Genomic DNA, 115343 nt, shown 5'->3' with positions numbered 1-115343 from the left:
GCACGAGCCGCACGATCATGCCGGCGACGGTCCGTGGGTCGCGGACCGCGCCCGTCGTGGCGAAGAGTTCCTCGGCGACGAAGGCGGTGGCCAGGGCGAGGATATCGCCTGCACCGACGGTGATCGCGGCCAATGTCTGGTCGCGATCCACGGCGAGCAGCTTCATCAGGATCGGGTTGGTGCGCAGCAGGGTGACCGTGGTGGCGAAGCCGAGGGTGACGCGCTCGGCGGCGGCCTCGGGGTCGGCCGGGTCGAGGTGGCGAAGGCGGGTGGAGATCTGTTCGAGAACGCGGGCGGTCTCGCGCAGCAGGGCGGCGCGCACGATCACGTCCTTGGCGCCCACGCGGCGGTAGAGGGTCGCGCGGTTGACGCCGGCCTGGCGGGCGATGTCGTCGGCGCTGACGCGGCTGATGCCGATATCGGCGAACAGGGCCAGGGCGGCGTCGAGGATGCGGGCGGTGGTGGCGTCGCGGTCGATCTCGGCGCCGAGCAGCAGTGCGAAGTCGCTGGAATCCGGAGAGTTCTCGTCCGGGGAGTTCGGTGACGCCACGCGGCTGAACCTTACCGGGGCGGCGGTGGTCTGCGGGCCGGTCCGGTGAGACGGGTGCGTGCTCGCCTGGCGAGAGAATGCAACAATCCGCTATATTTTGTCGCATCGATTCACCCGTGTGACGAGGAGGTCCCATCGTGGGTGCTACGAACGGCTCGGCCGTCGCGACTGCCGCCGTGGCGGAGTCGGCGCTGATCGGCGCTCCGATCGGCCCCGGTTCGCTGGTCTGGAAGTACGCGGGCGACTGGCGGAACATGCTGTTCCTCGGCCGGACCGGCATCATGCAGAACATGCACCCGGCGGTCGGGGCGGCGCTGCAGGACCACTCCAACTTCTTCGCCGACCCGTGGGACCGCCTGGTCCGCTCGTTGCCGCAGATCCAGGGCATGATCTACGACGCCGACAACGAGGAGCAGGCCGCGCGGGTCCGCGATTACCACAAGCCGCTCAAGGGCACCGATTCGCGCGGCGAGCGCTACCACGCGCTCAACCCCGAGGTGTACTGGTGGACCCACGCCACCTTCGTCGAACTCAATATCGCGATCAACGAGCACTTCGGCACCCCGCTCACCGACGCCGAGAAAGAGCAGCTGATCGCCGAGGGCATCACCTGGTGGCGGATGTACGGGCTCTCGGATCGGGTGCTGGTCTCCAACTACGCGGAGTTCAAGCAGTACTGGGATCGCACCATCGACGAGGTCCTCGAGCGCAATGCGACCACCGATTTCGCGCTGAGCCTGGACCGGCACAAGATCCCCGCCTTCCCCGGCGTCCCCGAACCGGTGTGGTCGGTGATCTGGCGGCCGTTCATGGCGTTCAACCTGTGGCTGGCCAACGGGCTGATGCCGGAGCGGGCCCGCGAGATTCTGGGCATGCGGCCGTGGAACCGGTTCGACCAGGTGGCCTTCACCGTCGTCTGCAATGCCGTCCGCTACACCTGGCCGCTGCTGCCCGACCGACTCAAGTACGCCCCGCGCGCCTACGCGGGCATCAAGCGGGTGCGCGGGAAGTAGATCGCCGGCGAGCTGGTCGCCGGGTGGTCGCCGGGAAGTCGGTCGCCGGAAAGGTAGGCCGACGCGCTCGGCCTACCCTTCCTTCACATGCCCGGGAGGAATCGGGTCGGCGCGGCCGGGCTATTGACGGGGCAATGCCGATCGGCCAAATTGATGGGGTCCCATTTTCCCGGGCTGTCCGACGAGGGAGTCGCCTGTGCAGAACCGACCGACGGCAGCCGAGCTGCTGGAATCGCTGGCCGAACTGCTGGAGGACACGCTGTTGCCGGCATTACCGCCCGGTCTGCAGCATCGCGCGCGGGTCGGGGCGAACCTGGCCCGCATCCTCGGCCGCGAAGTCGAGTTCGGTCCCGAGGCGGCGAAGCGGGAGGCCGAACTGCTGGCCGCGGTGCCGGAGGGAGACGAGGAAGCTCTCTGGCAGGCCTTGGCCGACGTGGTGCGCGCCGATCTGGCGATCGCCAAGCCCGGCTACGACGGCTGGGAGGGCGAGTGAGCGCCGATCCGTCCGCCGGACTGGCCGACGTTCTGGCCGAGACCTTCGGCAGCCCGGTGCGGGTCACCGGGCTGGAGTTCCTCTCCGCCGGTGCTCGGCGGCGCAATGTCGCCTTCACCGCCGAGGTCGAAGGGCAGGGGGCGCGGCCGCTGGTGGCGACCATCGTCCCGCCCGCGGTCGAGATCATGACCGTCGGCGCCGAGGCGGCGGTGCGGGAACTGGCTCGCGCCCACGGTGTTCCGGTGCCCGCGGTGGTGGCGGTGTGCCCGGACGCCGCGCGCATCGGCGAGCCGTTCCTGATCTCCGACCGCGTCGACGGGGAGACCGTGCCGCGCAAGGTGCTTCGCCTGATCGAGGCATCCGGCAACGCCGAGACCGTCGCCGCGCAGTGGGGTGCGGCGATGGGCGCGCTGCACGCGATCGATCCCGCACTGGCTCCCGCGGAGCTGCCCGCCGCCGGCCCCGATCCGGCCGCCGACGCGCTGGCCGAGGCCGAGAAGGGCGTGCGCACTCTGCTGTCCGACCGCCCGGTCTTCGCGATGGCGCTGCGCTGGCTGGAACGCCGCCTGCCCGCCCCACCGTCGCGCACCGCCCTGCTGCACACCGATCTGCGCAACGGCAACATCATCGTCGCCGCCGAGGGCCTGGCCGCCGTCCTGGACTGGGAAGGCGCCCAGCGCGACGGCGACCCGATGCGCGATGTGGCCTGGCCCGCGCTGCGAATGTGGCGCTTCCGCAACGACGACAAGGAATTCGGCGGATTCGCCGACCGCGACACCTTCGTGCGCGGCTACGAGGAAGCCGGCGGGACCTTCGACGTCGACCGGTTCCGCTGGTGGAAGGTGATGGGCACACTCGCCTGGGGCGTCGGACTGGCCGGACAGGCCGCCGCGCATCTGGACGGCACCGTCCGCGATATCGTCATGGCCGCCAGCGGCCGCCGTGTGTCGGAAATCGAATGGGACCTGCTCATGCAGATCCGCCCCGACGCGAAAGTCTAGGAGAGACATGGACTTCGAACTCCCCGAGGAGCTGGCCGCCTATCTGGACGAACTCGACGCCTTCATCGAGGCCGAGATCATCCCGTTGGAACAGACCGGCGACAACATCAAGTTCTTCGACCACCGCCGCGAGGACGCCCGCACCGACTGGGAACGCGGCGGCCTGCCCACCGAGGAATGGGAAGCGCTGCTGGCCGAATCCCGCCGTCGCGCCGACGCCGCGGGCCACTACCGCTACGCCTTCCCCAAGGAGTTCGGCGGGCGCGACGGCACCAATCTCGGCATGGCGGTGATCCGCGAACACCTCGCCCGCCGCGGCCTGGGCCTGCACTGCGACCTGCAGAACGAGCACGCCATCGTCGCCAACAATGTCGGCCTGCTGCTGATGCTCGAATACGGCACCGAGGCACAGAAGGCGCAGTGGGTGGACGGCCTCGCCGAGGGCACCAAGTTCTTCGCCTTCGGCATCACCGAACCCGAACACGGCTCCGACGCCACGCACATGGAGACCACCGCCGTGCGCGACGGCGACGACTGGGTCATCGACGGCGTCAAGACCTGGAACACCGGCGTGCACATCGCCGACGCCGATCTGATCTTCGCCCGCACCTCCGGCAAGGCCGGCGACGGGCGCGGCATCACCGCGTTCCTGGTCCCCACCGACACTCCCGGCTTCCACGTCGACGAGTACCTGTGGACGTTCAACATGCCCACCGACCACGCCCGCGTCTCGCTGAACAGCGTGCGGGTGCCGGACTCGGCGATCTTCGGCGGGGAGGGCCGCGGCCTGGGCGTCGTCCAGCACTTCTTCAACGAGAACCGCATCCGTCAAGCGGCCTCCAGCCTCGGCGCCGCCCAGTACTGCATCGACCAGGCCGTCGCCTACGCCAACGAGCGCAAGCCCTTCGGCAAGCCGCTGTCGTCGAACCAGGCCATCCAGTTCCAGCTGGTCGAGCTGCACACCCAGTGCGAGATGCTGCGCGCCCTGGTCCACAAGACCGCGTGGTCGATGGACAAGTACGGCAATTTCTCAGTGTCCGAACAGGTCTCGATGTGCAACTACTGGGCCAACCGGCTGGTCTGCGAGGCCGCCGACCGCGCCATGCAAGTGCACGGCGGGCTCGGCTACTCCCGCTACAAGCCTTTCGAGCACATCTACCGGCACCACCGCCGCTACCGAATCACCGAGGGTGCGGAGGAGATTCAGATGCGCCGGGTCGCCGGCTACCTGTTCGGTTTCATGGACCGGAAGTCGGTCAAGGGCGTGTAGCCGTACTCGTACTGGTACACGGCTGCCTGGACCTCAGCTGCCCCGGACCCAAGGCCAGGTCATCAACGCCCACACTGCGAGCAGCAGCGCAGCCACCGTGCCCAGGTACCACGGCCACGGCCCCAGAACGTCGAGCAGCGACGGTGTCGCGGGTTTCCCGTTGACGAACCCGTAGTTGGTGCCGGCCACCGAATTGAAGACGAAGGTCACCGCGACCCACACCACTGTCGCAGTCACCGCAAGCCGGTAGCTGCCCCAATCCGGCCGCATACCCACACCCCAGGTCAGGTAGATCGCCGCCCAGACGACGAGCAGGTGGATCGCCCAGAACGCCAGGAACTCGCGCCCCGGGAAATCGTCGGCCTCCAACGCCGGCGATATGAGCGCCTGTGTGCTCAGGGTGAGACACCAGTAGTAGGTCAGCGTGTACGCCCACCGTCGCCGCGTCACCAGCGCGTACCCGGCGACGAGGGTCGCCAGATCGGTCAACCGCAGCGGCACCGAACGATCGATCGCCGGCGGGAACATCGCGGCCAGAAAGACCACCAGATACAGCCCGAGCGTCACCCAGCCGAACACCGGGCCGAAGTGGCTGGAGCCGTCCCCGGTGCGCTCCCGCCGACCGATCGCGACGACCGCGACCGCTCCCACCGCGAACACCGCCAGCACAACCCAGTGCGACACTCCGTACGCCGAGAACTCGCTCGCCAGTGGTTGCACCACGCCGACCAACCTAGCGCGAGCGCGGATCGGCTCCGCGCACAGAATGGCTCACGGTGTGTCAGGACATCGCCCGGCTCGGTCGCAGTCCGTGGCCCCTCGCGCACCGTCGAACCGACGGCCGCGTCACCGAGGAGAAGTGCCGTAAGGGCATCCAGCGCCCGGCCACATTGCGGCCCGTCGTCATCCCCCCGTCGATCAGCGTGTGTCACGCGAACTTCTCCTGATGTGCTGATGTGTTGCGATCGCGGTCATCGATAGGGTGTCCAGCCGGCCGCGCGTGGGATGACGGTCCCCGGCACGACCAGCGCGCAGGCCAGTGTCAGGGCTTTGGTGCGTCACCGAAGTGGGCCAGGCTCCGATTCGCAAATGGCCGTGTCCAGTCGCGCTGAGCTGACGGCTTCGCGAAACAACCCCGCTTAATCGGGTGCGTCAACCAGGGTTCGACGCGAATCGAATAACGGATCCCAATTATTTGAAAGGGTTCGTGGATGAGATATATAACAAATGGGACGAGGCGCAAAATATATTCTTGAATGATCTGACAGACACGCTGAAGAGACACGTTGGAGGCGTACCAAAGCCACGACAGATGCCCAAGAGTCGAGCGCGGGTCGATGAGAAGCTCGTCGAGTACAAGAACGATGCCTCCCGAGTGGTCGACCTGGCCGGATCGAAGATCGCCTTTGAGCGGGTCGAGCAGATCTACCAAGCCCTCGACCACATCGAGCGGTCCGGCCTGAGAATACTGAGGGTGAAGGATCGTTCATCGAGCCAACATCAAGCGGGTACCGCGACATACTAATGAACGTCCCAGCGCCAAACGTTCTCGTTGTCGAACTTCTACTACACCTTTTCCGACAATTTCGACCACGCCTTGTATGAAGTCTCATAGGGACTGAAAGTCCACACCGGATCACTCGATGACGAGATCCCGAGTGTCGTCGGAGCAGCCATTATCGATGGACTCAGCCTGCGGACTAATGATATATTCATCCGAGCACTCATGAAAGGGATGCCCAAGCCGTGACCCGCACCCAGTATTACCACTATTTTGAACGTCCACTGAAAATTGAAACGAGCGATAGCGGAGTGGAGCGTGGATGGATTCTGGACGAGAAGAGCGGACAGTTCGTCGAAGCCGAGCGAAGAATCGTGATAGAAGCTCAGGTCAACATGACGAGCGCGGATATCTGGCGAATGGATCTCGAAGAATTCATTATCGAAACCGAAGGTTCGCGGGCTACGTATGCGTCCGGCGACGGACCCGCGTTCACTCTGTACCGGATCATCAAGGGCATACAAGAGGTCGCGGAAAGCGAAGGGCGTCCGATCACCGTCGAGGAGCTCGAGACCATCCGGGAAATCTACCGTCGAACGTTCGCGCTGTGGGAGGCAGGCGAAGCTTTGTCATGATGCGCGAGGCAGGACTGCTGCGCGAAGCTTCAGCGCCGCAACCCTGGGACCCTCGGAAGCTACCCAGAGCGCCCCGCCGCGAACGACGCCACCGCCGGGCATGCTATGCACTCCAGGGTCGCGAACCCGTTGCGATCCTCGGACCACCGGCCCTGCGGAGTGGCGCATTCCGGAGCATCACCAGTCGTGCCCGAAATACGGTCGAAGCCTGATGACACGTAGGTCCAGCCGAATGGCCTCGTTGTCGAACTCCGGCTACACGTCAAGAGTATAGACAAAGTTTCAGACAAGTCGACTATGTCCTGTATAAAATCTCGCGCGGACTAAAAATCAACACCGGATCTCCACATGACGAGATTCCGGGCCTCGCCGGACAGGCCATTATCGATGGACTCAGTCAGCGGGCTGATGATATTCATCCAAGCGCTCATGAAAGGGATGCCCAAGCTGTGACCCACACTGAATACTTCCATTATTTTGGTAGTCAATTGAAAATCGAAACCAGCGACAACGGAGCGCAGGGGGGATCCGTTCTGGACTGGAGTACCGGACAGTTCGTCGAGGCCCCACGCGGAGTCGTGGTAGAAGCCCAGGTAAACATGACGAGCGCGGATATTTGAGGGTGGCAAAATCGTCCGGATAGGCCCCGATGCGTTGGTGGACGATGCCACCGCAGCGAATACCATCGCACACGAGGTCAGCCATGCTAGATACTATCTCAGGAACGGAACTTTCGACGGAGAAATGCACGGGGGTACAACATCCTTGGCCGATGGCACGCCATATGGTTCCGGAAACGCTCTCCAGAGCTGGATCGAGGGATGCCGATGAATACAGAAATGCAATGGCATCCGATCAAAGAGGAATTTTACAAGCCCTGGCGAAGGGTATTCAACAATGACTGGAACGGTGCCGACATCGAAGGTATTTGCCTGATATGTGGATCGCATAGCCTGCGCCGATGGTACAAGCTCGATGAGAAACTCCCGAAACGCCTGCGCGGCGTAAGTTTCGCTGGCCCCGGAAGATTGTGGGAATGGTGTTCGAACTGCTACACATTTGAGACGTTTTTGAATGGATATGTCCCCAACTGGTGGGAAGAGCCGTACAGCGTCGATGAATGCGAACTGCGCTACGATCCCGGATCGATCGAAAAGGCCCGAAAACGAGCACGCCCCCACCGAGAAACTCGATGATGTACTCGCAGAGACAGGTGGCGGGGACCGGCACCCGGAAGGAGTCGAAGTACGTCGCACTACAGGTCGTCATCGACAAGATGAACGACCTCTTCGGCGCCGAGTCGTTCACCGCATCGCAGGTTCGTGTTAATGAGAAATGGGACGACGCGCAGAGCGTATTCATGAATGATCTGACGGACACGCTGAAGAGACACGTTGGAGGCGTACCAAAGCCACGACAGATTCCCAAGAACCGAGCGTGGATCGACGAAAAGCTCGTCGAGTACGAGAACGATGCCTCCCGAGTGGTCGACCTGGCCGGATCGAAGATCACCTTCGCGCGGGTCGAGCAGATCTACCAAGCCCTCGACCGCATCGAGCGATCCGGCCTGAGAATACCTAGGGTGAAGGATCGATTCATCGATCCAGCAGCAAGCGGGTACCGCGACATACTTATGAACGTGCAGGCGCCAAACGGTCTCGTTGTCGAACTTCGACTACACCGCGAGAGAATAGGCAAGGTTTCCGACAAGTTCGACCATGCTCTGTATGAGGTTGCTCGGGACTGGAATACACCCGGATCCACCTTGGATGATACTGCCAGCCCGCCGGACCGGCGATCATTGATGGATTACGTCTGAGGGCTAATGATATATTCATCCCAGCGCTCACGAAAGGGATGCCGAAGCTATGACCCGCACTGAGTATTACCATTATTTTGGACGTCAGTTGAAAATTGAAACGAGCGATGACGGAGCGCGGCGAGCATTGGTTCTGGACCGACACACAGGACAGTTCGTAGAAGCCGAACGCGGAATCGTGGCAGAAGCCCGGTCCAAAATGACGAGCGCGGATATCTGGCGAATGGATCTCGAAGAGTTCATTTTCGAAACCGAAGATTCGCGGGCTACGTATGCGTCCGGCGACGGACCCGTGTTCACTCTTTACCGGATCATCAAGGGCATACAAGAGGTCGCCGAAAGCGAAGGGCGTCCGATCACCGTCGAGGAGCTCGAGACCATCCTGGAAAATCTACCGTCGAACATTCGCGCTGTGGGAGGCAGGCGAAGCCTTGTCATGATGCGCTGGGCAGGACTGCTGCGCGAAGCCTCAGTGCCGCAGTCCTGGCGCAGACCCTCGGAAGATACCCAGGGCGCCCTGCCGCGAACCCGGATCATTTGTTGCACCTGGCTGCAGCGACGCCACCGCCGAGCATGCTTCGCATTCCAGGGTCGCGAACCCGTTGCGATCCTCGGACCACCGCCCCTGCGGAGTGGCGCACGGCGGCCCCAACTACGCCAACCAGTTCGACCCGCTGACCGCCACCTGGCGCTCCGACCCATACCATTGTCGCGGCCCGATCCTCATGAACGCGGACGGAACCAGCTACCAGGAATAGTTCGCTCTCGACGAGAACGGCAAGGAGTTCTCCAGTACCGCACGCTTCGACGCCGACGGTAACATCACCAGACTCGAAACGCCGACTACCTGGGCCTGAGAGTCACGGAACGATCTACGCTGCGATCCGGAATCGATCGAGAAGGCCCGAAAACGAGCACGCCCCCGCCGAGAAACTCGATGAGGTACTCGCAGAGACAGGTGACGCACTCACCACCTCAGATTGGCTGAGGAGGACGTCGGCCTGACCGAGTTCGGCATCGTCCCCCTGCGCCGGATCGAGCCCAACAATCGCCGAACCCGTTCGACCTTGGCGCGCACCGCTCTCGCCTCACACCTCGATGCCGCGCGTACCGAGGCTCAGTGCAGCGCGCCCGTGTGCGGCGGATCCTCACGGTCTGGCGCCGCGTCGTCCCGGGCGTCGTCGAAATGCCAGGGTGAGCAGGACCGCGACGGCGATCCCGGCCACGGCGGTGAAAGCCAGTCGGCGGTTCGGTGACAGGCCCGCGGCGGCCATGATGTCGATCGGCTCGGCGCCCTGCCGGGGCGTGATGGAGCGGACGGCAGCGGCCTGCGCCCCGAGCGGCTGCGTCGCCTCGCCTGCGCTCGATGTGGTGTCGTGCTGCGCGGCGGTGGGTTCCAGTGCGGTATTCGCGGGCGTTTCCGCGCTCTCGGCGGTGACGGCGGGACTCGGATCGGCGGTGATCTCGGCGGCGAGATTGTCGGCGAAGGTGCCGATCAATGTGCCCGCCACTTCGGCCAGCGCGCCGCGGCCGAACTGCGCCGGTTTGCCGGTGATGGCCAGATCGGTGTCGACGAAAACGTCGGTGACTCCGTTGGATTCGACGAGGCGGCAGGTGATGACGGCCTTGGCGGTGCCGTTGCCGCGATTCTCGCGACCGCTGCCCTCGAGCACCGCCACGCCGGCGGCCTCGTCCTGGGAGACGACCTTGATGATGCCCTTGTAGGACAGGCCGACCGGGCCGAGCTTCACCTTGATGCGGCCGTGGTAGTCGTCGCCCTCGCGGGAGGTGATGGTGGCGCCGGGGACGCAGGGGGCCAGGCGTTCCAGGTCGAGCAGGACCGGCCACGCCTGGTCGGCGGGGACAGGGATGGTGAAGGTGTTCTCGAGTTTCATCCTCGGCTCAATTCTGTTGCGCCGAGGTGGATTCGGCGTCGGGTTCGGTGGCGCGCTCGGTGGCCGCGGCGCGGACGGCGCGCAGGATGCCCTGGTAGCCGGTGCAGCGGCAGAGATTGCCGCTCATGGCGTCGCGGATCTGCTCGTCGCTGGGTTCGGGGGTGTCGTTCAGGAAGGCGGTGGCCGAGACGACGAAACCCGGTGTGCAGAAACCGCATTGCAGGCCGTGGTGGTCGCGGAAGGCCCGCTGGACGCAGGAGAGTTCTCCGTCGGGACCGGCCAGGCCCTCGACGGTGGTGAGTTCCGCACCGTCGGCCTGCACGGCGAAGACCAGGCAGGCGCGGACCGCGGCCCCGTCGAGCATGACGGTGCACGCCCCGCACACGCCGTGTTCGCAGCCCAGATGGGTGCCGGTGAGGCCGAGGCGTTCGCGCAGATAGTCGGCCAGGGTGAGCCGGGGCGGGATGCGATCGCGGCGGCGGACGCCGTTGACGACGACCCTGATCTCTACGTCAGGGGGTGTTTCAGTCATCGTTCGCCTCCTCGAGAGCGCGCCGCCAGGCGCGGGTGACCATGACCGCGCCCACCCGGCGGCGGTAGTCGGCGGAGCCGTGGACGTCGGCGGGAACGGCGTCGAGGTCGGCGGTGGCGGCCCGGCCGATCTCCTCGGCGTCCACCTCGGCGGCGGGACGGCCGAGCAGTTCGGCTTCGGCGGACCGCGCTCGTAGCGGGGTGGGGGCGAGGCCGAACAGGCCGATGCCGACGCGCTCGATGCGGGAGTCGGCGTCCAGGGCGATCGCGACTGTCGCGCCCGCCATGGCGAAATCGCCCGCGCGACGGGTGAATTCCTCGATGGCGAAGCCGCGGCGGCCCGGCCATGCGGGGAAGTCGATGCCGACGAGCATCTCGTCGGGCGCCATCCCGGTGCTCCACAAACCGGTGAAGTAGTCCGCTGCGTCGATGATGCGTTCGCCGCGCGGGGACAGGGTGCGCATGCGGGCGTCGAGAGTCAGTGCGACGGCGGGGTATTCGGCGGCGGCATCGGCGTGGGCGATCGCACCGCCGATGGTGCCGCGATTGCGGATCTGGAAGTGGCCGATGAGGGGGGTGGCGCGGTGCAGCAGCGGCACGTGGTGACGGACGTGCTCGTCGCGTCCGACGCTCGCGTGGGTGGTGCCCGCGCCGACGCGGACCGTGTCCCCGTCGAGGTCGATGCCGCGCAGTTCGGTGACCTTGCGCAGGTCGATCAGGTGCTCGAAGGCCGCCAGGCGCAGCGCCATCATCGGCACCAGGCTCTGACCGCCCGCGATGATCTTGGCCTCGTCGCCGAGTTCGGTCAGCAGGGCGACCGTCTCGGCCGCCGTTTCCGGGGCGTGATAGGTGAAGGCTGCGGGTTTCATGCGAGACCCTTCCCGGCATCGGCATCGGCATCGGCATCGGCATCGGCATCGGCATCGGCATCGGCATCGGCATCGGCATCGGTAGGGGCGGCAGTTCCGCTCGGAGCCGGAGTGGACTCGGCTGTAGAGGGTCGAGCGGCCGGGGTCGCGGAAGTGATCATCTCGATGATCCGGGCGGGCGAGAGCGGTAGCCGGTCGATCTCCACGCCGAAGGGCGCGAGCGCGTCGGCGACGGCGTTGAGGACCGCGGGCGTGGAGCCGATCGCGCCGCCCTCGCCGACGCCCTTGAAACCGCCGGGTCCGCTGCTGCGGGTCTCGATGTGGCCGATCTCGATGTGCGGGACCTCGGCGGCGGTGGGCATGAGGTAGTCGAGGAAGGTGGTGGCGACGGGATTGCCGTCGTCGTCGTAGGCGAGGTGCTCGTAGAGCGCGCCGCCGATGCCCTGCACGGTGCCGCCGTAGATCTGGCCCTCCACCACGTTCGGGTTGATCATCGGGCCCACGTCCTCGCTGACGATGTAGCGCAGCAGGGTCACCGCGCCGGTGGCGATGTCGACCTCGCAGGTGCACACGTGCGTGGCGTTGGCCCAGATCATCATCTGGTCGGCGCGGTGGCGGCCGGTCGCCTCCAGGCCGGGGGACATGCCGGGCGGCAGCGCCTCGGTCTGGAAGTAGGCGATGTGGGCGATCTCGGCCAGGGTGAGGGACTTGTCGGCCTCGCGCAGCCGGGCACGCCCCTCGGCGAACTCGACGTCGGTCACGGCCGCGCCGAACTGGTGGGCGGCGATGGCGAGGATCTGTTCGCGCAGGATCTTCGCGGTCGCCTCGATGGCGCCGGCGGCCATCGAGCCGGAGCGGCTGCCGTTGGTGCCGCCGCCCATCGGCGCGGCGGCGGTGTCGCCCTGCAGGGTCTGCACGTCGGCGATGTCGATGCCGAGAGCGTCGGCGGTCAGCTGGACGGCGGTGGTCTCCAGGCTGTTGCCCGCCGACCCGCCGGACAGGTGCACGTTCACCTTGCCGGTCGGCGCGATGCGGATGGTCGCGCCCTCGGTGCTCAGGAAGGGGGTCGCGCCGGTGGTCGGCTCGATATAGGTGCAGGTGCCGACGCCGAGATAGCGGCCTTCGGCGCGGGCCGCGGCCTGTTCGGCGCGGAAGGCGTCGTAGTCGAGCATGCTCAGGGCCTGCTCGAAGCATTCCAGCGGAGTGGCGTCGGAGTAGGGCATGCCGTTGGGGTTGAAGGTCGGCATCTCGTCCTGGCGCAACATGTTCCGGCGGCGCAGCTCGGCCGGGTCGATGCCGATCTGCCGGGCGGCCGCGTCGAGCAGCAGTTCGCGCGAGAGGGATTCGAACTGCCACGGACCGCGATAGGCGACCCGGCCGACGGTGTTGGAGTAGAACGACGCGGTGCTGAACCCGGCCTGGGGCACGCGATACGGGCCGGGGAAGAGCATGCCGACGGCGATCGAGGAGGTCAGCGGCGAGGGGATCGGATACGCGCCGACGTTCTGCACGTGCTCGATGGTGGCGGCCAGGATCGTGCCCTCGGCGTCGAAGGCCATCGCCACCTCGCCGTGCTCGTGGCGGGCCATCCCCGCGGACATGAGGTTCTCCTGGCGGTCCTCGATCCATTTGATCGCGGCGCCGAGCTTGCGGGCGGCCAGCACCACGCAGCTGTCCTCGCGTTGCGGGGCGACCTTCTGGCCGAAGCCGCCGCCGGTGTCGCGCACGATCACCCGCACCCGGTGCTCGTCGACCCCGAGCAGCCGGGCGCAGAAGCCGCGCACCTCGTGCGGGGACTGGGTGGAGGTCCAGACCGTCAATTCGCCTGTGCCGGAGGACCATTCGGCGACAATGCCGCGAGTCTCCAACGGGACGGGGGAGTAGGCCTGCTGGTGGATGGTGCGGCGCACGGCGTGGGCGGCCTCGTCGAACACCGGCGCGAGGTCGGCGGGCGGGCGGCCGCCGAGACCACCGGCGGAGTTGCCCGCGTGAGCGGCGTGCACGAGTTCCGGCGAGGTGGCGGCGGTGGCGTAGTCGACGACCGGCGTGAGTGGTTCGTAGTCGACGAGGACCAGTTCGGCGGCGTCCTCGGCGATGTAACGGTCCTGGGCGATCACCATGACGACCGGGTCACCGACGAAACGGACCTCGCCCTCGGCCAGCGGCGGGCGCGACACTTCGGGGAAGCCGGGGGTGTCGAGCGCGTAGGAGATCTCCGCGACGCCCGCGTTCAGGTCGGCGGCGGTGTAGACGGCCAGGACGCCGTCGAACTCGAGCGCCTCGCTCACGTCGATCCCGGTGATGGTGGCGCGCGGGAGCGGGCTGCGGACGAAGCAGGCGTGGGCCATGCCCGGCCTGGTCACGTCGTCGACGTAGGTGCCCGCGCCGGTGAGCAGGCGGGCGTCCTCCACGCGGGGGACGCGGCTGCCGACCGCGCCGGTGACGGGGACGCCGGTGGTGGTCATCGCCCGCTCCGTCGGGTCGGCGAATGGGACATGCTGCGTGACAGCCTGATTCGAGTCATCCGGCGGTACCTCCGTTCCCGTGGAGCAGGCGCGCGGACCGCGTCGCGGCTGCCGCCTCTCTGTCTAACATCGGCGTTCACGCACCGTCAATACAGGATATGCCTTGATAGAGAATCAAATGCTGGTTTTTCGAGAGTCATATTCTCGTGGTGCTATTCTCGCAGAAGAACCGGTATTCGCACCGGTGCCGCCAGGGTGAGGAGGCGATCATGCGTGAGCTGGCCGGGCAGTTGTCGCGCTGGCATGCCGAGGGCGTTCCCTACGCGCTGGCCACCGTCGTCGCGGTGCGCGGGAGTGCGCCGCGCTCGATAGGGGCCGTGATGGCGGTCGATGCGGCGGGGACGGTGCGCGGAAGTCTGTCGGGCGGGTGCGTGGAGGCTGCGGTGCTCGAGGTGTGCCGGGAGGTCCTCGTGACCGGGACGCCGGTGCGACAGAGCTTCGGCTACGAGGATGCCGACGCCTTCGCGGTCGGGTTGACCTGCGGGGGCGAGCTCGATGTGTTCGTGCAGCGCGTGACCGCCGCCGACCACGCGGTCATCGAGGCCGTGCTACGCGAGGACATTCCCGTCGCGCTGGTTCGTGATCTCGACAGCGGCGCGCTGCTCGCGGTTACCGATACGGACACGACGATCTCGGCGGGCGCGTCTGCGTCGTGTGTCCAGGTGGGCGGGACGGGTGCGCCGCCCCCGGTGAGTGCGATGCCTCCGGCCGTGGTGGAGCAGGCGCGTGCCATGCTCGACGCGGGGTCGAGCGGAGTGTGCGCGGTCGGGTGCGGCCCGGACGAACGGACGGTGCTCGTCGAATCGTTCACCACGCGCCCGCGCATGATCGTCTTCGGCGCAACGGATTTCACCGTCGCGCTCTGCCGGGTCGGCGCGCTGCTCGGCTACCGGGTGACGGTGTGCGAGGCGCGGCCCGCCTTCGCCGACCCGGCCAGGATTCCGGAGGCCGACGAGGTGGTGGTGGCCTGGCCGCACCGGTACCTGCGCGACACCGATGTCGACGCGCGGACGGTGATCTGCGTGCTCACCCACGACCCGAAGTTCGACATCCCCGTCCTCGCCGAAGCGTTGCGCCTGCCCGTCGCCTACGTCGGGGCGATGGGGTCGCGGCACACCGACCGGGAGCGGCGCGCGAAACTGCGCGAGGCCGGAGTCGGCGAACGCGAACTCGGCCGCTTGCGCTCGCCGATCGGGCTGGAACTGGGCGGTCGCACCCCGGAGGAGACCGCCGTCGCCATCGCCGCGGAGATCGTGGCCGTGCGGCACGGTGGGTCGGCGCAGGCGTTGTCGGCGACCGACCGGCCCATCCACCCGGCCGCTTCCGGCGAACCGGGCGCCCGCACCGACCGCTCCGGTATGCGCAGCAGTGCGTGAACGGTCGGGAGCCCGGACCCCGACGCGGGCAGTCCCGGTTCGCGTCGGGGGAGCCGGGATCGACTCAGGTGCGGGAGCGCCTGGACCACCACAGCAGCACCAGCCCGGCGAGCAGGGCCGCTCCGGACGCTCCGGTCAGCGGAATCCACCACCACGGCAGGGGCTCGGCGACGGTGAGAGCGAGCGCGTAGTCGTACTCGGTGCCGTCTTCGGCCACGTTTCTCAGGTAGAGAGTGTGTTGCCCGGGCGGCAGGTCCGGCGGCAGGTACAGGATCAGGTCGTCACCCGCCTCGACGCGAACATCGGCCAGGACGGCCGGGCTGCTGTGCACCTCGGCCCATGCCGTGCCGGTGCGCAGTTCGTGGCCGCGGACCAGGATGCATGCCCCCGGGCCTGCCTGCGTGTTCAGCGTCGTCATGGTCAGCTCGTAGGGCACGCACTCGCTCGTTTCGACGCGGGTGACCACCGATGGCGCGGAACGGGCGGTGCCTGCGCCGGGCACACCGGTGGCCGGGGCCGCGTCGGTGGTGGACCAGGTCGCGATCGCGCCGGCGATCCGCTTGTAGCCGAGGGCGTTGGGGTGGACGAACTCCTGGTCACGCGGAGTGACCTTGTTGACGTACTTCTCGTAGCCGCCGGAGAGGAGACCGACGCCGACGATGCCCGACGCTCCGTCGTCGCAGAGTGTGTTCGACGGCTGCATGGCGTGTTCGACTGCGTCGACGAAATAGATGTGCCTGCCGTCGCGCGCCGCCGTCGCCACCGACCGCGCGATGGCGTCGTTCAGTCGATCCACGACCTTGTTGGCGTAGGTGACCTCGCGCGGCTCGAACTCGCCGCAACCGACACCGGTGATCTCGGGGAACGGCTTGGGGTAGCCGAGCACGAACAGGGGGGCCTCCCGACCGTCGCGATCGTCGAGGAAGCGCTGGATGTTCAGTGCGTCGTGCAGGCGGGTGTATGTCTTCGGCAGCGCGTCCGCGGCGGTGAGGCCGTCGATGCGCTGTCGCAGTGGTGCGTCCGCGATCATCTCCGAGGTCGGCTGCCCGTCGGCTGTGGCGTCGGCCTTACCGCATTCGTTGAGCAGACAGTCCGCGACGATGTCGCCGAAGCCGATGTCGTTGCCGCCGATGCTGAGGAACGCCGCGTCGAGGGTGGGGCCCCGACCCATCTCCTCGATCTGTGACCAATTGTCCATCCGGCCCGGATAGGGAGCGAACAGCGCGGATCGCACGGCGCCCGAGCACGCGAAGATGTCGGTCTTCTTCGGACCGAACAGTTGGGCGACATGCGTCTTGTCGGACCGGTGGCACCATTCGTGCACCTCGTCGGTGCCGGGCAGGTATTCGCCCGCCCCCTCGCCGCTGGCGTAGGAGTCGCCGAACACTCCGATGCGGGCATCGGGGTCGTCCATCAACGAGCGGATGAAACCCGATGCCACGCTGGCATATTCGTCGCTCTTCAGCACGGTGATCTTGTCCGAGGCTTCGTGGAAGGCTCCGTTGGCCGAGGTGGCGACCACCCGCCAGCGAGCGGTGCGGGTGATGTCGGCGGAGGTGACCGGCAGGTCCCAGGTGTAGGTGGTGCTGGTGGCGCCGGGGGCGAGGTTGCCGATGCGCAGCCGGGGCGGGACGACCCGGGGAAACAGTTCCGGCCCCTCGGTGAAGGCCAGCGAGAGCGCGATGTTCGGCGCGGACTCGGTGGTGGAGGTGTTGGTGACGGTGGCGCGCAGCGTCGCCATGCCGCCGCCGATCGCCGTCTTCGGGGCGTCGACGGTGACCTCCAGCGAGCTGCGCGACAACGCCTTGGTCGTCTCGATCAGCTGCGCGCCGTCGGAGACATCGAAGTAGCGGCCGTTGGTGACCCGCGCGATGCACTCCAGTTCGGCGCGGCCGTCCCCGGACAGCACGAAGCCGACGCCGTGGACCTGCAGGTCGAAACCGTCGTCGACGATGCGCTGGGCGACCTCGCAGGGATTGCCGCCGCAGGTGCTCTCGCCGTCGGAGATGAGCACGATGGTCGCGCCCGAGTATCCCTGCGCGGCCATCGCTTTCGCCGCCGACTCGAGGGCGGGACCGGTGGGGGTGTCGCCGGTGGCCTTCAGTGCCAGTACGTCGGCGGTCAGTTTCGTGCGTACGGCCGGGTTCAGTTCCGGCATGTCCAAGCCGGGCACGTAACCGCCGCCGTCGCAGCCCCCGCTGCCCGGATAGGTCCACACGCCCAACGGTGACCCGGTCGCCTGGTTCTGCTCGATGCTGAGCACCGAGCGCTTGGCGCTGTCGATCTTCACGACGCCGTTGGCGTCCTTGTCGTCCATCGAGCCCGAGGTGTCGACCACCACGAGCAGCGGTGTGTCCCCGCGCTTGGCCGCCGATGCCGACGCGCCGGAGGGGGCCGCCTGGGACGAGGCGGGGCAGGCGAGGACGAGCAGCAGCAGGGCGCAGCACAGTGCGCGTAGTCGGTCGGCGCTCAACGGTTCTCCGTCAGGGTGATGATCGCGTCCCGGTCGCCGCGGACCACGCCGGTCACGGTCAGCTTCTGCGGCTTGCCGCTCTCGGCGACGGCCAGCAGGGAGAACTTCAGGGCGTCACGGGTGTTGTGATTCAGTGTGACCGTGTCGCCGTACTCGACCACGACCTCCTGCAGAACCCGGTCGTCGGCGGCGACGACGATCTTCACTCGCGAGCCGGGCTCGGCGTCGGTGGGCAGGCCAACGGTGAGCTCGACATCCTCGACGGCGCGGTTGAACTCCCACACCGGTCCGCGGGGCGACCGGGCGTCGGCCGCGGCGACCGAGCACGACAGCGCGTTCTCCTCGTCGCTGCCCGCCAGCGAGTACTCGCCGGTGGAGCACCGGTTCTCGGCGGCCTGTACATCGGCCAGGTAGGCGGTGGCCGGATCGGAGGCCACGGTGACGGTGACGGTCTCCGGCAGCGGCGAACCGCTGGGCGGGTCGATCTGCAGCACCGTGCCCGACGCGGCGCCGGGCTGGTAGCGGCGGGCTATCGCGACCTGGGTGCCCAGTTCGCGCAGCTCGCTCACCAGCGCGCTCTCCTCGCGGCCTGCGATGTCGGGCACGGCGGCCGGGACCGACACGGTCAGCCGGACGGCACCGGGGTCCGCGGTGCCGAACGGCGGGTCCTGTTCGACGATCACGCCCGCCAGTCCCGCGAAGGGGCGGGAATCCACGGTGAGCCGATCGCCGGAAACGCCCGCGTCGGCCAGGATCTGGCGAGCCACCGGTTCGGCGAGCCCGCGCACATCGGGCATGGCTGTCGAGGCGGCGTCGAGGAACGGGCGGGTGTCGGGCTCGCCTGTCGCCACCTCGGCGGGGCGAGTGGATTCCCAGTGGCGGTGGCCCCACCAGCCGGTGGCCGTGCCCGCGCCGAACAGGCCGAGCACGATCAGCGTGAACGCGCCGATCTTCGTGCCGAGGCGGCGGGAACGCTTCGGCTTCCCGGCTTCCGGCCGTACGCCGGGGAATTCGGGCGCGCCCGGCGCCGGCGGGGGCGGGAACCCGGCCTGCGGTCGCTGCGCGGGGACCTGTGACTCGGAGGTCACGGATATCGGCTGCTGCTGCGGGGGGACGGGCGCCGCATGATGCACGACAGGATGCGGTCCCGAAGGCTGCGCCCTCGGTGGCTGCTGCAGTGGGGCCTGCGGTGCTGGTGGCGCAGGAGGTTGCTGCGGCGCACCGCTGTTCGGTATGTGCCCGTGCGGAGGTAGCGGCCCGCCCGTCGAATCCTGGTCCACTCCGGTCCTCTCGCCTTCATTCCGTACCGCCGGACGGCCGGGCCGGGTCGATCGCGGCTCGGCCGGGCCCGGCCGCAGCCGACGCTGCCAGGACCGCGCGCCGGCCACAATCGGTCGAATGACCGACAGCGGCGTCGGGCGCAGTCGACATCAGCCGGACCTCGGGACAGCGGCATCGCCGGTGGCGCCCGGCCGCGGCCGAAACTGCGCCGGCCCGCCCGGGCGTCCGTGGGGACGACCGAGCGGGCCTGATCAACCCGCGCCGGAACCGTGGCTCAGCGGTCCAGGCGCAGCGTGAAGAAGTACGGCAGCGGGGCGCCACGCTGGTCCATCGCGCCGAGCAGGGTGTGCTCGTCGACGCGGCGGAACACGTCGATGATCGGCAGGTGGTCGTAGACCATCGCCGCGCTCACCCTGCCCCGGAACTCGACGGCCCGCAGCCTCGCCCGCGGCTGTTTCGTGCGCAGGCCGTACGACAGCACGGGCAGCGCCTGCTTGCCGCGCGCGACCAGGCTGTGCGGAACTCTGTCCACCAGACCCAGCGGCACCCGTCGCGGATCGACGGCGAAGATGCCCTGACCGGGCGTCGAGAACAGCAGGGGGTGCACGTCCTCCGGGCTGTCGAACTGCTTGCCGTACCAGCCGGAGGCGGCCAGCAGACCGTCCATGGGATGGCCGGTGGCGATCTCGCCGCCGCGCCACCGGCCGAGGGTGATGTCCTCGACCGTGACCGTGGGCAGGTTGTCGAAGAAGGCGGCGGTCTCCTCGTAGGTGCCGCCGTGCCGCTCGAGCGCCGCGAGGGTGGCGACGGCCTCGGCCTCCGGAATCGGGCTCGCGCTGGTGCTTACGGACATGACTGTTCGCTCCTGTGGTCGCCTCAGCCGCGGGTTTCGGCGGCCGGATCGGGCGCGGTGGACGGGGTCTTGATCTCGACGATGGGCAGTCGCAGCGCGGCGGGGGCCTGCGGCGGCACGACGGGATTGCGCGGGGCGACCGGGGCCAGCTTGCGGTAGGGCTCACCCTGCTTCGGCCGCGGGTCCGCCTCGCCCTTGTTCGGCCACAGCGAGACCGCGCGCTCGGACTGCGCGGTGATCGTCAGCGAGGGGTTCACGCCCAGGTTGGCCGAGATGGTCGAGCCGTCGATGATGTGCAGGCCCTCGTAGCCGAACATCCGCTGGTACGGATCGACCACGCCCGTCTCCGGGGAGTCGCCGATCACGCAGCCGCCGATGAAGTGACCGGTCATCGGGATGTTCATGATGGCGCTGGTCGGCGCGCCCGCGATGCCGTCGATCTTCTCGGCCACCCGGTGCCCGACCTCGTGCGCCACCGGGATCCAGGTCGGATTCGGTTCGCCCACACCCTGTTTGGTGGTCATCTTGCGGCCGAACAGGCCGCGCTTGGTGTAGGTGGTGATGGAGTTGTCCAGCGACTGCATCACCAGCAGGCCGATCATCTGCTCCGACCAGCGGCGCGGGTTCTGCAGGTGCAGCGCGTCGCGCAGGCCGATCTTGCGCATGGTGCTCGCCCACACGCGGACGTTGCCGCGCTTGCCCTCGGGGTCGAACATGGCCGTGCCCATCAGGGCGATCAGGTTGCTGCCCTTGCCGTAGCGCACCGGCTCGATGTGGGTGTCGTGATCGGGGTGGATCGAGGAGGTGATCGCGACGCCCTTGGTGAAGTCGTTGTTCTTGTCGCGGCTGCGGATCGAGAGCAGTTCCTCGGAGTTGGTGCGCGAGAGCTCACCCAGGCGCGGGGAGATGCCGGGCAGCGAGCCGCGATCGCGCAGCTTGTGCAGCAGCTTCTGGGTGCCCAGCGCGGCCGCGGAGAAGATCACCTGTTCGGCGGTGAAGGTGCGCTTGGCCTTGCGGACCCAGCGGCCGGTGCGCACGGTGGTGACCTCGTAGCCGCCGCCCGCCTTCGGGCGCACGTCGGTCACGGTGGTCAGCGGGTGCACCTCGGCGCCGGCCTTCTCGGCGAGGTAGAGGTAGTTCTTGACCAGGGTGTTCTTGGCGTTGTGCCGGCAGCCGGTCATGCACTCGCCGCAGTGCGTGCAGGTGGCGCGGTCGGGGCCGACGCCGCCGAAGAACGGGTCGGGCACCGGCTGGCCGGGCTTGGCGTCCTTGCCGCCGAAGATCACGCCGACCTGGGTGGGACCGTAGGTGTCGGCGATGCCCATGTCCTCGGCGACCTCGGCGAGCACCCGGTCCGAGGGGGTGGTCGCCGGATTGGCCGTCACACCCAGCATCCGCTTGGCCTGGTCGTAGTGCGGGGCGAGCTCTTCTTTCCAGTCGGTGATGTGCGCCCACTGGCGGTCCTGGTAGAAGCGGTCCGGCGGCTCGTAGAGGGTGTTGGCGTACACCAGCGAACCGCCGCCGACGCCCGCGCCCGCCATGATGAAGGTGTCCTTGAGCAAGGTGAGCCGCTGGATGCCGAAGCAGCCGAGGGCGGGCGCCCACAGGTACTTCTTGGTCTCCCAGTTGGTGGTGGCGAACTCGTCGTCGGCGAAGCGCCTGCCGGCCTCCAGCACACCGACCCGGTAACCCTTCTCGGTGAGGCGCAGCGCGCTCACACTGCCGCCGAAGCCGGAGCCGACGATCACCACGTCGTAATCGAACGTCATCAGTTTCACCATTCTCGTCTCAGGAGACGGTCTTCAGCTCGAAGTCCGCGGGGTCGAACTTCCGCGTCTGCCAACGGTAACTGGTCACCGTGCCCGGCCAGTTGTTGGTGATGCGGCCCGCGGCGTTGCGGTACCAGCTCGAGCAGAAGTTCCACGGGCTGCGGTCCAGACGAGACTGCAGGTCCTTGTCGAACTCGGCCTCCACCTCGGGGCGCACCTCGAGCACACGACCGGGGTTCTCGGCCAGCTTCGTCAGGGCCTGGCGGATGTAGCGAGCCTGCGACTCGATCATGTAGACGATCGAGCCGACGCCGAGATTGGTGTTGGGGCCGTAGAGCATGAACATGTTCGGGTATCCCGGCACGGTCATGCCCTGGTAGGCGCGGGCGCCGTCGGTGCCCCAGTCGTCGTGCAACTTGCGGCCGCCGACACCGGAGATCTGCATCGGCCACAGGAACTCGGTGCCCTTGAAACCGGTGCCGTAGACGATCGCGTCGACCTCGTGCAGCACGCCGTCGGCGGTGCGCACGCCCTCGGGGGTGATCTCGGTGATCGCGGTGGTCTCCACGGTGACATTGTCGGCGGTCAGCGCGGGCAGGTACTCGTTGGAGAACAGCGCGCGCTTGCAGCCGGCCGGGTAGTCCGGGGTGAGCTTGGCCCGCAGCTCCGGATCGGGGACCTGCTTCTCCAGGTGCCGATGACCGATCCAGGTCACCAGCTTCTGGATGGCGGGCACATCGACGATGCCCAGCGCCAGGAACTCACAGAACGCCCAGAACGCGAAGCGCTCGGTCAGGCGGGTGAACGGCAACTGCTTGAACATCGTCTTGTGCCAGGACTTGTACTCCTTGTCCGGCTTGGGCATGATCCACGCCGCCGAACGCTGGAACAGCGTCAGATGCTCGGTGCTCGGCGCGATCGCGGGCACGAACTGCACGGCGCTGGCGCCGGTGCCGATCACCGCGACCCGCTTACCGGTCAGGTCGGCGCTGTGGTCCCACTCGGCGGAATGGAAGGCGGTGCCCTTGAAGGTCTCCACGCCCGGGATGTTCGGCATCGCGGGGCGCGAGAGCTGGCCGACCGCGGAGATCAGCACATCGCAGGTCAGTTCGGCGCCGTCGGCGGTGCGCACGGTCCAGCGGCCGGTGGCGTCGTCGTATTCGGCCTCGGTGACCTCGCTGTTGAAGCGGATCTTGGGCAGCAGGCCGTGATCGCGGGCGACATCGCGCATGTACTGGAGGATGTCGGCCTGCTGGGAGAAACGCTTGGGCCAGTCGGTGCGCGGGGCGTAGGAGTAGGAGTACAGCGGCGAAGGAATGTCGCAGCCCGCACCCGGGTAGGTGTTCTCCCGCCAGACGCCGCCGACCTCGTCGGAGCGCTCCAGAATGGTGAAGTCGAACATTCCGGCGTTCTGCAGTTCCATCGCCATGCCGAGTCCACCGAACCCGGTGCCGATGATGACGATCGAAGGTGTGCTCATGGACACGACGTTAAAACCTGGACAACGTTTGTCGGCAAACACCTGAGGTCAGGAAATCCATAGTTTCGGCCATAATGGAGGCCGTGCACACCATCGAGGAGCCCGAGGTTCGATCCTGGGATTTCCCGCGCGGCACCGCCGGGGTCGCGGTCATGGCCGAATTCGCGGCCGACCGCGGGGTGAGCACGGCCCGGCTGCTGGCGGGCACCGGCCTGGACGAGCCGGCGCTGACCGAACCGGATCTGCAGATTCCGGCCCGCACCGAGCTGGCCGTGGTGCGCAATCTGCTCGCCGCCTGCGGGGACGAGCCCGGCCTCGGCATGGGAGTGGGACAGCGCTACCGGGTGAGCACCTTCGGCATTTTCGGCTACGCCTGCGTCACCAGCCCGAACCTGCGCGAGGCCATTTCGCTGGCCCTGCGGTACTACCGGCTCGGTTTCGCCTTCTGCACCCCGATCGTGGAATTCCAGCCCGGCGAGGTGGTGGCCAGGATCGACCACGAGCTGATCCCCGTCGATGTGCGCAGTTTCCTGGTCGAACGCGATGTGGTCGCCATGCACCGGGTGATGAGTGATCTGCTCGGTGAACGGCTGGATCTCTCGCGCGCCGAATTCGCCTATCCCGAGCCGCCGTATGCCGCGCGGATGGCGGAATTGTTCGGCGTCACTCCGCTTTTCGACAGCGAGCACACGCTGTTCGCGATCGACCCGCAGGTGCTCGACCGTCCGCTACCGCAAGCCAATCAGCCCACCTGGCAGGTGTGCGTGGCGCAATGTCACGAGATGATCCGCCGCCGCGCCGCCCGCACCGGTATCGCCGCCGAAGTGCGCGAACGACTGCTTCCCGGCAGTGGCGCGACGGGCGTGGGCAGCCCGCCCACCCTCGAGGCGGTGGCGCGCGATCTGAACATGAGCGCCCGTACCCTGCGCAGACGCCTCGACGAGGCGGGCACCAGCTATCGGGCTCTGCTCGACGAGGTGCGCCGGGCGCTGGCCGAGGAGATGCTGACCGCCGCGCCACTGTCGATGGACGACATCGCCATCCGGCTCGGTTACGCCGAAGCGACCCCGTTCATCCACGCCTTCAAACGCTGGACCGGGCACACCCCCGCCGCCTACCGGCGCGCGCACCAGATGCGCTGACGGCTCGCGCGGCTATTCCGGGACCGCCTCCGGCACGGTCTTCTTCTCGTCGGTGTCCTCATCGCCGGGTTCCGCGGTGGTGGCCGCATCGATCTGCTCGCCGATGTAGCGCACGACCACCGCGGTGACCGCCGCGACCGGCACCGCCAGGAACGCGCCGACGATGCCGTAGATCGAGCCGCCCGCGGTGACCGCGAGCAGCACCACCACCGCGTGCAGCTGCATGCTGCGGCTCTGCAGCACCGGCTGCAGGATATTGCCCTCGATCTGCTGCACCGCGATGATGATGCCCAGCACGATCAACGCCGTGGTGAGGCCGTTGGCGACCAGCGCTACCAGGACCGCCAGCGCGCCCGCGACGAAGGCGCCGACGATCGGGATGAAGCCGCCGAAGAAGGTCAGCACCGCCAGCACCAGGGCGAGCGGCACCCCGAGCACCACCAGGCCGATGCCGATCAGCACCGCGTCGATGAGGCTGACCACCGCCTGGGTGCGGATGAAGCCGCCCAGGGTCGCCCAGACGCGCTGGAGCACCTCCTCGAAGTGCCTGCCCACGCCCTTGCCGGTGACACCGTGGAGCCAGGGCATGAACCTGGGCCCGTCCTTGACGAAGAAGAACGCCAGGACGAGCACCAGGAACAGGGTGACCAGCGCCGAGCCCGCCGTGGTGACGCCGCTGAACACGCCGGAGGCGATCTGCTCGGCGCTGGACTGCAGACGGTCGACGATGGTGTCGGTGGCCTGGTCGAGCTGCTCGTCACGGATGTTCAGCGGCGGGCGGCGCAACCAGTCGCGCACCTTGTTGACGCCCTCGCCGGACTTGTCGGCGAGTTCGGGGGCCTGGGCGACCACCGAGGGCACGATCAGCGCGATGATGCCCGCGACGACGCCGATGAACCCGAGTACCGACAGCGTCGCCGCCAGCGCGGGCCGCAGCCCGTGCGAGGTCAGCCAGCGCGTCGGCGGCCACAGCACCGTGGCGACCACCAGCGCCAGCGCCACCGGCAGCACGATCACCCACAGCACGCCGAGCAGCTGCCACAGCACCCACAGGCCCGCGACGATCGCCACCAGGCACAGCGACCATTTGGCGAGCCAGAACAGCCCCTGCCCGATGACATCTCCGCGATCGAGCGTCTCCTTCTTTCCGGCTTCCCCCACGTGTGTGCCGGGTTTCGTGGGCCTGTCCTCCGCGCTCACCGGCCCAGTCTTACACGAGCGCGACATCCCGGGCAGGCACCCGCGTACCGGGACTTCGTCACGCCCCGCCGGGGGATTGCATCCGGCCGCACCGGGTACTGCCGCCGCAAAGTACCCGGAAGGAGGCGCCCATGGCGCAATTGCAGGCGCCGGCGCTGTGTGCACCGAGCGGGGGCGGGGTACTCGCCACAACACGAGCGAGGAGGTTGCCATGCCGAAGGAATGGACCGACAAGCAGGAACGCCAGTACGAGCACATCAAGGACTCGGCGAAGGATCGTGGCGCGAGCACCGAGCGTGCGAAGGAGGTCGCGGCCCGTACGGTGAACAAGAACCGTGCGCAGGCCGGGCAGACCAGGACCGCCAGCCGCTCGACGGTGCAGGACAAGTCGCCCCAGCAGCGCGGCGGCCAGCGCTCCGGCACGAACCGGGCGAAGGGCCCGACCCGCGATCAGCTCTACAACGACGCCAAGCGCCGCAATATCGAGGGCCGCTCGAAGATGACCAAGAAGGAACTCGAGCACGCCCTCGGCCGCGACTGAGCCGAGCGGGGGTGTAGCCCGGATCGACCATTCCGCCCCGGCCGGATCGCGCGGCCGGGGCGGCGGTATGCGTCGGTCAGCCCTGAGCCGGGGCCTTCTGCCGGCGGATGGCGCTGATGGGATGTCGCTCAGACCGATGTGCGCAGGCAGTGCGTGGCGAAGGCGTCCAGGATCGGGGAGCAGCCCGCGTCCAGTCGCAGGGTGGCGATGTCGTCGCCTCGGGTGGGACCGCGGTTGACGATCACCACCGGGTCACCGCGGCGGGCGGCGTGGCGGACGAAGCGACGGCCGGACATGACGGTGAGCGAGGAGCCGGCGACGAGCAGGGCGTCGGAATCGTCGACGAGGGCGAAGGCTTCGGCGACGCGGTCCTTGGGGACGTTCTCGCCGAAGTAGACGATGTCGGGTTTGAGCATGCCGCCGCACCGGGGGCAGCCGACCATGTGGAAGGCATCGGTGTCGTCGATGACGGCGTCGGCGTCGGGAGCTACTTCGATGCCGGTGGCATGTGCCGCGGCCGCGAAGCCGGGGTTGGCCTGTTCGAGCAGGTCGGCCAGTGCCATGCGGGACATCAGGGCCTGGCAGCCGAGGCAGCGCACCCGCGCGTAGGTGCCGTGCAGATCGATGACCCGTCTGCTGCCCGCTTTGGTGTGCAGCAGGTCCACGTTCTGGGTGATGACGCCGGTGACCACGCCGAGGCGTTCGAGGGCGGCCAGTGCGCGATGGCCGGGATTGGGGCGGGCGGCGTCCATGCTGCGCCAACCGATGTGGTTGCGGGCCCAGTAGCGCTGCCGGAACACCGGGTCGCCGACGAACTGCTGGTAGGTCATGGGGTTGCGCGGCGGGGAGTCCGGGCCGCGGTAGTCGGGGATGCCACTGTCGGTGGACATGCCCGCGCCGGTCAGTACGGCGACCCGCCTGCCGTCGAGCAGCTCGGCCAGCCGGGCGGTCGCGGCGTGTGAGCCGCGCAGCGCAGCGCTCGCGTCTTCGGGCCCTCCGGTGCCGGGGCCGGGTCCGGGAGCGGCGCCGCCATAGATCGGCGAAGCGAACTGCCCCGGGAGACGAGTGTGCTGCGCCATGAGACGAGGGTACCGAGACGACCGCGACCGGCCGCGCACACCGTGGTGCGCGGCCGGTCGCGGATCGGTTGCCGGGGCGGCGGCGTCGAGGTCGCCGGTCAGTTGCGCAGGAGCAGGACCAGGCCCGCCAGCACCAGGCCGAGGACGACGCAGCCGAGGCCGGTGCTCACCCGCGGGTGGCGCAGCGCGGGGATCGCGCCGTCGACGGCGAAGCGTCCGGCGCCGGTGAAGGCCAGCGCGGCGCCGCTGACGGCGAGCACGGTCTCGTATTCGAGGCCGCCGATGTAGCCGCTGCCCCATTTCACGGAGATCGCGTTGAGCATCGTGCCCATGATCGCGGCGCCCGCCAGCGGGGTGAGCACCCCCACCGCCAGCGCCAGACCGGCGAACATCTCGATGACGGAGGTGACGATCGCGAAGAAGCCGGGCGCCGGGTAGCCCATGTTCGACAGCATGCCTTCGGTGCCGTCGAGGCCGGGACCGTCGAACCAGCCGAGGAGCTTCTGCGAGCCGTGCACGGCCATCGTCAGGCCGATGCCCAGGCGCAGCAGGAGCAGGCCGATGTCGATGCCCGCTGTCGCGAGTGCGGGGGTCGTGCGGGGAGAGGTCGTGGTCGTCATGCGCGTGTCCTGTCGTCGCGGAGTGGTTCAGCCGAGCTGGATGGAGCGTCGTGCCATGCCGTGCCAATATCCGTCGATCACCGTGCGTAACGTGTCGAGGTCATTCTCGCCCGCACCGAGGCTGACGAACAGTGGTGCGAAGTGTTCGGTGCGTGGGTGGGCGAGTCGGGCGGCGGGCGCCTTGCGCTCGAAGTCGAGCAGGGCGTCGATATCGCGGTCGGCCAGGGCGTGCTCGCCCCAGTCGTCGAATTCGGCGGTGAAGGTGTGCACGTGCACGTCGTCATCGGTGAGGGCGCGCAGGTTGTGGGTCCAGAAGCCGCTGCCGACGATCAGCACGCCCTCCTCGCGCAGCGGGGCCAGCGTGCGCCCGATCTCGAACAGTTCGGTGGGATCCAGCGTCGGCATCGACAGCTGGAGCACGGGCACGTCGGCGTCGGGATACATCTGGGTCAGCGGCACATAGGCGCCGTGATCGAGCCCGCGCTCGGGTGCCTGGGTCACGCGGTCGCCGAGCAGCGCCGCCACCTTGCGGGCCAGCTCCGGAGCGCCCGGCGCGGGGTAGAGCACCTCGTAGTAGCGCTGCGGGAAGCCCCAGAAGTCGTAGACCAGCGGGACGGTGGTGGTCGCGCCGACCGAGATCGGGGCGGCTTCCCAGTGCGCGGAGACGATCAGGACCGCCGCGGGCTTCGGCAGGTTTCCCGCCCAGGCGGCGAGCTCGGCGGGCCAGCGCGCGTGGTCGACCAGCGGCGGCGCGCCGTGGGAGAGGAACAGCACCGGCATGCGGCCGGCGGTCGTCGTGTCGGGCATGGTCGCTCCGTTCGGGGGACATCGTTAGTTCAAATTTGAACTATGCGGATTTCAGCATAGCTCGTGGTTCAAATTTGAACAACAGGCGTAGGGTGACGAGGTGACCGAGACACGGTGGCTCGATGCGCAGGAGATGCGTGCCTGGGAGGTATTCGTCGCGGCGAGTGCGCTGGTCGATCGGGAGATCGAACGGCATCTCAAGGGCGAAGGGCTGTCCCACCCCCAATACGAGACGTTGGTCCGGCTCTCCGCGGCCCCGCAGGGCAGACTGCGGATGACCGAGCTGGCCGCGGCGCTCTACACCTCCAAGAGCGGGCTGAGCTATCAGATCGGGCGGCTGGAGAAGGCGGGGCTCGTCCGGCGGGAGGCGGCCGACGCCGACGATCGCGGGGTCGTCGCGATCCTGACGCCCGCGGGTCGGGACCGGCTGGCCGAGGTCGCGCCCGGCCACGTCGCCACGGTGCGGCGGGCGCTCATCGACGTGCTGACCGACGAGCAGCGCCGCGCTGTGGCCGACGGGCTGGGCGCGGTGGTCGCGAAGTTGGACAGACCAGGGCGCGACTGATCGGCCCGGGCCGGCGCTCGCCGCGGGCGACCCCGAGGAACGAGGGTGGCCGGAAGCGCCGCGAAGAAACGGCGGAGGGCGGGTGAGCTGTCGAGCTCACCCGCCCTCCGCGGCTGTGGACCGGTGTCAGGCGCGCCAGAGTTGATCGCCCGCGCGGGACAGGACGATATTGGGCACCACGGCATTGCGTGAGAGCCGGGTGATCGCCAGCACCATCTCCGCGACATCGCCGGTGGTCAGCATGGCCGACTGCGAGAGTTCGTCGCGCTTCCACGCGGTCATGTCGGTGTCGACGTAACCGGGGGAGATCGCGGTGGCGCTCACGCCGCCCGCCGATTCCTCCAGCGACACCGTCTCGCACAGCGAGACCAGCGCGGCCTTCGTCGCACCGTAGGCCGCCAGCCCGGCCTCGCCCACCACGCCGGTGATGGAGGCCAGCGCGATGATCTTCGCGCCGCGGGCGACATCCTCGGCCGCGCTCTTGCGCAGCAGCGGGATGGCGGCCTGGATGAGGGTGATCGGTGCCCGGAAATTGACGTCGAGCATCCGCTCGTAGGTCTTGGCCGGCATGTCCGCGACCGCGCCTGCCGTTCCGGTGCCCGCGCTGAGCACCAGCGCGTTCAGCCCGCCGAACCGGTCGCCGTGCGCGGCGGCCAGCGCCCGCACCTCGTCCAGGTCGTTCATCCGGGCGACCACCGGCTGCACCTCGACGCCGTGCTCGGCGCGCAGGCGCTCGGCGGTCTGCTCGAGCGTCTCGGCGGTGCGAGCGGCGATGGTCAGGTGATAGCCCTCGGCGGCCAGCTTGTTCGCGACCTCGGCGCCGATGCCGCGCGAGCCTCCGGTGACCAGCGCCGAGCGTGCCACCGTCATCAGAGGCGCTCGATGATGGTGGCGTTGGCCAGGCCGCCCGCCTCGCACATGGTCTGCAGGCCGTAGCGGCCGCCGGTCTGCTCGAGGTGGTTGACCAGGGTGGCCAGGATGCGGGTGCCGGACGCGCCGAGCGGATGGCCGAGCGCGATCGCGCCGCCGCGCGGGTTCAGCTTGGCCGGATCGGCTGCCAGTTCCTGCTGCCACACCAGCGGCACCGAGGCGAAGGCCTCGTTGACCTCGTAGGCGTCGATGTCGTCGATGCCCAGGTTCACGCGCTCGAGCGCCTTGCGGGTGGCGGGCACCACGGCGGTGAGCATCAGCAGCGGATCGTCGCCGACCACCGAGAAGGAGTGGAAGCGGGCGCGCGGGGTGAGGCCCAGCTTCGCGGCGGCCTCCTCGCTCATGATGAGCGCGGCCGAGGCGCCGTCGGACAGCGGCGAGGAGTTGCCCGGGGTGATCGACCAGTCGATCTCGGGGAAGCGCGCCTGGAAGGCGTCGTCGGCGAAGGCGGGACGCAGCCCGGCCAGGCCTTCGACGGTGGTGCTGGGGCGGATGGTCTCGTCGGCGGTGAGCGTGCCCGCGGCGACCAGTTCCTTGTCGAACCCGCCTGCCGCGGCCGTCTCGGCGGCCAGGCGGTGCGAGCGCGCGGCGAACTCGTCGAGCGCGGCGCGGTCGAACTTCCAGCGCGCGGCGATGATCTCGGCGGCGATGCCCTGTTGGATCAGGCCGTCGGGAAAGCGGTGTGCGAGCGGGCCGCCGTTGGTGTCCTTGCCCTGGGCGTTGGAGAACATGGGCACCCGGCTCATCATCTCCACGCCGCAGGCGATCGCCACGTCGTAGGCGCCCGCGATGACACCCTGGGCGGCGAAGTGCGCGGCCTGCTGGCTGGAACCGCACTGACGGTCGACCGTGGTGGCGGGCACGGTCTCCGGGAAGCCTGCCGCGAGCACGGCGGTGCGGGTGATGTTGAGCGCCTGTTCGCCGCTCTGGGTGACGCACCCGCCGATGACGTCGTCGACCACGGCGGGATCGAGATCGTTGCGCGCGACGAGTTCGGAAAGCACACCGGCGAGCAGCGTCGCGGGATGCACATCGGCGAGGCCGCCACCGGCCTTGCCCTTCCCGGACGGTGTGCGGACGATGTCCACGATGACGGCGGACCGCATAGCTGGCTCCGATCGAGGTAAGTGAATTCCCATTCGCATTTAAGTTAACACGGATTCGCCTAATCTCCGGCAAAGTGGGCGGTGCTTGTGACCGATCGCGCTGGCGCACAGCCGAACTCGCCGAGGCCGGGCCGGGCTAGGCTGGGCTGATGCAGTTCGAGCGGGCGTCGCGCCGGGCACGACTGGCGCCGAGACGGAATCGACGGACCACGCGCGGCCGGGCCCGGCCCTCGGCGCTGACCAGCTCTCTCGATCGGTGGGTGATCGGGCGCAGTGCGCGATTGCGTCCGAGCCCTGCCGACCGGGCCCTGCGGACGCTGAGCGCCGGGGCGAACTACAACCGGCTCTGGCTCGGCTTCGGCGCGGCCATGGTGCTGCTCGGCAGCGGCCCGGTCCGGCGCGCGGGCGTGCGCGGGCTGCTCGCGACCGGTCTGGCCAGCGGGGTCGCCAACGGCATCGCCAAGCCGCTGTTCCCGCGCCGTCGTCCGCCGGACGAATCGGTGCCTTTCGTGCGCAGGCTGGGCACCCCGCCGGTGTCCTCGTCGTTCCCGTCCGGGCATTCGGCCTCCGCGGCCGCGTTCGTCACGGGGGTGGCGCTGGAGAGCCCGGCCACGGCCGTCGCGGTCGCGCCGGTCGCCGTCGCGGTCGGTTATTCGCGGGTCCACATCGGGGTGCACTGGCCCTCCGATGTGGTCGCGGGTGCGCTGCTCGGCGCCGGGGTGGCGCTGGGCACCCGCCGCTGGTGGGCGTTGCGGCCGGACGAGCCCGCGCTGGTCGGCGAGAACGAGAGGATCGAGCCGTTGCCGCACGGCAGGGGCCTGTTGCTGGTCGCCAACGCCCTGTCCGGCAGCGGCGCCGCCGAGGAGGTGCTCGCCGAGGTGCGGTCCGCGTTGCCCGCCGCCCGCATCGTGCCCTTCGACCACGAGCGCACCCTGGACGAACAACTGGCCGAGCATCTGAACTCCGGACAGGTGCGCGCGCTCGGTGTCCTCGGCGGCGACGGCACGGTCTCCGGAGTGGCCGAAATCGCGGTGCGCGAGCAGCTTCCGCTCGCGGTGTTCGCGGGCGGCACGCTCAACCACTTCGCCAAGGACGCCGGTGTCGACGACGCGGACCACACCGCGAGCGCGCTGGACGCGGGCGCGGTGGCCCGGGTCGACGTCGCCGCAGTGGATCTCGACGGCGGCGGGGAACGGGTGTTCGTCAATACCGCCAGCCTCGGCGGCTATCCGGATTTCGTGCACCTGCGCGAGCGCTGGGAGCATCGCATCGGCAAGTGGCCCGCCGCCGGAATCGCCATGGTGCGGGTGCTGCTGCGCGCCGAGCCGCTGCACGCGACCGTCGACGGAGTGCCAATGGCGCTGTGGATGTTGTTCGTCGGCAACGGTCGCTACAGCCCGGCCGACCAGATCCCCATGTCCCGTCCGGAACTGCACCGCGGCACCATCGATGTGCGGTATCTGCGCGCGGACGTGCCCTTCTCGCGAACCCGCCTGGTGTGGGCGACGCTCACCGGGACGCTGGCCGATTCCGCCACCTACGTGCGTCGCGCCGCCGAACGGCTGGAGGTGCGGATCTCGAGCGGCCCGGTGTCGCTGGCCACCGACGGCGAAGTCGGTTACCGGGGCACGGAATTCGCCTTCACCAGCCGCCCCGGCGCGCTGCGGATCTTCCGCCGCCCGGACGAGGCGGATGCGGGCGGACATGCGTCGCGAGCCGAGGCTTCCGCCGATCCGGTGTGATCGCCCCGGCGCCCTTCGGCGACGATATCGGCGACCATAACCGCAATGCCGCTCGGGTGGAGCTCGACGCATTCGATGCGGTCGTGACCGAGTGGGAGCACGCGTGGCTTCGAACAGCTCAGATTCCACCCTGGAAGGGGAGTTGCACCTCAGGCCGCTGATCGGCCTGACCACCTACCGCGAACCGGCGCGTTTCGGCAGCTGGGACACCGAGTGCGCGGTGCTGCACTTCAATTACGTCGAGATGATCGAGGATGCCGGGGGCATCCCGGTCCTGTTGCCGCCCGCCGGCCGGGCGCGGCCGGAGCTGGTGGCGCGGCTCGACGGTCTGCTGCTCGCCGGCGGCGCCGATATCGAGCCGCACCGCTACGGGGCCGTGCCCGCTCCGGGCACCTATACCCGGCCCGGGCGCGATGTCTTCGAGTTCGAGTTGTTCGCCCTGGCCAGGGCCGCGGGCCTGCCGGTCCTCGGCGTGTGCCGCGGCATCCAGCTCATCAATGTCGCCCTCGGCGGCACCCTGGTCCAGCACCTGCCCGACGAGATCGGCCACGAACAGCACTCGGGCCCGCCCGGCGATTACGGCGCCACCACCGCGCTCACCACGCCGGGCACCCTGGTCGCCGCGCTCGCCGGTCCCCGGGTGCGCGCGCATTGCCATCACCATCAGGCCGTCGGTCGCGTCGCCCCCGGACTGGTGGTCTCGGCGCGTTCGACCGACGGCAGTGTCGAAGCCGTCGAACACCCCGGGGCGCCTTTCCTGGTCGGCCTGCAGTGGCATCCGGAAGCCGATCCCGGCGATCGGCGGCTGGTGCGCGCCTTCATCACCGCGGCCGCGGCGCCGCGCCGCGGCGCCGCCGGTGATTGCGGCGGCCGGCACCGCAGTCGCCGCAGTACCGCGGGTGATCGCGGCCAGCGCGGGGGGTGAGCCGGTGAGTCCGGCGACCCGGATCGGCCACCGGATCACGACAGTGTGACGCAGATCACTTTTCTCGAATGGGTGGCTGGTGGGCGGGTACGCGGTCACCGGATGGTCGCGTCGCCTCGCGTTTGACCTGCGTCGAACCTGGGAACGGTTCCCTTCGTGCTCGTGTCGGCGCCGCAACCGGTGCAGACGGAACGCGGCGAGCGCGCAGCATCGGGAACCGGCGGTCCGCGGACCGGTGAGGAGACGGGCCATGACCGTGACACAGGAGGAATCGCAGCGGCTGCGCCGATCGGTGGCCGCCTCGGCGATGGGCAACGCCACCGAGTGGTTCGACTACGGCGTCTACGCCGCTACCGCGACCTACCTCACCGCCGCTTTCTTCCCCGGTGAACTGGGCACTCTCGGCACCATGCTCGGCTTCGCCATCTCGTTCGTGCTCCGTCCCCTGGGCGGCATGGTCTGGGGTCCGCTGGGCGACCGGCTCGGCCGAAAGCGGGTGCTGGCCACCACGATCCTGCTGATGGCGGCGGCGACCGGCCTCATCGGGTTGTTGCCGACGCACGGCCAGGTCGGCGTGCTCGCGCCGGTCCTGCTGATCTGCCTGCGCGTGGTGCAGGGCTTTTCCACCGGCGGCGAATACGGCGGCGCGGCAACCTATCTCGCCGAGACGGCGAGCGATCGGCGGCGCGGTTTCCTCGGCAGCTTCCTCGAGCTCGGCACGCTGGGCGGCTTCGTCGGCGGTTCGGCCGTGGTGCTGTTCTTCCAGCTGGCGCTCGGGTCGGAGGCCATGTACGACTGGGGCTGGCGCATCCCGTTCCTGATCGCGGTCCCGCTCGGCCTGATCGGGCTGTATCTGCGCTCGCGCCTGGACGAGTCGCCGGTGTTCGAAGAGGTCGCGCAGAATCCGCATCCGCCGACCGGGCTCGGCGAGCTGATCCGCAACTATCGCCGTGAGCTGCTCACCCTGGGCGGCCTGGTGATCGCGCTGAACGTGGTCAACTACACGCTGCTCACGTATCAGCCGACCTACCTGCAGAAATCGCTCGGGATGGCCGAGTCGACCACGACGGCCATGATGCTCATCGGCCAGGTGGTCATGATGCTGGTCCTGCCGATCTTCGGCGGGCTCTCGGACCGGGTGGGCCGCAGGCCGATGTGGCTGGTCTCGCTGGTCGGCCTGGCCGTGTTCGCGCTGCCGATGTACTGGCTGATGGGGCAGGGCCCGGTCTGGGCGGTGCTCGGCTTCCTCGTGCTCGGCCTGCTGTACCTGCCGCAGTTGTCGACGATCAGCGCGACCTTCCCCGCGATCTTCCCGACGCACGTGCGCTATGCGGGCTTCGCGCTGGCCTACAACGTATCCACGGCGGCCTTCGGTGGCACCGCGCCGCTGGTGAACGAGGCGGCGATCGAGTCGACCGGATGGTCGCTGTTTCCGGCCGCCTACATGATCGGCGCCTCGCTGGTCGGTCTGGTGGCGTGGGCGTTCCTGCGCGAGACCGCCGGTACCTCCCTGCGCGGCACCGAAGTGCCCGATGTGCTCCACACGCCGGTGGCCACCGCCGCGCCCGTGTAGGAGGCCCGTTCGTGGGCTGCCCATTTTGTCCAATTGTGTTCCAGGACAACGATGTTTCCGCGCACTTTAGGTGATTGCACAGTGCCGGAACAAGATTGCGGGCGGTCTACTTTCTCACAGCCCTTCTCCGGTTGGCGTCCGGTTGCCTCCTGAGTAACCTACTGACGGGTAGCTCGGGGGTGTTCGCCGGAAAGCGTTAGGGGCAGTTGTTGGACCAGCAGGGTTGTACGGTCGTCCGCCGCGCCACCGAGGGCGATATCGACGACATCGTGCGGGTGCTCGCGCAGGCCTTCGAAACCGATGATCCGATCGAGGAATACGTCTTCCCCGCACCGGAACAGCGCCTGCGGCGGACGCCGGGCATGCTGCGCATCATGGTGCGGCATCGCTTCCTGCCGGTCGGCGGGGCTTCCGTGGCCACCATCGACGACCGGGTGGTCGGGGCCGCGCTGTGGCAGCCGCCGGGAACGCGCACATCGTGGTGGCGCGAGGCGGTCTCGGGGCCGCAGCTGTTGTGGGCCATGGGCGCCGCGACGGCGCGGGGCATGGCCGTGGACGCCGCGATGGCGAAAGTGGCTCCGGCACAGCCACATCTGTTCCTCGTCTACCTGGGGTGCGAGCCCGGCCTGCAACGACGTGGCGTGGGCCGCGCCCTGTGGGCCGCCCTGGCCGCGGACGCCGACGCCCGCGGCGCCGGGCTCGGCGGAATCTGCAAGGACGGCAACGTCGCCTACTACCGGGCACTCGGCTGCGAATTCGTCGAACGGGTCCGCATCGGCCGGGACGGCCCCGAGATGAACTTCGTCCTGCGCCCGCCCGCTACCTGATCCACCTACAGCTCATCCGTTTCATCGCCGTTCCGGATCGCTGCGGCCCGGCGCGGTTTCGAGTACGCAAGGAGTCCCGTTGTCTGACATCGCCATAGTCGGAATCGGCTGCCGGTACGCCGGCGGTATCGATTCGCCGGAGTCGTTCTGGGACTTCCTCGTCGGCAAGGGCGACGGCGTCGTCGACATCCCGGCCACGCGGTGGGACGTGGACCGCTACTACGACCCCGACAAGCGCACCCCCGGCCGGATGTACACCAGGCGCGCGGCCTTCCTGACCGGTGACCCGTGGGCGTTCGACCCGGACTTCTTCGGCATCTCGCCGCGCGAGGCGGCCTCGATGGACCCGCAGCAGCGGCTGATCCTGGAAGTCGCCTGGGAGGCGCTCGACGACGCGGGCATCGCGGGCCGGGTCACCGGCGCGCCGGTGGGCGTCTACGTCGGCGCGTTCACGCTCGACCAGCTCGCCGTCTCGGTCGCGGGAGACGCGCTGCCGCACGTGGACATGCACACCGCGGTCGGCGCGTCCTACACCATGCTGTCGAACCGGATCGCCTACGCGCTCGACCTGGTCGGCCCCGCCGTCACCGTGGACACCGCGTGCTCGTCCTCGCTGGTGGCGCTGCACCTGGCCTGTCAGGCGCTCGACAGCGGCGATTGCGCGATCGCGATGGCGGGCGGCGTCACCATGCTGCTGCAACCCGAGCCGTTCGTATCCATGTGCAAGGGCGGCTTCCTGGCCACCGACGGACGCAGCAAGCCGTTCGACGCGGCCGCCGACGGCTACGGACGCGGCGAAGGTTCGGGCATGGTGGTGCTCAAGCGCCTCGCCGACGCCGAGCGTGACGGGGACCGGGTCTACGCGGTGATCAAGGCGACCGGCGCCAACCAGGACGGGCGCACCACCGCCATCACCGTGCCCAATGCCGATCTGCAGGAGGCGCTGGCCAGGACCGTCACCGAGCGGGCGGGCATCGCGCCGCACCAGGTCGACTACGTCGAGGCGCACGGCACCGGCACCCCCGTCGGCGACCCGCTGGAACTGCGGGCCATCGGCCGCGCCTACGGGCAGGTGCCGGGCCGGTCCCGCCCGCTGGGCGTGGGCTCGGTGAAGGGCCAGCTCGGTCACACCGAAGCGGCATCGGGCATCGCGAGCGTCATCAAGTCGGCACTGGCCGTGGCACACCGGACCATCGCGCCGCAGGGCTGGCTGAACGAGCCGAACCCCGACATCCCGTTCGACGAACTCAATCTGCGCCTGCAGTGCGAGGTCGAGCCGCTCGATGCCGAGTCCGGCCCGATGACCATCGCCGTCAACGGCTTCGGCTACGGCGGCACCAACGCACACGCGATCCTGCAGGAGTACGTCGCGCCGGCACGTGAGGAGCGCGCTCCGCGACACCACGGTGTGCTGCCGTTGTCGGCCCGCAGCGAACAGGCGGTGCGCGACCTCGCCCGTGGATTCGCCGAACGCATCGCCGAGGGCGCCGATCCCGGCAGCCTGGCCGAGGCCGCGTGGACCCGCCGCAAGCACCACCCCTATCGCGCCGCCGTGCCGTTCGGCGACGATGCCGCGTTGGTGACCGGCCTGGTCGAGCTGGCCGAGGGCAGCGCGCGCGGCGCGGCGAAGGTCGTCCCCCAGCGCGTCGCGGAACCGGTCTTCGTGTTCACCGGCATGGGTCCGCAGTGGTGGGCGATGGCCCGCGGCCTGCTCGAATCCGACGGTGTCTTCGCCGCCGAGGCACGTCGGATCGACGCCGTGTTCCGGGAGATCGCCGGGTGGTCGATCATCGAGGAACTGCTGCGCCCCGAGGACGAGTCGCGGGTGACGGCCACCGAGGTCGCGCAGCCCGCCAATTTCCTGGTGCAGGTCTGCCTGGTCGCTCTGCTCGACGAGCTGGGCATCCGGCCCGCCGCGGTGGTCGGGCACAGTGTCGGCGAGGTGTCGGCCGCGTACGTCACCGGCATGCTCTCGCTGCGCGACGCGGTCACCGTGAGCGTGCACCGGGCCCGGCTGCAGGCGACCACGGCCGGCTCCGGTGGGATGCTCGCCGTCGGGCTCGCCCCGGACGCGGCCCGCGCGCTCATCGACGGTGACGAGCGGGTCGACATCGCCGCGATCAACAGCCCCAACGCGGTCACCCTGGCCGGTGCGGTGGAGCGGCTGGACGAGATCGCCGAAAGCCTCACCGCCCAGGGCGGTTTCGCCAAGCGCCTGCACGTCGAGGTGCCCTACCACAGCTATCTGATGGATCCGATCCTCGACAAGCTGCGCGATGCGCTCGCCGATCTGGTGGTCGACGCGCCGGTGCTGCCGCTGTATTCGACGGTCACCGGTAAGCCCGTCACCGCGGGCGACTGGGACGCCGAGTACTGGTGCGCCAATGTGCGTCAGCCGGTGCGGTTCGCCGACGCGGTGGCCGGGCTCATCGGTGACGGCAGCCGGATCTTCCTCGAGGTCGGCCCGCATCCGGTGCTCGGCGCGAACATCCGGGAGATCCTGCTGGGTGCGGGGGAGACGGGCACCTCCGTGGCCACCCTGAACCGCAAGCAGGACGACGCCGACAGCATTCGCCGCACGCTCGCCGGACTGTATGTCGCCGGTGCGCTCGACACCGAGGCCCTGTTCGCCGAGCAGCCCGTCACACCGCAGCTCGACCTGCCGCGCTATCCCTGGCAGCGCACCGTTCTGCGCGCCGACCTGCCCGTGTTCGCCCAGCGCAGGCACGGCACCCCCGGCGGCTACCCGATGCTCGGCGATCCGGATCTGGGTGAACCGACCACCGCGTGGACGGTGCGGCTGAGCGTCGGCGCCATGCCGTGGCTGGCCGATCACGTGGTCGGCGGCACGCGCATCCTGCCCGGTGCCGCCTACCTCGACGCAGCGCTCAGCGCCGCGGCTCTGCGCACCGAGTCCACCCGGGTCGCGGTGGCCGATGTGCGCTTCGTCGCGCCGCTGGTGGTCGAAGAAGGCGAGGCGCCGGTCGTCGAATTGCGGGTGGAGGAGTCGACCAACCGGTTCGTGATCCGTTCGCACGGCGCGGCCGCCGACACCTGGACGGTCAATGCCACCGGCCGGCTCGTCGACGGGGTCTACGAGCCGGTGCGGGTGACGCTGCCCGAGGCCGACGGCATGCACGAGATCGACCCCGCCGACTTCTACTCCGGCCTGGCCGAACGCGGCCTGGCATACGGCCCGGCGTTCCGCCGCGCGACCTCGGTGCGGGTGCGCGAGACCACCGTGCTCGCCGCCCTCGACGGCGAGATCGCCCAGGGCTCAGGCCATCTGGCGCATCCGTGCGTGGTCGACGCGGCCCTGCAGAGCATCGCCGCGCTGCTGGTCGGCAGCGGGAACTCCGGTGACGGTGCGATGGTGCCGGTGGGGGTCGACTCCGTGCGCGCCTTCGCGCCGATCCCCGAGGAGCTCGACGTACTCGCGCGCCTGGACCGGGACGGCGAGCCGCGCGCCGATATCGACCTGCTCGGCGCCGACGGCACGGTGGTGCTGCAGATCCGCGGCATGCGGTTCGGTTCCATCGCACCGGGCCTGAGCGCGCTGCGACGGATGACCGACTTCTTCTACGAGAACCGCTGGGAGCTGCGCGATCCCGTCGATACAGCGGCGCTGCCCGACCCGGAGACGGTGCACACCCTGGTGCTCGACCTGGCGCGGGCGGCCGGTGCGCGCGCCACCCGGATCGCCGGGCTGGTCGCGCGGGCGGAGGTGCTCGCGGCGGGCGAGCCCGGCAGCACGGAACTCGGCGCGCTGGTCGTCGAGCGGCTGCACGCCGCCGTTGCGAACGAGGGCGTCCAGCGGCTGCACGTGGTGGTGGTCGTGACCGACTACGCCGATCTGGACATCCTGTGGACGCTGCGCGAACTCGCGGTGGCGCTGGAAGGTTTCGTCGAGGTCCGCATCGACCGGCTCGGCCGGGACATGCCGATGACCGGAGACGGCTCGATCCACGTCACCGTGGTCACCGAGCAGGCCTACGCCCACCCCGACGGCGATATCGCTCCCGACCCGGTGCACGCCGCCGTCGCGGGTGCGCGCCGCGTGCTGCTCAACGAACAGCCACGTCTGCGCTGGCGCCTGGTCGACCTCGACGCCGACACCGCCGACGCGGAACTGGCCGCCGAACTGAACATCCCCGGCGCGTTCAGCCACGACAACGCCGACGAGGTCTTCCTGCGCAACGGCCTGCGCTGGGTCGCCGCGGTATCGGCCACCCTGCCCGAGCGCATCGAGGCGCTGGACGAGGCGGCCCCGCTCACCGATCCGGAGGCGAACTTCGCTCTGGAGATCCCCTCCTCGCGGGTGCTGTCCCGGCTCGCCTGGCGCGCATGCGGCCGCCGCGCACCCGGGGCCGGCGAGGTGGAGGTGCGGATGCGGGCGGTCGGCCTGAACTACAAGGACCCGCTCAAGATTCTCGGCGTCCTCACCGAACGAGACCTGGCCGACACCTTCTTCGGCGGCTCGCCCGGTATGGAGGGCATCGGCGTGGTGACGCGGGTCGGCGCGGGTGTCACCCACGTGGCCGAAGGTGACACCGTCAGCCTGGGCTGCAAAGACATGATCCGCCGGTACAACACCACCGACGCCGATCTGGTCAGCCACCTCGACCCCGGCACCGAGCCCGGCCACTGCACCAATTCCACCGCATTCGGCACGGCCGAATACGCCCTGCTGGAACTCGCCCGGCTGCAACCGGGGGAAACCGTGCTCGTGCACGGCGCGGCCGGTGGCGTCGGGTCGGCCGCCACCCAGATCGCGAAACTGCAGGGCGCCACCGTGATCGGCACCGCGAGCACCGACGAACGCCGGGACCGGGCCCGCGAGCAGGGCGCCGATCACGTCCTGGACTCGCGATCGCTGAACTTCGCCGAGGACGTCCTCGCCCTGACCGGCGGCGCGGGCGTCGACGTGGTGATCAGCACCGCCCCCGGCGACATCCTGCGCGGAAACTTCGCCGCCGTGGCCGAATTCGGCCGGATCGTGGAGATCGGCAAGGCCGACATCTACACCGGCGGCCAGCTCGATCTGCGCGTTTTCGACAAGAACGTCTCGTACCACTCGCTGGACCTGGACCGCATGCTCGCCAAACGGCGGGCCTTCACCGTCGAACTGCTTCGCCGCGTCAACGGCAAGCTGGCCGACGGCGTCTACCGCCCGCTGCCCTACACCCTGTACGGCACCGCGGACGTGGCCAAGGCCTTCGAGGAAGTCGCCCGCTCCACCCGGATCGGCCGCGTCGCCCTCGATTTCGACGAGCCTGCCCCGCTGGTGCGTCCGCGCCTGACCGAGGTCGAGATCGATCCCGAAGCGCAGTATCTGGTCACCGGCGGTTACGGCGCCTTCGGCCTGGCCGTCGGCCGCTGGCTCGTCGACCGGGGCGCCACCCGGCTGACCCTGCTCGGCCGCGGCGGTCCCAGCAGCGACGCCGCCCGCGCCCAGCTCGCCGTCTGGCAGGAACGCGGCATCGAGGTCACCGCCGCCCGCGGCGATGTCACCGACGCCGCCGCCATGACCGAGCTGCTGCGCGAACTGCACAGCCCGGACCACCCGCTGCGCGGCATCTTCCACACCGCGGGCGTCCTGGACGACCGGCGCATCACCACCCTGGACCGCGACAGTCTCGCCGCGGTCTACCGCCCCAAGGTGGAGGGCGCACGGGCACTGACCCGGGCGCTCGCCGAGGTCGGCGCCCGCCCGGACATGTTCGTCCTGTTCTCCTCCGGTAGCGCCATCTTCGGCGGGGTGGGCCAGTACTCCTACACCGCGGCCAATATCGCCATGCAGGCCCAGGCGGACGCGATCGTCCGCGACGGCGGTGCGGCGCTGGCCATCGGCTGGGGTCACATGTCCGGCGGCGGCATGGCCGAACACGACGACAACATGGCCCGCTACCTGCGCAACACCGGGTTCGACTCGATGCCGCTCGACGAGGGCACCGAATACCTGGAGAAGGCGCTGGAGCTCGGCCTGCACCACCACGCCGACATCATCGCCATCGATTGGGGCAAGGTCGCCGCTTCCGGCCCGCACTTCGCCCAGACCGCCCGCATCGCCGAACTCATCGCCGCGGCCGCCCAGGACGATTCGGAAACAGCCCGCCTCGCCGCGGCCCTGCGCGAGCTCGAGGAAGGCAAGCGCGGCGAGGTCGTCGCCTACATGCTCGCCGAGCAGCTCGCCACCGTCATGGGGGTGTCCGCGGAGTCCATCGACCTCACGGTTCCGGTGCCCGAACTCGGGCTCGATTCGCTGATGGCCGTGGAATTCGGGGCGCTGGTGACGAAGAGTCTCGGGATCGACATGTCCTCGTTGAGCATGGGGCGGACGTTCACGCTCGAGCAAGCGGGGGCTCGGATCGCCGATCATCTCGTCGGCGCCGGAGTTGCGGAGGCCTCCGCGTCGGCTGTTGCGGCGACCGTTGGACCGGACGCCGCGCCGACCGCCGCGGCGTCGGACGTGTCGGCTGCCCCGGTGTCCGCTGCTATCGATGCTGCGTCGGTTGTGGCGGCGGATTCGTCGGACGCGGTGACGCGTGTAGCGGCGGTCGGGAGCGAGGGGCGTGCCGGGGATTCCCCGGCGTCGGATGGTCCGGAGCGGGGGCACGCATCGGCGGGGGAGCCGGTGGGCGGTCAGGCGGAGGTGGAGCGGTGAGTGAGTCGGCCCGCGATCTGGCGCGGAAACTGTTGTCGGGCAATGCGACTGCTCCGGGGTCGACGGCGCCGAGTGGTGCGGCACGCTCGCAAGTCCGGCCTCCGGTGCGTCCGGCGGGTGCGGGTGCGCGGCGGGTGCGCGGGCCGGGCAGGCAGTTCGCCGATCACCCGGAGGTGGCCGCGACCGTGGCCAAGCAGGCCGCGATCGACAAGCTCTATGGGGACAGCGCCATGCCGAATCCGCTGTTCCTGCTGCGTACCGGTCCCAACGATGTGACCATCGAGGCGGACGGCGGCGAGCTGGTCAATTTCGGCGCCTACAACTACCTGGGTCTGGCCAATCACCCGCGCGTGGTGGCGGGGGCCAAGGCCGCGCTCGATCGTTACGGTGCCTCGGCGTCGGCGAGTCGCATCATCGCGGGGGAGATCCCGCTGTATCGCGAGCTCGAGGCGCGGCTCGCCGAAATCTACGGTGTCGGTGACGCCATGATCACCACCAGCGGTTACCTCACGAACGCGGGGGTGCTCGGCTTCCTGCTGCGCGATGGTGACGTGGCCGTGTGCGACGCGCTCATCCACGGCAGCGTGGTCTCGGGCACCCAGTGGTCGGGGTGTCGGCGGATCACCTTCCGGCACAACGATCCGGAGTCGCTGCGCTCGGTTCTGCGGATGTCGCGGGCGGGTTTCGACCGGGCCCTCGTGGTGCTGGAGGGGCACTACAGCATGGACGGCACCGTCGGCCGTGTCGACGAAATGGCCTCCATCGCCAGGGAATACGACTGCGCGGTGATGGTGGACGAGGCCCATTCGTTCGGCGTCTTCGGCGATCGGGGGCACGGCATCCGGGAGCACTACCGGCTGCCCGCCGACGCGGTCGACCTGTGGATGGGCACGCTGTCGAAAGCTCTCGGCAGTTGCGGCGGATTCCTGGCGGGCGACGCCGACCTCATCCGCGCCATGAAGGCGGCGGCGCCGGGTATCGCCATGCTCACCGGCGGCCCGGCGCCCGCCGCGGCCGGCGCCGCTCTCGCCGCGCTCGAAGTGCTCGAGCAGGAGCCGGAGCGCTTGAACCGATTGTGGGCCAATGCGAAACAGTTCGGCGCCCTGCTCGCCGAACGGGACCTCGATCGCGGTCTGTCCGAGGGAACGCCGATCTGCCCGGTGATCGTGCCGGGCGAGGTGCGTTCCGGTTTCGTCGCCTCGTATCTGCTGCAACGCGGGGTCTACGCGGGCAATATCTCCGCTCCCGCGGTGCCCGCCGGACAGGAGCGCCTGCGCTTCTTCCTCACCAGCGAACACACCGAGGATCAGTTGGTGCGGGCGGCGGATCTGCTGGCCGAAGCGATCGGCCACGCCCGGCAACTGCCCGATCCCACGCTGGCGACCTAGTTCAGCGACGTGGGTGCCCGGCCGGGCCCTGTTCCCCCCTCCTGGATCAGGGACCGGCCGGGCAGGAACAAATATCCCTGGGGGGTCTTGACAGCGGCTTACAGAGCGCTTAATAGGCCGGTCACGGAGTCAGCTCAGCTTCGCGACCACCGCGTCCGGCAGGTGGGGGAGCACGAAGTCGATCGCCCGCCAGGGCCATCCGGGTACGCAGGCCCGCCGCTTCTCCCGCTCTATCGCGCCGACCATCGCGGACACGCCCTTGTCCAGCGGCGCGATCAGCATCGTGTCCCCGGCCTTGTCCGACATGTCGGTTCGGATGAAGCCGGGCTGCACGGTGGTGACGGCGATGGGCGAGCGGTTCAGCTCCGTCGCCAGCGCCTCACCGAGCGCCGACAGTCCCGCCTTGCTCGCCGAGTACGCCGCCTTCGGGCCGGGCAGCCCGCGCACCGCGCTCATCGACGAGATCAGCACCAGGTGGCCGCTGTCCTGCGCACGGAAGATCTCCAGCGCGGCCTCGGCCTGCGCCATCGCGCTGACGAAATTCGTGGTGGCGGTCGCCAGATTGGCCGCCGCCCGTCCGGTACCCAGCCGGGCGCCCTTGCCGATCCCGGCATTGACGATCACCCGGTCCAGACCGCCGAGCTCGTCGCGCAGTTCACCGAAGACGCGCGGCACCGCCGCATGATCGTCCACATCGAGCGCCCGCACGGCGACGGTGATGCCGGGATGCGCGGCGGTCAGTTCGGCGCGCAGCTCCTCGAGCAATTCCAGCCGCCGCGCGCACAGCGCGAGCCGGCGGCCCTTCGCGGCGAACTCGCGGGCCATCCCCGCGCCGAGACCCGAGCTCGCGCCCGTGATCAGAATTCTGGTCCTCGTCATGGAGCGACCCTAACCAGCTCGGCGGGACTTTCCCGGTGCGATGCCGACAGTGGTGTCCCTGCTCTTCCTTGTCGGCGCGGAGACGTTCAGCCGGCCGAACCGGTGGGCGCCGCCGCGGGCACCATGCGCCACAGCCCGCAGTTCTCGGTTCGAAACGCCACGTCGGTGGCCTCGATGACCACGCGGCCGGGCGGCTTGCGGGTGTAGTTGTTGGCGATGATGTAGGTCAGGTCGCTGGTGTCGCCCACGACTTTCCACAGCCTGCGCCAATCGCAGGGGCGATCGGGATCGGAGGTGCCCGGCGCCTCCCAGGTGCCCGGTGCGATGTCCACTCCCACCAGGTAGAGGCCGTCCTCGGCGATCACGGTGGCCGGCTCGGCGGCGGCGATGCCGGAGCCGAGCAATGTCGCCGTCCCCGCCAGTGCCCCCGCGATCATCGCTGTGCTCGCGCGCATGAGCGCTCTCCTCGACGTTCTGGGCCGTCCTCGTCGACGGCCGGCGTTCCCCTGAGACCCGGCGCCAGATCTACCAGAAACAAACCGTCGATTCGTCGGAATCGGGAGATTCCGATCACCTGTCCGAGATTCGCGCATGAATAGCTCGCAGCGGCGCTGAGGGGTTAACGGTTCGATAACCGGGGCTTGCCCCGGTGATACATCTGTTGCCAGAGTGAGCTGTTGGGTTCGATGTTGCCTAAGGGAAGGGAGGGGCGCTGCGTTCTCGGGCGCCGACCGATACATGAAGCCGACCATCATCACCGCCGCGCTCGCCCTGGTGTTAGCGGGACTGGTGCCTGCCGTGGCCGCCGCCGACCCGGTCGACCCCGATCCCGCCACCAGGCTCGCAGGCCGCACCGTGTTCCTCGATCCCGGACATCAGGGGTCGAACCACTCGGAGAACCTGTCGCGCCAGGTCGACGACGGTCGCGGTGGCACGAAGGACTGCCAGACCACCGGCATGACCACGGTCAACGGCGTCCCCGAGCACACCATCAACTGGAATGTCGCCCAGCTGGTGAAGGCCTCGCTGGAAAGCCTCGGCGCGCAGGTGGTGCTGAGCCGCCAGGACGACAGCGGCTGGGGCGGCTGCATCGATGAACGCGCCCGCGCCGCCAACGCGTCCGGCGCCACCGTGGCGGTCAGCATCCACGCCGACAGCGGGCCCGCCTCCGAACGCGGCTTCCACCTGATCGTGCCGCAACTGCCGATCCCCGACGCGAACGCCGACCGCGCCCAGTCCGGTGCGGGCCGCGCCGTTTCGCAATCGGTCCGCGACGCCTACGTGCAGGCCGGTTTCTCGCCCGCCACCTACGCCGGGGTCAGCGAAGGGCTGCAGACCCGCGCCGATGTGGCGGGTCCGGCGCTCACCGCGGTTCCGCTGGTGTTCGTGGAGATGGGCAACGGCGCCAACGCCGAGGACGCGGCTGTCCTCGAATCCGCGGGCGGCCAACTCGAACACGCCATCGCTCTCACCACCGGCATAGTGAGCTACCTCCTCGACACCCCGGTCGCCCGCGCCGATGACCTCCCCGCCGGTGCACCCGCCCGGACGACACCGGGCGCCACCACTCCGGCCCCCGATTCCTCGACGCCGAACGCATCCGATCCCGGGGCCGCTACCCCTGCCGACTTCGATTCCGGCAACCGGAGTTCCACCGAACAGGGCACCGTCGAGGCCGGCCTCGTGGAGCGAGCGGCCGAACTGCTGATGCCCCTCCTCGGCGCACTCGGCAAAGACGAGCAAGCGATCACCTCCGAGCTGATCAACCTGGCCTATACCTTGGCCGCCACGCTGTTCTCCCCGTCCCGATAGCGCCCGCCGGACCGGCTCGGACGAACGCCCACACGGGCGCGCACCGCCCGGCGTTCGATCGTGCTCCGGAAGCCGGTGCGGGTCCGCCTACAGTGGTCCGGGTGAGCGAGCAAATCCCTGTGCTGATCGTGGCCGGTTTTCTCGGATCGGGGAAGACGACGCTGCTCAACCGGCTGCTGCACGACAGCGGCGGCACCCGGATCGGGGTGGTGGTCAACGACTTCGGTGCCGTGAACATCGATGCCATGCTCGTGGCCGGGCAGGTGGACGCGATGGTCTCCGTCGGCAACGGATGCGTGTGCTGCGCGGTGGACGTGGGCGAGCTCGACGAGATGTTCGAGCGGTTGACCCAGCCGCAGGCGAGGATCGATGTGATCGTGGTGGAGGCCAGCGGACTGGCCGAGCCACGCAATCTGATCCGGATGGTGATCGGCAGCGAGAATCCGCGGATCCGGTACGGCGGACTGGTCGAGGTCGTCGACGCGGCGGAATTCCCGGCCGCACGCGAGCGGCACCCCGAGCTCGCGACGCACCTGCGCCTGGCCGATCTGGTGGTATTGAACAAGGCGGACCGCGCAGGCGCGGCGGAAGTCGACCGCCTGCGCGCCGAGATCACGGCGCTGACCGCACCGGCGCCGGTGTACGTGACCAGCTACGGCCGCATCGACCCCGGCCTCCTCTTCGACCAACCGGAACGAGAGCGCACCCCCGTCGCCGAGCAGCTCAGCTTCGACGAGCTGTGGCGCGAGTTCGACCGCATCGAGCACGACGGTGGGCACGACCACTGTGCGTCCGCCGGCGAGGGCCCGCACCGGCATCTGCACGAGCACTACACGAGCGTCGCCTTCACCAGCGAGCAAGCACTCGACCCGCGCAGGCTGGTCGAGTTCCTGGAGGATCCGCCGACCGGGCTGTTCCGGGCCAAGGGCGTCACCGAGTTCGCCGTCGACGGGCAGCACCGCACCTTCGGCCTGCATGTCGTGGGCAGGCACATCGTCTTCGAGCCGCGCCCGTGGCGGCGCGACGAGGAACGAGTCAGCTCGCTGGTGCTGATCGGCGCGGGCCTGCCCACCGACGAGGCGCTGGGCCGGCTGGAGAACACCGTCCACACCGGCCCCGACCCGCTCGACGACCAGACGCTGCTCGGCGTCTGGCGGTACACGCCGCACTGAACAGGGGCGAGCCGAAGACTTCAGCTGCAGGCGTTGACCCACTCCGACAGCCCGTCGGCGAACTGCTGCCGCTTCCAGATCGGCACCTCGTGCTTGATCCGGTCGACCAGTTCCGCGCACGCCGCGAACGCCTCGGCCCGATGCGGCGCGGCCACCGCCACCACGATCGCCAGGTCGCCGATGCCGAGATCGCCGATGCGGTGCTCGGCGGCAACGGGCAACCCGCTGCTCGCGGCGACGGCCTCGCAACACACCCGCAAAAAGTGCGTGGCCTTGGGATGCGCGGAGTACTCGAGCGCCGATACCGCCTGACCGCCGTCGTGGTTGCGGACCTTCCCGGTGAAGACCACCACCGCGCCGTGCTCGGGCCCGGTCACCGCGGCCTCGACCTCGGCCGGATCCAGCGGCTGTTCGCTGATGCGCGCGAGCCGCACGCCGGTGGTCTCGCTCTTACTGGTGGTCATGGGTACCGCCTCCGGACACTTGCGCCAGCAGATGGTCCAGCAGCGGCTCGAGCACTGCCATCCCGTCCTTCACTCCACCCGGCGAGCCGGGCAGGTTCACGATCACGGTGCGACCCACCAGCCCGGCGACCCCGCGGCTGAGCGAGGCCAGCGGGAACGCCGCCGCACCTTTGTTACGGATCGCCTCGGCCACGCCGGGCAGCTCGCGATCCAGCACCGCAAGGGTGGCCTCGGGCGTCGCATCGGTGGGCGAGGCGCCGGTACCGCCGGTGGTGACGATCAGATTCGGGGCCGTGCGCAGCGCGTCGGCCAGGCCGGACGCGATATCGGCGTCGGCGTGCACCAGCGGCCCGCGCACCGCGAAACCCAGCCCGCCGAGCCAGTTCGCGAGCACCGGCCCGGTGGTGTCGGTGCGGGTGCCCGCCGCGGCCCCGGTGGAGGCGACCAGGACCACCGCCGAGCGCGCCTTGTCACCGGCCTCCGTCGCGGGATCGTCGTCACCGGCGCCCTCGGCTGCGGAATCGGCTTGCCGCGCAGCGTTTTCGGCCTCGCCGCGAGTCCAGTGCCCGCGCTTGCCGCCCTGCTTGGACAACAGCCGCACATCGGTCAGGACCGCGCCGGGATCGACCGCCTTCACCATGTCGTGCAGGGTGAGCCCGGCCACCGCCACCGCCGTCAACGCCTCCATCTCGACACCGGTCGGGCCGGTGGTCTTGGCGGTGGCCTCGATGGTGATGGCGTCCTCGGTGAAACCGAACTCGACCTTGACCGAGGACAATGCCAGTTGATGGCACAGCGGAATCAGCTCGGAGGTCTTCTTCGCGCCCCCGATACCGGCCAGCCGGGCGGTGGACAGCACGTCGGCCTTCGGCAGATCGTCGGCGCGCACCAGGGTCACCACTTCCGGCGTGGTGCGTAATACGCCCGCGGCGACCGCCACGCGCGCGGTGTCGGCCTTGGCGCTCACATCGACCATGCGTGCGCGCCCTTCGGCGTCGACATGGGACAACTCGCTCATATCGTCAAGACTGGCACAACCGGGCGCCCCGCCCCGAACCCTTCGGATCAGCTCACAGTTCCCGGACACGCACCGGCGCGCCCGCGGGCAGCTCGGTGACCTCGGCGGCGATGTCGATCAGCACCTCGGCCCTGGCCATGCCCGCGATCAGATGCGAGCCCGGCCCCGAGACGGTCACCACGCCCGCCTCGGTCATCCGGCCGCGCAGGAACTGGCGTCGGCCCGCCGGCGAGCGCACCGGCTCGACCAGCGTCGTCTCGAACGTGCGCGTCTCCGCGAGCCCGGAGAGCCTGCGCAATATCGGGCGGGCCAGCACTTCGTAGGACACCAACGTGCTCACCGGATTGCCCGGGAAACTCAGCACGGGCACCCCGTCGACCACCGACAGCCCCTGCGGCCCGCCGGGTTGCATGGCCACCGATCCGAACCGCCCGCCACGCTCGGTCAGGACGTCCTTGACGACCTCGAAATCGCCCATCGACACCCCGCCGGAGGTGAACACCACGTCCGCCGAGCGCGCGGCGGCCGCGATCAGCCGGGTGAACACGGCCGGGTCGTCGGTGCTGTGCTCCACCGAGACCACCTCCACCCGGTCGGCCGCGAGCACGGCGGCCAGCGCGATGCCGTTGGAGTTGTAGATCTGGCCGGGACGTAGCGGCGTCCCCGCCGGGACGAGTTCGTCGCCGGTGGTGATCACTGCCGCGCGCACCGGGACGAAGACGCGCACCGACGCCACCCCGACCGCCGCCAGCGCCGCGATGTGGCGGGGAGTGAGCCCGGCGCCCGCGGACACCAGCAGATCGCCCGCCCGGACATCGGTGCCCGGCTCGCGAATGAAATCGCCTACCGCACGGCCGCGTTCGATGACGACATGCCCGTTCTCGACCCTGGTGTCCTCGACCGGAATCACGCAGTCCGCGCCGGGCGGAATCGGCGCGCCGGTCATCACCTTCCACGCCCCGCCCGCGGGCAGCGGCGTGGACCCCGGCTCGCCCGCCGCCACCACTCCGGCCAGCGGCAGGGTGGCCGGGGTGTGCCGCACGGTCGCGGCGCGCACGGCGTAACCGTCCATCGAGGAGTTGCGGAAGACGGGAAGATCGACGGGGGAGCGCACGTCCTCGGCGAGTAGGCGGCCCGACGCGGACGGCACCGGCACGGTCTCCAGCGCCCGCATGGCCAACGGCCGCAAAATCTGCTCGATGCTGTCGCGATGTTCCTCGACGCTGACGGCGGCCACGCCAGTCACCCGTGCGCTCATGGCGCCAGCCTAGCGTGCAGTCCGATCTCACCGTCTGACGTCGCGCTTCGTGAGAAAAGCAGGTGGGGACGGTTCGCCTGTCACTGCCACGGCCGATGGCCCCTGCGGTCATAATGGAACGATGACGTTGGTCGAGATGGGCATACCCGCGGTGCGGTCGCGGCGGCCCGCGCTCGACGGACGGCCCGACACCCCGGCACTCATCGACAGGTTCGGCCGGATCGCCCGGGATCTGCGGGTATCCATCACCGAGAAGTGTTCGCTGCGATGTACCTACTGCATGCCCGCAGAAGGATTGCCGCCCATTCCCGCCGACGAGTTGCTGACCGCCGAGGAGATCGTCCGGCTGGTCGCGCTCGCCGTCGAGGAACTGGGTGTGCGAGAGGTCCGCTTCACCGGTGGTGAGCCGCTGATGCGCCGCGATCTGGAGCGGATCATCGCGGGCTGCCACCAGCGCGTGCCGCAGGTGCCGCTGGCCATGACCACCAACGGCGTCGGGCTGGCACACCGCGCCCGCGGCCTCGCCGAGGCCGGTCTGCACCGGGTCAATGTCTCCCTCGACACCGTCGATCCGCTCGGCTTCGCCCGTCTCACGCGGCGTGATCGGCTGGATTCGGTGCTGGCAGGCATCCGCGCCGCCCGTGACGCCGGGCTCGCCCCCGTGAAGGTCAATGCGGTCCTGATGCGCGGAACCCTCGCCGGCGCGCCGGATCTGCTGCGCTGGTGCCTGGACGAGGAGTGCGAGCTGCGCTTCATCGAGGAGATGCCGCTGGACGCCGATCACGAGTGGGCGCGGGCCAACATGGTCACCGCGGCGGAACTGCTCGAGGTACTCGGCGCCCGCTTCACCCTCGACGAGGTGGGGCGCGCGGATCCGTCCGCACCGGCCGAGAAGTGGCTCGTGGACGGCGGTCCCGCCGCGGTCGGCATCATCGCCACGGTCACCCGCAAGTTCTGCGACAGCTGCGATCGCACCAGGCTCACCGCCGACGGCATGCTGCGCTCGTGTCTGTTCAGCGATCAGGAATTCGATGTGCGGCAAGCACTTCGGGGCGGCGCCGACGATGCCGAGATCGCCGGGATCTGGCGCGGCGCCATGTGGAACAAGTGGGCGGGCCACGGCATCGATGCCGAGAATTTCGTCCCCCCGGAGCGCACGATGGGAGCCATCGGTGGTTGAGGTCCGTTATTTCGCCGCGATCGCCGATGCGGTCGGCAAGGATTCCGAACACCTCGAACTACCGCCCGGCGCGACCTTGGCCGACCTGCGTATCCGGCTGGCCGACACCTACGGTCCCGACCTGGACAAGATGCTGGGCGTGTGCGCCTACCTCATCGGCGACGAACTCACCCGCGACATCTCGGTGACGGTCGGGCACCAGGTCGACGTGCTGCCCCCATTCGCCGGCGGCTAGCGCGCCGCCGGCCGGGACCCTGCCGGAAGCGTTCAGCGCCACCAGGTGTCGAGCGGGGTGACCGGAACCGTGCGCTTGTGGCGGGTGTTGAGGAAGTGCCGTTCGACCCGTTCGGCGATGTCCGCGGTGACGTCCTTGCCCTCGAGGTAGTCGTCGATGTCGCTGTAGCGGATGCCGAGTGCTTCCTCGTCGGGCAGTGCGGGACGGTGGTCCTCGAGATCGGCGGTGGGCACCTTCGACCAGGTGCTCGCCGGCGCGCCGAGTTCCTGTAGCAACGCCGCGCCCTGTCGCTTGGTGAGGCCGGTCAGCGGGGTCAGGTCGACGCCGCCGTCGCCGTACTTGGTGAAGAAGCCGGTGACCGCCTCGGCCGCGTGGTCGGTGCCGACCACGAGCAGGTTCTCCTGCCCGGCGAGGCCGTACTGCACCACCATGCGCTCCCTGGCTTTGATGTTGCCGCGCACGAAGTCTCGCAGGCGCTCGATGTCGAGTGCGCCCGCCACCTCCGCCCCCGCCGCGTCGGCGCTCGGCTTGACGTTCACGGTCACGCTGCGGTCTGGCTGGATGAAATCCAACGCGGTCTGGGCGTCGTGCTCGTCGGCCTGCACGCCGTAGGGCAGGCGCACGGCGACGAAGGTCGCTGAACCGCCCTCGGCGCGGACCTTTTCGGCGGCGAGCTGGCACAGCCGCCCGGTCAGCGTGCTGTCCTGTCCACCGCTGATACCGAGCACGAAACCCTGTGCGGGCGTGGAGAGCAGGTACTCGGCCAGGAAATCGACCCGGCGGCGCACCTCTTCCTTCGGCTCGATCTTCGGCTGGACGCCCAATTCGGTGATGATCTGTTCGCGCAGGCTCGACATGAGGTCACTTTACTGGGCCGCGGCATCCGCCACGCGGCGGACGAACCGCTCCCAGTTGTCGCCGACCTGCTCACGACTGCGGCCGAGGACGTGCAACTGGTGCATCACCAGCGGCGCGCCCAGCATCGCGAGCAGGCTCTCGGCGGTCAGATCGTGGTCGCCGGGGCTGCCCGCTTCCCGCAGCAACAACACCACGTGGCGGTGCTGGAGGCGGTAGGGCGCGCTCCGGAAGAACCCGCTCGCCTCGCCGAGCTCGGCCGCCCGATACAGCTCGCCCTCCACCTCGATGTCGAGCAGCCGGGCGCGTCCGAACGCGACGAGCCGTTCCAGCGGGGCCGCGCCCGGGCCCAACGGCGGCGGGCCGAACATGAAGTTGTGCTGGAACTTGTGCTCGGCGTGGTCGAGCAGCGCACGCAGCAGACCCGAGCGGCTGCCGAAGCGGCGGAACACGGTGCCCTTGCCGACGCCCGCGCGGCGGGCCAGTTCGTCCATCGTCAAGCTGTCCACACCGTGTTCGCGCACCAGGCCCTGGGCGGCGTCGAGCAGCAACTTCCGATTGCGGGCCGCGTCCGCGCGCTCACCGGACGTGGCCGCGCCGGAGGGTGGCCCGACGGTCAGGGATTCCGGGATCACCGGACCGGGCGTCGCGGGATCGGGGGCGGTGCCGGGCGTGACGGAGCTCACTGCTGCTCGTCTTCCTCTCGGGGAATGTAATCGGACTGCGGTCCGGTTGATTCTCGGTGACCGTACGGACCCCATCAGTACATCAGGAGTTGTCATGAGCCAGACCCGTATTCTCGTGCTCGCCGGAAGCCTGCGCAGCGCCTCCATCACGCGCCGGCTCGCCGAGGCGGCCGCGCAGACCGCGCCCGAGGGTGTGGAGATCGGCATCTACGAAGGTCTCGGCGAGATTCCGTTCTACAACGAGGACCTCGACGTCGCCGGTTCGGTGCCCGCCGCCGCCGAGCGTCTGCGCACCGCGGTCGCCGAGGCCGACGCGGTCCTGCTGGTGACCCCCGAATACAACGGCACCCTTTCGGCCGTACTGAAGAACGCCATCGACTGGGTCTCGCGCCCGTACGGCGCGGGCGCGCTCAAGGGCAAGCCGGTCGGCGTGGTGAGCGCCTCGATCAGCTCCAATGCCGCGCGCTGGGCGCACGGCGACGCCGTGAAGGCGGTCGGTGTGGCCGGTGGCGCCGTGGTCGAGGCCGCGCACGCCTACTTCGGCACCATCGGCGAGCGTTTCGCCGCCGCGCACCCGAGCGAAGACGCCGAAGTCGTCGCCGAGCTCGGCGCGTCGGTGCGCGAACTGGTCGAGGCTTCCCGCGCGCTCGTCTCCGCCTGATCTGCCGCGCTCCGGCGCATCGCATCGAGGGCCGTTCCTTCGGGAGCGGCCCTTTGCCGTGTCGGTGGCCGATCGTCGGCGGGCGGATACGCACGGGTTGCTCGGGGCGCTGCCGACGGCCACGGTCGACGGGTGTGGCTGTTGTGCCGATGAGGCATTTCCGGGAATGCAGGGGGCGTTGCGCCTGGTGTGACCAGCGGTGCGCAAGAGTTTGCTGAGAAGGCGCTGCGCAACAAGATTGTGATGTCGAACACCGCCGTGTCGGCTTGCGAATCGACTGTCCAGGGACTTGTGCGGTGTAAATCCCATCAATGTTGTTCGCAACATGTCGTGTTGTGGAGAAGTGTCGGCCACTAGGTGTAGTGTCTTGCCTACTGGAAGACGGGGTCAGGCCCTTTCGCTCGCCGAGTGTGTCGATGGGGATGAGCAGGGCAGACCGCACCGGGTCCAGAGAGTTTGCGCAGCGTACGTCGATCACGCAATGCACATGGATCACCGGCTGTGGATCAGGCAGAGGAGAGAGGCAGATCAATGACCGTCACCGTGTACACCAAGCCCGCTTGCGTTCAGTGCAACGCCACCTACAAGGCGCTGGACAAGGCCGGGGTGGACTACGAGGTCGTCGACATCAGCGAGAACCCCGAGGCGCGTGACTACGTGATGGCCCTGGGGTACCTGCAGGCGCCGGTCGTCGTCGCGGGTGAGGATCACTGGTCCGGTTTCCGTCCCGATCGCATCAAGAACCTCGCGACCGTCGCTGCCTGAACGACGCGCGCGACCGACAGCGCGCCTGCCGATCCGGGTGGGCGCCCCGACGGTCCTTCCGAGGAGAGAGGGCAGCAGGTCATGACCGACACGGTCGGCGACACCGCGCTCGTCTACTTCTCCAGTGCATCGGAGAACACTCACCGTTTCGTCGAGAAGCTGGGACTCCCGGCCACTCGCATCCCGCTGCACACCACCGATTCGCTGCGAGTCGAGGAACCCTACGTGCTGATCGTCCCCACCTATGGGGGCGGTCGGCACGTGCTCGGCGCGGCAGGCGGGCACGCCAGGTCCGACAAGGAGTTCGTGCCGCGCCAGGTCGCCAAGTTCCTCAACGACCCGCACAACCGGTCGTTGCTGCGCGGGGTGATCGCGGCCGGCAATACGAACTTCGGCGACACCTATTGCTATGCGGGAGACGTCATTTCGCGTAAGTGCGGGGTGCCGTATCTGTATCGATTCGAACTCATGGGAACCGCGCGCGATGTCGAGCGCGTCCGAGAGGGATTGGGATTGTTTTGGCAACAGCAACCACAGCGCCGACCGGCAAGTCGGCCCGCCTAGAGCGGCCCGCCGCGCGCATCGCCGACGGCGCGATCGAGGACATGGACTACCACGCCCTCAACGCGATGCTGAACCTGTACGGCGCCGACGGCAAGATCCAGTTCGAGAAGGATCGTGAGGCCGCGCGCCAGTACTTCCTCCAGCACGTCAACCAGAACACGGTCTTCTTCCACAATCTGGACGAGAAGCTGGACTACCTGGTCGAGGAGAACTACTACGAGTCCGAGGTTCTCGACCAGTACAGCCGCGCTTTCGTCAAGAGCCTGTTCCAGCAGGCCTACGCCAAGAAGTTCCGGTTCCCGACCTTCCTCGGCGCGTTCAAGTACTACACCTCCTACACGCTCAAGACCTTCGACGGGAAGCGCTACCTGGAGCGCTTCGAGGATCGCGTGTGCATGGTGGCGCTGACCCTGGCCGCCGGTGACGAGACGCTGGCCCGCAAGCTGGTCGAGGAGATCATCGACGGCCGCTTCCAGCCGGCTACCCCGACCTTCCTCAACTCCGGCAAGAAGCAGCGCGGCGAGCCGGTGTCGTGCTTTCTTCTTCGCATCGAGGACAACATGGAGTCCATCGGGCGCTCCATCAACTCCGCCCTGCAACTGTCCAAGCGCGGCGGCGGAGTCGCCCTGCTGCTGACCAATATCCGCGAGCACGGCGCGCCGATCAAGAAGATCGAGAACCAGAGTTCGGGCGTCATCCCGATCATGAAGCTGCTCGAGGACTCCTTCTCCTACGCCAATCAGCTCGGCGCGCGTCAGGGCGCGGGCGCGGTGTACCTGCACGCGCACCACCCCGACATCTACCGCTTCCTGGACACCAAGCGGGAGAACGCGGACGAGAAGATCCGCATCAAGACCCTCTCGCTGGGCGTGGTGATCCCCGACATCACCTTCGAACTGGCCAAGAAGAACGAGGACATGTACCTGTTCTCGCCGTACGACGTGGAACGCATCTACGGCAAGCCGTTCGCCGACATCGACGTCACCGAGAAGTACTACGAGATGGTCGACGACAAGCGCATCCGCAAGTCGAAGATCAAGGCGCGCGAGTTCTTCCAGACCATCGCCGAGCTGCAGTTCGAATCGGGCTACCCGTACATCATGTTCGAGGACACGGTGAACCGGGCCAACCCGATCGCGGGCAAGATCACCCACTCGAACCTGTGCTCGGAGATCCTGCAGGTCTCCACACCCTCGGAGTTCAACGACGATCTGTCCTACTCGACGATCGGCAAGGACATCTCCTGCAACCTGGGTTCGCTCAACATCGCCAAGGCGATGGACTCACCGGACTTCGCGCAGACCATCGAGGTCGCCATCCGCGCGCTGACCGCGGTCTCGGATCAGACCCACATCACCTCGGTGCCCTCCATCGAGCAGGGCAACCTGCAGTCGCATGCCATCGGTCTCGGCCAGATGAACCTGCACGGCTATCTCGCCCGCGAGCACATCCACTACGGCTCCGACGAAGGCATCGACTTCACCAACATCTACTTCTACACCGTCGTCTACCACGCGATCCGGGCCTCCAACCAGCTCGCCATCGAGCGCGGCACCTACTTCGGCGGCTTCCCGGAATCGAAGTACGCCAGCGGCGAGTACTTCGACAAGTACACCGACCAGGTGTGGGAGCCGGCGACCGAGCGGGTGCGGCAGCTGTTCGCCGAGGCGGGCGTGCGCATCCCCACCCAGGAGGACTGGCGCGAGCTGAAGGCCTCGGTCATGGCGCACGGCATCTACAACCAGAACCTGCAGGCGGTGCCGCCGACCGGCTCGATCTCCTACATCAACCACTCCACCAGCTCGATCCACCCGGTGGCGTCGAAGATCGAGATCCGCAAGGAGGGCAAGATCGGGCGCGTCTACTACCCGGCGCCCTATATGACCAACGAGAACCTCGAGTTCTACCGGGACGCCTACGAGATCGGCTACGAGAAGATCATCGACACCTACGCCGCGGCCACCCAGCACGTGGACCAGGGCCTGTCGCTGACGTTGTTCTTCAAGGACACCGCCACCACCCGCGACCTGAACCGCGCCCAGATCTACGCCTGGCGCAAGGGCATCAAGACGCTCTACTACATCCGCCTGCGGCAGATGGCGCTGGAGGGCACCGAAGTCGAGGGTTGCGTGAGCTGCATGCTCTAGCGGCCACCCGGCCACAGCGCGAAGCCGGGCTCGGCGGACCCGATCGAGAGGTCCGGCGAGCCCGGCTTCTTCGTGCCGGCGACTGCCGCGAGCCGAGCGCCGCGTGCCGATGCCGCTGGGCGCCGGCCGACGGGCGGAGGGCGCCACAAATGGTCGCGATTTCGCCCGCCGGGGCTTCGGGCGCGCTCAGCGCAGCGCGGGAACGATCTCGCTCTCGAACAGTTCGATGCCCGAGGTGTCGTAGGCCGATTCGGGGAAGTTCACGATCGTGTACTCGAGCCCCAGCTCCTTCAGCTTCGTCAGCTTCTCGACGACCTGCTCGGGCGTGCCGACCGCGGCGCTGCCGCCGAACAGCCGCTGCTGGAATTCGTCGGCGCCCTCGGCCCCGAGCACGCCGGCGATCCGCTCGCGCCACACGGCGATCCGCTCGGCCACCTCGGCCTCGTCCCGGCCGATGATCGCGTTGACGTTGGACGAGCGAGTGATCCGCTCGAAGTCGGTACCCACATCGGCGCAGTGGCCGCGCAGGAGTTCGGACTTGCGGGCGAACTCCTCGAGGTCGCTGGAGAAGTTGGTGTAGTCGGCGTACTTCGCCGCGATGCGCAGCGTCACCTTCTCGCCGCCGCCGGCGATCCACAGCGGGATGCCGCCGTCCTGCAACGGCAGCGGTCGCACGATCGCACCGTCGACCTGGTAGTGCTTGCCGTCCAGGGTCGCCTCGCCCTTGGTCCAGGCCTGCTTGAAGATCTGCACCCCCTCGTCGAGGCGGCGCAGCCGGTCGCCGGCGGACGGGAAGCCGTATCCGTAGGCGCGCCACTCGTGCTCGTACCAGCCGCCGCCGATGCCCATCTCGACCCGGCCGCCGGAGATGATGTCCGTGGTCGCGGCGACCTTGGCCAGATAGGCGGGATTGCGGTAGCTGATCGCGGTACACATCTGGCCGAGTCGCACCCGTTCGGTGGAGGCCGCGAACGCCGCCATGAGTGTCCACGCCTCGTGGGTGGCTTCCCGGGTCGGCTGCGGGATGGTGTGGAAGTGGTCGTAGACCCAGATCGACTCCCATTCCTGGTGCTCGTCGGCCCGTCGAGCCAGTCCGCGCATCACATCCCACTGCTGTTCGACATCGATCCCCACCAGATCCAGTCGCCATCCCTGCGGGACGAATAATCCGAAGCGCACCTGATTCTCCTTCGTAGTCTCGACCGGCCAACGGTGGTCTCGGTCAACCACACTTTCACCACCGGTTCTACCCCCGGCAACCCTTCTGCGCTGCGCGCGCGTAATTCTCGCCGCTGCGCCTACCATGCGATGGGGCGCACAACACGGAGGTGGGCGATGTCTCGGGTATCGATCGAGGTCGACGACGTGGCACTGGCGACAGCGGCGACGCTGCTCGGTACCGGTGGCGGTGCCCAGGAGACGGTGAACGCCGCGCTGCACGAGGTGGCGGCCCAGCGCAAGCGACTGGCCGTGCTGGAAAGGATGATGCTGCGCAGTGGCGACACGGTGCCCACGCCCGATCCGTGGCGCAAGAATCGCGTGTGGTTGTGAGCTGGGACTCGGTGTCCCGCCCCCGATGTGAAAAACGGCTCCGGACAAGGTAACCTGCCGGTGGACGCATTCGCGTCCGACCAATCCGAAGGCACGGCGAGACGCGCGTGATCGTGGTGATCCGCGTATACCGCCCTGCGGCACTGGACGAGGAGGTGGATTGCTATGCGTAGCGAACCCCCCAGTCGAAGGCCGCGCGGCGCCGCCCCTTCGCATCTCTGACGTCCTCGGACGTTACGCGACCACGGGCAGGCGCCACGCGGTGTGAATTCGCGCATCATTCACCCCCGCTGTATCCGCCGACCGTGAGCGATTCCGCCGCGCCGGTGTGATGCCACGCTGTGCCGAGGATTTCCCATGTCGCAGATCGATCTCGTCGAAGCACGCCCCGAACTCACCGAAGCGCACCCGGAAGCGGCCGACGGCCGCACCGCGTCCGCCGGCTCGCTGCCGGAATTCGTCGCCGGGCACCGCGTCGAATCCGTGGTGCGCTGGCTCGACGAGCATCCGCCGCACCGGATCGCCGACGAACTGGCCCGGATGGACGCGGTTCTGGCCGGCGTCGCATTCCGGCTGCTGGACAAGGAACAGGCACTGGCGGTGTTCGAGGAACTCGAACCCGTCGATCAGCAGCAGATCCTGCAGGGCCTGCGCGACCAGAGCTTCCGCGATCTGGTCGAGGGCATGGCCCCCGACGACCGCGCCCGCATGCTGCGCGAAGCTCCGGCCAAGGTGGCGCAGAAGGTGCTCGCCGGGCTGAGCCCGCGCGAGCGCCGGATGACCGCCGGTCTGCTCGGCTACCCGGAGGGCTCGGCCGGCCAGTACATGACCCCCGAGGTGGTCGCACTGCCCGCCGAACTGACCGTCGCCGAGGCGCTGGCGATGGTGCGCGCGGAGGGTGCGCACGCCGAGACCGTCTACACCCTGCCCGTGGTCGACGCGGGCAGGCGCCTGACCGGCATCGTGGAACTGCGCGAACTCGTGCTCGCCCGCCCCGAGACGATGGTCTCCGAACTCGTCGTCACCGAGCCGGCCTTCGCGCGTGCCACCGACTCGGCCGAGAAGGCGGCCCGGCTCATGCGCGAGACCAACGACATCAACCTGCCCGTTGTCGACAGCGAGGACCGGCTGCTCGGGTTGCTCACCATCGACGACGCGGTCGAGGTCATCGAGGCCGCCGACAGCGAAGACGTTGCGCGCCAGGCGGGTTCGTCGCCGTGGGAGGGCCACTACATGGCCGCGGGGGTGTTCCAGCTGGCCCGCTACCGCGCGCTGTGGCTGATGCTGCTGCTCTTCGCCGCCACCCTCACCGTGAGCGTCACCGACTTCTTCGAGGGCACCCTGGAGCAGGCCGCGCACCTGGCCCTGTTCATCCCGCTGCTGATCGGCGCGGGCGGAAACGCGGGCGCGCAGGCCGCCACCGCGTGCGTGCGCGCCGTCGCGGTCGGCGAGGTACGCGGCTCGGACCTGATCTCGGTGATCTGGCGCGAATGCCGCGTCGGCCTGGTCCTCGGATCCATGCTCGCCGCAGTGGGATTGGCCATCGCCGCACTGTTCGTCGATCCGCGCATCGCTCTCGTCGTCGCCGTCACGCTGGTGTTCATCTGCGCCTGGGCCACCACCATCGGCGGCACCATGCCCCTGCTCGCCAGGAAGCTGCGCATCGACCCCGCCGTCGTGTCGGCGCCCATGGTCACCACCCTGGTCGACGCCACCGGCCTGATCATCTACTTCACCACCGCCAAGCTCGTCCTCGGCATCTGAGCCCGGGGGCGTCCCCGCGCACCCGGACTCGCATCGACGCGGATCGGCGACGACGGTCACCGCGCGGTTGCGGGCCTGACCGCCGCGCGCCTCGCGACGGTCCGGCGATCGGGCGTTCCCGGAGACGGAGGTCGGTGCGAGTCGGCGCGGCAGGAACCGGTCGGCGCCCGAGATAGGCCGGCGCGGCGTGGGCCCGGCGGGCGCGGCACCGGCCTGCTCCGGCCGGGGGCTGTGGCGTGTCGGCAAACGCTCGGCGATCGGCCCGCGACATGTCGGGCGAGCCGCGCGGACCGGATGTGGGATCGGGAGCGTGGTTGGCGCACAATGGGTGCCGCACGCGGCGGTCCCGGTACCGCGGGGACTCCCGGGGCCTTTGTGCAGCATGACACAAGGTCTTGTGTTATTCGGAAGAATCCGCCACAACGAGTAGTGTCTGAGCGGAGAGGAATGCCGCGCCAGCGGTGGGCTCGGGAAGTGGCGATCGGCATGGACGCAGTGTTCGGGAAAGGGCGTGGAGGCAGGATGAAACTGATCGATCGGGTGTCGGCCATCAACTGGAATCGGGTGCCCGACGAGAAGGATGCCGAGGTCTGGGATCGGCTGACCGGCAACTTCTGGCTGCCGGAGAAGGTCCCGGTGTCCAACGACATCCAGTCGTGGGCCACCCTGACGCCCGAGGAGAAGCAGCTGACCATGCGGGTCTTCACCGGCCTGACGTTGCTGGACACCATCCAGGGCACGGTCGGCGCGGTGAGCCTGATCCCGGACGCGCTGACCCCGCACGAGGAGGCGGTGCTCACCAACATCGCGTTCATGGAGTCGGTGCACGCCAAGAGCTACAGCTCGATCTTCTCCACCCTGTGCTCCACCAAGGAGATCGACGAGGCCTTCCGCTGGTCCGAGGAGAACCGGAACCTGCAGCGCAAGGCCGAGATCGTGCTCGACTACTACAAGGGCGACGATCCGCTCAAGCGCAAGGTGGCCTCCACCCTGCTGGAGAGCTTCCTGTTCTACTCCGGCTTCTACCTGCCGATGCACTGGTCCTCGCGCGCCAAGCTCACCAACACCGCGGACATGATCCGGCTGATCATCCGCGACGAGGCCGTGCACGGCTACTACATCGGCTACAAGTACCAGCGCGGCCTGGAACTGGTCGGCGAGGCCGAGCGCGAGGAGCTCAAGGGCTACACCTTCGAGCTGCTCTACGAGCTCTACGAGAACGAGGTCGAGTACACCCAGGATCTCTACGACGAGGTCGGCCTGACCGAGGACGTGAAGACCTTCCTGCGCTACAACGCCAACAAGGCGCTGATGAACCTCGGCTACGAGGGCCTGTTCCCGGCCGACGAGACCATGGTGAACCCGGCCATCCTGTCGGCGCTGTCGCCGAACGCCGACGAGAACCACGACTTCTTCTCCGGGTCGGGCTCGAGCTACGTGATCGGCAAGGCCGTCAATACCGAAGACGAGGACTGGGATTTCTGAGCCGAACCGCCGGCGAGAACACGGGTAGACGGCAGAACAGTTCGGGCCCCGCGCGAATCACGCGGGGCCCGAACTGCATCGCGAGTCCGGGGTCGTGCGCAGGCCCGGCCGCGGAGGCCGGGCGGCGCGAGGCTGCCCTTCGCGGAGATATCGCCGCGAACCGCCTCAGCTGTCGACCGGGAGCCGGGGCGCTGAGGGGCAACCGCGCCCGTCAGCGGCCGGGCGGCATACCTCCCGAGGGGAATCCGCCCGGCGGAAATCCCTGCGGCGGCGTGCCGTCGAAGCCCGGCGGCGGCCCCGCGGGCGCACCCGGCGCCATGGTGTTCTGTGAGCGATCGGCGACGCCGATGGTGAGCGTGGCGGTCAGCCCCTGGGACGGCGTGCCGGTCACCGTCGCCAGCTCGGCATCCCACCCGTCACCGAAGACCATGTCCGATTCCAGCGACACCCGCGAGATGTTGTCGATGCTGCGCGCATATCCGGAGTCGTAGGCGAAGACCGCATCGCAGGTGTCCTCCGGCATGGCGATCTGTGAGGTCAGCCGGGCGTCGCCGCCGGCGACCGCCGACTCGAGCGAGTCGTAGACCTCGAAGTGGATGTGCGGCCAGCGGCCCTCGTAGCAGGCCGGGAAGATCGAGGTGAAGGTGACCGCGCCCGCGGCGTCGGCGACCTGGACCCCGCGCAGATAGTTCTCCTCGGTGACGCCCTCGGAGTAGAGCGAGTACCGGCCCTCCCGGTCGCAGTGCCAGACGTAGACCGCCATGCCCGCGCCCGCCGCGCCGTCCTTCACCAGATCCTGCAGGCTCAGCGTCAGCTTCAGCGGCACGCCCTCGGCGACGCCGGTGGCGCCGCCGAAGCTGGTGGTGATATCCGAGCGCACGACGCCGGTCCGGATCAGGACGTTCGGCCCGTTGCTGCCGTCGCCGGGGTAGGGGCCCGCGGTCTCCTGTGGGGCCGCGGGGGCGACCGCGCCGGTGGTCGTGGGTGCGCTCGCCTCGGCGGTCGTCACCCCGTCCGCCGCGCCGCTGTCCGCGCCGGCCGCGCAGCCGGCGGTCACCGCGGCCGCACCCGCCGCACCCAGGAAGAACATCGCCCGCCGCCGGGACATGATCCTCATGTCGTATCCGAGCCCGCGATCGTGCTCGTGCATCGCCCCGTGGTCGTCGCCGCTCAACTACCCGCCTCCTTCACCGTTCGTGTCGTACGACGGTAGGTCGGCCGGCTCCCGGGCTTCTGGGATCTTGCTGGGAGTTCGCTGGGAGCCTCGGCGCGCGGTCAGTCGGTGACGTAACCGTTGAGCGTGCCGCGCAGATCGGTGAGCATCGCCCGGGCCGCGGTCAGCCCGTCTCCGTGCCATACGCTGTCCTCGACGGCGAACACCCGCTTGTCGGTGACCGCGCCGAGGTCCTTCCATTCCCGCCCGCGCATGACCGACTCGCCGTAGGCCTGGCCGTCCGCGCCGGCGAAGATCACATAGATGATGTCGCCCTCGACCAGTTCCTGGTAGTCGCCGGAGCCGACCACCTCGGAGTCGCCGCGCTGCGCGGCCGGGCGCTGGACGCCCACATCGGCGAGCACCTGCCCGGCGAAGCTGTCGGCGCCCTGCACCTGCGCCTGCTCCGGGCCGAACCGCACCACCGAAGCCTGGCTCTCGTTGGCGGCGAGTTCCCCGCCGACCTCGCGGGCGTCGGCCAGGTAGCTGTTCAGCGCCTCGGCGGCGGCCCGGTCGCGGCCCATGCCCGCGGCGTAGGCGGCGAACTCGGCCTGCCAGCTGACCGGCTCGCCCACCAGTACAGTCGGGGCGATCGCGCCGAGCGCGTCGAAAGTCGCTGCGCCGGAGGGGGTCTCACCGAGGATCAGATCGGGATCGAGCTCGGCGATCCGGGCCAGGTCGGGTTCGCCCGCGCCGCCGACGGCCGGGATCTCGAGTACACCGGTGCCCAGGTACTGCGGCTGCGGGCGCGGGCCGTCCATGATCACCGTGCCGACCACGCGCTCCCACAGGCCGAGTGCGCAGGCCGCGTCGAGTGCGGAGGTGCTCAGCACGACGATGCGCTGCGGATCGGCGGGCACTTGCGAGACGCCCGCGGCGTGTGTGACCGGGCGGGTGCCGGAGGGCTGATCCGGCGCGCTCGGCAGCGGGCAGGTGCGGGTGGTGTCGCGCTCCAGGCCGACCACCCCCGCACCCGCGATATTGGTGGTGGTTCGCACGATCGTGCTCGCGTCGTCGGAGCGGTCACCGCATCCGGTCAGCGCGAAGGCGGACACCGCCGCCACGGCCGCAACCCCGAATCGGGCGGCCACGGTGCGATTTCGAGTGCGTACGGGGGCGCTGTCCGACATGCGGGAGAGGGTACCGCTGCGGCCGCGCCCCCGGCGGTGGCGGGTCACACCCCGCCGCGGGGCCGCCGACCCGGCCCTGCGCCTGCCCGCACCCCGCGACACCGGCAGACGGAAGGGACGGCTCTGCATGGAGTTCGGCCGGGCTCAGGAGTCCGCGACGTCGCCGCCGACGCTGAACCGCGCACCGGTCGGATCGGTGAGCACGGCCATCCGCCCGTACGGGCTGTCCTCGGCCGGGTGCACGAGCCTCGCGCCGAGTTCGACCGCCTTCGCCACGGTGGTGTCGACATCGGCGGAGCCGAAGTACACGCCCCAGCCGGGCAGCACCGCCTCGGCGGACACGGCCGAGGCGTCCATCACGCCACCGCGCATCGGGTGCGCGGCGTGGATGGTGCTGTACCGGAACTCGGCCGGACCGGGCATCTCGGTGACGTCCTGCCAGCCGAAGACCTCGCGATAGAACGTCAGCGTCTTGTCGTACTCCGGGGTGTGCAGTTCGAACCAGCCCGGTGCGCCGTGCCGCCACATGTCGTGCTCGCCCATCGGCTCGGTTTCGATGCCGGCGAAGGTGTTCGCCTGCCAGATACCGATGCCGGCGCCGGCGGAGTCGGCCAGCACCGCCATCGTGCCCAGGTCGCCGACCTCCATCGGCGCCACGATCACCGCGCCGCCGTGCGCGGCGGCGGCCTCGGCGGTGGCGCGCGCGTCGGTGGCGGCGAGGTAGACGGTCCACTGGTCGGGGCCGTCCTCGGGACCGGACTTGCCCATGCCGCCCGCGACGGCCTTGCCGTCGGAACGGAAGGTGATGTAGCCGCCGAAGTCCTCGTTGCGGTCTGCGGTCCAGCCGAACAGTTCGCCGTAGAAGGCGATCGCGCGGTCGGGATCGGAGGTGAACAGATCGACCCAGACGGGATCGCCGGGCACGGTTGCGCTCATGGTTCGGTCTCCTCGGTACTCGGAGGTGGGGACGGGCGAGGCGCCGTCACCGATGCAGACGGAGGTCGCGGGTAGAACTCATCGGTCTGCCGGAAAGACCTTCGGACCAGGTGTAGCGTGCATTGTGGGGGTGGATGGCGAGACCTGTGACAGCGAAATACGACGCAGAGTAGGACCACGTGCGCCCCGGCTATCGGGCACGGTTTACGATCATCGGAGCGCAAGCGAACTGTCCGCTGTTCCGGTAACGGGATGTGTGCGAGCAGCGGAGCCTGCGGAGCGACCTAAAGGCACCTTCAGGAGGATCAGTGACTGCGGTAGAGCCCAGACCAGTCCCTCAGTTGGAAGCGACTCGACCGTATCCGGCCCGGACCGGACCCAAGGGTTCTTTCCTCTACAAGATGGTCACCACGACCGACCCGAAGGTGCTCGGCACCATGTACCTGGTGACCGCCACGAGCTTCTTCCTCATCGGCGGTCTGATGGCACTGCTGATGCGTGGCGAGCTCGCGCGTCCGGGTCTGCAGTTCCTCTCGCCGGAACAGTTCAACCAGCTGTTCACCATGCACGGCACCATCATGCTGCTGTTCTACGCGACCGCGATCGTGTTCGGCTTCGCCAACATCGTGCTGCCGCTGCAGATCGGCGCCCCCGACGTCGCCTTCCCGCGACTGAACGCGTTCAGCTACTGGCTGTACCTGTTCGGCGCGTCCATGGCGACCGCGGGCTTCATCACCCCGGGCGGCGCGGCCGACTTCGGCTGGACGGCCTACGTGCCGCTGACCGACATCCTGCACTCGCCCGGTGTCGGCACCGACCTGTGGATCCTGGGCCTGGCCGTCTCCGGTCTCGGCACCATCCTCGGCGGCGTGAACATGCTGACCACCGTGGTCTGCATGCGCGCCCCCGGTATGACCATGTTCCGCATGCCGGTCTTCACCTGGAACATCGCCGTCACCAGCGTGCTCATCCTGCTGGCCTTCCCGCTGCTGACCGCCGCGCTGTTCGGCCTGGCCTACGACCGCCACCTGGGCGGCCACATCTACGACCCGGCCACCGGCGGCATCCTGCTGTACCAGCACCTGTTCTGGTTCTTCGGCCACCCCGAGGTGTACATCATCGCGCTGCCGTTCTTCGGCATCGTCTCGGAGATCTTCCCGGTCTTCAGCCGTAAGCCGATCTTCGGCTACACCACGCTGATCTACGCGACCCTCGGTATCGCCGCGCTGTCCATCGCGGTGTGGGCGCACCACATGTACGCCACCGGCGCGGTGCTGCTGCCGTACTTCTCCTTCATGACCTTCCTCATCGCGGTTCCGACCGGTGTGAAGTTCTTCAACTGGATCGGCACCATGTGGCGGGGTCAGCTGACCTTCGAGTCGCCGATGCTGTGGTCGCTGGGCTTCCTCGTGACCTTCCTCTTCGGTGGTCTGTCGGGCGTCATCCTGGCCAGCCCGCCGCTGGACTTCCACGTCACCGACTCGTACTTCGTCGTCGCGCACTTCCACTACGTGCTCTTCGGCACCATCGTGTTCGCGACCTTCGCCGGCATCTACTTCTGGTTCCCGAAGATCACCGGCCGCATGTGCGACGAGCGCCTGGCGAAGTGGCACTTCTGGGCCACCTTCGTCGGCTTCCACACCACCTTCCTCGTGCAGCACTGGCTGGGCGCCGAAGGCATGCCGCGTCGCTACGCCGACTACCTGCCCTCGGACGGCTTCACCACGCTGAACACCGTCTCCACGATCGGCGCGTTCGTGCTCGGCGCCTCGATGCTCCCGTTCATCTGGAACGTCTTCAAGAGCTTCCGGTACGGCGAGGTCGTCACCGTGGACGATCCGTGGGGCTACGGCAACTCGCTGGAGTGGGCGACCACCTGCCCGCCGCCGCGGCACAACTTCTACGAGCTGCCGCGTATCCGGTCCGAGCGTCCGGCCTTCGAGCTGCACTACCCGCACATGATCGAGCGGATGCGCTCCGAGGCGCACGTCGGCTGGGGCTCGGCCAAGCACGGCCAGGAGGCTGAAGCTCCCGCGTTGACCAAGAGCTGACATGACGAGCCGTGCACCCGCTGGACTGCCAGCGGGTGCACACTCGTGTAACGACCCGAAAGACCAGGAGCGCACCGCTGTGGCCGACACCACCGTTCTCGTGACCGTCACCGGGCCCGACCGCCCCGGTGTGACATCCGTGCTCCTCGCGGCGATGTCCCGGCACGAGGTCAGCCTGCTCGACGTCGAGCAGGTGGTGATCCGCGGCAGGCTGACCCTCGGCGTGCTGGTCACCTGCCCGCACGATCCCGAGGAGTTGCAGGACGAGGTCGAAGAGGCGATGAACACCGTCGGCATGACCGTCGACGTGGAAGTGGGCGCGCAGATCGGCCGCCAGCCGATGTCCACCCACGCCGTGGTCGTGCTCGGAGCGCCGGTCACGGCGCGGGCGTTCAGCGCGGTGTCGCGGCAGCTGGCCGGTATCGGCGCCAACATCGACACCATCCGCGGCATCGCCGACTACCCGGTGACCGGCGTCGAACTGATGGTCACCGCGCCCGACACCGGCGCCGACACCGATTCGACGCTGCGTACCGCGCTGGCCGAGGTGGCCGTCGACGAGCGGATCGACGTGGCCGTCGAGCGGGCCGGGCTGGCGCGGCGGGCCAAGCGGCTGATCACCTTCGACGTCGACTCCACGCTCATCCAGGGCGAGGTGATCGAAATGCTCGCCGCCCACGCCGGGGTGGAGGAGCAGGTCCGTCTGGTCACCGAGGCGGCCATGCGGGGCGAGATCGACTTCGCCGAATCGCTGCGCCAGCGGGTGGCGACGCTGGAAGGACTCGACGAGTCGGTGATCCAGGAGGTCGCCGAGCGCATCGAGCTGACTCCCGGCGCGCGCACCACCATCCGAACGTTGCGCCGCATCGGTTTCAAGTGCGGCGTGGTCTCGGGTGGTTTCCGTCAGGTCATCGAGCCGCTGGCGCACGATCTGGAACTGGATTTCGTCCAGGCGAACACCCTCGAGATCGTCGACGGCAAGCTCACCGGGCGGGTGGTCGGCGACATCGTCGATCGTGCCGCCAAGGCGACCGCGCTGCGCAAGTTCGCCGCGGAGGCCGGGGTGCCGATGGAGCAGACGGTCGCGGTGGGCGACGGCGCCAACGATATCGACATGCTCAACGCCGCCGGGCTCGGCGTCGCGTTCAACGCCAAGCCCGCCCTGCGCGAGGTCGCCGACGCGGCGCTGTCGCATCCGTATCTGGACGCGGTGCTGTTCGTCCTCGGCGTCACCCGCGACGAGGTGGAGGCGGCCGACGCCCGCGACGGCGGGGTGCGCCGGGTTCCGCTGATCCGATGACCGGCACGCCCGGGCTCGACTGCGAGAGCGAAACCTTCGCGCAGCCGCCGGATTTCGCGGCCAGGCACGCGGTGCTGGCCGAAGGGTACGGCGGGGCGCGTGATCCCGATGATCCCGCGCGGGTGCAGGCCATGCAGATGGTGCTGCACCTGCCCAAGGTCGATCCGCCGCCGCGCAGCGCGTTGCTGGCCGCCGCGGCGAGTGCGGTGGTCGCGCTGTGCCTGGACGAACGCGTCGGCGCGGGCGGGCCGTGGGAGCGGCGGTATCTGGCGTGGAAGCGGGCCCGCATCCGCAAGGTCGCCCGCCGCGCGCGGGGCGCGCAGTGGACAGCGGCGAACGAGGTGGACGGCGTGACCGTGGAAATCGGCGGCGCGCAGGCGCGGGCGTTCGTGCCCTGCCCGGTCGGCGAGACCGATCAGCGGATCCGCAGGCTGCAGATCGGCGGCACCGATCTCGACCACGACGAGCCCGGTCCGCCGGACCCGGATCTGCCCGTGCTGTGGGTGAATTCGTCGCTGGGCATGTCGCTGGGCAAGGCGGCCGCGCAGGTCGGGCACGCCAGCATGCTGCTGGCCGGCGCGATGGACGTCGAGCGCGCGCGCCGCTGGGCCGAACGCGATTTCGGTTGTTCGGTGCGCGAGGCGGATCCGGACCGCTGGCGCGCGTTGTCGGCGCGCGTGGGCACGGGCGCCGGGATCGCCGTGCGCGATGCCGGATTCACCGAGATAGCACCCGGTTCGCTCACCGTCATCGGTGTGCCGGCCGACACCTGGTGAGGGTCGGTCGCTCGTTCCGGCGCGATCTGGGCCAAGATGGAGCGCGTGCCGCAACCGGATCCCGATCTGCTCATCGATTTCACCGACGTGACCGTCCGACGCTCGGGGCACACCCTCGTCGGCCCCGTCTCCTGGCAGGTCGAGCTCGACGAACGCTGGGTCGTACTCGGTCCCAACGGCGCGGGCAAGACCTCGCTGATGCGTATCGCCGCGGCCGAGGTGCATCCCACCTCGGGCACCGCGCATCTGCTCGGCGAAACCCTCGGCCGGGTGGACATCAACGAACTGCGCCCGCGCATCGGACTGTCCTCGGCGGCCCTGGCGGGGCGGGTGCCTCGCGACGAGAAGGTGCTCGACCTGGTGGTCTCCGCCGGATACGCGGTGCTCGGCCGCTGGCGCGAGCACTACGACGAGATGGACACCGACCGCGCCGTGGACATGCTGGAAAGCCTGGGCGCCGAGCACCTCTCCGACCGGACCTACGGAACCCTGTCCGAGGGCGAGCGCAAGCGGGTGCTGATCGCCCGCGCGTTGATGACCGATCCGGAACTGCTGCTGCTCGACGAGCCGGCGGCCGGCCTGGATCTGGGCGGTCGCGAGGAGTTGGTGGAGCGCCTCGGTGATCTGGCCGCCGACCCCGACGCCCCGGCCATCGTGCTGGTGACCCACCATGTCGAGGAGATCCCGCCGGGCTTCACCCATGCCCTGCTGATCAACGAGGGCCAGGTGGTCGCCCAGGGGCTGCTCAACGACGTGCTCACCGCGGAGAACCTCAGCGAGGCGTTCCGCCAGTCGATCGCACTGGACAAGATCGACGGCCGCTGGTTCGCACGCCGGTCCCGCCGGGCGGGCAGCCACCGCACGCGCTGAGCGTCGGCAGGCGCGGGTTAGGGTGCTGGTGTGAGTGAGACGAATTCGGCGAATGTCCCAACTCCGGACGCGACGGCAACCCCCGCGCCCGAGGCGCCGCCGCTGCGCGATGCCTCCACGGTGATGCTGGTCCGCGACGGCGCGACCGGCCCCGAGGTGTTCCTGCAGCGCCGGGTGAACGCCATGGCCTTCGCCGCGGGCATGACGGTGTTCCCGGGCGGCGGCGTCGACGCCTCGGACGCGACCGCCGATATCGCCTGGGCCGGACCTGATCCGGCCTGGTGGGCGCAGGCCTTCGGCACCACCGCACCCAGGGCGCAGGCGCTGGTGTGCGCGGCGGTGCGCGAGACCTTCGAAGAGTGCGGCGTCCTGCTCGCCGGGCCCACCGCCGACAGCCTGGTCGGCGACACCGCCGTCTACCGCGACGCGCGTGCCGCCCTGGAGAAGCGCGAGCTGTCGCTGGCGACCTTCCTGGCCCGGGAGAATCTGGTGCTGCGCGCGGACCTGTTGCGCCCGTGGGCCAACTGGATCACTCCGGTCATCGAGCCGCGCCGCTACGACACCCACTTCTTCGTCGCGGTGCTGCCCGAGGGGCAGCGCGCCGACGGCGCCACCACCGAGGCGGCCGCCGTGCACTGGCGCACCCCGGCAGACGCGCTGGCCCGCTGGCGCGCCGGCGAGGACATCCTGCTCCCGCCCACCTGGGCGCAGCTGGACTCGCTGTCGAGGTTCGGGTCCACCGCCGAGATCTACGCCGCGGAGCCGGAAATCGAGCCGATCATGCCGACCGTGCCCGAGAACGGCGACACCTTCCTGGCGTTCCCCGACGCCGCGCGGTATTTCGCCGACAATCCCGCCGTCGATCGCCTGCGCGGCTCGGCGCGCTGACCGACACCGCCGGGCAAGCGGCTCGGCGGCTGGGCGGTAGGTTTCCTGCCATGGCCGAATTCGTGACCGTGGACTCGCCGGACGCCGACGGTGTCGCCGTCGTCCGCATCGCCCGCCCGCCGCTGAATCTGTTCGACGCCCAGGTCGCGCGTGAGGTCGCCGCCGCCAGCGCGTCGGCCGCGCAGGACCCGGCGGTCTCGGCGCTGATCGTCTACGGCGACGAGCGGGTGTTCTGCGCCGGCGACGACATGGCCGAGCTGTCGGCGCTCGAGCCGGCCCGTGCCGAGGCGCTGGCCGGCGATCTGCAATCGGCCCTGGGGTGCCTGGCGCGCGTCCCGCAGCCGACCGTCGCGGCGATCGCCGGCTACGGCCTCGGCGCCGGTCTGGAACTCGCGCTCGGCGCGGACCGCCGCATCATCGGCGACAACGTGAAGCTGGGCCTGCCGCAGATCCGGGCCGGTCTGATCCCGCTCGCGGGCATCCGCAGACTCACCCAGCTGATCGGCCCCGGCGCGGCCAAGGATCTCGTCTACTCGGGCCGGTTCGTCGAGCCGGACGAGGCGTTGAAGCTCGGGCTGGTCGACGAGGTGGTCGCCCCCGACGACGTGTTCGCCGCGGCCCGGCGCTGGGCCGGGCAGTTCCACGGCGGACCCGCGCTCGCGCTGGCCGCGGCGAAGGCGGTGTTCGAAGCGGGCCCGCACGGACTCGACCGCGCCCGTACCGAGTGGGCGGGATTGTTCGGCACCGAGGACGCACGCCGGGGAACCGCGTCCTACCTGGCCGACGGACCCGGTTCGGCGGTCTTCACAGGGCGCTGAACTGCCCGGAAGCTACCGGCCGGTAGCCGTGTCCGCCCGGATGTAACGGGTTCCAATTCGCGGGCGAGTCGGTCGGATGTCCGAATGCCCGGCCCGCACACGGAAGCATCCCGATGATCAGGTTAGGCTTGGCGACCATGACGGTACGTCCCGACGACCCCGCGCCGAACCCCCACGCCACCGAGGCGGAGGTGGAAGCGGCGTTCAAGGATACGAAGCTTGCCCAAGTGCTCTACCACGACTGGGAGGCCGAGACCTATGACGACAAGTGGTCCATCTCCTATGACGAGCGCTGTATCGAGTACGCCCGCGGCCGTTTCGACGCCGCGGTGGGCCCGGCCCCGCTGCCCTACGAGCGTGCACTCGAACTCGGCTGCGGCACCGGCTTCTTCCTGCTGAACCTGATGCAGGGCGGGGTCGCCAAGACCGGATCGGTCACCGACCTCTCGCCCGGCATGGTCAAGGTCGCCCTGCGTAACGCCGAGCATCTCGGCTTGGACGTGGACGGCCGGGTCGCCGATGCCGAAACGATCCCGTACGAGGACAACACCTTCGACCTGGTGGTCGGCCACGCGGTGCTGCACCACATCCCCGATGTCGAGCAGTCCCTGCGCGAATGCCTGCGCGTGCTCAAGCCGGGCGGGCGCTTCGTCTTCGCCGGCGAACCGACCACCGTCGGCAACTTCTACGCCCGCTGGCTCGGCCGCATCACCTGGAAGGCCACCACCACCGTCACCAAGCTGCCCGCGCTGGCCGGTTGGCGGCGTCCGCAGTCCGAACTCGACGAGTCCTCCCGGGCGGCCGCCCTCGAGGCGGTCGTGGACCTGCACACCTTCGATCCGGCCGACCTCGAGGCGATGGCCCGCTCGGCCGGCGCGGTCGGCGTGAAGGCGACCACCGAGGAGTTCGCGGCCGCGCTGTGGGGCTGGCCGGTGCGCACCTTCGAGGCCGCCGTGCCCGACGAGAAGCTGACCCTCGGCTACCGCCTGGCCATGTACAAGGCGTGGCTGCGGCTGAGCTGGCTGGACGAGAACGTCATGCGCCGGTTCGTGCCGAGGCAGTTCTTCTACAACGCCATGATCACCGGCGTGAAGCCCACCGCCTAGTCGGGATCACGGGCAGCGGGATCCAAGGCAGTGGGATACGGCTTCAGCCGGGCGGATGTCGAGTTCCTCGCGAGCGCGGCGGGACGCGCGGCCCTCACCGAGGTGGCGCGGCTGGAGCTCACCCCGGCCACCCATCTGCGTGACCTCGAGCGCGTCCGCCGCGATTTCGGCGAGGCCGCACCCGCGCTGATCGAAACCGTGCGGCTGCGGCGGCGAGCGGCGGTCAAGCTCGCCGACGCGGGGGAGTGGCTGTTCACCGACGACGCGGTGCAGCAGGCGACTCCCACCGCGGTCGCGCGCCGCCGGGCGCAACGGCTGGCCGGTCGCGCCGTGCACGACGTGACCTGTTCCGTCGGAGCCGAACTCGTCGAGTTGGCCCGGGCCTGCCCGGTGGTGATCGGCAGCGATCTCGACACCGTGCGTCTGGCGATGGCGGCGCACAACCTCGGCGCGGCCTGGCAGCCGGTCGCGCGTGCGTCCGCTGCCGATCAGGACGCCACCACCGTCGGCGACACGGTTGCCGGTACCGTCGCCCATGCCGCGGCTCGTGCCGACGGCGCGTGCGGCGCTCCCGACGAGCCGACGGCCACCGAGCGGCGCGTGAGCGAGAGCGGCCGTGTTGCCGAGAGTGGCTGTGCTGCCGTGCTTTCCGGGCGCAACGTGGTGCTGGCGGCGGCCGACGCGCTGATGCCTGTCACGAAGGACACCGTGATCGTCGCCGACCCCGGCCGGCGAGCGGGCGGCAGGCGGACGCACGACCCCGCCGCGCTGCAACCACCGCTGCCCGATCTGCTGTCCGTCTACGCGGGCCGCGACATGGTCGTGAAGTGCGCTCCCGGACTGGATTTCGACGCACTCGACTGGCCCGGCGAGATCGAGATCGTCTCCCTCGACGGCGCCGTGCGCGAAGCCTGCCTGTGGTCACCGGGATTGGCGGAGCCCGGCGTTCACCGCCGGGCAGCGGTGCTGTCGAGCACGGGGCAGAGCTACACCCTCACCGATGCCCACCCCGACGACATCCCGGAGCGTGCGCCGGGGGAGTGGATCATCGACCCGGACGGCGCGATCGTCCGCGCCGGGCTGGTACGCCACTACGCGGCGAAACACGGCCTGTGGCAACTCGATCCGCATATCGCCTATCTCACCGGCGACACGGTGCCCGCGGGCGTGCGTGGCTTCCGCGTCGAGGACCGGATGGAATTGCGCGAGAAAACGCTCCGCCAGGAACTGGCCCGCCGTGACTGCGGTGCGCTGGAAATCCTCGTGCGCGGCGTCGACATCGATCCCGACGCGCTGCGCAAGAAGCTGAAACTACGTGGCGCCAAGCCTTATTCGCTGGTGATCACCAGGATCGGGCGAGCCGCCGCGGTGTTCCTGTGCACGGCGCACGCACCGCTCACGGCTCCATCTTCTTGACCACCTTCTGCACGGTCAGCCAGGTGCGGGTGGTGATGTCCTTGCCGTAGGTCTTGTCCAGCCACGCCATGAAATCCGGCGTCTTGGGCGTGCTGTTGTCGATGACCGTGAGCAGCGCGCGGCTCGGCTCGTCGTAGCCGATCACGCGGGTCAGCGGATCGTCCGGGATCGCGGGCTGGGGATCGCCGATGGCGTTCTTGAAGAAGGTGACCGTCAGGTAGGACCCGCGCTCGTGGACGAGGCCCTCGAACGGATCACGGTCGAGCAGTTCGCGCAGGCACTCGTAATCGCGCAGCAGCGTACCGCCCGCAATGCCCAACTGCCCGGTGAGTGCCCGCTGGATCCGGTCCTCCAGCTCGGCCGGATCGGCGTCCGTGACGCGGAAGACGACATTGCCGCTGGAGAGCACCGAGGCGACCTTCTCGAAGCCGAGATCGGTGAACACCCCGCGCAACTTCTCGTTGCGCATGTTCGGATTACTGGGCATGATCCCGCGCAACAGCGCCGCGTAGCTCCGCATGCGGCGACCTTACGCCCGCCCACCGACAATTCCGGGCACCTGCGCGCGACGCCCGCGGCCCTGGACATCCGGGACGCGGGCGCGAGCGATCAGGACCGGGGTGCGGTGACGCCGTTCTTCTTGCGCTCGATGTCCTCGAGCGCCGCCAGGTACGCCGCACGCGCCTCGGCGCCGGCCTCCCACGTGGCCTTGCGATTCTTCACGACCTTGGCGGGCGCGCCGACCGCGATCGAGTAGTCCGGGATCTCGCCCTTGACCACCGCGTGCGCGCCCAGCACGCAGCCGCGGCCGACCCTGGTCTCGCGCAGCACGGTGACCTTGGCCGCGATCCAGGTGTCCGGACCGATACGCACCGGGCTCTTGACGATGCCCTGATCCTTGATCGGCAGGGTGATGTCGTCCATCTTGTGGTCGAAGTCGCAGATGTAGCACCAGTCGGCGACCAGCGTCGACTCGCCGATCTCGATGTCGAGGTAGGTGTTGACGACATTGTCCTTGCCGAAGACCACCTTGTCGCCGATACGCAGCGAGCCTTCGTGGCAGCGGATGGCGTTGCCGTCGCCGATGTGCACCCAGCGGCCGATCTCCATGCGACCGAACTCGGGGGTGGCGTGGATCTCGACGTTCTTGCCGAGGAAGACCATGCCGCGCAACACGATGTGCGGGTTGGCCAGCTTGAACTTGAACAGGCGGTAGTAACGCACCAGGTACCAGGGCGTGTATGCGCGATTGGCGATGACCCAGCGCAGCGAGGCCGCGGTCAGGAACCGCGCCTGCTCCGGATCCCGGCGCCGCGACCCGCTCCAGCGTGAGCGCAACGGTGCGCCCCACATGCTCGTCACGAAACCTACTCCCGTCGTGGTGTGCTGCCGGCCCCGCCGTCGGGGGACCTTCCGTTCGGGTGAACAGCGTACTTTCGCGTGCTCACACCGCGCGGGCAGACCCGGAAATGACGCCGGGGCCGGGATCGGGTCAGTCGATCGTGCAGCCGGAGATCGGCTTGCCGGCGAGGCGATCGAGCAGGTAGGTGATCGCGTTGTCGGGTCCGAAGCCGTCGATCATCTCCGGGCCGAAGTGGTTGGGAATGGTCGCCCCGGGCAGGATCGGCGGCAGGTCGTTGGTCCGGAACTTCACCGTGGCGCCCTTGGCGCACCAGCTCTCCGCCAGCGTGCGGGCCTGGCTGTAGGGCACGGTGTCGTCGTTGCGGCCGCTGGTGACGAACACCGGCGTGGCGGGCCGCAGGTTGCCGACTCGCTGTTCGTCGAGCGCGGGCGCGGCCTCCGGGATGGCGGCCATGTGCTCGGTCAGCGAGCGACCGTCGATGGTCAGCGAATCGGTCCGCAGGAACGGGTACTCGGTGATCAGATCACCGACGCAGGTGTCGCTGAGCGTCGCCAGCATCTCGCGGCCGGCCGGGCTGGTGACCCGGTCGACGGCGTTGTAGAGCTCCGGATAGCGGGCGAGCAGCGCGTTGATGGCGTAGCCGATGGCTCCGCCGATGAGCGCGCCGTCGATGGTCTGCTGGATGACGGCCAGATCGGCGACCGGTCCACCCGCCCAGGTGCCTTTCAGGTTCAGCTCCGGCGCGTACTGCGGCTGCAGCTCCGCCGCCGAGGCGGTCGCGCCGCCGCCCTGCGAATAGCCCCACAGCACCAGCGGGGTGTCGGGCCCGACGCCGGCCAGCGCGTTCGCCGCCCGTGCGCCGTCGAGCACGGCGTGGGCCTGCTCGAACCGGTTGGCGTAGGTGTGCACGCCGGGGGTGCCCAGACCGATGTAGTCGGTCACGAACACGCGCGCGCCCAACCGGCTCCACACCGTCGAGGACGGCAGTTCCTGGTTGGCCGAGAAGCCGAGCGCGGGCTCGGTGAACCCTGCCAGGCCGGTGGAGAAGGCCACCGACATCGCGCACCGGTCGCCCTGCCCGGATGTGCCGGGCGCGATCACGACCGTGGGGCGCTCGCCCTCGCCCAGCCACGGACCGGCGGCTTCGATGTAGGTGCCGGTGACCACGGTGGGGGTGCCGTCCTGCAGACGGCTGGTGTACATGACCAGCTCGGCCTGGGTGGGCCAGCCCTTCTCGTTCGGGAAGGACACGAACAACGGCATCGGCGCGGTCTTGACGATCGCGCCCTGCTCGGTCGGGAACTGCGCGGGCGGAGTGTAGAACTCGCCGACCGCCGATGCGGGCGCGGTCTGCGGCCCCGCCGTGGTGACCGCCGCGACGCTCGCCGCGGCCACGACTACGGCGAGCGCTCTGCCCGCCCAGCGTCGCACTCTTCGCCCAGACCCCTGATGCTGGTCCATGAAACCCTCTCCACAACCGATCCGGCACCGTTGCCGCGATTCCGTGTGCCGCTGTGACCTGGACCTATGAGGCCCATCACAGCAGACTTACCGGACAGTAACACAACCGCGACATATGTGAGTCTCGTCGGTGTCGGATCATGGTGGCGGCTCGGTCGCGCTTGTGATCGAGCGGAAACGGCGGTGATTCACTCCGTCGTCGCGGGCAGCAGTGCGGGCCGCAGCACCGCGCGGATGCGATCGCTCCAATCCTCGGCCACCGAGCCACGGCGGGAGTGTTCGATGATGTAGGAGCCGACGATCGTGTCGATGACCGTCTCGGCGTCGCGATCGTCGCGCAGTGCGCCGGATTCGGCAGCGGCGCCGACCACTTCGATGAGCGCCGCGCGGTGGCGCAGCAGTACCGCGCGGATGGCGCGGGTGTAGTCGGGATCTTCGCCGGTGAGCAATGCGGCGACGCCGCCGGTGCCGATGCCCTCGGTGACCGCCGACAGCGCCTGCTCGACGAGCCAGTCCAGGACCGCCGGTCCGTCGTGCAGATCGGCCGGCGGCTTCGGGTTGGTCAGCGATTCCAGTGCGGAGGTCAGCAGGTCGATGCGATCGCGGTAGCGACGGTAGATGGTCGTCTTGGCCACCCCCGACCGGCTCGCCACCGCCTCGATCGTCACCGCCCGGCCGCCGCCGTCGCGCAGCAGCGCCAGGGCGGCGGCGGTGATGCGTTCGTCGCGCGACCCGGCCGCTTCGGAAGCCATCGGCAGCGCCCCTTTCTCGTCGCTCTCCCGATCCGCCGCACAGTCTTGCCGATCGGCGCGACGGGTGGAATCTCGGCATGCGGAATCGAGCCGGCCGGGAATAATCCGGCCGAGTGCTACGCTACACGTATCGTATCGTTCATGGAGCGGAGTCGTTCGAAGCCGCTCACCGGAAGGAGTACGGGCATGAGAATCAGCAGCAACGTCATCGGAGGGGCCGCCTTGACGCTGGGTGTGGTCACCGCTGCCACTCCCGCATGGGCCGCGACGACCCCGGTCAGTGCGGCGGCCACCATCGGCCTCGGCGCCATGACGGCGGTGTACGCGATGTGGTCGCTGATCGCTCGTGACCCGACCAAGGATCACTGGGCGCTGTCCGTGGTCGGTTTCGTGTTGTTCCTGACCCCCTGGTTGGGTGACTTCGCGGGCACGGCGGCGGGCTGGGTGGCCTGGATCGCGGGCGCCGCGATCACGCTGCTCGCCGGCGGCGCGTATGTCGCCGACGAGGCGGACAGTGTCACCGTCCGTGAGGAGGTCAGCAGGCAGGTCGCCTATCTGCGTGAGCGTGACGAGATCCTGGCCGCGAAGCCGGGCGCGGACAGGCAGTCCGGCGTAGCCGCCTGACGGCGGCCGGAGACCCCGTGCGGCGATCCCCGCGCACCGATCACCCGCTAGTCTTGCGTGCGGCCGTCGTCGGAGAGGGGAGATCAGCAGGTGCGAACCGGTTGGGTGCGCGCGGTATCCACGCGGCACGTCCCGAAGTCCACACGCGCGCTGACCGCGCTGGCAGCTGTCGGCGCGGTCGCGCTGACCGGATGCGGCACCGACGTCGATGACATCACCGCCGGTTCGGGCGAAGGCTGGCCCGCCGTCCACTACGACGGACGCAATTCCGGCGCCGGGCCGCAGACCGGTGCGCGACAGATGAATCTGAGCTGGTCGCGACCTGTCGGCGGCCCCATCGCGCAGCCGGTCACCGTCGGGCCCGACAGTCAGCTGTTCGTGACCACCCGCACCGCGAGTGGTTGCGCGATCCTGTCGCTGCAGATGCCGACCGGACGCAAGCGGTTCTGTGATCGCCTCGGCCCCAACGCCGTATCCTCGCCGACCCTGGTCGACAGCCACACCAACGTGTACTTCGGCGACGACGGCGCGGTGAACTCCTACAACCTGATGGGCCAGCCGCGCTGGCGGACACCCGTGGCGGGTGTCCCGGTCTCGGTGCAGTTCACCGGCGACAGCCACGTGCTCACCATCACCCAGTCCGGCCAGATCGACGTGCTCGAGCGTCAGACCGGCAAACGCGTGGTCCCCACCACCCAGCTGCTCGGCGAGCCCGACTTCCTCGAACTTCCCGACCTGACCCGCCCGGCCTCCGGACAGGGCCTCGACGACTGCGGCACCGGCGGCCCGCAGTGCCCGGTCGCCACCGTCTCGGCCGTCGACGCCGACACCGGCCGGTTCTTCGTCACCGTCTGGAAGCCCGGCTCGCCCAACGCCGAACTCGCCGCACTCCGCTACGCCGACGAGCGCATCCACCGCGAGTGGAGTGCCCAGATCCTCGTCGAGGGCAGCGCGACCAGTCCCGCGCTGTCGGCCGATGCGGGGACCGTCTACGTGGGCGACAACAGCGGCCGCCTGATCGCGTTGAACACCGAGGACGGCAGCACCCGCTGGGTGAAGCAGCTGCCCTTCACCCCGAGCGGCGCCATCTCGGTCTCCGCCGACGGCCTGATCATCCCGGCGGGTGACGAGGGCTACCTGATGGCGCTGCGCGACACCGGCGACGTGGTCGAAACCGCCTGGGAGCGCAAGGATCTGGCGTTGCGCGGACTGCCGGTCCAGGCCGCGGGCGGGATCGGTTACACCACCGCCGCGATCGGCGGCGGCCTCAACCTGGTCACCTTCGACACCGCCACCGGCGCCACCATCGATTCCGACGTGCTGCCCGATGCCGAAGGGACCACGGCGGGCACCTCGATCGGTCCCGAGGGCGAGATCGTGGTCGCCACCAGGGTCGGCGAGGTCTTCGCCTTCCAGCCCGGCAACTGAGCCCGTCCGGCCGGACTTAGCCGGGGTTGTTCGGATCCCGTTCGGGCAGTGGCCTTTCCGGGATGACCGGGCGGGCGAGCGGATTGCGCACCCGGCGCTTGGCCGAGGAGTACACCTGCGCCGTCTCGGCGGCCACCACGTTCCAGGCGAAGTCGGCGGTCAGCCGTTCGCGCGCGGCCAGCGCGCGCTGTTGCGCGGCCTCGGGATCGTCCAGGGTGGCCACCACGGCCTCCACCAGACCGTCGACATCGGCCGGTTCGAACGAGGCGCCGGTGACGCCGTCGATCACGGCCTCGCCGAGCCCGCCCGCGGTCGAGGTGACCAGCGGGGTGCCCGCGGCGGCGGCCTCCAGCGCGACGATGCCGAACGGCTCGTAGCGGCTGGGCAACACGATGGCGTCGGCGCCGTGCAGCCAGCCGAGCAGTCCGGTGTGATCGAGCCGGCCGGCGAAACTCACCGCGCGCGCCACCCGGTGCACGCGGGCGCGCTCGCGCAGCCATTCGAACTGGGTGCCGATCCCGGCGACGGTCAGCGTGGTGCCCGGATGCGCGCGCCGGATCCGCGGCAGCGCGGCGATCGCGTCCTGCACGCCCTTCTCGTATTCCAGCCGCCCGACGTAGAGCAGCCGGGGCGGCCCGGTGCGCGGCGGGCGCGGCCGGTAGGTCCACGCGCCCACGTCGATGCCGTTGCGGATCACCGTGATCGGCGTGCGCTCGGCGCCGTAGAGGCGTTCGACCTCGTCCTGCATCGAGGAGGAACAGGTGATCAGCGCGTCGGACTCGTTGGCCAGCCACCACTCCACCGAGTGCACCTGCTTGTTGACCCGGCCCGCGACCCAGCCGCTGTGCCTGCCCGCCTCGGTGGCGTGGATGGTGGAAACCAGCGGCACGTCGTAGAACTCGGCCAGCGCGATCGCGGGATGGGCGACCAGCCAGTCGTGCGCGTGCACCACGTCCGGGATCCAGCCCTCGCCGATGCCCGGCTTGCGCAGGCCGATGCCCGCGCGCACCATCGCGTGGCCCATCGCCAGCGTCCAGGCCAGCATGTCCTCGCCGAAGTCGAAGGCGGGCGGATCCTCGGCCACCGCGACCACCAGCACACCGTCCTCGATGAACGAGTGGGTCGGGTGGGTGGAGGGGTCCGTGCCGGTCGGCCTGCGCGCCAGCACCACCACTTCGTGCCCGGCGGCGGCGAGTTCCACCGCCAGGTGGTGCACGTGTCTGCCGAGACCGCCCACCACGACGGGCGGGTACTCCCAGGAGACCATCAAGATCTTCATGCCAGTCCTTCCGAGTCGCGGCCCGGCGCACCGGCGAACTCGGTTCGCGGGGCGCGGACGGCGGCCCCGACGGCAGGCGCGTCGACCTCGGGCAGCCGGCGCGCGTCCAACCCGGGGAAGAAGCCGTCGGCCGTGGCCCATCTTGCCGCCAACTGTTGTGCTTTGGCGACCTGTCCGGATCCGACGGCGGCGGCGATCTCGCGGACGGCGTGCGCGTGCTGGTGGGCGCGATCGCGGGCGTAACCCGCCGCGGAGTCCTTGCTCACCATGAACGCCCAATCGCTGGAGACGGTGAGGATCGCCTCGCGCAGCAGCTGATCGGCCACCGGATCGCGCAGCGCGGGGCCGTCGGCGGCGGCGGCGCGCATCTTGCCGACCGTGTCGAGTGTGAGCCGGACGATCTCGTCGTTGAGTGCGACCAGATCGCTCACCTGGTCACCTGCCCACACCCGCCAGTCCTTGCCCGAACCCCACGAGGAGTCGGCCAGCGGGACCGGTTCGCCCACGTAGCCACGGGCTCTGGCGTCGGCGAGGGTGCCCACGGTGACCCCGGCCTCGGGCAGTGCGCGCAGCACCTGCGCCAGCCACTGCGGACCCTCGTGCCACCAGTGCCCGAACAGTTCGGTGTCGAAGGCGGCCACCACGAGAGCGGGCCGTCCGATCCGCTCCGACTCCGAGATCAGGCGTTCGCGGACCGTGGCCACGAAGTCGTCCACATCGCGGGTGACCGCGGCGGCGGCGAGCTCGGGATCGTAGGGCGCCTTGTCCGGTCCGGCGACCGTCTTGCCGGTCACGCGCGAGGGTTTGAGACCTGTCGCGTGATCATAGTGATGGAAATCACGATAGGCCGCGTGCCCGGGGTAGCCGGATTTCGGCGACCAGACGCGATAGCTGACGTGCAGATCGCGTCCGAAGGCCACCACATCGGAATCGTGCACCGGCCGCCCGAGGCTGCTGTCGCCGCGCAGCGCGGGCCCGTCGACCATGAAATGCGTCACTCCCGCGGCGGCGTAACCGATCTCCATGCCGGGGGTGTAGCCGCATTCGGGGGCCCAGATCCCGGTCGGCCTGGTACCCCAGCGAAGCTGTGCGTCGGCCAGGCCTTCCTCCAGCTGGAACGCCCGCAGGCGCGGATCGAGCAACGGCTGGAACGGGTGCGCCAACGGTCCGCCGAGCAGTTCGACGGTCTCCGCATCGACCAGTTGCCGCCACACCGGAGCCGCGCCGTGGCGCCAGTTCTGCTCGAACTCGCGCAGCGCCGCCGCGGCCAGCCGGTGCTCGTGCCGGCCGAGCGCGACATTGCCCGCCGCGGCGGCTTCGTCCGCGCGCAGCTGCCAGTTGCCCAGCCAGTGGTGCATGCCCGCCAGGCAGTGCGGATCGTCGAGCTGGGCGGCCAGCACCGGCGTGATGCCCAGCGTCAGCAGGTGCGAACGCCCTTCCGCGGCAAGGGTTCTCAGCACCTCGACGACGGGAAGATAGGTGGCCGCCCAGGATTGGTACAGCCATTCTTCGCCCACCGGCCAACGCCCGTGGTGGGCCAGCCAGGGCAGGTGGGAGTGCAGGACCAGCGTGAACTGGCCGGGAACTTCTTGTGCGCGCACCGATTTCACTTCCCGGGTTTCACCGCGATCGCGACCAGGTCCAGGCTGGCGTCGATATCGCCGGGACGCAGGTCGAAGTCGTCGATGGTCACCGCGGCCACATCGGCGGTCAGATCGGCGGGCCAGGGCTCCCCGGCCAGGGCGCGCTGGATCTGCGCGTCGATGAACGAGCCGCCGTGCTTGGCATCGAGCGCGCGCAACGTCTGCCCGTGGTGCACCCCGGTCATGAGCTCGACGCGGAACCCGGCGTCGACCAGCAGTTCGTCGAGTTCGGCAGCGTTCAGTTCGCGGGTGTGGAAGGGGTTCAGCGGGGTGTCGCGGCCGGGGGAGAAGGTGATCCGGTTCGGCGTGCTGATCAGCAGTTCGCCGCCGGGGCGCAGCACCCGCAGGCATTCGCGCAGGAACTGGGCCTGATCCCAGAGGTGTTCGATCACCTGGAAATTCACGACCACGTCGACGGACTCGTCGGCCAGCGGAAGAGCGGCGAGGTTGCCCTGGATCATCTCCACCCGGGGGTAGCGGGCGCGCACGTGCGCCACCGCGCTCTCGTCGTAGTCCAGGCCGGTGACCTTCGTCGCGACACCGGCGATCATGTCCGCGCCGTACCCTTCGCCGGATCCGGCCTCCAGCACGGTCTTGCCCGCGCAGCGGTCCAGCAGCCGGGCGTAGACGATCTCGTGCCGGCGGAACCAGTAGTTCTCCTCGGCGATGCCGGGCACCGTGCGCTCGCCGGTCAGCGGCAGGGTGTCGGTTCCGGATTCCGCAGTGTTGTCCGGTTGCCGGGTGGTGACCTCGTCGTCGCCCACTGCGGCAGGGATCACAGCCTTGCTCATCCCGTCGACGTTACTGGTAAGGGTGCCTCGGCGGCGCGCCCGGACCATCCTTCCAGGCGCCTCGACAAGTAAGTTACCCACGAGTAACTTAACGTAGGGTAGTGTCACCTGCCGAGCTACCCGAGTGGACGTACGGCCTGGTTCGTGCGCCGCCCCCATCCGCCCCCAGAACAGGAGGTCGACGAGCACCGATGCCGAACATCGTCGTACTCATCAAGCAGGTTCCCGACACGTGGTCCGAGCGCAAGCTGTCCGACGGGGACTACACCCTGGACCGCGAGGCCGCCGACGCCGTCCTCGACGAGATCAACGAGCGCGCCGTCGAGGAAGCGCTGCTGATCAAGGAGGCCCAGGGCGGTGAGGTCACCGTGCTGGCCGCCGGTCCCGACCGCGCCACCGAGGCGATCCGCAAGGCGCTGTCGATGGGCGCCGACAAGGCGATCCACATCAACGACCCGGCCATCCACGGCTCCGACGCCGTCCAGACCGCGTGGGTGCTGGCCTCCGCGCTCGGCCAGGTCGAGGGCGTCGAGCTGGTCATCGCCGGTAACGAGGCCACCGACGGCCGCGCGGGCGCGGTTCCGGCGATCATCGCCGAGTACCTGGGCCTGCCCCAGCTGACCCACCTGCGCAAGCTGACCGTCGACGGCGACAAGATCACCGGCGAGCGCGAGACCGACGAGGGCGTCTTCAAGCTGGAGGCCACCCTGCCGGCCATCGTCTCGGTCACCGAGAAGATCAACGAGCCCCGCTTCCCCTCCTTCAAGGGCATCATGGCCGCCAAGAAGAAGGAAGTTCAGGTCTTCACCCTCGCCGATCTCGGCGTCGACCCCTCCACTGTCGGTGTGGAGAATGCCGGTACCACCGTCACCTCCTCGACCCCGAAGCCCCCGCGCACCGCGGGCGAGAAGGTCGCGGACGAGGGCGACGGCGGCACCAAGATCGCCCAGTACCTGGTCGGCCAGAAGATCATCTGATCCGTCGCCACATCGGACTGAAGACTTCCTAGGAGAGAACACAAATGGCTGAAGTACTCGTGCTCGTCGAGCACGCCGAAGGTGCGATCAAGAAGGTCAGCACCGAACTGCTCACCGCCGCCCGCACCCTCGGCACTCCGGCTGCCGTCGTGCTCGGCGTGCCCGGCGAGGCCGACAAGCTCGCCGACGCGCTGGCCGCCGCGGGCGCCGAGAAGATCTACGTCGCCGAGTCCGACGACGTGGAGAACTACCTGATCACCCCCAAGGTCGACGTGCTCGCCGGCCTGGTCGAGTCGGTCTCCCCGGCCGCGGTGATCGTCGCCGCCTCCGCCGAGGGCAAGGAGGTGTCGGGCCGCCTCGCCGCCCGCATCGGCTCCGGCCTGCTCATCGACGTCATCGGCGTCAACGCCGACGGCTCGGCCGTGCACTCCATCTTCGGTGGCGCGTTCACCGTCGATGCCAAGTCCAACGGCGACGTGCCGGTCATCTCGGTGCGCCCCGGCGCCATCGAGGCGGTCGCGCAGGCCGGCGCGGGCGAGAAGGTGACCGTCGAGGTCCCCGCGCAGGAAGAGGGCGTCGTCAAGGTGACCTCGCGCGAGCCGGTCGTCGCCGGTGACCGTCCCGAGCTCACCGAGGCGAATATCGTCGTCTCCGGTGGCCGCGGCGTCGGTTCCGCCGACAACTTCGCCGTCGTGGAGGCGCTGGCCGACTCGCTCGGCGCCGCCGTCGGCGCGTCCCGCGCCGCCGTCGACTCCGGCTACTACCCGGGCCAGTTCCAGGTCGGTCAGACCGGTAAGACGGTCTCCCCGCAGCTTTACGTCGCCCTCGGCATCTCCGGCGCCATCCAGCACCGCGCCGGCATGCAGACCTCCAAGACCATCGTGGCGGTCAACAAGGACGAGGAAGCCCCGATCTTCGAGATCGCGGACTACGGCATCGTCGGCGACCTGTTCAACGTCGCCCCGCAGCTGACCGAAGCGGTCAAGTCGCACAAGGGCTGAGCCCGCGGTTTCCCGCGCCCAGCGCACCGAATCGCCCGGCCGAGATTCTCGGCCGGGCGATTCCGTGTTCCCGGCGGGTGGATCACGCGGTGTGCAGGCCGTCGAGGAGAGTGCTGAGGATGGGGGAGCGGCGGGCGTCGGTGCGCAGGACGGCGCAGACGGGGATGCGCAGGGGGCGGTCGGCGAGTTCGACGAGGGCTATGCCCTCGGTGGGGCTGTTGGCGTAGAGGATGGTCCAGGCGTCGGGGTGGTTGATCAACTCCATCGTGGCGGTGTGGTCGGGCGGGATGGGCGGGCCGTAGGTGGGGCCGGTGGGCAGGTCGGCGAAGGCGGCGCGGACGACGTTGTGCAGCAGGACTTGTTCGGATTCCGGTGGGAGCAGCAGGGGGTAGGCGCCGAGTTCGGTGAGGGTGACGTCGGTGCGGCCGGCGAGGGGGTGTTCGGGGGCGGTGGCGAGCATGAGGTCTTCGACCCAGAGATGTTCGACGTCGATGCCGGGCTGCTGGACGCTGCCGCGGATCAGGGCCAGATCGCAGTCGCCGTCGGCCACCGCGGAGATGCGCTGGCGGAACGGCTTGATCACGAATTCGATCTCCGCGTCCGGGTGGGCGGCGCGGGCGCGGGCGATGGCGGACAGCGAGCGGCTGGCGAAGGACATGTTCGCGGCCAGCCGGATTCGCGGGCTGGTGGTGCGCGCCGCCGCCCGGATGGCCGACTCCAGACTGAGCATTTGCTTGGCCAGTGGTAGTAATCTTGTGCTCGCGTCGGTCGGCACCACCGATCGGGTCGAGCGCTCGAAGAGCGTGACCCCGAGGTCGTGTTCGAGCCGGGCGATCTGATGACTGATCGCCGATTGCGAGATGAAGCAGCGGGCCGCCGCCCTGCTGAAACTGAGCTCCTCGCACACCGCGACGAAGTATGTGAGCTGCCGAAGCTCCACTTCGATCTCCATTCATGAGCAGATCAGATAAGAGTCATCTGAATTATGCGCCCTGACCCTTGAAATATTCGAGTTCCGGATAACGGTTTGTCATGAAGAGGAGGAAAGATGAATAACGTCGTTGTCATGGGAACTACGGGGGCCGGGGTGCAAGCCATCAGGACCGAACACAACGAGGCCGAGCGCGAGGGCCTCGAGTACACGGATGTCGTCATCGTCGGATCGGGTTTCGGCGGGCTCGCCGCCGCCAAGCAGCTGGCGAAGTCGGGGGTGAACTACGTACTGATCTCGAGTACCCGCGAGCATCTGTTCCAGCCGTTGCTGTACCAGGTCGCCACCGGTGTGCTGGGCGCGGATGAGATCGCCCCGCCGATCGCGCGGATCCTGCGCCGCCACGAGAACGGTGAGACCAGGCAGGGCACCGTGATCGGCATCGATCCCGACCTCGCGGTACTGACCTACCGGACCGAGGAGGGGGTGCGACGCATCCGCTACGGCTCGCTCATCGCGGCGACCGGCGCGTCGCAGTCGTACTTCGGCCGTGACGATTTCGCCGAGAAGACCTACTCGCTCAAGACCATCGACGACGCGAAACTGCTGCGCGCGCAGATCGAGCGGGTGTTCACCGAAGCCGCGAAGGCGGACCAGGAGACCAGGGAGCGCCTGCTCAGCTTCGTGGTGGTGGGCGCGGGCGCGACCGGCGTCGAGGTGGCGGGTCAGCTCACCGAACTCGCGAAAAGGCATTTCCACCAGAAGGTCTCGGTGACCCTGGTCGAGGGCGCAGGCGCGGTGCTGCCGCCGTTCGGCGGCGGGCTGTCGGAGTACGCGAAGAAGTCGTTGACCGACGGCGGCGTCGACGTGCTGCTCGACACCTTCGTCACCGATATCGAACCGGGCGAGGTGACCGTCAAGGACAAGTCGGGCACCGAGCGCAAGATCGCCGCCGAAACGGTCGTGTGGTCGGCGGGCGTGCAGGCGGGTGGCTTCGCGAAGCTGCTGGCCGAGGCGACGGGCGCCGAAACCGACCGCGCCGGACGGCTGCTGATCAATCCCGACCTGACCGTGGGCGGTTACGCCGACATCTACGCCATCGGCGACATGACCTCGCTGAACGGCTACCCCGGCCAGTCGCCGGTGGCCATGCAGGAGGGTCGTCACGCCGCCGACATCATCCGCCGCAAGATCCAGCCGGGCACGCCCTTCCTCTACTGGGACAAGGGCAGCATGGCGGTGATCAGCCGGTTCAGCGCGGTGACCAAGCTCAACGAGCGCATCAGCTTCCGCGGCGTGATCGCCTGGTTCATGTGGCTGGCGGTGCACCTGTTCTACCTGGTCGGCTTCCGCAACCGGTTCGCCGCGGTGGCTTCGTGGCTGATCGCTTTCATCGGCACCGGACGCCCGGGCTTCGACGAGGTGGAGCGCCGGGCCGAGCGGACCGAGGAACGCACGCCGATAGCGGCATGACCGCATTCCGGGTCACACGTGCGCCGCGTCGGCGCGAATGGTTCGCGACGCCGCGGTGAACAGCGGGTGTGACCCCGGTCTCGTTCACCGAACGGGCATTCGGGCGACACTTCGAGGTCGCCCCATCGCAGTGTCGGCCTGGCTTCATCATGGACATGACTCTCTCGTCTGTGCTGACAGCCCCGGCCGCCCCGGCGGATTCCGGTGCTCCGCGATCGCGGTACGCGCTGGTCGTCGCCTCCGACGCCGAGCACCGCGAAGCGGCCCAGCGGCTGCGCTACCGGGTGTTCGCGAACGAGCCGGGATTCGTCATCGCCGACGACGGAACCGGTACGGACGCCGACCGGTTCGACGAGCACTGCGATCATCTGCTCGTCCGTGACGAGCGCAGCGGCGAGTTCGTCGGTTGCTACCGGATGTTGCCGCCGGACAAGGCCGCGGCGGCGGGCGGCTACTACACCGCCACCGAATTCGATCTGACGCACTTGGATCCGCACGGCAAGCGCATCGTGGAGATGGGCCGCGCCTGCGTGGTGCCGGAGCACCGCAACGGTTCGGTGCTCACGCTGATGTGGGCGGGCATCCTGCACTACATCCAGCTCACCGGCTACGAGCAGGTGATGGGCTGCGTCTCGGTGCCGATGCGGGAACACCCCGCCGACCCGGCGGGCCACAATGTGCGCGGCGTCCGCGACCTGCTGCTGGCGAAGCATGCCGCCGACCCTGCCCTCCGGGTTCGGCCCTTGCGCCCCGTCGTCGTCGACGGCCGCGCCCTCGACGAACTGCCCGCCCCCGCGCGCCCGAAACTCCCGCCGCTGCTGCGCGGCTACCTGCGCCTCGGCGCGGAGATCTGCGGCGAACCCGCGCACGACCCCGATTTCGGCGTCGCCGACTTCGTGGCCCTGCTCGGCCTGGACACCATCGACACCCGGTATCTGGAGCGCCTGCAGGGCGCCGCGACGGCCCTGGAGACGGGCCGGTAAGGACGTTCCGCCATGTTCGACTCCGTCCCGTTCGACTCCGCCACGTTCGACACAGCGCGCACCGCGAATTCGCCCATCGGTACTCCGGCCGACATCGCGCAGTTCCGGGCCGGCGGGCCTGCCGCAGCCGAACTGCCTGTTGCCGCCGAGCGTCGTGCCGATCAGCCCGCGGTGCCGGCCGGCGCGAACACGGTCCCGCACTCCTGGATGCCGTCGAGCCCGTGCGGACCCGCCTGCATCGAGCCAACCGACCGGGTCGGCACGGCACGGGTGGTCGCTCGCCTCGCCGGTCTGGCCGCACTGCTGATGAGCTATCCACCGGTGCATGTGCTGACCCCGCGGGCCGGTCGTGACCGGATGCGCCGTGGTTACGCGCAGGCCGCGCTGCGTTGTCTCGGCATGCGCCTGCAGGTGATCGACCGACGCGTCCCCCCGAAGGCGCCGCTCTCCGCCGGAGTGCTCGTCGTTGCCGGGCACGTCGGCTGGACCGATGTCGTCGCGCTGGCGGCGGTGCGGCCGATGGGTTTCGTCGCCCGCGCGGACCTCGTCGACTGGCCGGTGCTCGGTCCACTGGCACGGCTCATGAAGGTGATCCCGATCGAGCGCGAGCGGCTGCGCGCCCTGCCCGCCACCGTCGGGCGGGTCGCCCAGCGGTTGTCGAGCGGGGAGACGGTCGCGGTGTTTCCCGAGGGCACCACCTGGTGCGGTCGCGCCTACGGCAGCCTGCGGCCCGCCTTCTTCCAAGCCGCCGTCGACGCGGGCGCGTTCGTCCAGCCGATCCGCCTGCGCTATCTGGACCGCCGCGGCGTCCGGTGCACCGTGCCCGGCTTCGTCGGTGCCGATTCCTTCCTCGATTCCGCGCTGCGCGTGCTCCGGTCCGCGGGCATCACCGCGGAGATCGTGCTCGAACCGCTCGAGTACCCGGGCCTGGACCGGCGCGAGCTGGCCCGGCGCTGCGAACGTGCGGTGCGCGGCGAGGACATATCCCGGCACGGGCCGGCCAGTTCGGAGTGGATCGAGGCCACCGCGACCCGCGTGCAGGATCCGTCGCCCGCGCCGATGACCGACCGGAAAACAATCGAATTACGGTGAGCGCAAATATGTGATGACGCCGATCGGTCGCGCACCATGCACGAATGCTCGAGAACAGGGTTCCGGCGACCCCCCTGCGCCGGATCCCGGTGTACCACCGTCCAGGGTTCCTCCGTGCCCTCGCGCCGATCGCGCTGCTGCTGATCTGGCAGACGATCAGCAGCAATGGCTGGGTCTCGGCCAAGAAGCTGCCCGCGCCGTCGGTGGTACTCGACGCCGGTCTGGAGATCTGGCGTTCCGGCCAACTCGGTGACGCACTGCTGGTCTCGGGACAGCGGGCGCTGCTGGGTTTCCTGCTCGGCGCGGGGCTCGCCCTCGTCCTCGCCACCGTCGCCGCACTCGGCAAGGTCGGCGAGTACACGCTCGACCCGCCGTTGCAGATGATCCGAACCATCCCGCTGTTCGGGCTGATCCCGTTGTTCATCATCTGGTTCGGCATCGGCGAGGAACCCAAGGTCTACCTCATCGCCCTCGGTGTCTTCTTCCCGCTCTACCTCAACACCTATGCCGGTATCCGCCAGCTCGACCCGAAACTGATCGAACTCGGCCGTACCCTCCAGTTGAGTCTGCTGGAGCGGCTGCAGCTGCTCATCGTGCCCGGCGCTCTGCCACAGATATTGGTCGGTGTGCGCCAGAGCCTCGGTATCGCCTGGTTGTCACTGGTGGTCGCCGAACAGATCAATGCCAGTGCCGGTCTCGGATTCGTGGTCAACAACGCCCGCGAATTCCTGCGGACCGACATCGTCATCTTCGGCCTGCTCGTTTACAGCCTGCTCGGTCTGATCACGGACGCGGTCGTGCGTGCGCTCGAACATCGCGCCCTGCGCTGGCGCACGTCCATCGACCGAAGGAACAGCCGATGACGATCACCGCCGGAGAACCCGCGACCCGGGCGGCTCGAATCACCGGACTCGGCAAGAGTTTCGGCGGCCGTGTCGTCCTCGACGGGATCGAGCTCGATATCGCCGAAGGTGAGATCGTCGCGTTGGTCGGACGCAGCGGTTCGGGGAAATCGACACTGCTGCGCATCATCGGCGGACTGGAGGACGCCGATCGGGGTTCGGTCGGCACCGAGGCGCAGCCGACCTTCGTCTTCCAGGAGGCCCGGCTGATCCCCTGGCTGCCGGTGGTACGCAATGTGGCGCTCGGACGCCCGCGCCCGCGCAGCCGCCGCCGGGACGAGCGAGCCGCGCGTACTCTGCTCGACGAGGTCGGATTGCGCGAACGCGCCGATGCCTGGCCGCTCACCCTCTCCGGTGGCGAGGCGCAGCGGGTGGCGCTGGCAAGGGCACTCGTCGCCCACCCGAAACTGCTGCTTCTCGATGAGCCGTTCGGCGCGCTCGACGCGCTGACCCGGCTGTCCATGCACGATCTGCTGCTGAGACTGCACTCCGAACACGGTTTCGGCGTGCTCCTGGTCACCCACGACGTCACCGAAGCGGTCACACTCGCCGACCGGGTGCTCGTCCTGGCCGACGGCCGGATCACCGAGCAGGTGCGCGTCGAGTTGCCGCGGCCGCGCTCGCACGCGGCTCCCGAGGCGGCCGATCACATCACCCGCCTGCTGACGCTGCTCGGCGTCGGCGCCTGAGTTCTCCCTTGTTCCACAACGTAGGAAAGCAGTTCTCGTGAAACGACTCTCGATATCCCGGCTCGCCGGTGTGGCCGTGGTGGTGGCGGCGCTGTTCGCCAGTTCGGCCTGCGGCGACGATTCCGAGCCCGCGCTGGCGGACGGCCCGGTGGATCTCAGCACTGTCACCCTGAAAGTCGGTGATCAGAAGGCGATCTCGATCGAGGTGCTGATGACCGCGTCGGGTCAGCTGGAGAACCTGCCCTACAAGATCGAATTCTCCACCTTCACCGCGGGGCCGCCGCTGGTCGAGGCAGCGGGCGCCGGGGGGATCGATCTGGCGCAGGTCGGCAATACCCCGGTGATCTTCGGTGCGGCGGCCGATGCCGAGATCAAGATCATCGGCGCGCTGGCGGCGACCGGCAAGGGGGACGCGATCCTCGTCGGCAAGGATTCCCCGATCGCCTCGGTCGCCGACCTGAAGGGCAAGAAGGTCGCGGTGACCAAGGGCAGCTCGGCCAACGCGAATCTGCTGCGGCAATTGCAGAAGGCCGGTCTGGGCCTGGGTGACGTGGAGCCGGTCTACCTCGCCCCCGCCGACGGCTATGCCGCGCTGACCCGCGGCGACGTGCAGGCCTGGGCGGTGTGGGATCCCTACACCGCGATCGCCGAGAACGAGGTCGGCGCGAAGACCATCGCCACCGCCGACCAGGCCGCCAACGGATACAACTTCTGGCTCGCCTCGAACGAGGCGCTCGGTGACGCCGGGCGCTCGGCCGCCATCGCCGATTTCCTCGGTCGCTACGCCGCGGCGACCACGTGGTCCTCCGACAATCTCGACCTCTGGTCGACCGAGTACGCCGAACTCACCTCGATTCCGGTCGACGCGTCCCGGATCACCTGGACCCGCTCGATCAAGGAACCGATTCCGCTCGATGACGGGGTGGTCGCCTCGGAGCAGGAGATCGCCGACGCCTTCACCGAGGCGAAGGCGATCCCCGGCAAGATCAGCTTCGCCGATTTCGTCGATACCCGGTTCGAATCGAAGTAGGCCCGTCACCCGCCGCGACCCGTCCACCGGAATGCCCCGCCTCCCCGGAGCCGGGGCATTCGCCTTTTCCTCCCCGCCGCTTCCTCCCCGCCGCTTCCTCCCCGCCGCGCGGAATTCGCACGTCGGGGCAGGGGCCGAGTGGGCGGGAATATTCGGCGGCGGTCGACGGCTAGACTTTACTGGTCATGAAGTCGGCTTATTCGGGTCCGGTCATCGGTGCTGCACCCCAGACGGTCTACCTCGATCATGCGGCGACCACACCGATGTTCCCCGTCGCCATCGAGGCGATGACGGCTGCCCTGGCCATGCCGGGCAACGCGTCTTCGGTGCACGGGTCCGGTCGGACCGCCCGGCGGCTGCTCGAGGAGGCCCGCGAGTCGATCGCGGCGAACCTCGGCGCGCGGCCCTCGGAAGTGATCTTCACCTCGGGCGGCACCGAGAGCGACAATCTCGCCGTCAAGGGCATCTTCTGGGCCCGCCGCGATGCCGATCCGCGCCGGGTGCGGATCATCGCCAGTTCGATCGAGCACCACGCCGTCATCGACGCGGTGGAATGGCTTGAGCAGCACGAGGGCGCGCAGGTGACCTGGCTGCCGGTCGGCGCCGACGGACTGGTCTCGCCGGAGACGTTGCGCGCCGAACTGGCCGAGCACGTCGACGAGGTCGCCCTGGTCACCGTCATGTGGGCGAACAACGAGGTGGGGGCGGTCCAGCCGGTCACCGAACTCGCCGCGGTGGCACGCGAATTCGACGTGCCGATGCACAGCGACGCCATCCAGGCCGCGGGCCAGTTGCCGATCGACTTCGCCGGCAGCGGCCTGTCGGCGGCCAGCTTCACCGGCCACAAGGTCGGCGGCCCGCACGGTATCGGCGTGCTGCTGCTGGGCAGGCAGGTGCCCTGTGTGCCGCTGCTGCACGGCGGCGGGCACGAGCGCGACCTGCGCTCGGGCACCTCCGACACTCCCGCCGCGGTCGGCCTGGCCGCCGCGCTCGACCACGCCGTCGCCGAGTTGCCCACCCGGGCCGCCGAACTGGCCGCGCTGCGCGATCAGCTGATCGCCGGTGTCGTCGATGTCGTTCCCGACGCGGTGCTCAACGGCCCGACCGGTGAGGCCAGGCTGCCGGGCAATGCGCACTTCACCTTCGCCGGCTGCGAGGGCGATTCGCTGCTGATGCTGCTGGACGCGGCCGGGATCGAATGCTCCACGGGCTCGGCCTGCAATGCGGGCGTGGCCGCGCCGAGCCATGTGCTGATCGCGATGGGTGTGGCGCCGCGCGTGGCGCGCGGATCGCTGCGCTTCTCCCTCGGGCACACCTCGACGCGTGCCGACGTGGACGCCCTGCTGAATGTCCTACCCCAGGTGATAGAGCGGGCCAGGGCGGCTGGTCTCGCCGGTGCGAAAGGCGGTGTGTGATGCGGGTACTCGCGGCGATGAGCGGTGGCGTCGATTCGGCCGTCGCGGCCGCACGCGCCGTCGACGCGGGCCACGAGGTGGTCGGCGTGCACCTGGCGCTGTCGGCCGAACCGGGCACCCTGCGCACCGGTTCGCGCGGCTGCTGCTCCAAGGAGGACGCCGGTGACGCGCGCCGCGCCGCCGACGTGCTCGGAATCCCCTTCTACGTCTGGGATTTCGCGGACCGTTTCAAGGAAGACGTGATCGACGACTTCGTCGCCGCCTACGCCGCCGGTGAGACCCCGAACCCCTGCCTGCGCTGCAACGAGAAGATCAAGTTCTCCGCGTTGGCCGATCGCGCCGTCGCCCTCGGCTTCGACGCCGTGGTCACCGGCCACTACGCCCGCCTGTCCGACGGCGTGCTGCGTCGCGCCGTCGACGCGGACAAGGACCAGTCCTATGTGCTGGCCGTGCTCACCGCCGAGCAGCTCTCGCGCGCGATGTTCCCGGTCGGGGACACCCCCAAGCCGCAGATCCGCGCCGAGGCCGCCGAGCGTGGGCTCGCGGTGGCGAACAAGCCCGACAGTCACGACATCTGCTTCATCCCCTCCGGCGACACCCGCGCCTTCCTCGGCGCCAGGATCGGCATCCGGCCGGGTGCGCTCGTCGACGGCGAGGGCCGGGTGCTCGGTGAGCACGAGGGCGTGCACGGGTTCACCATCGGCCAGCGCAAGGGCCTCGGCCTGCCCGGTCCCGCCGCCGACGGCAAGCCGCGCTACGTCACCGACATCGACCCCGACTCGGGCACGGTGCGGGTCGGCTCGGCCGAAGACCTCCAGGTCCGGGAGGTGCGCGCCGAGCGGGCGATCTGGACCTCCGGCCGGGCGCCCGAGGGGCCGATCGAGTGCGTCGCCCAGGTGCGTGCCCACGGCGGCACCGCGCCCGCGATCGCCGAGGCGGTCGACGGCGGACTGGTGGTGCGCCTGCGCGAGCCGCTGACCGGCGTCGCGAAGGGCCAGGCCGTGGTGCTGTATCGCCCGGACGAGTCCGGCGACGAGGTGCTCGGCAGCGGGACGATCACCGGCACCGCCCGCGCGAACGAGTCGCTGGGGATCGCCGCGGACGCGACCGCCGGGTGACAATACCGCCGGGTGACAATGAGGACACGGCACCGGAGCCAAGCGGCGTGACGAGGGGCAGTTCGTGATGAGGGAATCGAGCACGCAGGCAACCGGTTCCGAGGGTGCCGATGCGCCGGCGGCCGTCACAGCGACCCGCGAGATCCTCCGCGGCGGCGTCGCCACCGGCCTGGGTTCCTGGCCCGGCGTCGATCCGCGCGAGGCGGCGGCGACGATCCTCGGCGAACTGCCCGACCTGGCGCACCTGGTCGAATTGCCCGCCCGCGGCATCGGCGCCGACATGATCGGCCGCATGTCGGCCCTGCTTATCGACATGCGCCTGGACACCAGCACCCGCGGCTACCGGCTGGCGGCCCGCCCGGGAGCGGTCTCCCGCCGAGCCCGCGATCTGCTGCGCGCCGATCTCGACGCCCTCGAAGAGGTCTGGGAGACCTCGGGATCGGCGGGCACGGGCCGGGTGATCAAGCTGCAGGCGGCGGGTCCACTGACCTTGGCCGCGCAGATCGAACTGCCCTCCGGGCATCGGGCGCTCACCGACCCCGGCGCGGTGCGCGATCTTTCCGAGTCGCTGGCCGAAGGGCTCGCGGCGCACGCCGACGAGGTGCGCAGGCGCTTGGGCGCCGAGGTCGTCCTGCAGCTCGACGAGCCGAATCTGGCCGAGGTGCTGGACGGCGCGTTGCGCGGCACCAGCATCCTCGACACGGTGCGCGCGGTCCCCGAACCCGAAGCGCACGCGGTGCTGGACCGGGTGATCGAAGCGCAGCGCGCCCCCGTCGTGCTGCACGACTGCTCCCCGAATCCGCCACTGGCGCTGTTGCGGCGCACGGCGGCCGCCGCCCTCGCCATCGATGTCGCGCACATCGGCACCGCCGATCTCGACCCCCTCGGCGAAACTCTCGATGCCGGCAAGAAACTCGTTCTCGGGCTGGTTCCGGGCACCGAGCCCGCGGGTACTCTCAGCTGGCGCGAGATCGCCGAACCCGGCGTGCGCCTGATCGACCGCCTCGGCTTCCCGCGCACCACGCTGGCCGGTCGGATCCTCGTCGCTCCGGCCTGCGGTCTCGGTGGCGCTCCGCTGTCCTGGGCGCGGCGCGCACTGACCCTGGCCACCGAGGTCACCCGCGCCTACACCGAGGATCCGGAGTCGCTCGGCGCGCGGTGAACCCTCCCCGACGTGCGGGAACGTGTCGGTGGGCTCGACTAATGTGCTTGTCGTGAGCGACAGGGAGAGTGCGGCGAACATCACCACGGCCGATGACGACGACGAGTCGGAGACGGGCGCGGTGACCGGTCCGGCGGGGGGCGAGCCGGTGGAGCAGATTCCGGCCTCGGACGAGGACAGGGTGCGCTGGCAGGAGCTGGCCGACGAGGTGCGCGAGCACCAGTTCCGCTACTACGTCCGCGACGCGCCGATCATCTCCGACAGCGAGTTCGACGCCCTGCTGCATCAGCTGCAGGATCTCGAGGAGCGCCACCCCGATCTGCTCACCCCGGACTCCCCGACGCAACTGGTCGGCGGCGGCTTCGCCACCGACTTCACCCCGGTCGACCACCTCGAGCGGATGCTCTCGCTCGACAACGTCTTCAACTACGACGAGCTACGCGCCTGGGCCGCGCGGGTGGAAGCCGAGACCGGCTCCGACCTGCACTACCTGTGCGAGGTGAAGATCGATGGCGTCGCGCTGAACCTGGTCTACGAGAACGGCAAGCTGGTGCGCGGCGCCACCCGCGGCGACGGCCGCACCGGCGAGGACGTCACGCTCAATGCCCGCACCATCGAGGATGTGCCTCGGCAGCTGGAGGCCGGCACGGAATTCCCGGTGCCCACGCTGCTCGAGGTGCGCGGCGAGGTCTACATGCGGCTCGAGGATTTCGAGTCGCTGAACGCCTCGATCGTCGCCGAGGGCAAGCCGCCGTATGCGAACCCGCGCAACACCGCGGCGGGATCGCTGCGGCAGAAGGATCCGTCGGTGACCGCGCGGCGCAAGCTGCGGATGATCTGCCACGGCATCGGCCGGCTCGACGGTATCGCCTTCACGTCCCAGTCCGAGGCCTATCGGGCGCTGACGGCCTGGGGCCTGCCGGTCTCCGAGCACGCGCTGGTGGTGCGCGGGATCGAGGCGGTGATCGAGCGGGTCGGCTACTGGGGCGAGCACCGCCACGACATCGAGCACGAGATCGACGGCCAGGTCATCAAGGTCGACGAGACCGCGCTGCAGCGGCGCCTCGGCTCCACCTCCCGCGCCCCGCGCTGGGCCATCGCCTACAAGTACCCGCCGGAAGAGGCCACGACCAAGCTGCTCGACATCGCGGTCAATGTCGGCCGCACCGGCCGGGTCACCCCGTTCGCGGTGATGGAACCGGTGTCGATCGCCGGTTCCACGGTCGCGATGGCCACCCTGCACAACGCCTCCGAGGTCAAGCGCAAGGGCGTGCTGATCGGCGACACCGTCACCATCCGCAAAGCGGGCGACGTCATCCCCGAAGTGCTCGGCCCGGTCGTGGACACCCGCACCGGCGAAGAACGCGAGTTCGTCATGCCCACGCACTGCCCCGAGTGCGGCACCGAACTGGCGCCGGAGAAGGAGGGCGACGCCGACATCCGCTGCCCCAACCAGCGGCACTGCCCGGCGCAGTTGCGCGAGCGCGTCTTCCACATGGCCGGGCGCAGCGCCTTCGACATCGAGGCGCTCGGTTACGAGGCAGCCGTCGACCTGCTGAAATCGGGTGCGATCGCCGACGAGGGCGATCTGTTCGACCTGGACGAAGCGCGCCTGCTGACGACCTCGCTGTTCACCAACAAGGAAGGTGGGCTCTCCGCCAACGGCAAGCGGCTGCTGCAGAATCTGCAGACCGCCAAGGACCAGCCGCTGTGGCGGGTGCTGGTCGGGCTGTCCATCCGCCACGTCGGCCCTACCGCGGCGCGGGCCCTCGCCGCCGAATTCGCCGACATCGAGCGCATCGAACAGGCGAGCGTGGAGGAGCTCTCCGCGACCGACGGCGTCGGCCCGACCATCGCGGCGGCGGTCGCCGAATGGTTCACCGTCGACTGGCATCGCGCCATCGTGGACAAATGGCGCGCCGCGGGGGTGCGGATGATCGACGAGCGCGACGAGTCCATCGAACGCAACCTCGAAGGCCTGTCCATCGTGGTCACCGGTTCCCTGGAAGGGTTTTCGCGCGACGGCGCCAAGGAGGCGATCCTGGTGCGCGGCGGCAAGGCGGCCGGGTCGGTGTCGAAGAAGACCGCGTTCGTGGTGGTCGGTGACGCGCCGGGTTCCAAGGCCGCGAAGGCCGAGGAACTGGGGGTGCCCATCCTCGACGAGGCGGGATTCGTGCGCCTGCTCGAACACGGGCCCGCCGCGGTCACGCCCGCCGGCGACGCCGCGGAGGAAGCCGAGTAGCGGCTGCGCCGGCACCGAGGCGCGCCGCTGCCCTTCGATGTGGAACCGGGCGCAGTGCCTCGGTCCCGCTTCGGCCTGTCCGCGGTCGGCTGCACGCCCGCCGTCGGTGTCGGCCCGCCGCGGAAATCGGTGGGTGCTGTACCACTGCGCGGCGACACCCGGAAGTATGGCGGCATGCTGCGCAGTTTCCAGGTGACCAATCACCGTTCGCTGGCCGAAACCCAGGAGTTGCGACTGACCAGGGGCAGCGGCCCGGTGGCGGTGCCGGTGACCGCGATCCACGGCGGTCCGGCCGCGGGCAAATCGAGCCTGATCCACGCCCTGGACCGGATGCGTGACGCGGTGCTGAATTCGGTGACCGGCTGGGATCCATACGCGGGGCCGGTGCGCTCGCCGCATCTGGCGCACCTGAACCGGCCTTCCGAGTTCGAAGTCGCGTTCGTCGCCGAGGGCTGCCCGTACACCTACGGTTTCTGCCTCGACAATGCCGACGTGACGGCCGAATGGCTGTACAGTCACCCGCGATCGCGCAAGCGAATCGTGTTCGAGCGCATGGGAACCGAGATCAAGATCGGCCCGATGTTCGAGGCCGCCCGCTACGGCACAGCCGCGCTGGCACCGCTCGTCCGTCCCAACGCCCTGCTGCTCAGCCTTGCCGGGCAGATGCACGCCGAAGCGCTGGTGCCCGCCTATCGCTGGTTCTCGTCCATGCTCGAGGTGGTCCGCGGCCCCGTCGAGCCCGGCGACGTCGCCCACCGGCTCGGTAGCCACATCTCGCGCTCGCCCGAGCACGCCGCTCGCCTGCTGTTGCTGTTGCGCACCGCCGACCTGGGCATCGCCGATCTGCTGGTCGCCGAACCCGATCCGCTCTATGCCGACTACCTGCGCGAACTCGACGCCGACATCGCCGCGGGCGCCGAGCACGCCGAACTCGCGGCCGCCTCACCCGCGCACGCCGACCGCCTGCTCGAGGAGAACGGCCTGACCCCGCTGCTGCTCGAGCGCGAACTGGCCAATCTGCGTGCGGCCCGCGACGCCCTCTACGACCGGATGGTCGCCCGCCGCGGCGTCGGCCTGCGACTGGTCCACGAGGGCATCGACATCCCCTTCGAGATCGCCGACGAATCCTCGGCCACCCTCGCGCTGCTGCGCCTGCTGCCCACCATGCTCGACGCCCTGGACACCGGCCGGGTGCTGGCCGTCGACGACATCGGCGCCGGCCTGTCCGGCGATCAGACCGACCGGCTCATCCAGCTGTTCCAGAATCCCGAGACCAACGCCCACGGTGCCCAGCTGATGTTCACCACCGACGACCGCGGCCTGATCGACCGCGGCAACGGACGCTCCCAGCGCACCCGCTCCGCGGTGTGGCAGGTGCGCCGCAACGAGCGAGGCGCCAGCGAACTGACCGTGCGCTGAGGCGCGGAGGCGCCGATCGCGGTGGCCGCGATCCGGTGAACGGCGACAATCCCCGCGCGGGGTGTTCGAGCTCTCCGCGTCCGTCGAAGGCGATGTGGTGCCGGGGTGAACACCGGGGCACGCGGTGTCGTCGGCGGAGCGGGTCGCCGGGCGCTCCTAGGATGGGGGCATGGAGTTCGCGATGCTCATCATCCTGGCCGCCGTGGTGGTGGCGCTGCTGGTGTCCTACCGGCGCAGTCGCGGCCCCGGCCGTCCGCCCGCCGAGCCCGAGTACGGCACGCTGCGGATCACCGGCGTCAGCCCGCGCCCGCAGGCGATGGGGGAGCAGTTCGTGACGATCACCGGAGACCTCACCGGCCCCTCGGTCGCGCCGACCACGGTCTACCGCCGATTCGTGTGGGACGGCGCGCAGTGGCCGCAGATCGGCCAGGACTGGCCGGTGGTCTACCCGGTCGGCAAGCCCGATCGCTGGCAGCTCATCGTCTCCGACGGTCCCGGGATCGACTCGTGACCACCAGCCGCGGCCGGCGCACGGCCGACGCACGCGTGGGCGTGCGAACCGCCGGTGCGCGCGGGCACTCCGGCGGCGCGAGCGACAGCGCAGCCGCCCTACCCACGGTGCGCACCGCCACCGGGGCAGACCACGACGCCATCGGCGAGCTGACCGTCGCGGTCTACGTCGGCGAGGGCTACATCTCCCCGGCGAGCCCCTATGCCGACGAGCTCGCCGACATCGCACGCCGTGCCGACTCGGCCACCCTGCTGGTCGCCGAACACGACGGCGAGGTGGTCGGCTCCCTGACCGTCGCCCGCCCGGGCACCCCCTACGCCGACATCGCGCGTCCGGGCGAACTCGAGTTCCGCATGCTCGCCGTCGCGCATGCGGCACGCGGTCTCGGCGCCGGAACCGCCTTGGTGCGCAGCGTGATCGAGCGGGCCCGCGCCGAATCCTTCGACGCCGTGGTGCTCACCACCATGCCCGCGATGGCCGCCGCCCGCCGTCTCTACGATCGCCTCGGCTTCCTACATGCGCCGCAACGGGATTGGGTAACCCCGTCGGGATTGCCGCTCACCGTCATGCGCCTGCCGCTCGATCCGGCGCGGCCGATCAGGTGACCTCGCCCCCCGTGCGAACAAGCGCGAGCGCGGGTCAGGAATCGCTGCCGCGACGTCGCAGGAGCCTACGCAGACGCTCGCGCAGCCGGTCCGCCCGCGTCGGCTCCGGGGCGAGGGGCGGCGCCGCTGCTGCGGCGGCGGTGGCCTGGGCGAACCGCGCGTGGAGTTGTTCGCGGACCTGTTCGGGAGTGTAAGCGCGGCGGCGTCGTTCGGCGCGCGCCATGATCACACCGGTGGCGACCACACCGGCCGCTCCTGCCAAACCCACTGCCTTCCACCACCTCATACCGCCTAGGCTAGCTCCATGAGGGGTAAGAGCATCAGCCTCGACCACGCGCTCGACATCACCAGAACCGGTGACATCTGGCTGTTCCGAGGCAGTTCCGCGGCCGACCGGGTGATCCGGATGACCACCAACAGCCCGGTCAACCATGTCGGCATGTCGGTCGTCCTCGACGATATGCCCGCCCTGATCTGGCATGCCGAACTCGGCCATTCGCTGACCGACATGTGGACCGGCAGCACGCATCGCGGTGTGCAACTGCACAATCTGCACGATGCGGTGCTGGTGTGGGCGCATCGGTACGGGCAACGCGCGTGGTTGCGCCAGTTGAACGAGCCGGTCACGCGGGAGATGGAGGACAATCTGCTGCGCACCATCGCCCGGCTCGACGGCACCCCGTTCCCCTCGACGGCCGGGCTGGCGGGCCGTTGGTTGCGCGGTCGGATCCGGATACCGAGGCGCAGGCCGGGGCGCCCCGACCCGAGAGAACTGGAGAAGGCGTACTGCGCGGAGATCGTCGCCGCCACCTATCAGGCGATGGAGTTGCTGCCTGCCCGGCGCAGCCCGAACTGGTACGACCCGGGCCGCTTCTGGAGCGGGGACGATCTGCGACTGTCCGGCGGTTACGCGCTGGGCGGTGAGGTCGCCGTCGATGTGCCCCCACCGGACCTGTCGCAGACCTTGTAGCGAGAGCATCCGGCGAGAGGATGCCTCCCGTGCCGGCGATGCCGTAGCGAGAGCCGTTCGGCCGGTGGGATCAGCCGAGGACGGTGGCGACGATGCCGGCGAGGTAGCCCAGACGCGCGACCTCCGAGGGCCGGAAGCCGGGCCCGCCGGGACGGCCGAGCATGAGCACCTTGCCGGAGTTGCCCAGCGGTGCGGCGGCGAGCTTGGTGTCCATGTCGCGCCAGATCTGAGGTACCCAGTCACCTTCGGGATCGAGCACCATGGGCTTCTCCAACGGCATCCACGGGGCCGAGGAGGCCTGCGTCTGCGGCGCGCTCTGGCTGCCGACGACCCGGTAGGCGCCCTGCGGGCCGGTGTCGAGGATGGTGCTCCAGCCGACGCGCAGGACCCGGGGGATACCGTCGACGAGAATCTGCAGCCGGTCGTCGCGCGCGCCGGCGACCTGGTCGATCAGTTCGAGTTCGCGGTGGGTGTCGAGCAGGCCCGAGTAGGGGCGGATGGAGTCGACGTGGACATCGGGGATGCCTTCCGCGGCGGTGATGAGCGTGTCGGGCAGCGCGTTGGGCGCCACATCCACGACGAGATCGTCCACCGCGAAGCCCGCGCCGCGCTCGACCACGTCGAGCGACAGGATGTCGGCTCCGACGGTGCCCAATGCGAGTGCGAGTGCGCCGAGGCTTCCCGGGCGATCCGGAAGTTGCACGCGGAGCAGATAAGACACGCGCATTCCTTTCCTCTGGGCCGAGCCTGCTGCTCGGTTACCCGGGTCAGGCAATATTTACACCCGGAGCGGTCGGTTATCGAGTCGAAGCGCGTGGCGTGACACATGCCACACGGCGAGTTGTCCGAATCGCGGCGTGTCGCTCTCTGCGCGGTGGTGTGTCCTCGGAGGGTGGCGGCGGTGACGGACCGCGAAGCGCGGTCGGTAGGGTATTCCCCGACGGCTCCCACGTCCAGCCGTCCCCGACGCTCTCCATGCCGAAAGGGGTTCCGCGGTGCCCGCCATCTCCCGCGACGAGGTCGCACACCTCGCCCGGCTTTCCCGGCTCGCGCTGTCCGATGCCGAACTCGATCAGTTCGCCGGTCAGCTGGATTCGATCCTGAGCCACGTGCGGACCATCTCCGAGGTCGCCGCCGCCGATGTTCCCGCGACCGCCTCGCCCGACCCCGAGGTCAACGTGACTCGCGTGGACGCGGTGGTGCCCGGGCTGACGCCGAACGAGGCGCTCGCCGCCGCCCCCGCCGTGGACGAGCAGCGCTTCATGGTTCCGCAGATTCTCGGGGAGGGCGAATGAGCGGGGAGCTCACCACCAGCACCGCGGCCGAGCTGGCACAGCGGATCCACGCCCGCGAGGTGACCTCGGTCGAGGTGACCCAGGCGCACCTGGATCGCATCGCCGAGGTCGACGGCGAGATCAACGCCTTCCTGCACGTCGCCGGTGAACACGCGCTCGAAGCCGCCGCCGCGGTGGACGCCGCGCTGGCCGCCGGCCACGCCCCGGCCTCGCCGCTGGCCGGAGTTCCGTTGGCGCTCAAGGACGTGTTCACCACGACCGACATGCCGACCACCTGTGCCTCGAAGATCCTCGAGGGCTGGATGTCGCCGTACGACGCGACGCTGACCGGCAAGCTGCGCGCCGCGGGTATCCCGATCCTGGGCAAGACCAATATGGACGAGTTCGCGATGGGTTCCTCCACCGAGAACTCCGCCTACGGCCCGACCCGCAACCCGTGGGACAAGACCCGCATCCCGGGCGGCTCCGGCGGTGGCTCGGCGGCCGCGCTGGCCTCGCACCAGGCGCCGCTGGCCATCGGCACCGACACCGGCGGCTCCATCCGCCAGCCCGCCGCGGTCACCGCGACCGTCGGCACCAAGCCCACCTACGGCACCGTCTCGCGCTACGGCCTGGTCGCCTGCGCGTCCTCGCTGGACCAGGGTGGTCCGTGCGGTCGCACGGTGCTCGACACCGCGCTGCTGCACGAGGTGATCGCCGGGTACGACCCGCGTGACTCCACCTCCCGCAATGTGCCGGTCCCGCCGGTCGTCGAGGCGGCCCGCCGGGGCGCGTCCGGCGATCTGCGCGGGGTGAGGGTCGGCGTGGTCAAGGAGTTGCACTCCGACAGCTACCAGTCCGGCGTGCTGTCCTCCTTCGATGCCGCGGTGGCGCTGCTGAAGGAACTCGGCGCCGAAGTGGTCGAGGTGTCCTGCCCGCACTTCGAGTACGGCCTGCCGTCCTACTACCTGGTCATGCCGTCGGAGGTGTCGTCGAACCTGGCGCGCTTCGACGCCATGCGCTACGGCCTGCGTGTCGGTGACGACGGGTCCCACAGCGCCGAGCAGGTCATGGCGATGACCCGCGCCGCCGGTTTCGGCCCGGAGGTCAAGCGTCGCATCATGATCGGCACCTACGCGCTCTCGGCCGGCTACTACGACGAGTACTACGGCCAGGCGCTCAAGGTCCGGACCCTCATCGCCCGCGACTTCGAGAAGGCCTACGAGCAGGTCGACGTGCTGGTCTCGCCGACCAGCCCGTTCACCCCGTGGAAGCTGGGCGAGAAGGTCGACGACCCGCTGGCCATGTACCTGTCGGACCTGTGCACGCTGCCGACGAACCTGGCGGGCCACCCGGCCATGTCGGTGCCCTCGGGCCTGAGCGAGGACGACGGCCTGCCGGTCGGCCTGCAGATCATGGCTCCCGCCCTGGCCGACGACCGCCTCTACCGGGTCGGTGCGGCGTACGAGGCCGCGCGCGGCCCGATCGGCGCGGCTCCGATCGCCTGAGCCACCGCTCGCCCGATCGAATCGGGCGGGTCACACGCACGAAGAGCCCGCGCCGGACCGGCGCGGGCTCTCTGTCGTCATGCGGGCCAGACGAATTCGGGATCGGTGAGGTAATCCACGCGGCGTTGCTCCAGCGCCATGGTCACCATCCGATGCGCGGTGGGCCCGATGACCCTGCGCAGCGGTGGGTTCGGCATGTTCACGAGCGCGAGCAGACCCTGCGCGGCGACTTCCGGTGGGGCATCGGACCATTCGTCCGCCTCGGTCGCCGCCGCTCCGGCCTGCTCTGCCTCGCCCGGCCGCTCCGAGGCCGGCTCCGACCCGGCGGGTTCTGTCGCCTTCGGCTGTGCTGCAGCCGGTTTCGTGCCGGTCGATTCCGGGTCGGCGGATTCGGCCGGGCCGGGCGTTCCTGCGCCGGTCGCGTGCGGGTCGGGATAGTCCGGCATACCGAGGATGTTCTCCCTGAAGAGCTGGTAGGCGGGGAGTGCGACGCCGAACCGCATACTCGACTTGGCCCAGTCGGTGTCGAACCCGCCGAGTTGAGCCAGCGTCACGTGCACGCCGAACGGGCGCAATTCGTCGGCCAGCGCTGCGCTGAACCCTTCCAGCGCCCACTTGCTCGCGTTGTACGCGCCGAACAGCGGCAGGCTGCCGACCGCCCCGACGGTGGAGATCTGCACGATGTGCCCGCTGCCGCGCTCGCGCAGGTGCGGCGCGAATGCCTGCGAAACCCACAGCGCGCCGAAGAAGTTCACCTCCATCTGTTCGCGCCAATCGGCTTCGGCGAGCTCTTCGACCGCGCCGACGAGGCCGAAGCCCGCATTGTTGACGACGACATCGACGCCGCCGGTCCGCGCGACGGCTTCGTCGACGGTCGCCGCCACGGCCGCGTGGTCCCGTACGTCCAGAGGGAGTGTGGTCAGCCGGCTGTCGTGCAGATCGGCCATGGTCCGCGGATCGCGGGCGGTCGCGACGACCCGGTCACCCGCGCCCAGCACCGCGAGGGTGAAGGCGCGGCCGAGGCCGCGGTTGGCGCCCGTGATGAACCAGGTTCGGGTCATGTCTTTCCTTTCTTGCCGAGACGAACCGTCTCGTTTCGGAAAGGGTGGCGGCAGGGCGCTCGTTTGTCAAGACGAAACGTCTCGTCTCCAGTCGCGCTAGAGTGAGCGCGTGCCCGAATCTCCCGGCGTCATCAGGCGCAGCCAACGCGCCCGAGCGGCCATCCTGTCGGCGACCGGCGAACTGATCGGCGAACTGCCCTACGGGAAGCTGACCGTCGAGGCGATCGCGGCCCGCGCCGGTGTCGGCAAACAGACGATCTACCGCTGGTGGCCGTCGAAGGGGGCGGTGGTCTTCGATGCCATGCTCGAGCGGGACTCGGGGCCGGACGGGCTCGCGCTGCCCGATTCCGGCGACTTGCGGGCCGACCTGCGGCCCCTGCTGCGCGGCTCGGCCACCGCCCTCACCGATCCGGCCTTCGAGGGCTTCCTGCGCGCGATGTATATCGAGATCCAGCAGGACGCCGCCCTTGCCGAGGCCTATCGCGAACGCCTGCTGCTGCCGCAGCGCGCTGCCCTGGCGAACCGCTTGACGGCGGGCATCGAGTCCGGCGAACTCCGGCCGGGTCTCGATGTCGAGGTGGCCGTGGATCTTCTGCTCGGTCCGATCCAGATGCGCTGGTCGCTCGGGCTCGGCGGGCTCACCGAGTCCTATGCCGACAAGATTCTGGACGCCGCGCTGGATCACATCCTGCGGAAAGGGGAGTGACGGCTCAGCGGGCGCGCAGCGTCTCGGCCTGGCGCTGGACGGCGGCGGTCATTCCTTCGAATCCCCGGCGCAACTGCTTGCCCAGCGCGACGGCGACCACGGGGTGCAGCCAGCCGGCGAGTTCGAAGTGCGAAGCGTAACGGGTTCGCTGCGGGGTGACCTCGGTGACGGTGTGGCTGCGCAGGCTGTGCAGGGTGCCGAGCGGGACGGGTTTCATGGCGTAGCTGAACTCGCGGCCAGGGGTGTGGGTGCGGACGAACTCGCGCTGGCGCTTGGGTTTCGGGCCGCCGAGGTCGACCACCATGTCGATCGGCGCGCCGGGCACCAGGGTGCTCGAGCACTCGGCGACGAACGGATTCCATTCGCCGTAGCGGGGAAAATCGGTGATGACCTGCCAGACCACTTCGGCGGGGGCATCGATGTACACGGTGGTGTCGACGACGAAGGCCATGCCTGAAACTAGAACATGTTCTATCCGGCGTCAATGTGGGGTGCGCGATCACGGGTCGGCGCGGCCGGTGTGGCAGTCGCCCAGCGCGGTCCCCTGGTCGGTGCCGTAGCGGTGGCCGTGACCCGCGGGCGTGTCCAGCGCGCCGAGCAGGTCGGCGGTGGTCTGGACGAAGGAGACGACGGGCAGCCAGCGCGGCGCCGGTGCGTCCCGGCGTACGCCGGTGAGGTCCGGGGCGCGCCACAGCAGTGTGGGGGACCAGCGCACCACCGGATCGGAGCTGTTGGCCAGCACTGTCGCACCCGCGCGGTGCGCCCGATTGGCAGGCGGGCCCGCCCACAGCACCGCGCAGGTGCGCCGGTCCTGGTCGTCCGCGTCGGGGAAGATCCCGCTGCCGCCGAACGCGCCGAGGCTCTGGCCGTAGACGAACAGCCGTGGTCGCGGCGCTGTCCTCGCGACGCGTTCCTCGATCGCGGTGAACAGCGCCCGTGCCGCCTCGACCGCCTGCTCGCGTCCGAAGACGAAGCTCACCCAACTGGGCGTGTACGCGTACTGCAGGCCGACCACGGCCACATCGTCGCCGAACCGCTCGGCGAAGCCGGCCACCGCATTGCCGTCGATCCAGCCCGACCCGGTCGGCACCGCGACCACGATATTGCCCCGGGTGAAGCCGCCGGACCGTTCCAGCTCCCGGATCGCCAGCGCCACCCGAGCGCGCAGGTCGGGCGCTGATTCCACCCCGACGTACACCCGGATGGGCCCGTCGGCCGCGCCGTCGACGAATCGCCGCCCCTGCTTGCCCAGGTCCGTCCAGTCGACCACCGACCCGGCGCTTCCCGAGTGCGGGGCCGGCACTCGTGGCGGCGCATCCGATTCCAGCGCGGCATTGGCCGAGGCATATGTGGTCATCCGCCACTCGACGATGCCGGGCGCCAGCACGAACCAGCCCGCGAGTGCCGCGATCATCCCGCCGACGACCATCCGGCCGGTCCCCAGCGCGCCTACCGCCCGCCTCGAAATCCGTCCCGCCGCGACCAGCACGCCCGCGAGCGCCGCGGCCCCGAACGCACACCGCGCCCAGTACCACGGGTCGATGGCGGCGACTCCCATCGCCGCGCGTAATTCGTTCTGCCACCGCCCCGCTCGCCATGCCGTCGCAGCGATCAGCACCGCGACCGCCACGGCGACCCCGGCGCGCCCGGCCCGCCGGCCGGTGTCGACCCCGATCCGCCGCAGCGCCCATCCGAGCACCGCGGCCACCGCGAGCGACGCCGCCACGAGCGCACCGGTCAGGATCGCCTGGGCTCCCGCTGTCCGCGGCAGCAGCCCCGGCGCGAGGGAGCACAGCACTCCCGCGGCGACGCCGAGCGAGGTGCCGATACGGGGTGATGGAACACCGAAGCGGCGGTCGGGGGCGGTGTGGCCGAGGCGCGGAAATTTGTCGTGGGTGCGAGGCGATGGCGATGGCGCACCGGTCCCGCGCCCGGCGCGGGTGCTGTCGCCGCGTGGCCGGCCGTCCTCGAACCGGTACGCCGTGGACGCCGGGCCGCTCGCCCGGGGAGTCGTGGTGCTCACGGCGCCACCTCCCCGGTGCGGTGGAGAGCCGAACTCACGACCGGGGAGCCGTAACCCTCGCGGCGGGAGTTGAGGTCGACGAACACATTCGCGACGGCGGCCATCACCGTGCACCGCGCGCGGGCCACCGCCTCGGTGCGGGTGGTGCAGGAATCCCGCATGGCCTGTTCCAGTGCGGCGTCGACGGTTTGACGCCCCCACGGCCCCAGCGGTTGCTCGTGCAGCTGCGCATAGCGCAGTAGGTCGTACCCGAGATCGTGTGCCCTGCAGGCGGGTTCGAACTCGGCGGGCAGCGGGACCGGAGACGAGCACTCACCGGTCGGCTTGACCAGCATGCCGTCGACCGACATCGGGGTGTAGCCGAAGGTGGCGGCGAAATCGGAAGGCAACGAGCCGATATCCGCGCTCCCCCGGATCAGAGCGGTGACGGCGGCGGCCGCGGCCGCGTTCTCGGGCAGCGGAGCCGGCGCCGCGCCCGCGGCGGGGATCACGACGGTGGTGAGCGCGGTGGCGATCAGTGCGGCGGTGGCCGACGCGGCGAGCCGCTGACGACGCCGGGCCGCGCGGTGATCGGCGGTGGCAGACGGGGTGAGCATGGTTGTCGACGCTAGGAATCCCGGGCCCTCGCGGGCGTCCCGCTGCGGAGCGGTCCGATGATCACTCACCCGGGCCGCACGAGCGCCGACCCCCTACCGGAGTAGGGGATCGAGTTCGCTCCCGGGTACGACGGCGCCGGGCGCCCGGTGTTCCTAGGGTCGTAGGCATGAATGTCCCCACCGACATCGGCAGGCGCCACCGGATCCGCGACCGTCTGCGGGCCATGTCCGCGGCGGTCTGGCTGGATGTGGCCGGCGGCGTGGTGGCGCTGGTGTTCTACATCGTCGCCTGGTCCACCCTGCATCTGACGCATGTGGTCGCCCTGGGCGCGCAGCCGCTGGTCGCCGCGCTCGCCGCCCTGCCGGTGCTGCTGGTCCGGATCAACCCGTCGCTCGGCTGGGCGATATCGGCCGGGTCGGCGCTGGTGATCGCGCTGGCGATTCCACATCAGCCGGGCAACGAGATGCCGTTCCAGGTCGTGCACGTGCTGTCGCTGATCGTGTTGCTGTTCGCGGTCGGCCTGCTGGCGCCCGCGCGGGTGGTGCTGGTGGCGTGGCTCGCGACCGCCATGCTGTTCGGCACCACCATGCCGGGGGAGGGCGACGCGCTGGCGGACGCGGCGTGGGGCTGGCCGATCGCGCTGACCGTCGTGGTGCTGATCGCCTGGCTGGTGCGCAGGCTGGTGCTCTCCCGCAGGCAACTCGTCCAGCAGGAGGAGTTCACCGAACTGGAGCGGGCGCGCCGGGCCATCCTCGAGGAGAAGGCGCGCATCGCCCGAGACCTGCACGATGTCGTCGCCCATCACATGTCGCTGGTGGTGGTGCAGGCGCAGACCGCGCCCTACCGGGTCGAGGGCGTGACACCGGCCGTGCGGGCGGAATTCGACTCCATCTCGGTCACCGCCCGGGAGGCGCTCAACGAGATCCGCGGCATGCTCGGCGTGCTGCGCAGCGACGGCATGGCGCCGGAGCATTCCCCGCAGCCGACCGCGCGCGAGGTGCTCGCCCTGTGCGAGGGTGCCAGGCGCGCGGGCGTCGCGATCGACTGGGCGATCGAGGGTGAACTCGCCGCGGTCTCCGACGCCTCGGGGCTGGCGCTCTACCGGATCGTGCAGGAGGCACTGTCGAACGCCTCCCGGCACGCGCCCGGCGCGCAGGTCCGGGTCACGATCGACTGCCGGGTGAGCCTCGATCTGCGGGTGGTGAACGGCCCCCCGGCCACCATGGCCGCCGCGTCGGGCAACGGTGGGCACGGGATCTCGGGCATGCGCGCCAGGGCCCTCGCGGTCGGCGGGGTGCTCGACGCCGAGCCGACCCGGGACGGCGGCTTCGAGGTACGCGCCCGCTTGCCGCTGGCGCCCGGCCCCCGGGCGCTGGTCACCGGCCTGGACCCGACGTCTGTCGCGGCGCAGGGGGTGGGCCGGGGCACCGAAGGTCACTGACGATGCGGTGGCACTCGCGATGTCGCACTCGCGGAAGGGTTGTCGCGGCTCTCGCGGGAGGCGGGTGGTCGATGCGTTCGCTGGATCCGGCCTAGGGTGGGCAGGTGGCAATAACGGTTCTCATCGCCGACGATCAGGCGATGGTGCGGCAGGGGTTCGGTGCGCTGCTTGCCGCCCAATCCGACATCAGCGTGGTCGGGGACGCGCCGGACGGAAAGGTCGCCGTCGCCGAGACCAAGCGGCTGCGCCCGGACGTGGTCCTGATGGACGTGCGCATGCCGGAGATGAACGGCCTGGACGCCGCGCGCGCCATCCTCTCCGCGGGCGGCGACCCGCCCACGCGCGTACTCATGCTGACCACCTTCGATATCGACGACTACGTCTACGAAGCGCTGAGCCTGGGCGCGAGCGGGTTCCTGCTCAAGGACGCACCCGCCGACGAACTGGTGCGCGCGGTGCGGGTGGTGGCCGCGGGTCAGGCGCTGCTCGCGCCGACGGTCACCCGCAGACTCATCGCGGAGGTGACGCGCAGGCGGGCAGGTACCCGCCGGACCACGCCGGAACTGGGCTCGCTCACCCCGCGTGAGCGGGAAGTGCTCGAGCTGGTCGCGCGCGGAATGTCGAACGGCGAGATCGCCGAGGCGCTGTTCGTCGCCGAGCAGACCGTGAAAACCCATGTTTCCAAGGTCTTCTCGAAGCTGCAGCTGCGCGACCGCGCGCAGGCCGTGGTACTGGCCTACGAGTCCGGCCTGGTCACCCCGGGCTGAGCGGTCAGCTGACCGATGCTCGGCAACGCCGCGATCACCGACTCGGCGGCCGGGCAGTTGCCGCTGCGAGTCTCCTGCAGGTGCTCGCCGAGCAATGCGGCGACATTGTCGAGCATCTCGGTGGCCGTGTCGAAGTCGCCGGAATCGGCCTGCGCGGCCATCGCCACCGCGACATAGCCGTCGCGGGCGGGCACCAGGCCGAACTGGCGGACCAGGTAGACGCCGGTCTCGTCGTCGGGCCCCCAGCCGCCCTTGAACACCGCGCCATCCAGAGTGCCCATGCCCCAACGCTGTTCGTCGGTGATGTGCGACATCAGGTCGGTCACCGCTTCGGTCTGCGGCAGGCAGGGCAACTGGGAGGCGAACCGAACCTGGTCGACGAGAGACCATTCCGTCGCGCCGAAGGCGTAGTCGTCGATCGGGGTGTGCGGCCACGGTCCACCCGGCATGGTGTCGTCGGCCTCGTCGAGCACCTGTTGAACCGCCTGTGCCGCATCGGAACCCAGCGAGTTCCACAGTGTGCCCGCCGCGTCGTTGTCGGAATAGGTGATCGCGGCCTCCGCGTAGCCGAGCAGACCGTCGGGGTTGTTGCGCAGCGCTGCCACCGCGATCGGAACCTTGATGGTCGACCAGGCCAGACCGCTGGTCAGATCACCCATCACGGTGGCGCGGCTGCCGCCCACCGGCATGACCGCCAGCCCGAGCTTGCCCGGCGACAGGCTCTCCAGCAGGGTGAAATCGGCTGCGAGCGCCTCGGAGCGATCCGCGATGGTGGTGCGGGATTCCGGCGAGCGATCGACCGCGACCGCGGTCGGCTCCGCGTCGACCCTGTCGGCGAGCAGACCGCATGACGCCACAGCCAGAACCGTGAGAGCGAGCCCCCCGTGAACAGCCGACCGGAACACGGACAACTTTCGAGCCGACTTCACGAACCGCGAACCTCCACACCACCTGCGCGCTATCCGCGGTGGTGGCAAACACACCCGAGCCGAGCCGATGGCGACCGATCGCCGCCCCGGTGCGCACCTCGTGACCACACGTCCGGGACATCGACGCGACGAGTGTGCGCAAGAGATAGTTTTGCCGATGAGCGCGAGAAAATCTAACGGAACCACGATCTGCGCTCGGCGGTAGGCTGACGACCTGGAAGGAAGGGGGTCGCCTTGCTCGAACAGGGTGAGGTGTTCGCGGGATTCACCGTCGAACGGTTGCTCGGCCAAGGCGGCATGGGGTCGGTCTATCTCGCGCGCCATCCCCGCACGGGCAAGCGGACCGCACTGAAGCTGCTCAACCGCGAGTTGTTCACCGACCAGCAGGTGCGGGCCCGCTTCGAGCGAGAAGCCGATCTGGTCGCGCAACTCGACCACCCCGGCATCATCGCGGTCTACGACCGCGGCTCGGAGAACGACCAGCTGTGGATCTCCATGCAGTACGTCGACGGGGTCGACGCCGCCTCGGTGAACGCGCTCACACTGCCGCCCGAACGTGCTGTGCAGATCATCGAAGGCGTGGCCGACGCGCTGGACTACGCGCACGGCCGCGGTGTGCTGCACCGCGACGTGAAGCCGGCGAACATCCTGCTGGCACGGGCGAGTAAGGGCAAAGGCGAGCGAGTCTTCCTGAGCGACTTCGGAATCGCCCGCCTGCGTGAGGACACCACGCATCTCACCCAGACCGGCATGTTCACCGCGACCCTCGCCTACGCCTCGCCGGAACAGATGACCGGCGCGCCGCTGGGCAACCGCAGCGACCAGTACTCCCTGGCCTGCGCGCTGTATTGGTTGCTCACCGGCGTCGGCCCGTTCGACGCCGACAATCCCGCCGACATCATCCACGGCCACCTCAACCTGGCCGCCGTTCCGGTCACCCGCCGCCGCCCCGGCCTCAACCCGGCCCTCGACCTGGTGCTCGCCGCCGGCATGGCCAAGCTTCCCGACCATCGTTACCGCACCTGCGCCGAGTTCGCCGCAGCCGCCCGCAAGGCTCTGACCGCCGTCGGCCCGCCCCCGCTGCCCGCGCCGGTCTATCCCCAGCAGGCCCCCGTCGCCCGGCCCCACCCCGGGTACCCGCCCGCGCCCGGCCCGCCCCCGCCGGTCGCTCCGGTACCGCGGGTCGTGCAGTACCAGCTGCCGCCCCCGCCGCAAGGCGCTCCTGCGCAGGCACCTGTCGCGCAGGCGCCGCTTCCGGCCGCGCCGGTGGCGCCTGTCCAGAACCAAGCTCCACCGCAGCATCAGTCGCCACCGCAGCAACAGGCGCCTGTGCAGCATCAGGGTTCACCGCAACAGGGGCCTGCCGAGCATCATGGTTCACCGGAGCAACAGGTGCCTGCGCAGCATCCGATTCCGCTACAGCAACGATCGCCTGCGCAGCACTATGTCCCGCCACAGCAACAAGCGGCCGCGCAGCATCATGTCCCACTGGAGCAACAACCGCCTGTTCAGCCTCAGCAGGTAGGTCAGCCTCGAGGGTCTGCGCAGCCCGCAGCGGCAGCCGCCCAACAGCCCCCCTCGGCCGCTGCGCCCCAGCAGGCGGGCGATGCTCAGGAGGCGTTCGCCCCTTCCGGCGTGCCTGTGCAGCGCCAGGCCGCGCCCGCGCAGTCGCCGCCGCCCGCGGAATCGCCGCCGGGGCCGTCGCCCGTCCAAGGACAGCCGCAGGGCGCGCC

General features: G+C 69.6%; 105 protein-coding genes (1 of these 105 running past the window's edge). 61 read left to right on the top strand and 44 right to left on the bottom strand.

The genetic code is table 11. The annotated features are described in order from the left end of the window. Positions 1–550, bottom strand: partial view of a TetR/AcrR family transcriptional regulator gene (locus ON26_RS19600; protein WP_083884217.1) — the 5' portion only. The gene continues 119 nt to the left of window position 1, outside the view; the window shows 550 of its 669 coding nt (coding positions 1–550); its start codon is at positions 548–550; its stop codon lies beyond the left edge, outside the window. A gap of 137 nt (positions 551–687) precedes the next feature. Here ON26_RS19600 and ON26_RS19595 point away from each other — a divergent pair, with 137 nt between their 5' ends. The 4 genes from ON26_RS19595 (at position 688) to ON26_RS19580 (ending at position 4327) form a co-directional block, all read left to right on the top strand. Further along, positions 688–1563, top strand: coding sequence for an oxygenase MpaB family protein (locus ON26_RS19595; RefSeq protein ID WP_051027240.1), 876 nt, complete (start codon positions 688–690; stop codon positions 1561–1563). Positions 1564–1759: 196 nt separating this feature from the next. Continuing rightward, a complete protein-coding gene (locus tag ON26_RS19590) occupies positions 1760–2056 on the top strand; it encodes a DUF6285 domain-containing protein (protein ID WP_040797712.1) in 297 nt (98 codons plus the stop codon). After that, on the top strand, positions 2053–3057 hold the full coding sequence (locus ON26_RS19585; RefSeq protein WP_051027239.1) for a phosphotransferase family protein: 1005 nt from the start codon (positions 2053–2055) through the stop codon (positions 3055–3057). Before ON26_RS19590 ends, ON26_RS19585 begins: the two co-directional genes overlap by 4 nt. Positions 3058–3064: 7 nt before the next feature. Then, positions 3065–4327 (top strand): acyl-CoA dehydrogenase family protein, encoded by a 1263-nt coding sequence (locus tag ON26_RS19580; RefSeq protein ID WP_040797629.1) that lies wholly within the window; start codon positions 3065–3067, stop codon positions 4325–4327. A 33-nt stretch (positions 4328–4360) separates the two neighbouring features. Here the strand turns inward: ON26_RS19580 and ON26_RS19575 are convergent, their stop codons facing one another. Continuing rightward, positions 4361–5047: a YwaF family protein gene (locus ON26_RS19575; RefSeq protein ID WP_040797710.1), complete on the bottom strand. Its 687-nt coding sequence runs from the start codon at positions 5045–5047 to the stop codon at positions 4361–4363. 532 nt (positions 5048–5579) lie between these two features. Between ON26_RS19575 and ON26_RS19570 the strand changes: the two genes are divergently transcribed. After that, positions 5580–5852: a hypothetical protein gene (locus tag ON26_RS19570; RefSeq protein WP_157171942.1), complete on the top strand. Its 273-nt coding sequence runs from the start codon at positions 5580–5582 to the stop codon at positions 5850–5852. 221 nt (positions 5853–6073) lie between these two features. Beyond that, the gene (locus ON26_RS19565) at positions 6074–6463 is read left to right on the top strand and encodes a hypothetical protein (protein WP_157171941.1); all 390 of its coding nucleotides are present in this window, start codon (positions 6074–6076) and stop codon (positions 6461–6463) included. A 323-nt stretch (positions 6464–6786) separates the two neighbouring features. On the opposite strand, the gene ON26_RS33480 is transcribed toward ON26_RS19565, so the two are convergent. Beyond that, positions 6787–7134, bottom strand: a complete 348-nt coding sequence (locus tag ON26_RS33480) for a hypothetical protein (protein ID WP_157171940.1) — start codon at positions 7132–7134, stop codon at positions 6787–6789. Between the two features lie 156 nt (positions 7135–7290). Here ON26_RS33480 and ON26_RS33475 point away from each other — a divergent pair, with 156 nt between their 5' ends. Both ON26_RS33475 and ON26_RS19560 read left to right on the top strand, forming a co-directional pair. After that, positions 7291–7659 (top strand): hypothetical protein, encoded by a 369-nt coding sequence (locus tag ON26_RS33475; RefSeq protein ID WP_157171939.1) that lies wholly within the window; start codon positions 7291–7293, stop codon positions 7657–7659. Next, positions 7656–8282: a nucleotidyltransferase family protein gene (locus ON26_RS19560; RefSeq protein ID WP_040797627.1), complete on the top strand. Its 627-nt coding sequence runs from the start codon at positions 7656–7658 to the stop codon at positions 8280–8282. The genes ON26_RS33475 and ON26_RS19560 overlap by 4 nt, the downstream gene beginning before the upstream one ends. A 1148-nt stretch (positions 8283–9430) precedes the next feature. On the opposite strand, the gene ON26_RS19555 is transcribed toward ON26_RS19560, so the two are convergent. From ON26_RS19555 to ON26_RS19540, 4 genes are read right to left on the bottom strand one after another with little or no spacing between them, the layout of a single operon-like run. Beyond that, positions 9431–10177: an SRPBCC family protein gene (locus tag ON26_RS19555; RefSeq protein ID WP_040797626.1), complete on the bottom strand. Its 747-nt coding sequence runs from the start codon at positions 10175–10177 to the stop codon at positions 9431–9433. A gap of 7 nt (positions 10178–10184) precedes the next feature. Next, entirely contained in the window at positions 10185–10709 is a 525-nt protein-coding gene (locus ON26_RS19550; RefSeq protein ID WP_040797625.1) for a (2Fe-2S)-binding protein, read from the bottom strand. After that, on the bottom strand, positions 10702–11577 hold the full coding sequence (locus ON26_RS19545; RefSeq protein ID WP_040797624.1) for an FAD binding domain-containing protein: 876 nt from the start codon (positions 11575–11577) through the stop codon (positions 10702–10704). The genes ON26_RS19550 and ON26_RS19545 overlap by 8 nt, the downstream gene beginning before the upstream one ends. Then, the gene (locus ON26_RS19540; protein ID WP_083884216.1) at positions 11574–14042 is read right to left on the bottom strand and encodes a xanthine dehydrogenase family protein molybdopterin-binding subunit; all 2469 of its coding nucleotides are present in this window, start codon (positions 14040–14042) and stop codon (positions 11574–11576) included. Before ON26_RS19540 ends, ON26_RS19545 begins: the two co-directional genes overlap by 4 nt. Positions 14043–14311: 269 nt before the next feature. Here ON26_RS19540 and ON26_RS19535 point away from each other — a divergent pair, with 269 nt between their 5' ends. After that, a complete protein-coding gene (locus tag ON26_RS19535; RefSeq protein WP_051027257.1) occupies positions 14312–15478 on the top strand; it encodes an XdhC family protein in 1167 nt (388 codons plus the stop codon). A 64-nt stretch (positions 15479–15542) separates the two neighbouring features. On the opposite strand, the gene ON26_RS19530 is transcribed toward ON26_RS19535, so the two are convergent. From ON26_RS19530 to ON26_RS19510, 5 genes are all read right to left on the bottom strand, one after another. Continuing rightward, complete coding sequence (locus tag ON26_RS19530) at positions 15543–17951, bottom strand: GDSL-type esterase/lipase family protein (RefSeq protein WP_040797623.1); 2409 nt, start codon at positions 17949–17951, stop codon at positions 15543–15545. Next, positions 17948–19039 (bottom strand): PASTA domain-containing protein, encoded by a 1092-nt coding sequence (locus ON26_RS19525; RefSeq protein WP_040797622.1) that lies wholly within the window; start codon positions 19037–19039, stop codon positions 17948–17950. The genes ON26_RS19530 and ON26_RS19525 overlap by 4 nt, the downstream gene beginning before the upstream one ends. A gap of 467 nt (positions 19040–19506) precedes the next feature. Further along, positions 19507–20085, bottom strand: a complete 579-nt coding sequence (locus tag ON26_RS19520; protein ID WP_051027237.1) for a DUF4334 domain-containing protein — start codon at positions 20083–20085, stop codon at positions 19507–19509. Between the two features lie 23 nt (positions 20086–20108). Then, positions 20109–21854 (bottom strand): FAD-dependent oxidoreductase, encoded by a 1746-nt coding sequence (locus tag ON26_RS19515; RefSeq protein ID WP_040797705.1) that lies wholly within the window; start codon positions 21852–21854, stop codon positions 20109–20111. A 19-nt stretch (positions 21855–21873) separates the two neighbouring features. Beyond that, complete coding sequence (locus ON26_RS19510; RefSeq protein ID WP_085999048.1) at positions 21874–23334, bottom strand: flavin-containing monooxygenase; 1461 nt, start codon at positions 23332–23334, stop codon at positions 21874–21876. Between the two features lie 74 nt (positions 23335–23408). Between ON26_RS19510 and ON26_RS19505 the strand changes: the two genes are divergently transcribed. Next, the gene (locus tag ON26_RS19505; protein WP_040797620.1) at positions 23409–24476 is read left to right on the top strand and encodes an AraC family transcriptional regulator; all 1068 of its coding nucleotides are present in this window, start codon (positions 23409–23411) and stop codon (positions 24474–24476) included. A 12-nt stretch (positions 24477–24488) separates the two neighbouring features. Here the strand turns inward: ON26_RS19505 and ON26_RS19500 are convergent, their stop codons facing one another. Next, positions 24489–25676, bottom strand: a complete 1188-nt coding sequence (locus tag ON26_RS19500) for an AI-2E family transporter (RefSeq protein ID WP_245545912.1) — start codon at positions 25674–25676, stop codon at positions 24489–24491. Positions 25677–25887: 211 nt separating this feature from the next. On the opposite strand from ON26_RS19500, the gene ON26_RS19495 reads away from it, so the two are divergent. Continuing rightward, the gene (locus ON26_RS19495) at positions 25888–26217 is read left to right on the top strand and encodes a hypothetical protein (protein WP_040797618.1); all 330 of its coding nucleotides are present in this window, start codon (positions 25888–25890) and stop codon (positions 26215–26217) included. A 128-nt stretch (positions 26218–26345) separates the two neighbouring features. Here ON26_RS19495 and ON26_RS19490 read toward each other — a convergent pair whose 3' ends face one another. The 3 genes from ON26_RS19490 to ON26_RS19480 all read right to left on the bottom strand — a co-directional run bounded on the left by ON26_RS19490 (position 26346) and on the right by ON26_RS19480 (position 28696). Then, positions 26346–27296 (bottom strand): NAD-dependent protein deacetylase, encoded by a 951-nt coding sequence (locus ON26_RS19490; RefSeq protein WP_083884213.1) that lies wholly within the window; start codon positions 27294–27296, stop codon positions 26346–26348. Positions 27297–27394: 98 nt separating this feature from the next. Continuing rightward, complete coding sequence (locus ON26_RS19485; RefSeq protein WP_040797617.1) at positions 27395–27916, bottom strand: DoxX family protein; 522 nt, start codon at positions 27914–27916, stop codon at positions 27395–27397. A gap of 27 nt (positions 27917–27943) precedes the next feature. Next, positions 27944–28696, bottom strand: coding sequence for a dioxygenase family protein (locus tag ON26_RS19480; RefSeq protein WP_218000605.1), 753 nt, complete (start codon positions 28694–28696; stop codon positions 27944–27946). A 127-nt stretch (positions 28697–28823) separates the two neighbouring features. Here ON26_RS19480 and ON26_RS19475 point away from each other — a divergent pair, with 127 nt between their 5' ends. After that, positions 28824–29288 (top strand): MarR family winged helix-turn-helix transcriptional regulator, encoded by a 465-nt coding sequence (locus ON26_RS19475; RefSeq protein WP_040797615.1) that lies wholly within the window; start codon positions 28824–28826, stop codon positions 29286–29288. 126 nt (positions 29289–29414) lie between these two features. Here the strand turns inward: ON26_RS19475 and ON26_RS19470 are convergent, their stop codons facing one another. Together ON26_RS19470 and ON26_RS19465 are read right to left on the bottom strand one after the other, a co-directional pair. Beyond that, positions 29415–30158, bottom strand: coding sequence for an SDR family NAD(P)-dependent oxidoreductase (locus ON26_RS19470; protein ID WP_040797614.1), 744 nt, complete (start codon positions 30156–30158; stop codon positions 29415–29417). Continuing rightward, positions 30158–31324 carry a thiolase family protein gene (locus ON26_RS19465; protein ID WP_040797613.1) on the bottom strand — a complete coding sequence of 389 codons (1167 nt, stop codon included), beginning with the start codon at positions 31322–31324 and terminating at the stop codon, positions 30158–30160. Before ON26_RS19465 ends, ON26_RS19470 begins: the two co-directional genes overlap by 1 nt. Before the next feature lie 149 nt (positions 31325–31473). On the opposite strand from ON26_RS19465, the gene ON26_RS19460 reads away from it, so the two are divergent. The 6 genes from ON26_RS19460 (at position 31474) to ON26_RS19435 (ending at position 44443) form a co-directional block, all read left to right on the top strand. After that, positions 31474–33066 carry a bifunctional phosphatase PAP2/diacylglycerol kinase family protein gene (locus ON26_RS19460; protein WP_083884212.1) on the top strand — a complete coding sequence of 531 codons (1593 nt, stop codon included), beginning with the start codon at positions 31474–31476 and terminating at the stop codon, positions 33064–33066. Between the two features lie 103 nt (positions 33067–33169). Beyond that, complete coding sequence (locus ON26_RS19455) at positions 33170–33991, top strand: gamma-glutamyl-gamma-aminobutyrate hydrolase family protein (RefSeq protein WP_083884211.1); 822 nt, start codon at positions 33170–33172, stop codon at positions 33989–33991. A gap of 250 nt (positions 33992–34241) precedes the next feature. Continuing rightward, complete coding sequence (locus tag ON26_RS19450; RefSeq protein ID WP_051027236.1) at positions 34242–35564, top strand: MFS transporter; 1323 nt, start codon at positions 34242–34244, stop codon at positions 35562–35564. Positions 35565–35773: 209 nt separating this feature from the next. Continuing rightward, the gene (locus ON26_RS19445) at positions 35774–36391 is read left to right on the top strand and encodes a GNAT family N-acetyltransferase (RefSeq protein WP_245545911.1); all 618 of its coding nucleotides are present in this window, start codon (positions 35774–35776) and stop codon (positions 36389–36391) included. Between the two features lie 79 nt (positions 36392–36470). Further along, positions 36471–43055 carry a type I polyketide synthase gene (locus tag ON26_RS19440; protein ID WP_083884210.1) on the top strand — a complete coding sequence of 2195 codons (6585 nt, stop codon included), beginning with the start codon at positions 36471–36473 and terminating at the stop codon, positions 43053–43055. Then, positions 43052–44443, top strand: coding sequence for an aminotransferase class I/II-fold pyridoxal phosphate-dependent enzyme (locus ON26_RS19435; protein WP_040797612.1), 1392 nt, complete (start codon positions 43052–43054; stop codon positions 44441–44443). The genes ON26_RS19440 and ON26_RS19435 overlap by 4 nt, the downstream gene beginning before the upstream one ends. Positions 44444–44572: 129 nt before the next feature. Here the strand turns inward: ON26_RS19435 and ON26_RS19430 are convergent, their stop codons facing one another. Both ON26_RS19430 and ON26_RS19425 read right to left on the bottom strand, forming a co-directional pair. Then, the gene (locus ON26_RS19430) at positions 44573–45322 is read right to left on the bottom strand and encodes an SDR family oxidoreductase (RefSeq protein ID WP_040797611.1); all 750 of its coding nucleotides are present in this window, start codon (positions 45320–45322) and stop codon (positions 44573–44575) included. 86 nt (positions 45323–45408) lie between these two features. Further along, entirely contained in the window at positions 45409–45777 is a 369-nt protein-coding gene (locus tag ON26_RS19425) for an Rv1352/Rv1906c domain-containing protein (protein WP_040797610.1), read from the bottom strand. 283 nt (positions 45778–46060) lie between these two features. On the opposite strand from ON26_RS19425, the gene ON26_RS19420 reads away from it, so the two are divergent. After that, entirely contained in the window at positions 46061–47134 is a 1074-nt protein-coding gene (locus tag ON26_RS19420) for an N-acetylmuramoyl-L-alanine amidase (RefSeq protein ID WP_040797609.1), read from the top strand. Positions 47135–47235: 101 nt separating this feature from the next. Continuing rightward, positions 47236–48306, top strand: a complete 1071-nt coding sequence (locus ON26_RS19415) for a CobW family GTP-binding protein (protein WP_040797698.1) — start codon at positions 47236–47238, stop codon at positions 48304–48306. Positions 48307–48326: 20 nt separating this feature from the next. Here ON26_RS19415 and ON26_RS19410 read toward each other — a convergent pair whose 3' ends face one another. The 3 genes from ON26_RS19410 to ON26_RS19400 are packed head-to-tail and all read right to left on the bottom strand — an operon-like array spanning position 48327 to position 51046. Further along, entirely contained in the window at positions 48327–48770 is a 444-nt protein-coding gene (locus tag ON26_RS19410) for a molybdenum cofactor biosynthesis protein MoaE (RefSeq protein WP_051027235.1), read from the bottom strand. Continuing rightward, positions 48757–49788, bottom strand: coding sequence for a bifunctional molybdenum cofactor biosynthesis protein MoaC/MoaB (gene moaCB, locus ON26_RS19405; protein ID WP_040797608.1), 1032 nt, complete (start codon positions 49786–49788; stop codon positions 48757–48759). The genes ON26_RS19410 and moaCB overlap by 14 nt, the downstream gene beginning before the upstream one ends. Before the next feature lie 52 nt (positions 49789–49840). Further along, positions 49841–51046 (bottom strand): molybdopterin molybdotransferase MoeA, encoded by a 1206-nt coding sequence (locus tag ON26_RS19400; RefSeq protein WP_083884209.1) that lies wholly within the window; start codon positions 51044–51046, stop codon positions 49841–49843. A gap of 121 nt (positions 51047–51167) precedes the next feature. Here ON26_RS19400 and moaA point away from each other — a divergent pair, with 121 nt between their 5' ends. Both moaA and ON26_RS19390 read left to right on the top strand, forming a co-directional pair. After that, positions 51168–52226, top strand: a complete 1059-nt coding sequence (moaA, locus tag ON26_RS19395; protein WP_040797607.1) for a GTP 3',8-cyclase MoaA — start codon at positions 51168–51170, stop codon at positions 52224–52226. Beyond that, entirely contained in the window at positions 52219–52461 is a 243-nt protein-coding gene (locus ON26_RS19390) for a MoaD/ThiS family protein (RefSeq protein ID WP_040797606.1), read from the top strand. The genes moaA and ON26_RS19390 overlap by 8 nt, the downstream gene beginning before the upstream one ends. Positions 52462–52493: 32 nt before the next feature. Here the strand turns inward: ON26_RS19390 and nadE are convergent, their stop codons facing one another. Beyond that, positions 52494–53318 carry an NAD(+) synthase gene (gene nadE / locus ON26_RS19385; RefSeq protein ID WP_040797605.1) on the bottom strand — a complete coding sequence of 275 codons (825 nt, stop codon included), beginning with the start codon at positions 53316–53318 and terminating at the stop codon, positions 52494–52496. A gap of 9 nt (positions 53319–53327) precedes the next feature. Then, complete coding sequence (locus ON26_RS19380; protein WP_040797695.1) at positions 53328–53948, bottom strand: TetR/AcrR family transcriptional regulator; 621 nt, start codon at positions 53946–53948, stop codon at positions 53328–53330. A 148-nt stretch (positions 53949–54096) separates the two neighbouring features. On the opposite strand from ON26_RS19380, the gene ON26_RS19375 reads away from it, so the two are divergent. From ON26_RS19375 to nrdE, 4 genes are all read left to right on the top strand, one after another. Beyond that, complete coding sequence (locus ON26_RS19375) at positions 54097–54663, top strand: NAD(P)H-dependent oxidoreductase (protein WP_040797604.1); 567 nt, start codon at positions 54097–54099, stop codon at positions 54661–54663. Between the two features lie 531 nt (positions 54664–55194). Next, the gene (locus ON26_RS19370; protein WP_040797603.1) at positions 55195–55428 is read left to right on the top strand and encodes a redoxin NrdH; all 234 of its coding nucleotides are present in this window, start codon (positions 55195–55197) and stop codon (positions 55426–55428) included. 81 nt (positions 55429–55509) lie between these two features. Further along, on the top strand, positions 55510–55992 hold the full coding sequence (gene nrdI / locus ON26_RS19365) for a class Ib ribonucleoside-diphosphate reductase assembly flavoprotein NrdI (RefSeq protein ID WP_040797602.1): 483 nt from the start codon (positions 55510–55512) through the stop codon (positions 55990–55992). A gap of 41 nt (positions 55993–56033) precedes the next feature. Then, entirely contained in the window at positions 56034–58139 is a 2106-nt protein-coding gene (gene nrdE, locus ON26_RS19360) for a class 1b ribonucleoside-diphosphate reductase subunit alpha (RefSeq protein WP_040797601.1), read from the top strand. 186 nt (positions 58140–58325) lie between these two features. Here nrdE and ON26_RS19355 read toward each other — a convergent pair whose 3' ends face one another. Further along, positions 58326–59318 carry an LLM class F420-dependent oxidoreductase gene (locus ON26_RS19355; protein WP_040797600.1) on the bottom strand — a complete coding sequence of 331 codons (993 nt, stop codon included), beginning with the start codon at positions 59316–59318 and terminating at the stop codon, positions 58326–58328. A gap of 156 nt (positions 59319–59474) precedes the next feature. Between ON26_RS19355 and ON26_RS19350 the strand changes: the two genes are divergently transcribed. The 3 genes from ON26_RS19350 to nrdF all read left to right on the top strand — a co-directional run bounded on the left by ON26_RS19350 (position 59475) and on the right by nrdF (position 62939). Further along, a complete protein-coding gene (locus tag ON26_RS19350; protein WP_040797599.1) occupies positions 59475–59690 on the top strand; it encodes a type II toxin-antitoxin system VapB family antitoxin in 216 nt (71 codons plus the stop codon). Between the two features lie 357 nt (positions 59691–60047). After that, the gene (gene mgtE, locus ON26_RS19345; RefSeq protein WP_040797598.1) at positions 60048–61454 is read left to right on the top strand and encodes a magnesium transporter; all 1407 of its coding nucleotides are present in this window, start codon (positions 60048–60050) and stop codon (positions 61452–61454) included. Positions 61455–61976: 522 nt separating this feature from the next. Next, on the top strand, positions 61977–62939 hold the full coding sequence (nrdF, locus tag ON26_RS19340) for a class 1b ribonucleoside-diphosphate reductase subunit beta (protein ID WP_040797597.1): 963 nt from the start codon (positions 61977–61979) through the stop codon (positions 62937–62939). 211 nt (positions 62940–63150) lie between these two features. Here the strand turns inward: nrdF and ON26_RS19335 are convergent, their stop codons facing one another. The 3 genes from ON26_RS19335 to ON26_RS19325 all read right to left on the bottom strand — a co-directional run bounded on the left by ON26_RS19335 (position 63151) and on the right by ON26_RS19325 (position 66218). Beyond that, positions 63151–64089, bottom strand: coding sequence for a dioxygenase family protein (locus ON26_RS19335; RefSeq protein WP_040797694.1), 939 nt, complete (start codon positions 64087–64089; stop codon positions 63151–63153). Between the two features lie 125 nt (positions 64090–64214). Next, positions 64215–65282 (bottom strand): ABC transporter substrate-binding protein, encoded by a 1068-nt coding sequence (locus tag ON26_RS19330; RefSeq protein WP_040797596.1) that lies wholly within the window; start codon positions 65280–65282, stop codon positions 64215–64217. Positions 65283–65426: 144 nt separating this feature from the next. Further along, positions 65427–66218, bottom strand: a complete 792-nt coding sequence (locus ON26_RS19325) for a VOC family protein (protein WP_040797595.1) — start codon at positions 66216–66218, stop codon at positions 65427–65429. 308 nt (positions 66219–66526) lie between these two features. On the opposite strand from ON26_RS19325, the gene ctaD reads away from it, so the two are divergent. The 8 genes from ctaD to ON26_RS19285 all read left to right on the top strand — a co-directional run bounded on the left by ctaD (position 66527) and on the right by ON26_RS19285 (position 75443). Further along, positions 66527–68269 carry an aa3-type cytochrome oxidase subunit I gene (gene ctaD, locus ON26_RS19320; protein ID WP_040797594.1) on the top strand — a complete coding sequence of 581 codons (1743 nt, stop codon included), beginning with the start codon at positions 66527–66529 and terminating at the stop codon, positions 68267–68269. A gap of 79 nt (positions 68270–68348) precedes the next feature. After that, the gene (serB, locus tag ON26_RS19315; RefSeq protein ID WP_040797593.1) at positions 68349–69569 is read left to right on the top strand and encodes a phosphoserine phosphatase SerB; all 1221 of its coding nucleotides are present in this window, start codon (positions 68349–68351) and stop codon (positions 69567–69569) included. Then, complete coding sequence (locus ON26_RS19310; RefSeq protein ID WP_040797592.1) at positions 69566–70345, top strand: aminoacyl-tRNA hydrolase; 780 nt, start codon at positions 69566–69568, stop codon at positions 70343–70345. The genes serB and ON26_RS19310 overlap by 4 nt, the downstream gene beginning before the upstream one ends. A 36-nt stretch (positions 70346–70381) precedes the next feature. Beyond that, positions 70382–71215, top strand: coding sequence for an ABC transporter ATP-binding protein (locus ON26_RS19305; RefSeq protein WP_040797591.1), 834 nt, complete (start codon positions 70382–70384; stop codon positions 71213–71215). Between the two features lie 123 nt (positions 71216–71338). Beyond that, positions 71339–72103 (top strand): NUDIX hydrolase, encoded by a 765-nt coding sequence (locus ON26_RS19300; protein ID WP_051027233.1) that lies wholly within the window; start codon positions 71339–71341, stop codon positions 72101–72103. A 50-nt stretch (positions 72104–72153) separates the two neighbouring features. After that, complete coding sequence (locus tag ON26_RS19295) at positions 72154–72921, top strand: enoyl-CoA hydratase-related protein (protein WP_040797590.1); 768 nt, start codon at positions 72154–72156, stop codon at positions 72919–72921. Positions 72922–73058: 137 nt separating this feature from the next. Beyond that, positions 73059–74027 carry a class I SAM-dependent methyltransferase gene (locus ON26_RS19290; RefSeq protein ID WP_040797589.1) on the top strand — a complete coding sequence of 323 codons (969 nt, stop codon included), beginning with the start codon at positions 73059–73061 and terminating at the stop codon, positions 74025–74027. Positions 74028–74057: 30 nt separating this feature from the next. Further along, entirely contained in the window at positions 74058–75443 is a 1386-nt protein-coding gene (locus ON26_RS19285; protein WP_040797588.1) for a THUMP-like domain-containing protein, read from the top strand. On the opposite strand, the gene ON26_RS19280 is transcribed toward ON26_RS19285, so the two are convergent. From ON26_RS19280 to ON26_RS19265, 4 genes are all read right to left on the bottom strand, one after another. Next, entirely contained in the window at positions 75424–75963 is a 540-nt protein-coding gene (locus ON26_RS19280; RefSeq protein WP_040797587.1) for a DUF1697 domain-containing protein, read from the bottom strand. The genes ON26_RS19285 and ON26_RS19280 overlap by 20 nt on opposite strands. A gap of 89 nt (positions 75964–76052) precedes the next feature. Continuing rightward, on the bottom strand, positions 76053–76805 hold the full coding sequence (locus tag ON26_RS19275) for an acyltransferase (RefSeq protein WP_040797586.1): 753 nt from the start codon (positions 76803–76805) through the stop codon (positions 76053–76055). A gap of 130 nt (positions 76806–76935) precedes the next feature. Beyond that, complete coding sequence (locus tag ON26_RS19270) at positions 76936–78267, bottom strand: lipase family protein (RefSeq protein ID WP_083884207.1); 1332 nt, start codon at positions 78265–78267, stop codon at positions 76936–76938. Between the two features lie 188 nt (positions 78268–78455). Then, on the bottom strand, positions 78456–79019 hold the full coding sequence (locus tag ON26_RS19265; protein ID WP_040797585.1) for a TetR/AcrR family transcriptional regulator: 564 nt from the start codon (positions 79017–79019) through the stop codon (positions 78456–78458). Between the two features lie 186 nt (positions 79020–79205). Here ON26_RS19265 and ON26_RS19260 point away from each other — a divergent pair, with 186 nt between their 5' ends. Both ON26_RS19260 and ON26_RS19255 read left to right on the top strand, forming a co-directional pair. Continuing rightward, entirely contained in the window at positions 79206–79643 is a 438-nt protein-coding gene (locus tag ON26_RS19260) for an SPW repeat domain-containing protein (protein ID WP_174375418.1), read from the top strand. Between the two features lie 90 nt (positions 79644–79733). Continuing rightward, positions 79734–81071, top strand: a complete 1338-nt coding sequence (locus tag ON26_RS19255; RefSeq protein WP_245545910.1) for an outer membrane protein assembly factor BamB family protein — start codon at positions 79734–79736, stop codon at positions 81069–81071. Positions 81072–81087: 16 nt separating this feature from the next. On the opposite strand, the gene ON26_RS19250 is transcribed toward ON26_RS19255, so the two are convergent. From ON26_RS19250 to ON26_RS19240, 3 genes are read right to left on the bottom strand one after another with little or no spacing between them, the layout of a single operon-like run. Continuing rightward, positions 81088–82350: a glycosyltransferase family 4 protein gene (locus ON26_RS19250; RefSeq protein ID WP_040797583.1), complete on the bottom strand. Its 1263-nt coding sequence runs from the start codon at positions 82348–82350 to the stop codon at positions 81088–81090. Beyond that, positions 82347–83960: a 1,4-alpha-glucan branching protein domain-containing protein gene (locus ON26_RS19245; RefSeq protein ID WP_040797582.1), complete on the bottom strand. Its 1614-nt coding sequence runs from the start codon at positions 83958–83960 to the stop codon at positions 82347–82349. Before ON26_RS19245 ends, ON26_RS19250 begins: the two co-directional genes overlap by 4 nt. Further along, positions 83957–84784: a class I SAM-dependent methyltransferase gene (locus ON26_RS19240; protein WP_040797581.1), complete on the bottom strand. Its 828-nt coding sequence runs from the start codon at positions 84782–84784 to the stop codon at positions 83957–83959. Before ON26_RS19240 ends, ON26_RS19245 begins: the two co-directional genes overlap by 4 nt. A gap of 191 nt (positions 84785–84975) precedes the next feature. Here ON26_RS19240 and ON26_RS19235 point away from each other — a divergent pair, with 191 nt between their 5' ends. Both ON26_RS19235 and ON26_RS19230 read left to right on the top strand, forming a co-directional pair. Continuing rightward, complete coding sequence (locus ON26_RS19235; RefSeq protein WP_040797580.1) at positions 84976–85761, top strand: electron transfer flavoprotein subunit beta/FixA family protein; 786 nt, start codon at positions 84976–84978, stop codon at positions 85759–85761. 44 nt (positions 85762–85805) lie between these two features. Further along, complete coding sequence (locus tag ON26_RS19230; RefSeq protein ID WP_040797579.1) at positions 85806–86762, top strand: electron transfer flavoprotein subunit alpha/FixB family protein; 957 nt, start codon at positions 85806–85808, stop codon at positions 86760–86762. An 82-nt stretch (positions 86763–86844) separates the two neighbouring features. Here the strand turns inward: ON26_RS19230 and ON26_RS19225 are convergent, their stop codons facing one another. Continuing rightward, entirely contained in the window at positions 86845–87702 is an 858-nt protein-coding gene (locus ON26_RS19225) for a LysR family transcriptional regulator (RefSeq protein ID WP_040797578.1), read from the bottom strand. A 126-nt stretch (positions 87703–87828) separates the two neighbouring features. Between ON26_RS19225 and ON26_RS19220 the strand changes: the two genes are divergently transcribed. The 13 genes from ON26_RS19220 to ON26_RS19160 all read left to right on the top strand — a co-directional run bounded on the left by ON26_RS19220 (position 87829) and on the right by ON26_RS19160 (position 102334). Then, positions 87829–89166 carry an NAD(P)/FAD-dependent oxidoreductase gene (locus tag ON26_RS19220; protein ID WP_083884206.1) on the top strand — a complete coding sequence of 446 codons (1338 nt, stop codon included), beginning with the start codon at positions 87829–87831 and terminating at the stop codon, positions 89164–89166. 155 nt (positions 89167–89321) lie between these two features. Next, positions 89322–90149 carry a GNAT family N-acetyltransferase gene (locus ON26_RS19215; protein WP_040797689.1) on the top strand — a complete coding sequence of 276 codons (828 nt, stop codon included), beginning with the start codon at positions 89322–89324 and terminating at the stop codon, positions 90147–90149. A 12-nt stretch (positions 90150–90161) separates the two neighbouring features. Further along, positions 90162–91241, top strand: coding sequence for a lysophospholipid acyltransferase family protein (locus tag ON26_RS19210; RefSeq protein ID WP_245545909.1), 1080 nt, complete (start codon positions 90162–90164; stop codon positions 91239–91241). Positions 91242–91285: 44 nt separating this feature from the next. Further along, positions 91286–92104, top strand: a complete 819-nt coding sequence (locus ON26_RS19205) for an ABC transporter permease (RefSeq protein WP_040797577.1) — start codon at positions 91286–91288, stop codon at positions 92102–92104. Beyond that, entirely contained in the window at positions 92101–92832 is a 732-nt protein-coding gene (locus ON26_RS19200) for an ABC transporter ATP-binding protein (protein ID WP_040797576.1), read from the top strand. The genes ON26_RS19205 and ON26_RS19200 overlap by 4 nt, the downstream gene beginning before the upstream one ends. A gap of 37 nt (positions 92833–92869) precedes the next feature. After that, complete coding sequence (locus tag ON26_RS19195; RefSeq protein ID WP_051027232.1) at positions 92870–93862, top strand: ABC transporter substrate-binding protein; 993 nt, start codon at positions 92870–92872, stop codon at positions 93860–93862. A gap of 185 nt (positions 93863–94047) precedes the next feature. Further along, positions 94048–95277, top strand: a complete 1230-nt coding sequence (locus ON26_RS19190) for a cysteine desulfurase family protein (protein WP_040797575.1) — start codon at positions 94048–94050, stop codon at positions 95275–95277. Beyond that, complete coding sequence (mnmA, locus tag ON26_RS19185) at positions 95277–96395, top strand: tRNA 2-thiouridine(34) synthase MnmA (protein WP_040797574.1); 1119 nt, start codon at positions 95277–95279, stop codon at positions 96393–96395. Before ON26_RS19190 ends, mnmA begins: the two co-directional genes overlap by 1 nt. Before the next feature lie 67 nt (positions 96396–96462). After that, a complete protein-coding gene (locus tag ON26_RS19180) occupies positions 96463–97557 on the top strand; it encodes a methionine synthase (protein WP_083884205.1) in 1095 nt (364 codons plus the stop codon). A gap of 148 nt (positions 97558–97705) precedes the next feature. Continuing rightward, positions 97706–99799, top strand: coding sequence for an NAD-dependent DNA ligase LigA (gene ligA / locus ON26_RS19175; RefSeq protein WP_051027251.1), 2094 nt, complete (start codon positions 97706–97708; stop codon positions 99797–99799). A 174-nt stretch (positions 99800–99973) separates the two neighbouring features. Then, on the top strand, positions 99974–101218 hold the full coding sequence (locus ON26_RS19170; protein WP_040797684.1) for an AAA family ATPase: 1245 nt from the start codon (positions 99974–99976) through the stop codon (positions 101216–101218). 169 nt (positions 101219–101387) lie between these two features. Next, positions 101388–101729: a hypothetical protein gene (locus tag ON26_RS19165; protein WP_040797573.1), complete on the top strand. Its 342-nt coding sequence runs from the start codon at positions 101388–101390 to the stop codon at positions 101727–101729. 107 nt (positions 101730–101836) lie between these two features. Further along, a complete protein-coding gene (locus tag ON26_RS19160; RefSeq protein ID WP_040797683.1) occupies positions 101837–102334 on the top strand; it encodes a GNAT family N-acetyltransferase in 498 nt (165 codons plus the stop codon). A 34-nt stretch (positions 102335–102368) separates the two neighbouring features. Here ON26_RS19160 and ON26_RS19155 read toward each other — a convergent pair whose 3' ends face one another. Then, positions 102369–102620 carry a hypothetical protein gene (locus ON26_RS19155; protein WP_040797572.1) on the bottom strand — a complete coding sequence of 84 codons (252 nt, stop codon included), beginning with the start codon at positions 102618–102620 and terminating at the stop codon, positions 102369–102371. Between the two features lie 18 nt (positions 102621–102638). Here ON26_RS19155 and ON26_RS19150 point away from each other — a divergent pair, with 18 nt between their 5' ends. Then, positions 102639–103304: a hypothetical protein gene (locus ON26_RS19150; protein WP_040797571.1), complete on the top strand. Its 666-nt coding sequence runs from the start codon at positions 102639–102641 to the stop codon at positions 103302–103304. 70 nt (positions 103305–103374) lie between these two features. Here the strand turns inward: ON26_RS19150 and ON26_RS19145 are convergent, their stop codons facing one another. Then, positions 103375–104025: an ACT domain-containing protein gene (locus ON26_RS19145; protein ID WP_040797682.1), complete on the bottom strand. Its 651-nt coding sequence runs from the start codon at positions 104023–104025 to the stop codon at positions 103375–103377. Between the two features lie 274 nt (positions 104026–104299). On the opposite strand from ON26_RS19145, the gene gatC reads away from it, so the two are divergent. After that, a complete protein-coding gene (gatC, locus tag ON26_RS19140; RefSeq protein WP_040797570.1) occupies positions 104300–104599 on the top strand; it encodes an Asp-tRNA(Asn)/Glu-tRNA(Gln) amidotransferase subunit GatC in 300 nt (99 codons plus the stop codon). Further along, a complete protein-coding gene (gene gatA / locus ON26_RS19135; RefSeq protein WP_040797569.1) occupies positions 104596–106086 on the top strand; it encodes an Asp-tRNA(Asn)/Glu-tRNA(Gln) amidotransferase subunit GatA in 1491 nt (496 codons plus the stop codon). The genes gatC and gatA overlap by 4 nt, the downstream gene beginning before the upstream one ends. A gap of 77 nt (positions 106087–106163) precedes the next feature. On the opposite strand, the gene ON26_RS33465 is transcribed toward gatA, so the two are convergent. Beyond that, positions 106164–107147: an SDR family NAD(P)-dependent oxidoreductase gene (locus ON26_RS33465; RefSeq protein ID WP_040797568.1), complete on the bottom strand. Its 984-nt coding sequence runs from the start codon at positions 107145–107147 to the stop codon at positions 106164–106166. A gap of 109 nt (positions 107148–107256) precedes the next feature. Between ON26_RS33465 and ON26_RS19125 the strand changes: the two genes are divergently transcribed. Beyond that, the gene (locus tag ON26_RS19125; RefSeq protein ID WP_040797567.1) at positions 107257–107853 is read left to right on the top strand and encodes a TetR/AcrR family transcriptional regulator; all 597 of its coding nucleotides are present in this window, start codon (positions 107257–107259) and stop codon (positions 107851–107853) included. Between the two features lie 4 nt (positions 107854–107857). On the opposite strand, the gene ON26_RS19120 is transcribed toward ON26_RS19125, so the two are convergent. The 3 genes from ON26_RS19120 to ON26_RS19110 are packed head-to-tail and all read right to left on the bottom strand — an operon-like array spanning position 107858 to position 110472. After that, on the bottom strand, positions 107858–108304 hold the full coding sequence (locus ON26_RS19120) for an SRPBCC domain-containing protein (protein WP_040797566.1): 447 nt from the start codon (positions 108302–108304) through the stop codon (positions 107858–107860). Between the two features lie 48 nt (positions 108305–108352). After that, a complete protein-coding gene (locus tag ON26_RS19115) occupies positions 108353–109876 on the bottom strand; it encodes an alpha/beta-hydrolase family protein (RefSeq protein ID WP_083884204.1) in 1524 nt (507 codons plus the stop codon). Further along, positions 109873–110472: a hypothetical protein gene (locus ON26_RS19110; RefSeq protein ID WP_051027231.1), complete on the bottom strand. Its 600-nt coding sequence runs from the start codon at positions 110470–110472 to the stop codon at positions 109873–109875. The genes ON26_RS19115 and ON26_RS19110 overlap by 4 nt, the downstream gene beginning before the upstream one ends. 167 nt (positions 110473–110639) lie before the next feature. On the opposite strand from ON26_RS19110, the gene ON26_RS19105 reads away from it, so the two are divergent. Both ON26_RS19105 and ON26_RS19100 read left to right on the top strand, forming a co-directional pair. After that, positions 110640–111914, top strand: coding sequence for a sensor histidine kinase (locus ON26_RS19105; RefSeq protein ID WP_040797565.1), 1275 nt, complete (start codon positions 110640–110642; stop codon positions 111912–111914). A gap of 104 nt (positions 111915–112018) precedes the next feature. Continuing rightward, positions 112019–112681: a response regulator gene (locus ON26_RS19100; protein WP_040797564.1), complete on the top strand. Its 663-nt coding sequence runs from the start codon at positions 112019–112021 to the stop codon at positions 112679–112681. Here the strand turns inward: ON26_RS19100 and ON26_RS19095 are convergent. Further along, positions 112651–113538, bottom strand: a complete 888-nt coding sequence (locus ON26_RS19095) for a serine hydrolase (protein ID WP_174375417.1) — start codon at positions 113536–113538, stop codon at positions 112651–112653. The two genes, ON26_RS19100 and ON26_RS19095, sit on opposite strands and share 31 nt — an antisense overlap. Before the next feature lie 306 nt (positions 113539–113844). On the opposite strand from ON26_RS19095, the gene ON26_RS34250 reads away from it, so the two are divergent. Beyond that, positions 113845–115343 (top strand): serine/threonine-protein kinase (locus ON26_RS34250; protein ID WP_157171938.1); only part of this gene is annotated, 1499 nt, incomplete at its 3' end.

This window comes from Nocardia higoensis NBRC 100133, from assembly GCF_000308595.1.
GTDB lineage: Bacteria > Actinomycetota > Actinomycetes > Mycobacteriales > Mycobacteriaceae > Nocardia > Nocardia higoensis.
The sequence above is the reverse complement of the archived record's forward strand: the minus strand, read 5'-3'. Positions and strand labels throughout refer to the sequence as shown.

Excerpts from the sequence above, each read along its gene's own strand:
- ON26_RS19375 (WP_040797604.1), top strand. The coding sequence starts at position 54,097 with ATGAGCCAGACCCGTATTCTCGTGCTCGCCGGAAGCCTGCGCAGCGCC.
- ON26_RS19515 (WP_040797705.1), bottom strand. The coding sequence starts at position 21,854 with ATGACGTTCGATTACGACGTGGTGATCGTCGGCTCCGGCTTCGGCGGC.
- ON26_RS19425 (WP_040797610.1), bottom strand. The coding sequence starts at position 45,777 with ATGCGCGCGAGCACAGCGATGATCGCGGGGGCACTGGCGGGGACGGCG.
- ON26_RS19235 (WP_040797580.1), top strand. The coding sequence starts at position 84,976 with ATGCCGAACATCGTCGTACTCATCAAGCAGGTTCCCGACACGTGGTCC.
- ON26_RS19495 (WP_040797618.1), top strand. The coding sequence starts at position 25,888 with ATGCCGAAGGAATGGACCGACAAGCAGGAACGCCAGTACGAGCACATC.
- moaCB (WP_040797608.1), bottom strand. The coding sequence starts at position 49,788 with ATGAGCGAGTTGTCCCATGTCGACGCCGAAGGGCGCGCACGCATGGTC.
- ON26_RS19460 (WP_083884212.1), top strand. The coding sequence starts at position 31,474 with ATGCAGTTCGAGCGGGCGTCGCGCCGGGCACGACTGGCGCCGAGACGG.
- ON26_RS19540 (WP_083884216.1), bottom strand. The coding sequence starts at position 14,042 with ATGACCACCACCGGCGTCCCCGTCACCGGCGCGGTCGGCAGCCGCGTC.
- ON26_RS19205 (WP_040797577.1), top strand. The coding sequence starts at position 91,286 with ATGCTCGAGAACAGGGTTCCGGCGACCCCCCTGCGCCGGATCCCGGTG.
- ON26_RS19330 (WP_040797596.1), bottom strand. The coding sequence starts at position 65,282 with ATGTCGGACAGCGCCCCCGTACGCACTCGAAATCGCACCGTGGCCGCC.
- ON26_RS19155 (WP_040797572.1), bottom strand. The coding sequence starts at position 102,620 with ATGAGGTGGTGGAAGGCAGTGGGTTTGGCAGGAGCGGCCGGTGTGGTC.
- ON26_RS19120 (WP_040797566.1), bottom strand. The coding sequence starts at position 108,304 with ATGGCCTTCGTCGTCGACACCACCGTGTACATCGATGCCCCCGCCGAA.
- ON26_RS19110 (WP_051027231.1), bottom strand. The coding sequence starts at position 110,472 with ATGCTCACCCCGTCTGCCACCGCCGATCACCGCGCGGCCCGGCGTCGT.
- ON26_RS19550 (WP_040797625.1), bottom strand. The coding sequence starts at position 10,709 with ATGACTGAAACACCCCCTGACGTAGAGATCAGGGTCGTCGTCAACGGC.
- ON26_RS19545 (WP_040797624.1), bottom strand. The coding sequence starts at position 11,577 with ATGAAACCCGCAGCCTTCACCTATCACGCCCCGGAAACGGCGGCCGAG.
- ON26_RS19535 (WP_051027257.1), top strand. The coding sequence starts at position 14,312 with ATGCGTGAGCTGGCCGGGCAGTTGTCGCGCTGGCATGCCGAGGGCGTT.
- mnmA (WP_040797574.1), top strand. The coding sequence starts at position 95,277 with ATGCGGGTACTCGCGGCGATGAGCGGTGGCGTCGATTCGGCCGTCGCG.
- ON26_RS19210 (WP_245545909.1), top strand. The coding sequence starts at position 90,162 with ATGTTCGACTCCGTCCCGTTCGACTCCGCCACGTTCGACACAGCGCGC.
- ON26_RS19270 (WP_083884207.1), bottom strand. The coding sequence starts at position 78,267 with ATGGACCAGCATCAGGGGTCTGGGCGAAGAGTGCGACGCTGGGCGGGC.
- ON26_RS19295 (WP_040797590.1), top strand. The coding sequence starts at position 72,154 with ATGGCCGAATTCGTGACCGTGGACTCGCCGGACGCCGACGGTGTCGCC.
- ON26_RS19580 (WP_040797629.1), top strand. The coding sequence starts at position 3,065 with ATGGACTTCGAACTCCCCGAGGAGCTGGCCGCCTATCTGGACGAACTC.
- ON26_RS19555 (WP_040797626.1), bottom strand. The coding sequence starts at position 10,177 with ATGAAACTCGAGAACACCTTCACCATCCCTGTCCCCGCCGACCAGGCG.
- ON26_RS19480 (WP_218000605.1), bottom strand. The coding sequence starts at position 28,696 with ATGCCGGTGCTGTTCCTCTCCCACGGCGCGCCGCCGCTGGTCGACCAC.
- moaA (WP_040797607.1), top strand. The coding sequence starts at position 51,168 with ATGACGTTGGTCGAGATGGGCATACCCGCGGTGCGGTCGCGGCGGCCC.
- ON26_RS19190 (WP_040797575.1), top strand. The coding sequence starts at position 94,048 with ATGAAGTCGGCTTATTCGGGTCCGGTCATCGGTGCTGCACCCCAGACG.
- ON26_RS19220 (WP_083884206.1), top strand. The coding sequence starts at position 87,829 with ATGGGAACTACGGGGGCCGGGGTGCAAGCCATCAGGACCGAACACAAC.
- ON26_RS19105 (WP_040797565.1), top strand. The coding sequence starts at position 110,640 with ATGAATGTCCCCACCGACATCGGCAGGCGCCACCGGATCCGCGACCGT.
- ON26_RS19200 (WP_040797576.1), top strand. The coding sequence starts at position 92,101 with ATGACGATCACCGCCGGAGAACCCGCGACCCGGGCGGCTCGAATCACC.
- ON26_RS33465 (WP_040797568.1), bottom strand. The coding sequence starts at position 107,147 with ATGACCCGAACCTGGTTCATCACGGGCGCCAACCGCGGCCTCGGCCGC.
- ON26_RS19465 (WP_040797613.1), bottom strand. The coding sequence starts at position 31,324 with ATGCGGTCCGCCGTCATCGTGGACATCGTCCGCACACCGTCCGGGAAG.
- ON26_RS19430 (WP_040797611.1), bottom strand. The coding sequence starts at position 45,322 with ATGACGAGGACCAGAATTCTGATCACGGGCGCGAGCTCGGGTCTCGGC.
- nadE (WP_040797605.1), bottom strand. The coding sequence starts at position 53,318 with ATGTCGAGCCTGCGCGAACAGATCATCACCGAATTGGGCGTCCAGCCG.
- ON26_RS19420 (WP_040797609.1), top strand. The coding sequence starts at position 46,061 with ATGAAGCCGACCATCATCACCGCCGCGCTCGCCCTGGTGTTAGCGGGA.
- ON26_RS19230 (WP_040797579.1), top strand. The coding sequence starts at position 85,806 with ATGGCTGAAGTACTCGTGCTCGTCGAGCACGCCGAAGGTGCGATCAAG.
- mgtE (WP_040797598.1), top strand. The coding sequence starts at position 60,048 with ATGTCGCAGATCGATCTCGTCGAAGCACGCCCCGAACTCACCGAAGCG.
- ON26_RS19350 (WP_040797599.1), top strand. The coding sequence starts at position 59,475 with ATGTCTCGGGTATCGATCGAGGTCGACGACGTGGCACTGGCGACAGCG.
- ON26_RS19265 (WP_040797585.1), bottom strand. The coding sequence starts at position 79,019 with ATGGCTTCCGAAGCGGCCGGGTCGCGCGACGAACGCATCACCGCCGCC.
- ON26_RS19165 (WP_040797573.1), top strand. The coding sequence starts at position 101,388 with ATGGAGTTCGCGATGCTCATCATCCTGGCCGCCGTGGTGGTGGCGCTG.
- ON26_RS19310 (WP_040797592.1), top strand. The coding sequence starts at position 69,566 with ATGACCGGCACGCCCGGGCTCGACTGCGAGAGCGAAACCTTCGCGCAG.
- ON26_RS19520 (WP_051027237.1), bottom strand. The coding sequence starts at position 20,085 with ATGTCCGTAAGCACCAGCGCGAGCCCGATTCCGGAGGCCGAGGCCGTC.
- ON26_RS19400 (WP_083884209.1), bottom strand. The coding sequence starts at position 51,046 with ATGAGCGCACGGGTGACTGGCGTGGCCGCCGTCAGCGTCGAGGAACAT.
- ON26_RS19470 (WP_040797614.1), bottom strand. The coding sequence starts at position 30,158 with ATGACGGTGGCACGCTCGGCGCTGGTCACCGGAGGCTCGCGCGGCATC.
- nrdI (WP_040797602.1), top strand. The coding sequence starts at position 55,510 with ATGACCGACACGGTCGGCGACACCGCGCTCGTCTACTTCTCCAGTGCA.
- ON26_RS19300 (WP_051027233.1), top strand. The coding sequence starts at position 71,339 with ATGCTGGTCCGCGACGGCGCGACCGGCCCCGAGGTGTTCCTGCAGCGC.
- ON26_RS19450 (WP_051027236.1), top strand. The coding sequence starts at position 34,242 with ATGACCGTGACACAGGAGGAATCGCAGCGGCTGCGCCGATCGGTGGCC.
- ON26_RS19505 (WP_040797620.1), top strand. The coding sequence starts at position 23,409 with ATGGAGGCCGTGCACACCATCGAGGAGCCCGAGGTTCGATCCTGGGAT.
- ON26_RS19370 (WP_040797603.1), top strand. The coding sequence starts at position 55,195 with ATGACCGTCACCGTGTACACCAAGCCCGCTTGCGTTCAGTGCAACGCC.
- ON26_RS19560 (WP_040797627.1), top strand. The coding sequence starts at position 7,656 with ATGATGTACTCGCAGAGACAGGTGGCGGGGACCGGCACCCGGAAGGAG.
- ON26_RS19150 (WP_040797571.1), top strand. The coding sequence starts at position 102,639 with ATGAGGGGTAAGAGCATCAGCCTCGACCACGCGCTCGACATCACCAGA.
- ON26_RS19250 (WP_040797583.1), bottom strand. The coding sequence starts at position 82,350 with ATGAAGATCTTGATGGTCTCCTGGGAGTACCCGCCCGTCGTGGTGGGC.
- nrdF (WP_040797597.1), top strand. The coding sequence starts at position 61,977 with ATGAAACTGATCGATCGGGTGTCGGCCATCAACTGGAATCGGGTGCCC.
- ON26_RS19240 (WP_040797581.1), bottom strand. The coding sequence starts at position 84,784 with ATGAGCAAGGCTGTGATCCCTGCCGCAGTGGGCGACGACGAGGTCACC.
- ON26_RS33475 (WP_157171939.1), top strand. The coding sequence starts at position 7,291 with ATGAATACAGAAATGCAATGGCATCCGATCAAAGAGGAATTTTACAAG.
- ON26_RS19290 (WP_040797589.1), top strand. The coding sequence starts at position 73,059 with ATGACGGTACGTCCCGACGACCCCGCGCCGAACCCCCACGCCACCGAG.
- ON26_RS19485 (WP_040797617.1), bottom strand. The coding sequence starts at position 27,916 with ATGACGACCACGACCTCTCCCCGCACGACCCCCGCACTCGCGACAGCG.
- ON26_RS19170 (WP_040797684.1), top strand. The coding sequence starts at position 99,974 with ATGCTGCGCAGTTTCCAGGTGACCAATCACCGTTCGCTGGCCGAAACC.
- ON26_RS19215 (WP_040797689.1), top strand. The coding sequence starts at position 89,322 with ATGACTCTCTCGTCTGTGCTGACAGCCCCGGCCGCCCCGGCGGATTCC.
- ON26_RS19280 (WP_040797587.1), bottom strand. The coding sequence starts at position 75,963 with ATGCGGAGCTACGCGGCGCTGTTGCGCGGGATCATGCCCAGTAATCCG.
- ON26_RS19490 (WP_083884213.1), bottom strand. The coding sequence starts at position 27,296 with ATGGCGCAGCACACTCGTCTCCCGGGGCAGTTCGCTTCGCCGATCTAT.
- ON26_RS19260 (WP_174375418.1), top strand. The coding sequence starts at position 79,206 with ATGAGAATCAGCAGCAACGTCATCGGAGGGGCCGCCTTGACGCTGGGT.
- ON26_RS19325 (WP_040797595.1), bottom strand. The coding sequence starts at position 66,218 with ATGAGCGCAACCGTGCCCGGCGATCCCGTCTGGGTCGATCTGTTCACC.
- ON26_RS19335 (WP_040797694.1), bottom strand. The coding sequence starts at position 64,089 with ATGCACGAGCACGATCGCGGGCTCGGATACGACATGAGGATCATGTCC.
- ON26_RS19410 (WP_051027235.1), bottom strand. The coding sequence starts at position 48,770 with ATGACCACCAGTAAGAGCGAGACCACCGGCGTGCGGCTCGCGCGCATC.
- nrdE (WP_040797601.1), top strand. The coding sequence starts at position 56,034 with ATGGACTACCACGCCCTCAACGCGATGCTGAACCTGTACGGCGCCGAC.
- ON26_RS19180 (WP_083884205.1), top strand. The coding sequence starts at position 96,463 with ATGAGGGAATCGAGCACGCAGGCAACCGGTTCCGAGGGTGCCGATGCG.
- ON26_RS19305 (WP_040797591.1), top strand. The coding sequence starts at position 70,382 with ATGGAGCGCGTGCCGCAACCGGATCCCGATCTGCTCATCGATTTCACC.
- ON26_RS19510 (WP_085999048.1), bottom strand. The coding sequence starts at position 23,334 with ATGAGCACACCTTCGATCGTCATCATCGGCACCGGGTTCGGTGGACTC.
- gatA (WP_040797569.1), top strand. The coding sequence starts at position 104,596 with ATGAGCGGGGAGCTCACCACCAGCACCGCGGCCGAGCTGGCACAGCGG.